This is a genomic window from Streptomyces sp. CRCS-T-1, assembly GCF_024442335.1.
GTDB classification, from domain to species: domain Bacteria; phylum Actinomycetota; class Actinomycetes; order Streptomycetales; family Streptomycetaceae; genus Streptomyces; species Streptomyces koelreuteriae.
The window spans coordinates 1-115,343 of the sequence record NZ_CP101651.1 but is presented as its reverse complement, the minus strand read 5'-3'; the positions used below and the strand labels follow the sequence as shown (position 1 = coordinate 115,343).

The window sequence follows — 115,343 nt, the reverse complement described above, 5'->3', positions numbered from 1 at the left end:
CGCAGCTCGAACGAGACCACGGCACCCGCACCGCGCGGCAGATACGTCCGACCCGCCTCGTACCAACGGCTGGACTCCAGCCCCGGGTAGTGGACGGCTGCCACCTCGTCGCGCTGCTCCAGCCACTCGGCCAGCGCCTGGGCGTTCGAGGAGTGCCGCTCGATGCGCAGGCTGAGCGTCTCGACGCCCTGGAGGAGCAGGAAGGCGGAGTGCGGAGACAGGGCGGGCCCGAGGTCGCGCAGCAGTTGCACCCGCAGCTTGACGGCGAAGGCGCCAGGACCGAGGGCCGGCCAGTACTGGAGGCCGTGGTAGCTGGGGTCGGGCTCGGTGAAGTCCGGGAACCGCTCGGCGTGCGCGCCGAAGTCGAAGGTGCCGCCGTCGACGACCACACCCGCGATCGCCGTGCCGTGCCCGCCGAGGAACTTGGTCGCCGAGTGCACGACGATGTCCGCGCCGTGCTCGATGGGCCGCAGCAGATAGGGAGTCGGGACCGTGTTGTCCACGATCAGCGGCACGCCCGCCTCGTGTGCCACGTCCGCGACCGCCCGCACGTCGAGCACATTGCCCCGCGGATTGCCCAGCGTCTCCGCGAACAGCGCCTTTGTGTTCGGCCGGATCGCCGCCCGCCAGGCCTCGGCGTCGTCCGGGTCGTCCACGAAGGACACCTCGATGCCCAGCCTCGGCAGCGTGTGCCGGAACAGGTTGTACGTGCCGCCGTACAGCGACGTGCTGGAGACGATGTGGTCACCGGAGCTCGCCAGGGTGAGGATCGCCAGCGTCTCCGCCGCCTGCCCGGAGGCCAGCGCCACGGCCGCGACCCCGCCCTCCAAGGCGGCGACGCGCTGCTCGAAGACGTCCTGCGTGGGGTTGTGGATACGGGTGTAGATGTTGCCGGGCTCGGCCAGCGAGAACAGGTCGGCGGCGTGCTGGGTGTCACGGAACACGAACGACGTCGTCTGGTAGATCGGCGTCGCCCGGGCCCCGGTCGCCGGGTCCGGCGCGGCACCGGCGTGGATCTGCCGGGTCTCGAAGGACCAGGCCGAGGTGTCGGGACCGGCGGGCTCGTCCTCGGGGGTGTGGCCGGCGGTGACGGAGTCGAGGGGCTGGCTCATGGCGGTACTCCCTGTGCTGAGGGCTTCAGACGGTGCTGAGGGCTTCAGAAGACGACAAGCGTGAGGACACCGCTGGACAGGCGGCCGCGCCCGTACGCGCACAGGGCAGCGGTCAGCGTGAAGCGGTGGAGGAATCGCGGGTCGGAGGCCGGAGCGAGACGTCAGCTCCCGGCGGAACAGCCCATGGTGGTGACACGCACGTAATCGACGTGGCGGCGGGTCACGAGCACGGTCATGGCCCCAGGTAACCACACGGGGACGGCGACGCACCAGACCGGCCGGGCCGTCTCACCCGGTGGGACGCACGGTGGCCCGATGTGCGCCGACGAGACGCTTCGTTGACACCCTCCCGCCCACGTGCTTGCATCCCGCCATGCCGTTGTCGGAGCCTCTGACCCGCCGCCGCACCGTGGACCTCGTCCGCGTGGCCGCCGCGCTGTGTCGCACGACCGGCTGATCGCACCCTCCCTGACGACACCGTCAACGACCGTGCCGCACACCACCGTTGTGCCTTGCAGAGCCCTGTCGTGCCCCTCCGCCCCATGACGAGGATCCGCCATGCCGTCACCCACCCCCGCCGGTCACCGCCACGAAACCGACTACGACCGCCGAAGGCTGCGCCAGTGGCTCGCCGGTGAGGCCAGGGCCGACGGGGTCAGCCGCCGCCGGCTGCTCACCCTGCTCGCCGCCACCGCCACCGCCGCCGGAACCGCGCTCGGTGCCCCGCCGCCCGCCCACGCGGCCGGCACACCGATCGTCAAGCCCCTGCCACCCGAGTGGTTCATCCAGCGCGGCACCAACGCCGAGACCCGCTGGGAGGCGCTGCGCGGCACCGGCCGCCACACCCCCAACGAGCTGTTCTTCGTACGCAACCACACCTCCACCCCCGTACTGGACGCCGACGACTGGCGGCTGCGCCTGTGGGGGAGCGGCCTGCGCGGAACCCCGGGCGAGGACCGGCCGGTGGAGTTCGGGTACGACGATCTGCGCGCCCTGCCGTCCGTCACCCGGACCGCCTTCGTCGAGTGCGCGGGGAACGGCCGCTCCTACTACACGACCCAGCAGGGCGAGACGGTCAGCGGCACCTCGTGGACCCTGGGCGCGATCGGCGTCGCACGCTGGCGCGGGGTGCGCCTGGCCGACGTCCTGCGCCGGGCCGGGCTCTCCCCGCACGCCGTGGACGTGCAGCCCCGTGGCCTGGACGCCGAGTACGTCAGCGGCGGCGAGAACCTGGGCCGGGTACGGCGCCCGCTCCCGCTGTCCAAGGCCTTGCACGACGTGCTGCTCGCGTACGAGATGAACGGCGAGCCCCTGCCGTACGACCACGGGTACCCGGTGCGGGTGCTGGTGCCGTCCTGGGTGGGGATCGCGTCGATCAAGTGGGTCGGCGACATCGAGGTGTCCGCGCAGCCGCTCTTCTCACCCTGGAACACCACCTTCTACCGCCTGTTCGGGCCCTCCCATCCGGACGGCGGCAGCGCACCGCTGACCCGGCAGACCACCAAGAGCGCCTTCGAGCTGGCGAGCGGTGCCACGTTCACCGCGGGACGGAGACACGTGCTGCACGGACGGTCGTGGTCGGGGGCGGGCGCCGTCGCCCGGGTCGACGTCAGCACCGACGGCGGGGCGCACTGGCGGCCCGCCCGCCTCCACGACCGCCCCCGCCACGGCACCTGGACCCGCTGGTCCCTCGACTGGCGGCCCGACGCACCCGGCGCCACCCAGCTGCTGGCCCGCGCCACGGACACGACCGGCCGCACCCAGCCGGACATCGCGGTGCCCAACACACAGGGCTACCTGTTCGACGCGGCCGTACGGCATCCGGTCAGCGTGGTGTGACGGACCGCCCACTGGGAGCGGGACCGACCGGGGAGTCGCCGCGCAGCGTGATGCGGTGCATGACGCGATGCTGGTCGCCGTAGTCGCGGTTGGCGTAGTGGGCCGTGCCGCGGTTGTCCCACAGGGCGACATCACCCGGCTGCCAGCGATTCCGTACGACGTGCTCGGGCTTGGTGAGGTGGGCGTACAGGATGTCGAGGATGCCGCGGCTCTCGTGCTCCGAGACGCCCACGATGTGCGAGGTGAAGCCGGGGTTCACGAACAGGCCCTTGCGGCCGCTCTCGGGGTGCACCCGCACCACCGGGTGCTCCGTCGGCGTCAGTTCGGTGAACACCTCCCCGTCCCACAGGTTGCCGCGGCCCTGCCTGCGCTGCGCCAGGTAGTAGCCGAACTCGCGGCTGCCGTCGTGGACGGCGGTGAGCGTGTCGACGTACGCCCGCAGGCCCGGCGACAGCGACTCGTAGGCGAGCTGGCTGTCGGCCCAGTTGGTGTCGCCACCGGTGGGCGGCAGCACCACGGCCCGCAGGACGGAGATCGCCGGCGGCCGCCGTACGAACGTCACGTCCGTGTGCCACACGTCGGCGAACCCGTTGTCCTGGCTGTCCAGGGAGTACACCTCGGGGGCCACGTCACCGGAATCGTGGACCGGATGCCCGACGGTGACCTCTCCGAGGCGTCTGCCGAACTCGATCTGCGCGGCGTCGTCGAGGGTGTGCTGGCCGCGCACGAAGAGCACCTTGTACGCCACGAGAGCTTCGCGCAGTGCCAGGACCTGGTCGTCGTCGAGGCGTCCGAGGTCGATGCCGTGGATCTCGGCACCGAAGCCGGGGCCGAGCGGGGTGAGGGGCAGCCGGGTCACGGCCGGCCGCTCGCTGAGGATGCTCATGGGTGGGTGTCCTTTCCTGGCTTGGCTGAGTACGGGGATCAGGCCGCTGCGGCGGACTTGACGGCGTGGGACACCTCCGCGCGCAGCTCGGCGAACTCCTCGGAGTCGCGGAGCTCCTCGGCGTCGACGTCGCCACGCGGCAGGGAGATCGGCAGGTCCAGAGCCACGGTCCCGGGGCTCTTGGACAGCACCACGATGCGGGAGCCGAGGAACACCGCCTCGTCCGCCGAGTGCGTCACGAACACCGTGGTCCGGCCGGTCAGGTCGGTCACCCGGCGGACGTCCTCCTGAAGCCGCTCCCGGGTCAGCGCGTCGAGCGCCGCGAACGGCTCGTCGAGCAGGAGCAGCGGGTTCTCGGCGGCGAGGGCCCGGGCGATCGCGACGCGCTGCTGCTGACCGCCGGAGATCTCCCAGGTGCGCCGCTTCTCGGTGCCCTCCAGGCCGACGCGGGCCAGCAACTCCGCACGTCGCTCGGGCCATTGGGCGCGGTTGACCCCCGCGTACCGCAGCGCCAGGTCGATGTTCCCCCGCACCGTCCGCCACGGGAACAACCGCGGCGTCTGGAACACCACCCCGGCCGCCTCGCCGGGCCGCGGCTGGGCTCCGGAGACCCGCACCGCTCCCCGCGTGGGCTCCTCGAAGCCGGCGATCAGCCGCAGCAGCGTGCTCTTGCCGCAGCCGGAGGCACCCACCAGCACCAGGAACTCCCCGGCCGGGACACTCAGATCGACCGGCCCGACGGCGGTGAAGGCCGCACCGCCCCGGCCGTACCGGTGGGTGACATGGTCGAGGCGAACGGATCCGGCGGGCCCGGTCTCCGCCCCTGCCGTGGCCTGGGTGAGCTCACTTGAGGACATCGGGCAGCCCCTTGAGGTAGAACGCCTCGCGCACGACGTCCTCGGACGGCGCGGCGCCGATCTGCTTCTGGTCGGCCAGGAACCGGCCGGTGTCGGTGACATAGGTGAGCAGCTTGCCCGGGTTGCCGTCGGTACCCAGCCAGTCGGCGGAGACCACCTGCTCCGGGGCGAGGAACACCCCCTGCGAGAGCTGCGCCTTGGCGTCTGCCGCGCTGATGCCCAGCTCGGCCGCGACGGCCTCGACCGTGCCCTGCGGGTCGGACTTGATCAGGCGCAGCGCCTCGGCCTCCGCCTTGCGCCAGGCATCGATCGCCTTGGGGTCCTTGGCGATCAGGTCGTCCGAGACGACGGCCAGGTCGAGGGTCGGCTTGCCGCCCGCGCCGATCTCCTTGCTGCTGGTGAGCTGGATGCCGGTCTTGCGCAGCTCGTCCAGGGTGGGCAGCCAGACATAGGCGGCGTCGATGTCGCCCCGCTGCCACGCGGCGAGGAGCGGCTGCGGCTGCAGGTCGATCAGCTCGACGTCCGACGTCTTGAGACCGGCCTCCTTCAGCGCGGAGAGCAGGCTGTAGTGCGAGGTGGAGGCGAAGGGAGTGGCTATCTTCCTGCCCTTGAGCCCGGCGACATCGGTGATGCCGGTCGCCTTGCGGGCGACAAGGGCCTCGTTCTCGCCCGCGACATCGAGGATCCACGCGACCTTGTACGGGATGGGCGAGCTGCCGGACACCCCGCGCGCGAACGGGCTGGAGCCCAGTGCGGCGATGTCGAGGGACTTGCCGATGAAGGCCTGGTTGACGCCGGCGCCGGAGTCGAACTTGATCCAGGTGATCGTGTAGTCCGGCAGCGCCTTCTCCAGCAGCTTTCTGTTCTTCACGAGCAAGTCGCCGCTGGGGAAGGCGAAGTAGCCGATGCGCAGTTGCTTGGAGCCTCCGGAGGCCGACGCCTCACCGCCCGAGGAGCAGCCCGTGACGGCAGCGGACACGGCGGCCAGGGCACCGGCGAGGAGGAGACGGCGGGACGGACCTTGCGGGGCACGGGACATGGCGGAGCCGTTTCTGTGCGGAGGGGAGGAGCGGGGAGGGGAGAGCAGAGGGTGAGGGCGGGACCTACGCGCGACCGCGCCACGGAACGACCGACCGCTCGAGCCGTAGCAGCAGACCGTCGATGATCAGGCCGGAGACGCCGATGGCGATGATGCCGACGAGCACCACCGGGGTGTTGTTGTAGTTGGCCGCGTCCTTGACCATGCCGCCGATTCCGGGAAGGCCGTTGACCAGTTCGGCGGCGACCAGGGAGGAGTAGGCCACCCCCACGGCGAGCCGGACCCCGGTGAGCGTCTCGGGCAGGGCGGACGGGACGACGACGTCCCTGACGACGTCCCATCGGGACGCGCCGAGCGCACGGGCGGCCTCGATCAGGCTCTTCGGTACGGCCGTGACGGCTGTGGTGGTGGACACCGCAACGGGAGGGAAGGCGGCCACGGCCAGCAGCGTGACCTTCGGCTCCTCGTTGATGCCCAGCCAGATGATGAGCAGCGAGAAGTACGCCAGCGGCGGCAGCGTCCGCAGGAAAGTGATCCAGGGCTCGAACAGTGAGCGTACCCAGCCGACGGTGCCCATGAGCAGCCCGAACACCACTCCGGCGGCGATGCCGATTCCGGCGCCGAGCGCGATGCGCCGCAGGCTGATGCCCAGGTGCTCGACGAGCGTGGTGCCGTTGTAGCCCCGTACGCCGCCGTGCGTGCCGGAGACCTCGATGAACGCTTCCCACACCTTGGCGGGCGGCGGAACCAGTGTCTCGCTCCACGTTCCGCTCGCCGCCAGCAGCTGCCACAGGACGAGGAAGAGCAGGAGCGAGCCGAACGGCAGCGCGACATGACGCACTCGCGTCCACCCGTCCCGCGTCCGCGCGGGAGGTTCGGGCGGCACATCGGCCGGGTCATCGGGCTTGAGCAGAGCGGGAGTTGTGGACATGAGGCGTCCTCCAGGGGCGCCGGGACATGAGCAGCCGCCGCCGAACGGCAGGGGCGGCCGGCCCCGAGCGACAGTGATGCCGAATGAAGGGGGGAGAGCGTCCCGGAACGAAGCACGGGAAGAACCGCCCCGCTGCGGCTGCCGTCACCGGACGGCAGGGCGGCGCGGGGCGCGCGTCAAGAAGGCTGGGTCAGCGACAACACGAGCCCGGGCGTCGGCACAGGTCGATGACCAGGCGTCGCACCAAGGACTCGGAGATCATGAGGCCCATTTCTACCGCAGCCGCAGCCCCGGACCAACAGGCGTCCACTTCCTGAAATGGACCCTGTCTCGCCGCGCGCTCTCCAGCTGTAGGTGAAACACAGCGAGTTCACTCAAAGTGATCATTCGTGCACTCTGAGTGCATGGCGGTCGGTTCGTCTGTCGAACATCTCCCTGAAGTTGTTGCCGGCAGCAAGGAAAGGACAGCCGTGGCCGACAGCGGGACCGAGAAGTTCAGGAAAGCCGCCAGCACGTTCGGACTGGTGGCGCCGACGGGGAGGGCGGCGGCTTCGCAGGCGCCGCCGGCCGACGAGGTGTGGCAGCTGCCGGGCGGCAGCGCCCGGGTGTACTACGGGGAAGGGCAGAAGGGTGTGGTCCGGCCGGTCGTCCTGGCCGACGGGTTCAACCTCGGGCCGAGCGACTTCGACTGGCTCTGGGACGGGCTCGAGAACGGCCGGTTCCCCTTCATCAGCGAGCTCCGGCGCCGCGGGCGCACCCTGGTCCTCATCGGGTTCGACGAGCGCAGCGAGTCGATCCTGCGCAACGCCGAGACGGTGATGGCCGCGACCCTGCGGACCATCGCCGAGCAGCTCGATGACACACGGCTCCTCGTCGGCGGGTTCAGCATGGGCGGCATCGTCACCCGCTACGCGCTGGCGAAGATGGAACTGCGGCGCATGGACCACCGGGTCGGCGTCTACGCGTCGTTCGACAGCCCGCACCGGGGGGCGTGGGTGCCGGTCGGGCTCCAGGCGTTCGCGCACTACACCGCCCCGGTGGACGACACCTATCTGCGGCAGATCAGCAGCCCGGCCTCGCAGCAGATGCTCTGGCGCTACCTGGACGCTCTGGACGGCACCCCCAAGGAGAGCCCGCTGCGGACCGAGTTCCTCGAACAGCTCGGGCAGGTGGGCTCGTGGCCCCGCATCCCGCGTCTGATCGGAGTCTCCAGCGGGCGCGGCGACGGTGTGGGCAACGGCGTACGGGCCGGGGCGAAGGCCCTGAGCTGTGCCGGGCCGCTCTGCGACGGCACATACTTCCTCGCCCAGTCACAGGGAGATCCGGCGGAGGTGGCCGTCCTGAACGGCGTCCTCGGCGGGAAGCACACGGTCACCACCAGCGGCTTCCCCGAGCTGGACGGAGCGCCGGGCGGGACGCTCGAGTCCTTCGGCATCATCGGCGACGCCCTCGCCGACGTGGGGGAGGGCGTCGACCTGGCCCACCGGTCCGGGTGCTTCGTACCGTCCGTCAGCGCCGTCGCCATCCGTGACCTGGGCAGGCAGGAGGACCTCTACGTCAACATCGACGAACTGCCGCCGGAGGAGTCCGAGCTCGACGACTTCCTCCTGTCCCAGGACAACGACCCCCACGCCCTCATGACGGAGGACATCGGCCGCTGGGTCCTCGACCGACTGCCCGACTGACCCCGACGCGGGCCTGCGGCCTGTGGCTTTCGACAAGCCGCTGCCCGTCAGGGGCCTCGTAGCCGTCGACCAGGTCGCCTTCATCAAAACCCTGCTCCCTGAGAGTTCACGATGAAGGCGACCTCGGTCCCATGCTCATCGCGCGCCGCCACCCGCTGCGCCGTACTGCGAGAAGCGCGCGGCCCAAGGCTCAAGGGGGAGGCTCAGGCCGTCCGTCCAGTCCTCGTCGTCGAGTGTGCAACCGGCGTCGATCCGGTCGCACAGTCGCACGGGACAGCCTTCCTCCTCGCTCCAGCAGTCGTCCTCGGGGCCACCGGCGCAGGTCGAGGCGATCTGATCGCGGGTCAGTCCGGCCTTCTCGGCGAAGGCGCTGACGTGCACGCCCCACTCGTACTCGCTCCCGCAGCGGGCGGTGACGCGGTCGATGACGATCTCGCGCTGCTTGAGGGCGAGATGCCCGCGGTCCAGCAGACCCCCGCCGAAGAACCGATCGAAGAGCCGTCGGTCCGTGGCCGGCCACCTACTGCTCCCTTTTCTTTGCTGGCGGTGGCGCGGCGGCCAAAGCCGTGGGCCACGACCGCCACCACTCGTCCGCTTCGTTTTCCGAAGCAGGAGAGGATGCTAGCGTTTCGAAAAACGAAGCACTAGAGGGAGATGTCGGGCGACATGGCAGAGACACCCAGACCAGGGCGCCCGGTCCGCGGCTCGACCAGCGGTCGCCCGATCATGGCGGCGCTCGACCTGTTCGGCCGGCGCTGGAGCCTGCGCATCATCTGGGAGCTGCATCAGGGCCCCACCGGCTTTCGCCCCTTGCAGCAGCGCTGCGACGGCATGTCCTCCAGCGTCCTGCGCCAACGCCTCGTCGAACTCGGCCAGGCGGGCCTCGTCACGCAACAGGACGACAGCGGCTACACCCTCACCGCCCTCGGCGAGGACGCCTACCGCGCCCTCGGCCCTCTCGCCCGCTGGGCCGAGGACTGGGCCGAGACCCTCACAGAGCCGACCACCCGCCACCAGGCGATCACGGAAGACGAGGTGTGATGTGACGGACGCTCCGAATCTGGCTCTCGCGCAGAAGGTTCTGGCGGCCCAGCCCTTCAGCAACCTGCTCGGCGCCCGCCTGGTGGTCTTCGAGAAGGGCGCGGCGACCCTGGAGCTGGACATCCGCGACGACCTGCGCCAGCAGAACGGCTTCCTGCACGGCGGCGTACTCGCCTACGCGGCGGACAACACGCTGACGTTCGCCGCCGGCACCGTCGTCGGCGCGAAGCTGCTCACCGCCGGGTTCACCATCGACTACCTGCGCCCCGCCGACGGCGCACTGCTGCGGGCCCACGCACAGGTCGTCCGGGCGGGCCGTTCCCGTGTCGTGTGCCGCTGCGACCTCTCCGTCGTGGACAGCGCGGGCGTGGAGACCCTGTGCGCGGTGGCACAGGGAACCGTCGCGATCCCCGAACCCTCACAGGAACCCTGACGCCACGGGTGGGCTGAACGCGCCCGGCCGATTCGTTCGGGATCACTCCCGCTCGGCTCTCTGGATCGCGGCCGCGGCGGTGATTCTCCTCGGCGCCCTCTGCAGGCTCGTACGGGATGTGCGACTGCACGCTCGTACGGGATGTGCGACGTCTGCTCAGTCCTCGCCGCGCGCCTTGAGCACCACCTTGTTGAGCGCCCACAGCCCGATGCCGATGGCCAGCAGCACGCCTGCCCGGATGTAGACGTCCGCGGGCCGGTCGGAGAGGGGGCTGGCCAGGATCAGGGTGGTGATCGCGCCGAGCACCGGCAGGACGGTCGGCGTACGGAAGTGCTGGTGCTCCACCGGGTCGCGGCGCAGGACGAGGACGGCGATGTTGACGACGGCGAAGACACACAGCAGAAGGAAGGACGTGGTGTCGCCGAGCCCCGCGATCTCGCCGGTGCAGACCAGGCCGATCGCCAGGAGCGAGACGAAGACGATGCCGACGACCGGGGTGCGTCGCCGGGGCAGCACGCGGCCCAGGGCGCGCGGCAGGATGCGCTCGTTCGCCATGCCGTAGCAGAGGCGGGACGCCATCATGATGTTGATCAGGGCCGAGTTGGTGACCGCGAACAGGGCGATCAGGGCGAACAGTTTGGGCGGGAAGTCGAGCCCGCCGGCCTTGACGACCTCCAGCAGCGGCCCGCTGGAGTCCTCCAGCACCCGGTAGTCGACGAGCAGGGAGGAGACCAGGGCGACCAGGACGTAGATGGTCCCGGTGACGGCGACGCCGATGAAGATGGCCTTCGGGAAGGTCCGCACCGGGTCCTTGGTCTCCTCGGCCATGTTGACGGAGTCCTCGAAGCCCACGAAGGCGAAGAAGCCGAGGGCTGTCGCCCCCAGCACACTGGTGAGCAGTGCGAAACCCGTGCCCCCCGCCTGGAACTCGCCGAGCCGAGAGGGCTCACCGTCACCGGTCAGGACGGCCCAGGCACCGATCGTGAGAATGACGACCAGGCCGGTCAGTTCGACCGTGGTGAGGACCACGTTGGTCTTCACGGACTCCGACACGCCGCGCAGATTCAGGGCGGCCAGGGCGAGGATGAACAGGATCGCGATGAGGGTGGGCGGGAAAACGTCCGTGAACTCGGACAGATAGTCACCGCTGAAGGCGCGGGCCGCCGCACTCGCGGAGGAGAGACCCGAGCACATGACCATGAAGGCGACGATGAAGGTGAGGAACGGGACCTTGAACGCCTTCTGGGTGTAGAGCGCGGCACCGGCCGCCTTCGGGTATTTGCCGACGAGTTCGACGTACGAGGCGGCTGTCAGGACGGCTACGACGAAGCCGATGAGGAACGGCAGCCAGAGTGCCCCGCCGATCTTTCCGGCGACCTGACCGGTGGTGGCGTAGATGCCCGTGCCGAGGATGTCGCCGATCACGAACAGGATCAGCAGTCTGGGGCCGATGGCGCGACGCAGCGGTGTGTCGTCCCCTTGTTCCGGCGCGGCAGCCGCATCATTCCCGGTCTCGGACACGAAGGCACTCCCTGAGGCGTTCGGCGCGGAACTGAACAACGTCTCGACTGCCCCGCAAGCCCTTGGGTGATGCCTTGACGTACTGCATTCGGGGAGGTGTTCGCATCCGCATCCACGTCGCCACCGTGGTGGCGAGGACCACGAGAGCCGGAACCGTCCCTACGCCGCGCATGCCGTCCCCTTCACCCTTTCGGCCTGGATCCCGTCAAGGCGGTGTCAACGTCCTCGTGACCGGCGCCAAGGATGTGTCAAGGAGCGCTGCGAGCACCTCGGAGTGGCGCTTCGGTAGGGGGAAGCAACCCTTCCCCTCGGGGGAGTCGATCGCCAGTGAGCGGAGCACGTCGGCTGCGATGAGTGACGTACGGACCAATGCGAGTGACGTACGGACCGGCGGAAGCGAGGCAGGGGCCGGTGCGGGTGCCGTACGCCCGGGACGCCTCAAGGTCTATCTCGGGGCCGCCCCCGGCGTGGGAAAGACCTACCGCATGCTCGACGAGGCGCGGCGCAGAGCCTCGCGCGGGGCCGATGTCGTGGTGGGGTTCGTCGAGTGCCACGGGCGGCCCGGCACGGAGGGGATGCTCGACGGCCTGGAAGTGGTCGAGCGGGCCTCGTGCGTCTACCGCGGCGGGGCGTTCGAGGAGATGGACCTCGCCGCCGTCCTGGCGCGCCGCCCGCAGGTGGCGATCGTCGACGAGTTCGCCCACAGCAACGTCCCCGGCGGCGGCCGCAACACCAAGCGCTGGCAGGACATCGAGGAACTGCTCGCCGCCGGGATCGACGTCATCAGCGCCCTCAACATCCAGCATCTCGAGTCACTGAACGACGTCGTCGAGAAGATCACCAGAGTGCCGCAGCACGAGACGGTGCCCGACGAGGTCGTACGGCGGGCCCATCAGATCGAGCTGGTCGACATCCCGCCCGAAGGGCTGCGTCGGCGGATGGCGCACGGCAACATCTACGCTCCGGAGAAGGTCGACGCGGCTCTCGCCGACTACTTCCGCCCCGGCAACCTGACGGCGCTGCGCCAGCTCGCCCTGCTGTGGGTCGCCGACCGCGTCGACGAGGCGCTGCAGACCTATCGCTCGGAGCACGGCATCGGCGGCGTGTGGGAGACCCGGGAGCGAGTCGTCGTGGCCCTGACGGGTGGGCCGGAGGGGGACACACTGATCCGGAGAGCCGCTCGCGTCGCGGACCGGTCGGCGGGCGGTGACCTGCTCGCCGTGCACGTGACCCGCAGCGACGGTCTCGCCTCCGGCGCCTCGCACGCCTCCCTGGCCCGGCAGCGGCGGCTCATCGAGGATCTCGGCGGCAGCTACCACTCGGTGGTCGGCGACGACGTCGCCACCGCCCTGGTGGAGTTCGCCCGCGCCGAGAACGCCACCCAGCTCGTCCTCGGCACCAGCCGCCGCGGCCGCGTCGAACGGTTCGTCACGGGGCGCGGCACCGGCGAGACGGTCGTCGAACTCTCCGCCGACATCGACATCCACATGGTCACGCACGAGCGCGCCGGGCGCGGCACCCTGCTGCCCTCCCGCAGGCGCACCCTCTCGACCGTACGCAGGATCGCGGGCCCGGTCGCCGGTCTGCTGCTGCCCGTGGCGCTCACCTTCCTGCTGGACCTGGACGTGGCCAGGGACAGACTGAACCTCACCAGCGAGGCACTGCTCTTCCTGCTCACCGTGGTGGGGGTGGCGTGCATAGGCGGGGTCGCGTCGGCGGTGATCGCGTCGGTGACGGCGTCGCTGCTGCTCAACTACTGGTTCATCCCGCCCGTCGGTCGGTTCACCCTCGACGATCCGAACGCGCTGCTCGCCCTGGCGGTCTTCGCGGTGGTGGCCGCCACCGTGGCCGCCGTCGTCGACCGCTCGCTGCGGCTGGCGAGACGCTCGGCCCGCGCCACCGCCGAGGCGGAGACCATGTCGTCCCTCGCGGGCACGATCGTGCGGGGCGGCGCGACCATTCCCGCCTTGGTGGAACGGACCCGCGAGACCTTCGGTATGGATGCCGCGGAGCTGGTGGACGAACCGCCCGGAGAGGACGGCGTGACCGCCGTGCCGGCGGGCCCCGGCGCCTTCCTTGTCCTGCGCGGCCGTACCCTCCCGTCCTCCGAGCGGCGCGTGCTGTCCGCGTTCGCGGCGCATGTGGGGTCGGCGGTCGAGCGGGCCCGGCTGGCCGAGGCCGTCGCCGAGGTCGAGCCGGTCAAGGCGGCCGACCGCATGCGTACGGCGCTGCTGCGGGCGGTCGGCCACGACCTGCGCACCCCGCTCGCCGCGGGCTGGGCCGCCGTCGCCTCGCTTCGCAGCCAGGACGTGGAGTTCTCGCCCGACGACCGGGACGAACTCCTCGCCACCGCCGACGAGTCCATGGCCCGGCTCAACCGGCTGATCGAGAACCTCCTCGACCTCAGCCGCCTCCAGGCCGGCGCGCTCACCCTCGACCTGCGCGCCACCGCCCTGGAGGAGGTCCTCCCCGTGGCTCTCGCCGACACCCCCGGGGTCGAGGTGGCGGACCTGGAGGAGGTTCCCGCGGTCCTGGCCGACCCTCCCTTGCTCGAACGGGTGATCGCCAATCTAGTCGGCAATGCCGCCCGTCACAGCCCAGCGGGGAGCAAGGTGCTGCTGACCGCCAGCGCCCACGCGGGCCGCGTCGAACTGCGCGTCGTCGACCGAGGACCCGGCCTCCCGCCCACCGACCGGGACCGGATCTTCGAGCCCTTCCAGCGCCTGGGCGACACCGACAACACGACGGGCCTCGGCCTGGGCCTGGCCCTCTCACGGGGACTGACCGAGGCGATGAACGGCACCCTCACCCCGGAGGACACCCCGGGCGGGGGCCTGACGATGGCGCTGTCCCTGCCCTTCGCCGAGCAGGTCGAGCGCGCCGGCGGTGCCGGAGAGGACCTTCCTAGTCCAGCTCCGAGACCTTGAAGACGGACCGGGCGGTCTGACGGTCGATCCGTTCCGAGAGGCGGCGCAGCACGGTCTCACCGCAGGTCAGCGAGCCGCGAGCCACCGACTCCCGAGCGTCCTCGGCCAGGCGGTGCCACAGTCCGGGATTGTTCACCAGGACCTGAGGGTCGATCTCGACGCGCCCGCCGAGCGCGTCCCGCAGGCGGAGCCGCTGGGAGACGCCGTCCAGGCAGCGCACCGACACCAAGAGGTCGGTGCGGACCCGCCGCCCGGGCAGCAGTCCGCGCGAGGACAGCCAGCCCTTGCCCGCGGTGACTCTGGGCGGGAAGAGGAGCACGAAGAGGAGCGCTGCGAGCCCGGCCCACAGCCCGCAGCGCCCGGTCGTGAGGCTGTCGTTTCCCCAGTCGATCACGAGCAGCACGGCGAGGAGCACCGCTGAACACTGCACCGCGCTGCGCAGATTCCCTGCCCAGCAATGGTCTCGGGCCACTCCCCCGGCCGCCTGTTCGTGAGCGTGGACCGCGTCGTCACGCGCGTCATGCCTGCGTTCCATAGGGCCGACGTTAGAGACCCGGGAGGCCGGAGTCCCGCACCTTGATACGACTCTGACGGAGCATCTGCTCGTGCTTGACGCCCCGGACGTCCGCAAGGACCTGTCCGCCGTGTGACCCCGGCTCCGTCGCAGGGAACGAGGTTCAGACCGTGCCGCCGCCGACGAGGAGGTCGGCCAGCTTGTTGAGGCGCTTGACCGTGCGGTCCTCAGCGGCGAGCGGGGACGGATCGACGCGCTCGGCGCGGTCGTAGTAGGCGCCGTTGACGATCTCGACGGCCGGGTCGCACAGCCGGACCACGTGCGCCGCGCCCTCGGCCGGCTTGACGCCCTCATGGGCGTACAGCGGCAGCAGAGTCGTGTCGCAGACCCCGGGGTGCACGGAGACCGCGGTGACGCGCGGGTCGGCGGCGAAGACCGTCAGCGCGAGCTGCGACTGGGCGTAGGCGGTGAGCCGGGAGTAGCGGCGGGACCGGTTCGGGTCGCTCCACTGGATGGAGGCCGTACGGTGCAGAGACGAGGACACGTTGACCACCCGGCCACCGGGGTCCCTGGTGAGGGCCGGCTCCAGCAGGCAGGTCAGCAGGTAGTGGGCGAGGAAGTTCACCTGGAAGGCGATCTCGTTGCCGTCGGCGGTGACGGTGTGGCGCTCGGGTGCGGCCATGCCCGCGTTGTTGACGAGCACATCGAGGTGCGGGTGGTCGCGGACGACGTGTTCGGCCATGGCCTCCACCTCCTGGAGGTGCGCGAAGTCCGCTGCGTACGGCCGAAGTCGGGCGGCGTCGATTCCGGCGGTGGCGATGAGCCTGTCGGCTGCGGCGCGGGCCTCCTCGGCGGTGCGGCCGTGCAGCAGCACGGTGGCACCGCGTTCGGCGAGCTGCCGTGCGGCCTCGTATCCGATGCCGGAGGTGGCGCCGGTGACCAGGACGGTACGCGACGAAAGGGCGAAGTCAGACATGGTCCGATCCGAAGGGTGCGGGCACGCCGCTCGGCCCCGGCGTGGGGTGGCGGGCGTGCGGGGACGAAGGGGGAGCGAGGGGAACCGGACGTGAGCGCGGTGCCCCTCGGATCACGGAAGGCGCGTCAGGAGAACGCGGATGCTTCCGGGCAGCGCGGCGCACGACGGCGTGGCCGAGTGGTACTCGGCGGCCGGTCGAAGAGAAGCCAGGCGCTGTTCACGCTCACCATGGAAGCCGTCCCGCACGCGCCGGGCAAGCGGGGGACGCGTTCCCTGACGGGCTTCTGACGTGCGCATACGGGTCCTTGACGGCCATGGTCAGGCCGGCCCCCCAGGTCTCAAGGGCGATAGACCAGCTCGACGATGAGAGCGATCATGAACATCCATGCTCCGAGACCGATGACCCAGAGCAGATCGCCGACGATGCCGCCGGTGAGCACGGCCAAGCCCGCGGTGCCCAGTAGGAGCACCATTCGGCGGACCCCGCGGTCGGGGAACCAGTCAGTAGCCACGTCGTCAGGGTCCGGAAATCCGCCCCTGACTCGCAAGGGATGCCCTGAATACTGTCGAGTTCTTGACGCGGCAAGGGCTCTGCGGCCCATTGTCCGAAGCCACGTCCTGACGGCTCAGGCGCCGGGCGGCACGGCGTCGAACTCCCGCTTGAGGCGCCCGGTGTCCAGTGGGAGCCGCAGGACGTTCCGGCGGTGCGCGGTTTCCAGCGCGGCCTGAAGCGGGGACGGTGGCACCGCGAGGACGGGGCAGGCGGCGTGGGCGAGGCAGTAGCGGCCGACCGACGGCCACAGCGCACGGCACAGACGGCCGCGCCGTCCGGCGCCGACCACGAGGACGTCGCCCTCCCGGTCGGCGATCCGCACCAGCGCCGGCCCCGGGCCGCCCCGGGCGATGAGCGCCTGCCCGGGCAGCCCGGAACCGAGGCCGCCGAACACCTCACACAGCGCCTTGAGCAGCCTCTCCCGCGCCAGCCGCTCCCAGTCCTCGACCAGGACGGCTGCCGCCGGGGACCTGCGAGCGGCGAGATCCCCGCCGGGCGGTTCCCAGGCCAGCACCGGCCAGAGCTCGGCCCCGCGGTACCGGGCCTCGTCGGCGGCCCGGCTCAGGGCGGTGAGACTGCCCAGCGAACCGCTCACTCCCACGACGAGGCGAGCGGCCGCTGGCGAGTGGGACTCGGACATCTGATCCTCCTCGGAACCACGTCCATCCCACCCCTGTTTCCACGCTTTCGAACACCCCACGCGTCCGTTCTTGGCGTAGTCCTGACGGCCCTTCGCACGCCCTCTCACCGGTGGCGTCAGCACGCCGTCAAGGTCGGCACGATCGCCGTCAGGAACCCGTCAGGGACGTCCTGGAGTCGAGGACACCGGGCATAGCGTCGTCGGCGAGCCCCGGCCCGCCTCCCCGCGTCCGGGGCCCTCCAGACCACAACCTCACCCATCCGCTCCGCATGCTCAGCCCGGACAAGCACGCGTTGGCCAGGATGCGGGCCTCCAGCGAACCCGTACCCCTTGACGCCGGGCGGGCCGGTCATCCCTCACCCACGCCCGACCGGCCCGCCCGGGCCTGTATCGGGGCCTCGCAGAGGACGGGGGTCCGACACCGCGCACATCCGCCCCGCACGCTCAGGCCGGATACGCGTGCGTCTGGGCGGCCTTGACCGTCGCCCAGACCGTGGCTCCGGGGCGCAGGTCGAGTTCGGCCGCGGCGACGGTGGTGAGATCGGCGGCCAACGGGAGTTCGCCGCTGAGCGCGACGCGGATCTGGTCGCCGTGGGTTTCCATGCCGGAGACCTCGCAGCGCCACAGATTGCGGGCGCTGGCGCCGCTCGGGCGGTCCTGGTAGAGGGTCACCGCGCTCGGGGGGAAGGCGACGAAGACCGGGCCGGTGAGGTCCTCCGTGGTGGTGACCGCCGATCCGTGGTCGACGCGGACCGTGTGCCCTTCGGCCTCGCCCCGATAGAGGTTGAGCCCGACCAGATGGGCGATGTAGTCGGTGCGCGGGCGGCGGGCGATGTCGGCGGGGGTGCCCCGCTGGACGATGTGGCCGTCCTCGATGACGACGAGATGGTCCGCGAGAACCATGGCGTCGAGCGGGTCGTGCGTGACGAGGACGGCGACGGCCTCGAACTCGGCCAGGTGGTGGCGGAGTTGGGCGCGGACGTCGAGGCGTGTGCGGGCGTCTAGGGCGGCGAGCGGCTCGTCGAGGAGGAGCAGGCGGGGATGCGTGGCCAGGGCGCGGGCGAGGGCGACGCGCTGGGCCTGCCCGCCGGAGAGGCGGCGGGGTTTCGCGGAACCGTGCTCGGCCAGACCGAGGCGCTCCAGCCATGCGGAGGCCTGGGCGCGGGCCTCCGCCTTCGTCGCCCCGTGGCAGCGCGGCCCGAAGGCCACGTTGTCCAGAGCGGACAGATGGGGGAAGAGCAGGTAGTCCTGGAAGACGACCCCGACCGGCCGGGCTTCCGGAGGCATACGGTCCAAGTCCGTGCCATCGAGGTGGAGATGGCCGCCGGTCAGGGGGACGAGACCGGCCAGTGCGCGGAGGGCCGTGGTCTTGCCCGCACCGTTGGGGCCGAGCAGGGCGACGACGTCACCCGGGGCCGCTGTCAGCGCGACATCGAGACGGAAGGAGCCGCGCTCGACCACCAGCCGTGTGTCGAGCCCCTCAGCGGCGGCATCGGTCTTCTCGGCATCGGTCGTCTCGGGATCGGTCATGAGGCGGTCATCCAGCGGTCGCGCAGTCCGGCGAGTACGGCGATCGACACGGCCAGCAGGACCAGGCTGAGGGCGATCGCCGCCGCCGGGTCGTTCTGCAGGGCCAGATAGACCGCGAGGGGCATGGTCTGGGTGCGGCCGGGGAAGTTGCCGGCGAAGGTGATGGTCGCGCCGAACTCACCGAGTGCCCTGGCCCATGCCAGGACGGCGCCCGCCGCGATACCCGGAGCGATGAGCGGCAGGGTGACACGTCGGAACGCGGTGAAGCGGGAGGCGCCCAGCGTCGTGGCGGCCTCCTCGTAGCGCGGGTCGGCGGCGCGCAGCGTGCCCTCCACACTGATGACGAGAAACGGCATCGCCACGAAGGCCTCCGCGATCACGACTCCCGTCGTGGTGAAGGGCAGAGTGATCCCGAACCAGGCGTCCAGCCACTTGCCGACGACCCCGTTGCGCCCCAGCGCCATCAGCAGCGCCACACCCCCGACCACGGGGGGCAGGACCAGCGGGAGAGTCACCAAGGCGCGCACGAGCCCGCGGCCCGGGAAATCGACCCGGGCGAGCAGCCACGCCAGCGGCACCCCGATCACCAGGCTCACCGCGGTCGCCGCCGTCGCACAGACCAGGGACAGCTGGAGGGCCTGCCACACCTCGGCGCTGGTCAGCAGCTCGGGCATGCTGCGCCAGGGGGCCCTGACCAGCAGGGCGACGAGCGGCAGGACCAGGAAGGCGAGGCCGATCAGCGCGGGCAGGAGGAGAGGCAGCGGGGCGCCCCCGCGAACGCCCCGGAGGGTGCGGCGGCGCCGCGGGCCACCGGTGAGGGTGTCCGCGGCGTCGGCCTTGTCCAGGGAAGGGGAGGTCACGGCTTGAGGAATCCGGCTTCGTTCAGGACCTTCTGGCCTTCGGAGGACTGCACCAGCTCCATGAACGCCTTGGCGGTCCCGGTGTTCTTCGAGCTCTTGAGGAGGGTGATGGGGTAGTCGTTGATGGCGTCGGCGGACTCGGGGAACTCCACGCCCTCCACCTTGTCACCGGCCGCCTTCACGTCGGTCTTGTACACGACCGACGCGTCGGCCTCCTTCAGGACCACCTTGTTGAGGGCGGACTTGACGTCCTCCTCGTAGGAGACCGGGGTGAGCTTCAGCTTGCTCGCGTCCAGGGCCTTCTGGGCGGCGGCACCGCACGGCACCGTCTTGTCGCACAGCACGACCTTCAGGTCCGCGTTCGTGAGGTCCTTCAGGGAGGCGACCTTGTCGGGGTTGCCCGGCAGGGTGGCGATCTCCAGTTCGTTGCGCACGAAGGTGGCGGGTGTGCCGGAGGCGTCTCCGGCGTCCGTGACGATCTTCATCGTCTTGGGGCTGGCGGAGGCGAACACATCGGCCGGGGCGCCGCCGGTGATGCTCGCGGCCAGCGCGTCGCTGCCGCCGAAGCTGAAGGTGACCTTGGTGCCGGGGTGGGCCTTCTCGAACTCCTTGCCCAGCGTCGTGAAACTCTCCTTCAGCGAGGCGGCGGCGAAGACGGTCACCTCTCCGGACAGCTTCGGCGAGCCGGAGTCCGACGCCGAGGAGTCCGACGCCGACGAGGAGTCGTCGGAGGACGAGCAGGCGCTCAGGGCCAGCAGCGCGGCGGCACCTGCGCCGGTCACCTGCAGTATCCGGCGGGTCCGGCGCACGGTACGGGTCATCACGGGTCCACTCCCTCTGGTCCTGACGGACACAAGAACTACGATCCCCACGACCTTGTCTAGGGGCTTTCGACGACCACGTTGGTCGACTTGATCACGGCAACCGCCGGAACACCGGGCTCCAGCTTCAGTTCCTCAGCCGACTCGCGGCTGACCATCGCCACCACCCGGAACGGCCCGGCCTGGATCTCCACCTGCGCGGAGACGTCCCCGAGGATCACATCGGTGACGATGCCGGAGAACCGGTTGCGGGCCGAGGAGCCGGTGGACTCCCGCTCCGCCCGGTGCGTCTCGCGGGCGTAGGCCGCGAGGGCCGGCCCCGGAATGATCCGGCGCCCCAGCTCATCGCGCTCGGCGGTCAGTTTCCCGCCGTCGACCAGACGCCGCACGGTGTCGGGGCTCACGCCGAGTAAGGCGGCGGCGTCCCCGATCCGGTAGCTGTGCATACGCCGATCATACTGCCGCAGATGCGAGGCGAAAGTCTCCTGTCATATCGCATGAGCCGGACCCTTCGCGTGTCGGCATGGCATGTGCGTTTGTACGGGACCATGGCTCGGGTACGGTCATCCGGGAGGTGGTAGCCAGTGAGCCAGACCCTCGCAGCTGCCCGCACGGCCGCCGGACCCGCGGCGGAACTCGCCCTCACGGGCGACCTCGACCGACCGACCCGGCTGACGGTGCCCGACCTGCTCGCATGGCCCCAGCACGGGGCACAGGTCAGCTTCGAGTGCGCCACCAGCGGCATCCAGCGCCACCGCTTCACCGGCCCTCTCCTGCACGACGTCCTCATGGACGCGGGCCCGGCCTTCGACCCCGCCCGCCGCAAGGACCGCCTGCGCTTCCTGATCGCCGTACACGGCGCGGACGGCCACCACGCCCTGTTGTCCTGGGCCGAGATAGACCCCGACTTCGGCCGCGCCCCCGTCCTGCTCGCGGTCACCCTCGACGACACACCCCTCGACCGGGCCGGCTCCCAGCTCGTCCTGCCCCAGGACCGCTGCGGCGCCCGCCACATCAGCGGCATCGACGCCATTCGCGTCGACGGCGGCTACAGCGCGTGGACCTGACGACGAGAGGAACGCGGTGCAGCACGACCCGGTGGCGGACGTCCTGATCCTGGAGCACGCGCCGCACGAAGGCCCGTACGCCATCGGTACGGCGCTGGAAGCGGCCGGCCTGAAGCTGCGGACCTGCCGCACCTGGGCGGGCGACCCGGTGCCCGGCACGCTGGACGGTACCGCCGCCCTGCTGGTGATGGGCGGGTCTGCAGCGGCAGACGAGGACTTTCCCAGCCGCGACGCGGAACTGGCGCTGCTGCGAGCCGCGCTGGAGGCCGAGGTGCCGGTGCTCGGGGTGTGCCTGGGCGCGCGGCTGCTGGCGGTGGCGGCGGGCGGGACGGCCCTGCGCGGGCCCGGAACGCAGGTCGGCTGGGCGCCGGTGCGCATGTCCCCGGCGGCGCGCAAGGATCCGCTCCTGTCCGGCGTACCCGAGCGGCTCCGCGTCCCGCACTGCCACGCGGACACCATGGACCTGCCGTCCGGTGCCACTCTGTTGGCCTCCTGCGACCGTCACCCGGTGCAGGCGTTCCGGGTCGGGGGCTCGGCCTGGGGCCTGCGGTTCCACCTGGAGGTGGACAACACGGCCGTCGACGCCTTCGCCACGGCCCTCCCGGGTGAGGCGGACGCCGCTCCGGACCTGGTCGAGTCGGCCCCCGCGGAACTGGCTGTGCTGGCTCCGTATCGCGACGACGTGTTCGCCCGCTTCGCCGCCCTCGCCGCCGACCGGGCCGCCCTGACCGCGACCCGCACCTTCTTCACGCCTCGCGCGGCCACCTGGGAGGAGCGCTTCGCCGCCGACAACCCGGTCTACGCGGCGGCCGTGACCCGCATGGGACTGCGCCCGGGCCTGCGCGCCCTGGACGTGGGCTGCGGCAGCGGCCGGGCCCTGCCCGCCCTGCGCGCCGAGGTGGGGGAGGAGGGTGTCGTCCTCGGAGTGGACCTCACCGCGGCCATGCTCACCGCCGCCGGACAGCATCGCCGTACCGACGACGCCCACCTGCTCCTCGCCGACGCCTGCCGACTGCCGCTGCCCGTCGGCGCGGTGGACGGCGTCTTCAGCGCGGGCCTGATCAACCACGTCCCCGACCCGCCGGCCGCCCTGTGCGAGTGGGCTCGGGTGACCGCCCCCGGTGGCGTCCTGCTCCTCTTCCACCCCTCCGGCCGCGCCGAACGAGCCGCCCGCCACGGACGCCCCCTCGACCCCGACGACCCACTGGCCGAGGAGAACCTGCGCCCCGCGCTGGAGGCGGCGGGCTGGAGCCTGGACTGCTACGAGGACGCCCGGCACCACTTCCTGGCGCGCGCGGTCCGCGTCATCCCCTGAACCTGAACCTCCCTCACCGACCACCCGAGTCGGCCACGCCCGCGTCGCGCAAGGCCAGCCACACCCGGTCGCGGGTGAGCGGGAGTTCGGTGAAGCGGACTCCGGTCGCGTCGCGCAGGGCGTTGGCGAAGGCCGGCTCGGGCGAAGATCGTGGACCGGGACGCCGTCGACCGCGCCTTGCGGAGCGGGCAGTTGGCGGGCTACGCGGGTGACGTCTGGTACCCGCAGCCCGCTCCCGCCGACCACCCGTGGCGCACCATGCCGCACCACGGCATGACCCCGCACATCTCCGGCTCGTCGCTGTCCGCGCAGGCCCGCTACGCCGCGGGCACCCGGGAGATCCTGGAGTCCTGGTTCGCGGGCCGCCCGATCCGCGACGAGTACCTGATCGCCGACGGCGGCGGCCTGGCCGGCACGGGAGCCCACTCCTACTCGGTGAACAGGTGAACAAGTGACACCCGGAGGCCACCGCCTCCCGCTCAGACGCGGTCGATGTGCACGTTCGTCGACTTCACCCGGGCGGTGGCCTCCATCCCGACCTCCAGCCCCAGCTCCTCCACGGCCTCCCGCGTCAGCAGCGACACCAGCCGATGGGGACCCGCCTGGATCTCCACCTGGGCTGCCACATCACCGAGCTTGATCGCGGTCACGATGCCGGGGAAGGCGTTGCGCACCGAGGTGTAGGAGGCGTCCTCCTCCCCGCTCCCGCCCTTGGCGAGCTCCACCGAGAACGCGGCCAGGTCCTTCCCGTCGATGAGGCGCTTCCCGCCCTCGTCGCGAGGGTCGCCACTCGCCCCGCGTCCGCCCACCGCCGCGCGGTGTCCGGACTCACGCCGAGTAGCCGGGCCGCCTGGCCGATCGTGTATGCCTGCATACGGGCCAAGATAGGCCCATCCACGGGAGACCTCTGCCACCAGGCCGGCCACGGACAGGGAGCGGAACACCGTGGTGGGGCGAAGCGGGCGACGACGAACGTCTGGCGAACTCCTCGCAAGTTACTTGAGAGTAAGGAATGATGGCGGCCGACCACCCACACGGCAGGGGCTGAGGCAGCGGTGACGACTTTCGACGAACGGACCATCGTGCACGCTTTCCGGGACGACGCCCTGGGAGAGCACGACGCCGTCGGACTCGCCGCGGCGATCCGGCGGGGTGAGGTCTCCCCGGCCGAGGTCGCCCGGGCCGCGGGGGAGCGGGTGCGGGCGATCGACGCACGGCTGGGCGCGGTCCAGGCGCACGTCGACAGCCCGGCAACCGCCGATGTCGACAGCCCGGCATCCGCCGCCGCGACGGGCGGTGCCTTCGCCGGGGTACCGACCTTCGTCAAGGACAACACCGACTACCAGGGGCTGCCCACGGGCCACGGCAGTGCCGCCTTCCGGCCGAGGGCGGCGCGGCGCCACGCACCCTTCACCCGGCAACTCCTGAGCAGCGGCGTCACCGTGCTGGGCAAGACCCGGCTGCCCGAGTTCGGGTTCAGTCCGAGCACCGAGTACGACGGTGCGGAGCCGGTGCGCAACCCCTGGAACACGGGCTACTCGGCAGGCGGTTCGTCGGGCGGCAGCGCCGCGTTGGTCGCCGCCGGTGCGGTGCCGATCGCGCACGCCAACGACGGCGGTGGCTCGATCCGGATACCCGCCGCCTGCTGCGGACTCGTCGGCCTCAAGCCGACTCGTGGCCGTGTCGTGGCAAGCGATCTGGGCCGACGGCTTCCGATCGACATCGTCTCCGACGGCATCGTGAGCCGTTCCGTGCGGGACACCGCGGCGTTCCTCGCCGCCGCCGAGACCCACCGGCGGGGTTCCGCCGCACTGCCGCCCCTCGGCCTGGTCGAAGGCCCCTCGGAGCGCCGGCTGCGCATCGGGTTCCTGCTGGACTCGCCGAACGGTGTCCACTCCGACGCGGCGACCCGGGCGGCGGTCACGGAGACCGTGGCCACGCTCGAGCGGCTCGGACACACCGTGGAGCCGGTGGAGTTGGACATGGACCCCAACTTCACCGACGACTTCGTCACGTACTGGGGGATGCTGTCCTTCCTCCTCGGCGCCACGGGCCGGACCCTCGGCGCGGACTTCGACCGGCACCGCATGGACGGCCTCAGCCGGGGGCTGCGCGAGCAGTATCTGCGGAACTGGCGGCGGACTCCCGGCATGCTGCGACGACTGAAGCGCGCCAAGGAGGCGCACGCGGCGACCATCCGCCGACTCGACCTCGTCCTGTCACCCGTGCTCGCCCACACCACACCACCGATCGGCCACCTCAGCCCGACCGTTCCCTACGCCGAGCTGATCGAGCGGATCCTCGCCTACGTGGCGTTCACCCCGCTCGACAACGTCGCCGGCACTCCGTCTCTCTCGCTGCCCGCCCCGACCGCAACAACGGACGGCCTGCCCATCGGCGTCATGTTCTCGGCCCGCCCCGGCGGCGAACGGAAGCTGCTGGAAATCGCGTTCGAACTGGAAGCTGACCGCCCGTTCCGGCGTATCCAGGACCAGTGACATCGGAGCTGTCCGCCGGCGTGGAGCGGATTTTGGTGTGGACAGCCCTGAGAACTCGTAACACGATCTTGTTGACCGGGCGTCCTGCCCGGTACCGATCCCACGGCATGAACCAGGCAGGCGATGCCGGGTGTGAATGAATGACGAAGGCAGATCATGGAAGCAGACGCGGACGCGGGGTTGCCGGACTGGGCGAGGGCCTGGATGTGCGTTACTTTCACCCGCGGTCTCGGCCCCGAGGAGGTGTTCGCCCGGTACGGGGCCGATCCGGAACGGGCGCGCCTGCTCGGCTGGGACGAGGCCTCGGATCTGCCCTCGGGCGAATCGGGCGACGGGATGGTCTCGCTGCTGCGGGCCGGCAGGATCGGCGAATGGGGCTTCTGCGTCGAGGTGGATGGCGGCATCGGCTCTGAGGAAGAATCGCTCGCGGAGTTGTCGCGGGGAACTGAGACCTACAGCGTGGCGACTACCGAGGGAATCGACGTCTTCCAGTACTGGCGCGACGGCGAGCGCATCGAGTGCTTCGAGCCCGGCATGGAGCACAGCCGGTCCGAACCGCTCGGCCCCTGGTGGGATCGGGTGGAAGAGGCACTCGCCGCCCACGAAGGCGAGGGCGCCGGGATGGCACCAGCGGTGGCCCTAATCCTCGACCACCTCGGCATCACCCTGGACGACGCAGCCCTCGCCGGGCCCTGGCCCAGCCTGACGCTCGCCAAGGGCACCGCACTGGCGGCACCGCTGGGCGACACCTACGCGGGCGAGGGACCGGTTCCGCCCGGGACTGTCCTGGATTTCGGCCCTTCAAGTGGACTGTCCTGAACGGCAGGATCACCTCTCGCCGCCCAGGGCGACAGCCAGCGCCTGGCCAACGCGGACCAGCCCGGAGAGCTCGTGACGCGACCATGGTGGATCAGGGCGAAGGTCTGCTCGACGACGTAGCGGAGTCTGCCCAGGCCCTTGACGGATTCGGGGTGCCGTCGTGGTCGGCCCTGCGCCGCCAGCTTCTGCACCGCATAAGTTGTTGCAATAGATGTGCAATAAAGCTCTGAGTGAGGTGTACTGGTAGCGAGTGGCGGCTGGTCGAATCTCAACGCAAGGCCGACACGTTTCAGGTGCGGGGCGTCGTCTCGCCTGACAGCGTCTGTTCCAGGCGCCGCCCCGCACCTCTTGCTGGGGCTCGGAGCCCCATCGCGGGCCAGGCGTACGGACGTTCAAGCCCGCCGCACCCCCCGTTGTCGAACCGTGATGATCGGCATTCCCGGCTTCCTCACCTGCGCTGTCGCACTCATCGCCATGAGCTAAACACGCCGTGTATACATGCGGCGTATACACGGTGTGTAGAGTGCCGGTCATGTCCATCGGTCACACACTCTTAGGGCTCCTGGAGTCCGGCCCACGGCACGGCTACGACCTGAAGCGCGCCTTCGACGAGAAGTTCGGTCACGACCGGCCGCTGCACTACGGCCAGGTCTACTCGACGATGTCCCGCCTGCTGAAGAACGGTCTCGTCGAGGTCGACGGGACCGAGGCCGGCGGCGGCCCGGAGCGCAAGCGCTACGCGATCACCGACGCCGGCGTCACCGACGTGGAGCGGTGGCTCGCGACCCCGCAGAAGCCGGAAGAGTACCTTCAGTCGTCCCTCTACACCAGGGTCGTCCTCGCGCTGCTCACCCACCGGGACGCGGCCGACATCCTGTACACCCAACGCTCCGAACACCTGCGCAGCATGCGCATCCTGACCGACCGCAAGCGCAAGGGCGATCTGGCGGACCAGCTGATCTGCGACCACGCCCTCTTCCACCTCGAAGCCGACCTGCGCTGGCTGGAGCTGACCGCCGCCCGACTCGACACACTCCGTGAGGCCGTAGCCCGATGACCACCTCTCCCCATGGTTCCCTGCTCACCGCGCAGGACCTGCGCAAGACCTACGGGCACACCCACGCCCTCGACGGCGCCGAGTTCTCCATCCACCCCGGCGAGGTCGTCGCCGTCATGGGCCCCTCCGGCTCCGGCAAGTCGACCATGCTGCACTGCCTCGCGGGCATCCTGCCGCCCGACTCCGGCTCGATCACCTACCACGGGCGTGAGGTGACGACGATGAGCGACGCCCAGCGCAGCGCGTTGCGCCGCTCCGAGTTCGGCTTCGTGTTCCAGTTCGGACAGCTCGTGCCGGAACTGACCTGCGTGGAGAACGTCGCCCTGCCGCTCCGGCTGAACGGCACCTCCTGCAAGGACGCCGAGCGGGCGGCGCTCGGCTGGATGGAACGCCTGGAGGTCGACGACCTGGAGGGCAAGCGGCCCGGCGAGGTCTCCGGCGGCCAGGGCCAGCGCGTCGCCGTGGCACGCGCACTGGTCACCGGCCCCCGGGTGCTGTTCGCCGACGAACCGACCGGCGCGCTCGACTCCCACAACGGGGAGCGCGTCATGGAACTGCTCACCGAAGCGGCCCGCTCCACCAACGCCGCCGTCGTCCTCGTCACCCACGAGACACGGGTGGCCGCCTACGCCGACCGCGAGATCGTCGTACGCGACGGCAAGTCCCGGAACATGGAGCGCGCCATATGAGTCCGCGCAGGGGGCACCGCCCGCTCGAGCGAAGCCGAGAGTGGGGGAGGTCCAGAGACCTGGCCCTGGGAGCCCGGTTCGCCGTCACCGGCGGCCGCGAGGGCTGGGTCCGCATGACGCTGACAGCGGTCGGCGTCGGCCTGGGCGTCGCTCTGCTCCTGTTGTGCACCGCGATGCCCAACGTGCTGGCCTCCCGCAGCAAGGTGGAGGACGCCCGCTACGCCAACGTGTACGCCCAGACGGTCCCGCCCAAGGCCGACAACACGCTCCTGATCGCCGACGCCGACACCACCTGGCACGACGACGACATCAGGGGCCGGTTCGTCGAACCCGAGGGCACTCGGGCGCCGCTGCCCCCGGGAGTCGACCGCTTCCCGGGCAAGGGCGAGATGCTGGTCTCTCCCGCGCTCAAGGACCTGCTGAACTCGGGTGACGCGAAACTGCTGCGGGAGCGCCTGCCGTACAAGATCACCGGCACGATCGGTGAGAGCGGGCTGATCGGCTCCCACGAACTCGCTTATTACGCGGGCGCCTCGGGGCTGAAGCTCACGGACTCCTCACTGGTGACGCGGCTGGCCGAGTTCGGCAATCCGGACGCCACGCCCGAGAAGACCGACCCGGTGCTGCTGCTCATGGTCTTGGTCGTGTTCGTGGTGCTGCTGACGCCGGTCGCCGTGTTCATCGCCGCCGCCGTCCGCTTCGGCGGCGAACGCCGGGACCGCCGCCTCGCCGCGCTGCGCCTGGTCGGCTCCGACCGGGGGATGACCCGGCGGATCGCGGCGGGCGAGGCGCTGGCCGGAGCCCTGTTCGGCCTGGTCGTGGGCACCGGCTTCTTCTTGCTGAGCCGTCAGAAGCTGGGCAGCGGCGAGTTGCTGGGCGTGAGCGTCTGGCCCAGCTACCTCGACCCCACTCCCGCGCTCGCCGCGCTGGTCGCGGTGGCGGTGCCGGTCGCCGCGGTGCTGGTCACGCTGCTCGCGATGCGCGGCGTGGTCGTCGAACCCCTCGGTGTCGTGCGCGCGGCCAAGCCGAGCCGCCGCCGGCTGTGGTGGCGGCTGCTGCCGACGCTGGCCGGCCTCGCGATGCTCTACCCGATGATCGGCCAAGGCCGCAAGGACGGAAACTTCAACCAGTACCTCGTCATCGGCGGCGTCGTGATGCTGCTGATCGGCATCACGGCCCTGCTGCCCTGGGTCGTGGAGTCGGTCGTCGTCCGGCTCGGCAAGGGCCCGCTGTCCTGGCAGTTGGCCGTACGACGGCTGCAGCTGAGCAGCGGCACCGCCGCCCGTATGGTCAACGGCATCGCCGTGGCGGTGGCCGGGGCCATCGCACTGCAGATGCTCTTCACGGGAACACAGAGCCAGTACACCGAGAACACCGGCCAGGACCCCAGCCGGGTCCAGATGCAGGTCGACTTCAGCCGCCCCGAGCCGCTGTCCGGCATCGAGCGCGAGTTCACCGGCACCAAGGGTGTCCGGACCGCGGTGGCCCTGGCCCACTCCGAGTACGGGGACACACGTCGCGACCCGGAGAACGGCGACGGCCTGACCGTGGGCAACTGCGCCGCCCTGCGCGAACTCGCCACACTGCCCTCCTGCAAGGACGGTGACGTGTTCATCACGCGGACGCGCAGCGGCTACGAGGACCCCAGCAACGCATCCGAGATCGCGCTGGTGAAGCCCGGCCGGCAGCTCTACATCGACCCGTCGTACGACGGCGCCGAACGCGGCATCGAGGTGCCCTGGACCGTTCCGGCGAACGTTCGGGAGGTGGATGCGCGCAAGGACTCACTGCAGGACTACACCAGTCTGCTGGTCACCCCCGCCGCCCTGCCCGACAAGGCCGCGCCCGCGGTGATCTCGAACGGTGTCTACCTGCGTCTGGACCCCTCGGTGCCGGACTCACGGGAGTACATCCGCAACGTCGCCGCCCGTATCGACCCCCTGGCACAGACCTTCGGCTGGTCGGCGACCCAGGAGAACGCCAAGTACGCCTCCATCCGCACCGGCCTGTTCGTCGGCTCCGCCTTCGTGCTGGCACTGATCGGAGCGAGCCTGCTGGTCTCCCAGCTGGAACAGCTCCGCGAACGCAAGAAGCTGCTCTCCGCGTTGGTCGCCTTCGGCACCCGACGCCGCACCCTCAGCCTGTCGGTGCTGTGGCAGACGGCCCTCCCGGTCGGACTCGGCCTCGTACTGGCCACCACGGTGGGTGTCACCCTCGGCACGGTGCTGCTGAAGATGACCCGTACACCGGTGGCCATGGACTGGGCGAGCGTCCTGACCATGACCGGCGTCGGCGCCGCCGTGGTCGGCGTGGTCACGCTGCTCAGCCTCCCGCCGCTGCTGCGCATGATGCGCCCCTCGGGCCTGCGCACCGAGTAACCCCACGCACATCCCCTGGGGGTGGGCTCCTCCTGCCAGGAGGAGCCCACCGCGTGCCGCAGGCAAGCCCGGTCGGCGTCAGCACTGGCCCGTAAGGCCCCCCGGCAGCGGCCCCGGTGCCGTCATCCAGCGCCACTGAGTGAACTGTTCCAGGCTGGCTGTGCCGCCGATGCGGGAGCCGTTGCCGGAGATGCCCATGCCTCCGAAGGGGGCGTTCGCGGCGTCTTTGGCGGAGACGTCGTTGATGTGGACCATGCCGGTGCGCAGTTGCTCGGCGACAGCGGTCGCCCTGGGTACGGAGCCGGAGTGCACGGCCGCCGTCAGACCGTACGCGGTGTCGTTGGCGATCTCGACGGCCTCCGCCTCGCTGTGAAAGGGAATGACCGGGGCGACGGGACCGAAGATCTCCTCGGTGAAGGCCGGCATGGCTCGTCCGACGTGGTCCAGGACGGTGGGCGGGTAGAAGAGTCCGTCGCGTCGGCCGCCCGTGAGCACCCGCGCCCCGACGGCCACGCTCTCGTCGACGATGCGCTCGATCCTGCTGACCTGCTGCTCGCTGATGACCGGGCCGACGCTGACGCCCGCTTCGCGAGGGTCGCCGACGCGCATGGCCCGCGCGCGCCCGACCAGCGCGTCGGTGTACGCCTCGACCAGGTCGGCGTGGACCAGGTGACGGCCGGCGGCGACGCACGCCTGTCCCTGGTACCCGAAGGTACTCACGGCTCCGGCCAGGGCGGCCGCCTCCACGTCCGCGTCCTCCAGCACGACGATCGAGTTCTTGCCGCCGAGTTCCAGGGAGACCCGCTTCAACCCCTCACCCGCCACACGGGCCACCATGCGTCCGGCCTCGGTGGAGCCGGTGAACGCGACCATGGCGACATGCGGATCCGCCGCGACCGCCTGCCCGGTCTCCGCGCCACCCGGCAGGACGTGCAGCACTCCGTCGGGCAGTCCGGCGTCCTCAAAGAGCCGCGCGACGAGGACACCCCCGGACACCGGGGTGAGCGGGTCGGGTTTGAGCAGCACGGTGTTGCCCAGCGCGAGGGCGGGCGCCAACGCGCGCATCGCGAACAGGAGCGGCGCGTTCCAAGGGTTGATGACACCGACGACGCCGAGCGGCACCCGCCACGCCAGACTCGTTCCACCGGGGGCCTGAGGGGCCAGGACCTCACCCCGAGGCAGGGACGCCAGTCCGACGGCGTGCGTCAGTTGCGCGAGGGCGGCGATGATCTCGTAGTCGCCCTTGGCGGGGACGCCCGCCGACTCGCGGACGATCCAGTCGCGGAAGGCGTCGCCGTGTTCACGCAGGGCGGCGGAGGCGCGCAGCAGGACCTCGACCCGATCGGAAGGAGCCGCCGCCCAGTCGCCGGCGGCCTGGGCGGCCCGAGCGCCGGCCTGAGCGACGTCTGCGGGGGAGGCGATGCCGACGTCGGCCAGCGCGTGCCCCGTGGCCGGTTCGATCACCTGGCGGGTGCCGCCCTCGGACTCGCGCCAGCCCGCGCTGTAGATCTTCCCGGACCACTCGGCCGGGTCCGGCCACCTCGTGCCGTTGACAGCCATGGATGCCGCCCTCCGCCCGGGGGCCGGTGCCGCCGTCCTGCCCCGAGGATCATTCGCACATGTCAGCCCCCTTGCTATCCAGTGTCGTAAGAGGTGAAGGTGCGACGCACCTCGGGTTCAGGGCGCTCCCGGACAGACGGCCCAGGGCGGGACTGAGGCGGGACGACGTCATGATCGGATGCACGTCCGGCCGGGACGAGGGCCCGCCGAGCGCTTGGTCGCAGGAACGTGTCGACGAGGCGGCGTCGTCGATGACCACGTGTGGTGACCGCGTGGCCGGTCATGAACGGTTCCGGTCACGGAAACAGGGCTTCGATCTGCCGGGCCCACACCTCCTGGCCGCCGCGAGCGGGGCCTGCCGGGTCGCTCGGCGCTGCGTGATGCCGGAGACTCCTGTACAAGGGGCTGCGAAATCGGCGTGAGCCGCGAAGAGGGTGACCGGCGTGGGTGAGGTCCCGCTGTGGTTGTGGGGAGCGTTCGCCGCGACGGTGGTGGTGTCGCTGGCGGTGGACCTGCTGGCCCACCGCACCGCGCACGTCATCGGCTTCAAGGAGGCCGCCGCCTGGAGCGGCCTGTGGGTGGGCCTCGCCCTGATCTTCGGGGGCGTCGTCTTCCTCGTCCTGGGCGGGACGGCCGGCACCGAGTACACCACCGCGTGGCTGCTGGAGAAGAGCCTGTCGGTGGACAACCTCTTCGTCTTCGCGGTGATCTTCGCCTACTTCAAGGTGCCCCGCGCCTACCAGCACCGCGTGCTGTTCTTCGGTGTGATGGGCGCCCTGGTCTTCCGGGGGATCTTCCTCTCCCTCGGCGTCGCCGTGGTCAGCCGCTTCACCGCGGTGCTGTTCGCCTTCGCCGCCATCCTCTTCTACAGCACCTACAAGCTCCTCAAGGGAGAGGAGGAGACCTTCGATCCCGGCAAGAGCTTCGCCCTGCGGCTGCTCCGCAAGATCGTCCCCGTCAGGGACGAATACGCCGGCACCAAGTTCTTCGTCAAGGAAGCCGGCAAACGCGTGGCCACCCCGCTCCTCGCGGTCGTCGCCGCGATCGAAGCGGCCGACCTGATCTTCGCCGTCGACAGCGTCCCCGCCGTCCTCGCCGTCAGCGACGACGCCTTCATCGTCTACACCAGCAACGCCTTCGCGATCCTGGGCCTGCGGGCCCTGTACTTCATGCTGGCGGGACTGCTGGACCGCTTCCACTACCTCAACAAGGGCCTGGCGATCATCCTCGGCTTCATCGGCGTCAAGCTCATCCTCCAGGCCTCGCACAAGATGATCAGCCCCAGCATCCCGGAGATCCCCTCGCCGATCAGCCTCGCGGTCATCGTCGTCGTCCTGGCCGCTTCCGTCACGCTCAGCCTGCTGCGCCCCGCCCCGGCGCCTTCCTCCGTCGCCCAGGACGAGCGGCCAGAACCACGACCGGACACGGCCGCGAATCCGGAACCCGCCCACGGCCCGCACGCGGAGGCAGAACCCAGGGAAGATCCGCCACGAAGCACGCACTGACCGTCCCAGCAGACCTCGCCAGAATGGGTAGATTTTCCCTATTTTTACCAAAGTGGCCTATTGTTAAAGAATGAGCAAAGCCGAGCGGGGGGCCGGCCCACGAGGGACAACCGCGTGCCCGGTCTGCCAGCACCCCCTGGACATGATCATCAAGAAGCGGCACAAGACCCTCGGGATCTTCGTGCCCGTGTGGGCCCCCGGGCCCTGCCACAACCCCGACTGCTCCGACTACCTGCAGCAGCCGGAGCTCAAGAGCCCTCCGAAGCGCGAACATCATGCCCGCCGATAGGCACTGATGCTCATGGACGGATGCACGGCGGTACGGACGGCAGCAGCAGAACACGATCCCGCCCGTCCGCGCAGGACGGACTGCGCGTGATGTGAGCGCCGTCGGCCACGCCCCTCAGTGCCGGGGAGTCTCTGGACCCGCCGGTCGGTCCGCCCGGGCACTCTCGCCCTGATCACCGGCGCTGTCCGGGCCCGGACCCTGGTGCGTGGTCCGGGCCCGGGGCGGGTCTGCCGGTCAGCCCGTGAAGCGGGTCACCGCCGGAAGCAGGTCGCCCTGTTTGGCGATGCCGACGGTCCACAGATTGGCGCTGCCCGGCACCGTGGTGAACCCTCGCACCACCACTCCGGGGTCGGCCCCCTGCTCCCAGCGGCGCTGCTGCGCGTCGAAGCGCAGGGCGACGGAGACAGCACCCTTGCCGCCGACCGCCCACAGCGTGCCGTCCCCGGCCTTGCCGACGGCCCGAAGCCGGCCGTCGGCGATCGCGGGTGCCTTCGCGTCGGTCCACTTCTTGCCGTCCCAGTGCACCGCGTAGGGGCTGTCGGCGCCCGTGGATGTCGAACCGCCCACCGCCCATATGTCGTCGGCACCCAGTGCGGTGATGCCGCTGAGCCAGCGGTGCTCGCCCGCGGCTCCCGCCGGCGCGGCGACCCGTGTCCAGGAGGTGCCGTCCCAGTGCAGCAGCAGGGCCGTCTGCGCGGTGCTGCCGGTGGCGAAGGACGTGCCCGCCGCCCAGATGTCGTCGGGTGCGACGGCGGTGAGGCTGGTCAGTTCGCCCTTGCCGACGTCGGGCAGGGTCTGCCGGCGCCACGCCGTGCCGTCCCACGCCTGTATGGCGGGCACCCCGTTCTTGATGCCCTGCGGCACGGCGCGGCCGGCCGTCCAGGCCTTACCGTCGGAGGTCGTCACCACCGCGTCGGGCGTCACCCGGCCCGCGGGGTCGCGGTCGAGGTTGCGCGTGGTCCAGGAGGCGCCGTCCCAGTGGGCCGCCGTCGCGCCGACCGTCCAGATGTCGGAGGCCGACCGGACGGCGAGCGCCTGCGGGAAGGTGCCGTTCGGCAGGGTCGACTGCTGCTTCCAGGACGTGCCGTCCCACTTCAGGGCCACGGCCTCCAGCTCGGTGTTGCTCTTCAGCCGATAGCCGACGGACCAGGCCTGCTTGTCGCTGAGTGCGGCCACGGCCGTGAGGTCGCCCTTGGCCACCGGAACGGCGGTCGGCTGCCACTGTCCGGCCACGCGCGCCGGTGCGGCCCCCACGTCCTTGGCGGCTCCGGCCGGGGCGGTGGCGGGGCCGGACCAGACGGTGCCGGCGGCGATCAGGCCCCCGACCGCGAGGGCGCCCGCGGCCAGCGCTGCCGCCATGGACGACCGGACGAACTGCCGCCGCCGGGATGACGTTTGCGTATGCATCACGGAAATCCTTGAGTGATCGGCGGTCGGCTACGTGGCCGTGGTCTGGATGACGAAGTCGAAGGCGCCGGTGTAGCGGCCGCCCTTCGGGCCCGCGAGCGTGATCGTGCAGGCCCGGTTGATGAGCCGGTCCGCGGCGTTGAGCGCGGCGAAGTCCCGGCCGTACGCCTGGGTGTCGTCGGGGAAGTACAGCTGCGTGATGAGTGCCGGTCCGCCGGGCGCCTGGACCTGGGTGTGGATGTGCGGCGCCCGCTGGCCCCATCGGCCCCAGTAGTCACGGGGGATGATCGTGCGCAGCCCGAACGCGCCCCTGCCGTCGGTGTACTGGTGTCCGCGCAGCGAGAAGCCGGCGGTGTCGTAGTCGCCGTTCTGGTCGCACTGCCAGAACTCGATGAGCGCCCCGGGCAGGGGCTTGCAGGCGGTGTCGTAGACGATGCCGCTCAGATCGAGCCGCACTCCGCGGATCGCGGGGGTGACGAGGTCCGTCCGCTCGGGCGACTGCGGCTTGAAGAGCGGTCCCTCCATCGCCGCCGGGGTCTCATGACCGTCGCAGGCAGGCGTGACCGCCAACGGGCGTCCCGCGGCTCGCGCCTTCTGCACCGGGCTCACCGGTGCCGCCGAGGCGGCTCCGGCCCCGGTCGTCGCCACGAGGGCCGCGGTCATTCCCACCGAACTCCTTCTGATGAATGCCCTCCTCGAGTTCGTCTGTTCGCCGTCCGGATCATGGTCGTGCCGCATCGCGTCTCCTCGCCGGATCTACTCGCCGGACAGGGCATTCCGTGGGGGGAAGGCCGTCGGGTAGCGGCTCTACGCCGTCGGGTCCTCGGGAATGCCCTGTTCCGCATCAGCTTGGTAGCTGGGGCGCCCGCGCGGATCGATCGGATGACCGGTGGCCCGGCGGCGTTACGAAATCTCGCCCCGGCGCGGATCGTCCTCGGCAGCGGCCCGGCGCTGTTCCCTTCCGGCCACCCACAGCGCGATCTGCGTACGGGAGCGCATGCCCAGCTTGTCCCGTACGTGGTCGAGGTGGGTCGAGACGGTGCTCGCCGACAGATCCAGCCGGGCGGCGACCTCGCGGTTGGTCAGCCCTTCGGCGACCAGCGAGGCCACCATCATCTCCCGGCCCGTGAGCGGGGATCGGCCTTCGTCCGTACGGTCGACCGGCACCGGTCCTTCGTCGGTGCCGAGCAGGGCGTGGGCGATCAGGTGCTCCCAGCTCATCCCGCGGCCCTGTGCCACCGCGGCGTCCCGCCCCGCCGGGGGCAGCGCCGCGGCGGCGCGGGCCGTCGCCGACTCGACCTGCCGTCGCCACTCGGCCTCCGGCTCGGTGTCCAGCCGCCTGCGCGCCTGCGCGGCGGCCGCGAACAGCCGTAGCGACCGCTTCATCCGGCCCCGCTCGGCCGCCACGACGGCAAGCCCCTCCAGCGGATACAGCGCGTGGAAGCTCTCGCCGGGCACCGTGCGCAGGCCTTCGGCGAACAGGTCCTGGGCCGCGGCGACATCGCCCAGGGCGAGCCGGATCGCGCCGGCGGTGTGCAGGGCGGCCGCCGACTGGCACCAGGGGTGCTGTCCGCGCAGTTGCGGCAGGCAGGCCGCCATCAGCTCGTCGGCCTCGGCCGCCTTGCCGATGTGCAGCAGCGCCCAGGCCAGATGGTGGCGGCACCATGCCGTGTCGCGGGGGTTGCCGAGTGCGGCGACGAGGTCCAGACATTCCGCGAAGTCGTCGACGGCCTGCGCGAACTCGCCGCGGCACAGCAGGGCGGCAGCGCGTGCGTCCAGGGCGTTGGCGAGTCCGGCGGGGTCGTCTCTGTGCCGCTCGACGGCGACCGCCTGCTCGGCGAAGCGCAGTGCGGCTCCCTCGTCCGCCTGCTGGCAGGCCGCGCGGGCGGCGAGCGCCAGGGTCGCCCCGACGTGCCGGGAGAACCGCGAGCCGGTTGACTCCGGTGACATCCGCGGCCCTTGGGAGTCCCGCGAGCTCATCGGGCCGTCGCTGTGCTCCAGCACGCGCGTCAGCAGCGCCCGGGCGGTGGTCAGCTGCTCCTGCTGGAAGCGCACTCTCGCCAGTGCCAGCGTCAGCGGTACGTGCGGTGCGCTGCCGAGGCCGTCGAGATGGGCGACGGCTGCGGCGAGGTTCTCCCGCTCCTCGGTCAGGCGGCCGCCCGCCTGGTCGACGAAGACCTGATCCGCGGCCGGCTCCATCAGCCCGGTCAGCCAGTCGTCGGCCCGCTGCCAGGTGCCGGGCAGTTCACCGGAGTCGGCGAGGCGCTCCAGGGCGTAGGCGCGGATGGAACTCAACTGCCGGAAACGCGCGCTGACTTCGGCATCCGCTGCCGGCATCCGTGCGATCAGCGACTTGGCCTCCAACGCGCACAACACCCGCAGGACGTGCCGAGGCTGCATCTGGCCGTCGGCGCAGACCGCCGCCGCACCCACGGCGTCGAATCCGCCGACGAGGACCGAGAGCCGGCGAAACAGGGTCTGCTCCTCCGGATCCAGTAATCGATGGCTCCAGTCGATGGCGGCCGCCAGCTCGCGGTGCCGTCCGGGCCCGGTTCTGCTGCCGTCCGTGAGGAGGGTGAGCTGGTCGTCCAGGCCGGTCAGGATGTCGCTGAGCGGGAGGACGCCCGTACGGCGCGCCGCCAGTTCGATCGCCAGCGGCATTCCGTCGAGGCGTCGGCAGATCTCGGCCACGGTACGGGCGTTGCCGCCGTGCAGCTCGAATCCGGGTGCGCTGCCGCCCGCGCGGTCCACGAAGAGCCGGACGGCATCCGCCTGAAGCACGGCCGCCGGGTCGTCCGTGCCGGTCGGCGACAGAGACAGTTCACCGACCCGGAACACGACTTCGCCGGGCACCCGCAGCACTTCCCGGCTGGTGGCGAGGATGCGCAGCCGGGGGCATCGGCCGAGCAGGGTCGCGACCAACTGCGCGCACGGCTCGACGAGGTGTTCGCAGTTGTCCAGCACGAGCATCATCGAACGGTCGCCGAGCTCATGGGCGAGCAGCGCGACCCCTGTCCGGCCGCCGCGCTCACCCACGCCCAGCGCTGCGGCCACGGCCTGCGGCAGCCGGTCGGCGTCGTGGACCGAGTCCAGTTCGACCAGCCGGGCCGTCCTGTCGGCACCCCGCAGCCCGGTGGCGAACTCCGTCGCCAGACGGGTCTTGCCGACTCCGCCCGGACCGGTGAGCGTCAGCAGCCGTGCGGACTTCACCAGGGTGCGCAGCCGGGACAGTTCGCGCCTGCGTCCGATGAAGGAGTCCAGTGCACGTGGCAACTCCTGGCCGTCCGCCCGCGAGCGTTCCTGGCCCCGGCCCTGCTCCTGGTCCTTGGCCTGCCGTGCCGACCGCCGGCGGAAGGCGCGCTGCCGGCAGGCGTCGGAACAGTAACGGGCGGGCCGACCGGGCGATGCCGGCGCATCCCCCTCCCGCCGGCCGCGGTCGGACAGCTCAGCCCCACACACCTCACACGTTCGACTCGCCCTCATCCGCCGCATCCTTGCGGACCGAACGCCATCGGACCACCGAGTCCGGCGAAGGGTGAGCCACGCCCCATCACGCCTGTGGGCATGCGTGCGCTGCAAACAAAGACAACAGGGCCTCCGGGAACCACTCGGAATGGGATCGCACCCCCGAGCTACCTGGACTCCAACAACCGCTTAGGTGTCGGGATGCTCCGGCAGGGCGAGCCAGTCCGACCAGGAGATCTCGCGGCCGAGGAAGCGCGGCTTCTCGAACGGCCAGTCGGCGGCGATCCACTGCGGCACCAGCGCGGCGAGGGCCTGCTCGACCTTGCTGCCCACGAGCTCGTCCACCACCCACCAGGAGATCTCGCCGTCCGCGCCGGCCCTCTCCGGTGGGTCGATGTAGACACAGCCGAGCAGAGCTGTCTCCGCCGCGTCGAACAGCGCGTAGTTGAAGGACTGGTGTGCGGCGATCTCCTTCTCATGCCGCAACAGGTCGGCCTGGTCGGCCTCGTAGGTCATGGTGGCCGCGGGCCAGCCCCAGGCCGGGCCGAAGATGGTCCACAGCCGCTCGCGCGAACCCATCACGGCCGGATAGTCGAGCGGGGTGTCCGCTTCCCGGATCGGCCGCAGGTGATGGCCACCGCCCGGCAGCGGTACCAGGAGGGGGTGGACGAAGTCATCGGGGAGCCAGCTCATGGCGCCCGACCGTAGCAGCGCGCGGCCGTCCGCTCCCCTGGATTTTCCCCGCATACCGCCAGGTCCTGCTCTCATGCCGGGCAGCGCCCGCGATCACCCGATCGAGACTCCCGTTCGATCGACAGACTCCATGATCTGTATGGCAACGGCTTCTCAGTAGGTCGGCGGGATGAGCGATCAACGGAGTGTGGAGACGGCCTGGCGCCGCCTCACGGCCTGGCTGAAGGCGAATGCCCCAGTCTCATACTGAGCTGGGCGATCTCTGGCGGCTGTGTGGCGGTGTGGAGCACCAGTACATCGAGGCTAATGAGCAAGAGGGCGAGGTCGGCTCGGGGGCGTTCTTGCCCGGCGGGATCCTGCGCAGCCCGGCGGACTCGCTCCGGCCTTGGCTGCCCGAGGTCGGCCGTGGCTGACCGGCGACGAATCCGGGCACTACGTGGGCGCGGGCGGCGTCGGCTACTGGTCGCTGCCGGACAATCTGGCCTGCGACAAGCCTGGCTATCCGTCGATCGCCGCCTACCTCGAAGCCGTTCACCGCACGCTCACCGAAGGGTCGGCCGATGCCATGGGCCCAGATGTGCCCGGTCTGGTGTGGGGCTGCCTGATCTGTGACGACCCCGAGGCGCCTGTGCTGGACGACGCGCTGGAGCACTGGCGCCCCATCCACTGACCCGTGCCCCCGCCCGGGGGCTACGGCTTTTTCATCTACATCACCGGCGGCGCGCAGGGCAGCGAACAGATCAACGCCCGCTGAAGTCCGAATGCCTTGGGTTCTGCGATGCGGCGGGCGGCCAGTGGCACAGGCCCGTTGGTCGGGGTAGGACGCGCTCACCGACACGGACAGTGCCTCGGGGCGGATGGGCTCCCGATAGGACCTGACTACCCATCAGTAGAGTCAGCAAGAGGTCAGCATGAGCCCTGAGGCACCCTGCGGAAGCCCCCCGAACGTGCGACTCGCCGCCGAGTGCGCGATGCCGGGCCCGACGCGCTGGAGCCCAGGTCAAGACACCGATTGAGAGCCCCGGAGCGCGGCAGGGCGACTCCTGCTCGCTTCGGATCGATCCCGCATGCCCCTCTGCCCACTCCACTGCACATTCCTTTGGAAAATGCCAAAGCGTTCACCTGCACCGAGCACACACCGTAGTGTCGTGCTCACGTTCGCGGGAACGGCCGTGCAGGGGAGGGGGATTCGGCGTGCCCGGAATTGACGAGAGTCTGCTGGAGGCCATGCGGTTGCCCGGCGCGCGAGGGGCATCGGTGGTCGACTGGATCAGCGGTCTCGCCCTGGGCGCGGTGGGTGACGCACCGGGCGGCGACCTGGAGGCGACGGCGGCGGAGACCGCCGAACTCGCCCGACTCGCCACAGAGAGCGGCCTCCTCGCACCGGCCGGCGGCGAAGCGGGAGAGATATCCGGCAAAGAACCACCCGTACAGGATTTGATCATCACGAACGCCGACTCGTACCACCTGCTCAGATTTGTCAGCACGACGTTCGACAGCACCGTGTTCCTGCATTTATGGCTCGACCGCAGTGACGGCAACCTGGCCCTGGCCCGCATCCGGCTGGCCGAGATGGCGGACCGACTGGTGCTCGGATGATGACGCCGACCCGCGCTTCACGCACGGACGAACCGGCCTCGGCCCTGCTCGGCACCCTTGCCGCGCAGGGCGCGAGCGGCGCCCTGTCCACCGAGTCGGGCGTCGTCTATCTGGCCTCGGGACACGTCGTACACGTCGAATCCGCCGTCACACCCGACCTGGGTGACCTGCTCACCCACAGCGGTGCGCTCGCCGCGGACGGCTGGTGGGCCGCGATCGACCAGGCGGGCCGCCGCTGCAGGGTCGGCCGGCAACTGGTCGACAGCGGCCAACTCGCCGCCGGCGCACTGGAACTGTGCCATCTGGGCGCCCTGTTCGACGCGGCGTACTTCGTCCTCGCCCACGACGGACCGGTACTCCGCTTCCGTCCGGGAGTCGCGCACTGGCTCGGCGCCGTCCGCTCCGTACCCGTGGACGCCCTCCTGCGCGAGTCGAGACGCCGCCGCGAACTGCTGCACCGCATATGGCCCGAACCCTGCGTCGACCTCGCCCCGCTCGCCCGGGCGCCCGACGCCGACCCCTCGGACCTACCGGCCCGCCGCAGCCTCACCCTCGCCCAGGTCGACGGCGTCCGCACCGCCGCCCAGATCGCCACGGCCCTCGCCTGCCGCACGTTCCACACCCTCGTCGAACTCCGCCGCCTGGCAGCCGCCGGGATGGTCGTCCCCGTAGCCACAACCCCCGCCCCAGCCTCACTCCCCGCCTCAGTCCCCGCCCCCGCGTCCGCCGAGCCCGGCCCCGCCCCTCATGCGGTGGTATCGGACGAGCCCGACACCGCACTGCTGCGACGGCTCCTGCACGCCTTGGAGGCACTGTGATCCGCGCGCGAAGACAGCGTGCCGAAAGGAGAATGCTCATGGCCGTCGAGACCGACGTCCTGGACGAACTGCGTCGGCTCCGCACCCGCGTACCCCGGCTGACGGGCTCCCTCGCGGCCACCGTCGACGGACTCGTCCTCGCTCACGACGTGCCGGAGGCCGAACCGGAGGGACTCGCGGCGCTCACCGCCGCCGCCCTCGGTGTCGCCTACCGCCTGACCGACGCCGCCGGCCGCGGCGACTTCCGCGAACTGCTGGTCCGCGGCTCCCGAGGCTACGTCGCGACCTACGCCGCCGGAACCACCGCCGTCCTCACCCTCCTCGCCGAGGACCGCGTCAACGTCGGCCGTCTGCACCTGGAGGGCCGGCGCAGCGGCGCCCGGATCGCCGACCTGCTGACCACACGCGTCGGCCCCGGCACCGGCCGCCACGCCGACCGGCCCGTACCCGCCGAACACCGCGCCGCGGCCCTCCCGGCCACGGCCCGCCCCATCGGCACCCTCCCGGTCCGCACACCGCAGCGGCCCACCCACCAGCCGCGCCCGCAGACCGGCATCTGAGCCATCCGAACCTCTGGACCGACCGAAGAGCAACACCGATCGAAAGGAACTGACTTATGGCGAACACGGAGACCGCGCTGAAGGAATGCCTGAGCTCCATCGACGGAGCCACGGCCGCCGCACTCGTCGACTACACCAGCGGCATGGCACTCGGCACCCTCGGCAGCACCAAGGACTTCAACCTGGAAGTCGCCGCAGCCGGCAACACCGACGTCGTACGGGCCAAGCTGCGCACCATGGAACTCCTGGGCCTGAAGGAGGAGATCGAGGACATCCTGATCACCCTGAACACCCAGTACCACCTCATCCGCCTGATCAAGGGGCGCGGAGGCAGCGGGCTGTTCCTCTACCTCGTGCTCGACGGCAGCCGGGCCAACATGGCGATGGCCCGCCACCAGCTCCGCCGGATCGAGACCGATCTGGAGGTCTGAGACGGCACCGTCGTCAGCCGGCACGACCGATCAGGGCCCTCCGCGAGCCACCCGGCGCGGAGGGCCCGGCCGTGCCGCACGGCCCCGACCGGACTCGCGCTCGCGACACAACTGCGCGCGTACGACACCCCGTTCCGGATCGTCGACCGCTCGCCGGACCGAGCCGGAGCGTCACGCGCACCGGCCATCCAGCCCCGCACCCTGGAAATGCTGGCTCCCGGGCCCGGCCCTCTAGGTCAGCGAAGACCCGCGAGCCACTCGATCAGGAGCCGATTGGTCTCGTCGGGCCGTTCCTGCTGCGGGAAGTGGCCGCAGCCCTCCAGGATGTGTGAAGCCGCCAGGCCGGGCAGCGTGGCCGGGAACGCCTCGATCGCGTCGGCCAGCCAGGTCGTGGACGCGTCCAGGCCGCCGCCGATGAACAGCGACGGCTGGGTGACGGGAGCGCCGGCGAAGCCGGTCAGGTCCTCCCAGTCCCGATCCATGTTGCGGTAGCGGTTCAGGGCGCCGGTCATTCCCGTACGTTCGAACTCCCCGGCGAAGACGTCGAGGTCGGCCTCGTCCAGCCAGTGCGGGAGCCGGCCGACGGGGAAGCGGTCGCGCAGCCTTCCGCCGGGGCCGACGAAGTGTGGGTCGGGGGCACCGGCTTCGGGCATCGTGTCGGCGGACAGGGCGGCGTAGAAGCCCGCGAGCCAGCCGCGTACGTCGGGCTCGATCTCGGCCTCGGCCCGGCCGGGCTCCTGGAAGTAGGAGACGTAGAACTCCTCGTCGCCGCCCATCCGGGCGAAGACCTCGCCGGGCCTCGGGCCGCCGGGCGGGGTGTAGGGCACGCTCAGGAGCCCCACCGCGCGGAACACCTCGGGCCGGAGCAGCGCGGAGGTCGCGGCGATGCTCGCGCCCCAGTCGTGTCCGACGACCACGGCGGACCGCTCGCCCAGTGCCCGCACCACGGCGACGTTGTCCTCCACCAGCTCCCGCATCCGGTACGAATCCACCGCCGCGGGCCGGGACGAGCGCCCGTAGCCGCGGACGTCGACGGCCACCGCGCGGTAGCCGGCGGCGGCCAGCGCCGGCAGCTGGTGGCGCCACGCGTACCAGGACTCGGGGAACCCGTGCAGCAGCAGAACCAGCGGTCCGTCTCCCTGCTCCACGAGATGTGTGCGACCGGCCGGTGAAGGCACCAGCCGGTGGGTCGGGCCGGTGGCGGACGTCTGCGGCATGGATCCTCCAGGGGGCTCGGCTCCCTCGATCATGCTGCGTCCGGCGGGAAGAACGTGAGGCCTGTTGCCGGAACGGCAACAGGCCTCAGCTTCATGCCAGGTCAGCCGTGGTACGTGATGTACCCGTTGCCGTCCTTGTCGGAGCCGCTCTTGGTGTACGAGTGCACGTCGGCGCGGCTGCCGGACGGCTTGTACACGTAGATCGTGTCCTTGTCGTTGTTCCACATGAAGTTGCAGTTGTCGCGGTAGACGACGTTCTTCGTGTCGGAGTCGGACCCGTTGCCGCCGCGCAGCTTCACGTAGTCACCGGGCTGCAGCGTGTGGCTGGCGGTGAAGGTGAACTTGTTGCCGGCGGCGTCCTTGACGACGTACCCCTTGAGGTTCACGGTCGTCGACCGAGAGTAGTTCTCGATCGTCAGGTACTCGTCGTCGGTGTTCCCCGAAGAGCAGCTGTTCGAGTCGCGTCCCGGAGCGTCGTACTGGATGCCGCGGATCTTCAGTGCGGAGCTGTACTCGGCAGCCTGGGCCGGAACCGCCGTCAGGGCGATCAGGGCTCCGGCAACGGCCGCCGTGGTGGCGACAAGGCGTATGTGCATGGACGTTCGTCCCCCCTTGCAAGGCCCTCTTGTGAAGGCCGCGTGATGATTCGGTGAAGCATCCGGATCGTACACGCTTCAAGCACGCATAAGGGCGGGTCCGGTGACATTGCCACCGGACCCGCCCCACAGGCCTACAGGACGGGCGTCAGGCGCCGCTCGCCCGCAGCATGTCCTCGCGCTCGACGAGCTTCACGCGCTCACGGCCCTCCGGCTCACCCAGCGCCTTCTCCGCGGCGTCCAGCTTGTACCAGCCGTCCCAGGTGGTGAAGCGGACGTTCCGCTCGGCGAGGAACGCGTCCACGGCCTCGGGAGCGGGGGTGGCGGGCGTCTGGAGCCGGCCGTTCGCGTAGTCGTCCAGCAGGTTGGACACCGTCTCGTTGGCGTCGCCCTTGGTGTGCCCGATGAGGCCCACGGGGCCGCGCCGGATCCAGCCGGTGACGTACGTGGACTGCAGGTGCTCGCCGGACTCCTGCATGACCCGCCCGCCCTCGTCGGGCACGGTGCCGGAGTCGATGTCCCAGGGAAGCTTGGGGAGTTTGTCGGACAGGTAGCCCACCGCACGGTAGACCGCGCCGACGTCCCAGGTGTTGAAGGTGCCGGTGCCCTTGACGTTGCCCGTGCCGTCGAGCTCCGTGCGCTCGGTGCGCAGACCGACGACCTTGCCGTCCTCGCCGAGAACCTCGACCGGCGACTCGAAGAAGTGCAGGAAGAGCTTGTGCGGCCGGTCGCCGGCGTCGCGGATCGCCCAGTTCTCCAGCGTCTTGGCGACCATGTCGGCCTGCTTGTTGCCGCGCCGGGTGGCGATCGAGCCCTCGTCGTAGTCGATGTCCTCGGGGTCGACGATGACCTCGATGTTGGGGGAGTGGTCCAGCTCCCGCAGCTCCATCGGGCTGAACTTCGCCTGCGCCGGGCCCCGGCGGCCGAACACGTGGATCTCCTTGGCCCGGTTGGCCTTCAGACCCTCGTAGACGTTCGCCGGGATCTCCGTCGGCAGCAGCTCGTCCGCCGTCTTGGCCAGGACACGCGCGATGTCGAGGGCGACATTGCCGACGCCGAGGACGGCGACCTTCTCCGCCTCCAGCGGCCAGGTGCGCGGGACGTCCGGGTGGCCGTCGTACCAGGACACGAAGTCCGCGGCGCCGTACGAGCCGTCGAGCTCGATGCCGGGCAGGGGCAGCGCGCGGTCGGCCGTCGCGCCGGTGGCGAAGATCACACCGTCGTAGAACGCCCGCAGGTCGTCCAGGCTGATGTCGGAGGGGTAGTCCACGTTGCCGAAGAGCCGGATCTGCGGCTTGTCGAGGACCTGGTGCAGGGCCGTGATGATGCCTTTGATCCGCGGGTGGTCCGGCGCCACGCCGTAGCGGATCAGTCCGAACGGCGCCGGCATGCGCTCGAAGATGTCGATGGACACACCGGGGTCGGCGGCCACCTCGGACTTGAGCAGGGCGTCAGCGGCGTAGATCCCGGCGGGGCCGGATCCGACGATGGCTACCCGCAGGGGGCGGGGCATGGTCAGGTTCCCTTCGAGCGGCGACAAGCGATCTCGTCGGGAAGCCTAAACTAAGGCATGCCTAAGTCGGTACGCGGGTCCGGTCTATGAGCTCATAAGCCAACTTTATGAGCACCTCCAAGTGCCGCTTATGGGAGCGGCTGCTCCGCCCAGATCACCTTCCCGGCGGGCAGATAGCGCGTCCCCCAGCGCTCCGCGAGCTGGGCGACGAGAAACAGGCCCCTACCGCCCTCGTCCGTCATCGTCGCGTACCGCAGATGCGGCGAGGTGCTGCTGCTGTCGAACACCTCGCAGATCAGGTTGCGGTCGCGCAGCACCCGTACATGGATGGGGCCGTCACCGTACCGGAGCGCGTTGGTGACCAGCTCGCTCAGGATGAGCTCGGTGGTGAACGACAGCTCGTCCAGCCCCCACTCGGTGAGCTGCCGGGTGACCGCCGCCCGCACCTCGCCCACGGCCGCCGGGTCGGCAGGCACCGGCCACTCGGCGACCTGGTCGGCGGCGAGCGCCCGGGTGCGCGCGACGATCAGGGCGATGTCGTCGCTGGACCGGGCCGTGAGCTGCGAGTCCAGCACCTCCCGGCAGGTGTCCTCCGGGGACTCGCCCGCCCGGCTCAGGGCCTCGCGCAGCATGTCCAGGCCGACGTCTATGTCCCGCTCCCGGTCCTCGACCAGCCCGTCGGTGTAGAGCACCAGCCGGCTCCCTTCGGCCAGCTCCAGCTCCGCCGTCTCGAACGGCAGACCGCCGAGCCCGAGCGGGGGACCGGCCGGCACCTCCGGGAACTCGACACTGCCGTCGGGATGGATCAGCGCCGGGGGCGGATGCCCGGCCCGCGCGACGGTGCAGCGCCGGGAGACAGGGTCGTAGACGGCGTACAGGCAGGTCGCGCCGGTGACCGGGGCGCTGCCGTCCTCCTCGGTCTCGTCCTGGTCGATGCGGCCGACCAACTCGTCCAGCAGGGCGATGAGTTCGTCCGGCGGGAGGTCGAGGGCGGAGAAGTTGTGCACGGCGGTCCGCAGCCGCCCCATCGTGGCCGCGGCGTACAGCCCGTGGCCGACGACGTCCCCGACCACCAGCGCGACCCGGGCCCCTGACAGCGGCAGTACGTCGAACCAGTCGCCGCCCACCCCGGCCTGTGCCGGCAGATAGCGGTAGGCGATCTCCAGCGCTCCCTGCTCGGGCAGGTTCCGGGGGAGCAGGCTCCGCTGGAGCGTCACGGCCATGCTGTGCTCGCGGGTGTAGCGGCGCGCGTTGTCGATCGAGACGGCGGCGCGTGCGACCAGCTCCTCCGCCAGGACCAGCTCGTCCGCGTCGAAGGGCTCCGGCTTCTCCAAGCGCCAGAAGCTGACCACGCCCAGCACCAGGGTGCCGGCCCGCAGCGGCACGGTGATCAGGGAGTGGATGCCGTACTCCACGATCTGCGCGGAGCGCTCGAGGTCCTGCGCCTGCCAGCCGGGGGCCTCGCCCAGCCGGGGTTCCAGGACGGCCCGCCCGGTGTCGAGGCTGTGGCCCTGCGGGGAGGAGTCGACGAACCTGATCCGCTCACCGACGGGGTAGAGCGGAGCGTCCTTGCGGATCCCGCTCAGCGCCGTACGGCTCAGCGCGGCCGCGGCGTTCGGCTGCCCGCCGCCCAGCACCGAGTCGAACAGGTCCACGGTGACGAAGTCGGCGAACCGGGGCACGGCCAGTTCGGTCAGCTCCTCGGCGGTACGGGTGACGTCCAGGCTCGTCCCGATGCCCACCCCGGCGTCGTACAGCATGTTGAGCCGCTCCCGCGCGGTCTCGGCCCGGCCGGACAGGGCACGCAGTTCCGTGGAGTCCCGCAGCGTGGCGACGCTGCCGGGCGGGCCGCCCGCGCTCTCCGTGGTCCGCTGGTTGACGGCCAGGAGCCGGTCCCCGACGAGGTGCACCTCGTCCGTGGCGACGCGCCCGGAGGCCAGCAGATCGGCGGTGCCGGGGTCGAGCCCCAGGCCGAGGATGTGCCGGCCCTCGGCGTCGGAGGGCAGCCCGAGCAGGCGGTGCGCCTCGTCGTTGGCGAGCAGCAGGGTGCCCGAGCCGTCGAGGATGAGCACGCCCTCGCGCACGGCGTGCAGCACGGCGTCGTGGTGTTCGTACATCCGGGTCATCTCGTGCGGCCCGAGCCCATGGGTCTGGCGCAGCAGCCGGCGGCTCACCAGCGCGGCGCCCGCCGTCGCCAGGGCGAGGGCCACCGCGGCGGCGGCCAGTACGAGCGGGAGCTGACGGTCGGCGGTGCCGCCGACGTTCTCCGTCGTGATCCCCGCCGACACCACGCCCACGACCTTGCCGTCCGGGTCCTTCACCGGTACCACGGCCTGCACGAGGTGCCCGATCGTGCCCTGGATCTGCTCGGTCACCGACTCCCCGGCGAGCGCGGGGGCGATGTTCCCGACGAACTGTTTGCCGATGCGGTCCGGCTTGGGATGGGTGTAGCGGATGCCGTCGGTGTTCATGACGACGATGAAGTCGACCTTCGACTGCTCGCGGGCGGCCTCGGCACGCGGCTGGAGCACCGCCGTGGGATCGGGGCCCTCCAGCGCCTCGACCGTGCCCGGCGCGTTGGCGAAGGTCTCCGCGACGGCGAGTGAACGGTTACGGGCCTCCTGGGTCGTGTCGTGCCGTACCTGCAGGACCAGCGCCACCACCGCGGCCACCACCAGCAGCAGCACGATCACCACGACGAGCAGGAACACCTGTCCGGCGACGCTGCGTCCGCCCACGACCGATCGCAGCCCCGCCATCGGATGCCACCGCGACGAACCCGCCTCCCGCCGCTGCCGTGCGGACGGCGCAGCGCCGGGCCGCAGGGGCGATCGAGTCCCGGATCGACCCAAGAGTCGGACCATGTGCCCATGTCTACACTGCCCGGACCCGCGAGGCGAGGGGCATCACCCATGGTGACAGGGGGCCCTCACCGTTTCGTCACGTCTCCCCGCGCCATGAGCACAGGGGAGCCGCCCTACGGCCGGGCCCGCACACCCACCTTGGCCCGATCGGAAACCTTCCGCAAAATCTCGCCGGCCCCCAAGTCGCCGGCCCTCAAGTCGCCGGGGCTCAGGCTCCCAGGGAGCGCGCGAGCTCGTTCGTGGCCCGGGCGATCTCCGTGTCCTCGTCGTCCATCAGCCGGCCGAGCTCTCCGCGCCGCGCACGCACCGCCTGGCGCGCCGCACGCTCCCAGACCACCGGGTTCTCCCGATGGTTCAGCAGCTTCGGATAGACGGCGGCGGTGCTCTCCCACTGCCGGGCGTCGGCGATGTTCTTGAGTAGCCGGATGATCTGGGCACGGCAGGTCACCTGCGGCTGCTTCGCCAGTTCCCACAGGAACGGAACCGTGGCGGCGGTGGCCTGCTCCACGACGAAACCGAACTGGCAGATCCGTTTCCGCAGGTCGTCGAGTGCGGACCGGGCCGTGTCGGCGTCACCCCAGGCGATGCCGCTGAGCAGGACGGGAATGGCGGCCGCCGAGCCCGTGGAGTCCTGGATGTCGCCCCACGGCACGCGGTCCAGTGCCGTGAGCGGCGTGGCCCGGGCCACGCCGGTCGGGGTGTCCGGGCGCTGTGGGCGCTCGCTGCTCGGGTGTTCCGTCGAAGCGCTGCGCATGGCGAGGGGCCTTTCCGCGGCAGTCGTGTCAGATGGGGGGAGAGGTCGACAACCTCGCCCAGACCGTCTTGCCCGCCGGGGGATGGGGGGTCCAGCCCCACTCCTCGGACAGGGCGTCGACGATGCGCAGGCCCCGGCCGTGCTCCTCGAGAGCGGAGCCGGCGGCGGGTCTGTGCACGGGCGGATGGTCGTCGGGGTCGGAGACGGTGACCAGCAGATGGGTGGGGTTCAGGCGGAATCCGAGCCGGACCTCCGGCGCACCCGATGTCCCCGGCGCCGCGTGCGTCGCGGCGTTGGCGGTGAGTTTGGTGACGACGAGGGTGGCGTCTTCGCGGCAGTGGTCGAGCGACCAGAGGTGCAGGGTGTCGCGGGTGAAGGAGCGGGCTCGCGCGAATCCCTCCAGGCCGCACTCGACGCGCAGGGTGGCCGAGGCGGCCAGGGCGCCGGAGGGCAGCTGCCTCGTCTCCGGCGTCGGGGCGATCCCGTACGGCGTCAGCGTGTGCGGGCCGGGCGGGAGACCGCGGCTCGTGCAGGCTGCGCTCGTGTGTGCTCCGGCCCCGCTCGGCGGCCGGAGCACGTGCTGCGCAGGTGATGACACGGCATCTCCCCGATGCGACGTCAGGACGGGGCGTCAGCACAGGGGTTGACGCCGCAGCTATTATCCACGCTGACGGCGCTCGCGTGCAATTGCACGAGAAATTGCGTGAAATTCAAGCCGTTGTGGGTACGCAAGCCGGGACGAGTGCGGCCGAGGGATGCGGCCGGTCTCGGCTGGACGGCCGGGCACACCGTGCGCGGCGGGGTACGAGAACAGCAAGGAGACTGCGGTGCCAATGCGGAACGGAGTGCGGGCCAGCGAGTTGGACGCCCGCTGGATCAAGAGCCGGCACAGCAACGCCGAGGGCAACTGCGTCGAGGTCGCCCCTCTCGTCGACGGCGGGATCGCGATGCGCAACTCCCGTGATCCCGACGGGCCCGCGCTCGTCTACACGGCGGCGGAGGTGGCGGCGTTCCTGGCCGGGGCCAAGGACGGCGAGTTCGACCACCTGCTGTAGCGGAGCCCAACTCTCTACTTCTGAAGGGTGCTTGCGGGCACATGCGGAGACGCCCCGCCGGTGCGATAGTGTTAGTCGTCCTTGTGCCGGTCTGCTGGGAGTCAGGATGTCCGCCGCGTCGCATCGCATCTCCCGTCTCGAACCCTACCTGGACAGGCCCGAGCCGGCGCCGACTCTGCTGAAGATGCTGGTCGGTGTGCAGCTCGCCGGCTTCCGCGAGGACGCCGGGCTCGCTCAGGACCAGGCGGCACGCGCTGTCGGGTTCAGTCCCGCGAAGCTGTCCCGCATCGAGTCGGGCAAGGGCCGCCGCCCGCCGACGGAGAACGACGTCCGCGCGCTGCTGCGGCAGTACAACACCGACGACTACGAGGCGTCGGTGCTGCTCAAGCTGCTGCAGCGGGCCGGAGAGCCGGGCTGGTGGCAGCGCTACGACAAGCGGCTGATGCCCGAGTGGTTCGACCGGCTGGTCGGACTCCAGGAGGCCGCCGCCACCATCCGGACCTTCGAGATCCAGTATGTGCCGGGCCTGTTGCAGACTCCCGCCTACACCAGGGCCGTGGTGGAGCGCGGTCTGCCGAACGCACCGGCCGGCGAGGTGGAGCGGCGCGTCGAACTCCGCATGCACCGAGCCCGGTTGCTGCTGCGCCAGGAGGCCCCACAACTGTGGGCGATGATCGACGAGTCCGTGCTGCTGCGCGTCCTGGGCAGCACCGATGTGATGCGGGAACAGCTCGCCCACCTCGTCGAGATGGCCGAACGGCCGAATGTGACGGTGCAGATCGTGCCGCTGAGCGTCACGAACGCCTCGGCGCCGGCCATCCCCGTCACGTATCTGCGCTTCGGCGGACTCGACCTGCCCGACGTGGTCTACCTGGAGCACATCAAGAGCGCGAACTTCCTCGAGGACCGCGACGAGACGGAGCAGTACCGGATCGCGCTGGACCGGCTCGCGGACGAGGCGCTCAAGCCCCGAGACTCCCTGGAACTGCTGCGTCAGACGATGGAGCAGCGCTACCCGTGACGTGCGGATGCCTCCCGCGGGACGACCGGTGTCCTGCGCGAGGCACTCCTCGGAGCGACGGGCCCGCTAGTTCTCCAGCGGAATCCGACCCACGCCGCCGAACTCGATCCACTCGTGCGTGAGCTGACGCGGCGCCACCTCGGTGTCCGGACGCCAGGTGGACACCTCCACGAGGCCCGGCCGCAGGATCTCCAGCTCCTCGAAGTACGTCTCGACGTCCTTCGGCTCACGCACGCGCCCCCAGTGCCCCTGGGTGGCCTGATCCATGAAGTTCGTGACGAAGTCACGTACTTCGGCGTCCTCGCTGACCAGCTGGCACATCACCAGGAAACTGCCGGGCGCGAGCCGCTCCCGGACGCGGCGGGCCACCGCGAGCGGCCCGTCGGTGTCGCTGTCCGGGATGCAGTGGAACACCGAGTTGAAGAGCACACACACCGGCTCGGAGAAGTCGATCAGCCGCTTGGTGTCGGGGTGATCGAAGATCAGGTCGGTCTCGCGCATGTCCGCGTGGATCACGGTGGTGCGCTCGTCCTGCTCCAGCAGCGCACGCCCGTGGACCAGCACCATCGGGTCGTTGTCGACGTACACCACGTGGGTCGTGGGGTCGATGCGCTGGGCGACCTGATGCACATTGTCCTGCGTCGGCAGGCCTGAGCCGTGGTCCAGGTACTGCCGGATGCCGTACTCCTCGGACAGGGTCCGCACGACGCGCTGGAGGAAACGCCGGTTGTTCAGGGCCAGGCGCCGCGTGCTGGGCACGACCTTGTCGAGCTCCTCGCAGGCGGCGCGGTCCGCCGCGTAGTTGTCCTTGCCGCCCAGATAGTGGTCGTACATGCGCGCTGCCGTCGGCACGGTCGCGTCGATCTCGGTGGACAACTGCTTCTCGGAGTGCATCGTTCCCCCTGCAAGGCGCCGCGCCAACGGACTGGCTGGACAGGAAGTACATCCTAGGGAGCGGGAGTTGGCCGGTGCCAGCCTCTTGCGCACATGCCCCCGATGGAACGACAAGATGATTTTCTCCGACCGGGCCGTCACGGCCGCTGCGCGGCGATCATGGCCCGGTACCAGTGGTAGCTGTCCTTCGGTGTCCGCCGCTGCGTGGCGTAGTCGACGCGGACGATGCCGAAGCGCTTGTCGTAGCCGAAGGCCCACTCGAAGTTGTCCAGGAGGGACCACACGTAGTAGCCGCGGACGTCCACCCCGGCGTCCATCGCGGCCCGCAGCGCGGTGAGATGGTCGCGCAGGTAGGCGACCCGGTCGCTGTCGTGGACGGCCCCGTCGGCACTCACCTCGTCGTCCTCCGCCGAGCCGTTCTCGGTGATGTGGACGGGCGGCAGGGCCTCGCCGTAGCGCTCCTTGAGCGCCACCAGCAGATCCGTGAACGTGCCGGGCGCGACGGGCCAGCCCATGGCGGTGTGCCGCACCCCGGGCAGCCGAACCTCCTCATAGCGGTTGTCGGTCGCCACCCGCAGCGTCGGGTCGCTCTCGCGGTGCGGGGCGTCGGCGACGACGAGCGGCCGGTAGTAGTTGATGCCCATGAAGTCCAGCGGCTGGGAGATCAGCTCCAGGTCGCCGTCCCGCCGGAAGTCCTGGCCGGTGATCAACCCGCCCCAGGTCTCCTCCTCGGCGGCCGGGTAGCGGCCCGCCAGGATCGGCTCGGTCCACACCAGGTTGTGCAGGGTGTCCGCACGGGTGACGGCCGACCGGTCGGCGGGGGAGCCGGTGGCGGGGAGGATGCGGTCGAGGTTGAGGGTGATGCCCGCCTCGCGTACACCGGCCGCCCGCAACGCCTGCACGGCGAGGCCGTGCCCGACCAGCAGATGATGGGCCGCTGCGAGCGCGCCCCGGCCCTCGCGGGCGCCCGGGGCGTGCCGGCCGACGGAGTAGCCGAGGAAGGCACTGCACCACGGTTCGTTGAGGGTGATCCAGCGCGGCACCCGGTCGCTCAGATGCCCGGCGACGACGGCCGCGTACTCGCCGAACCGCTCGGCGGTCTCCCGTGTCCGCCAGCCACCGCGGTCCTCCAGGGCCTGCGGCAGATCCCAGTGGTAGAGCGTGGCCGCGGGCTCGATGCCGGCCGCGAGCAGTTCGTCGACCAGCCGTGAGTAGAAGTCCAGCCCCTTGGGATTCACCGGCCCGGACCCGGCCGGGACGATACGCGGCCAGGCGATCGAGAACCGGTAGGAGTCCACGCCGAGCTCGCGCAGCAGCGCAACGTCCTGCGGATACCGGTGGTAGTGATCACAGGCCACATCGCCGCTGTCCCCGTTCGCCACCAGGCCGGGGGTGCGGCAGTAGGTGTCCCAGATCGACGGCCCACGGCCGTCCTCCTGCGCCGCACCCTCGATCTGGTACGCGGCGGTGGCCGCCCCGAACACGAAGCCGGGCGGAAAACTCGGGAAGTCAGTCATGCCCACAACGATGCCCGTTCGACTTATCGAACCAAGGGTGGTGGTCTGGTAAAGGGTGGTGGTCTGGTAATACGCAGAATTGGTTGAAGCTCGAGAGGATGTCCGCGGCCGCTATTCTCACCGGGTCGGGCCGATAATCCAGGAGATGACCATGGACGATTACTACGACCTCGGTACCTACAGCCGTCCCGTCACCACGTCTTCCTCCGCAGCTCAGCTCTGGTTCGATCGCGGTCTGCTGTGGACGTACGCCTTCCATCACGAGGAAGCCGTCGCCTGCTTCGAAAAGGCCGCGGAGGCCGACCCGGAGTGCGCGATGGCGTATTGGGGCATCGCCTACGCGCTCGGACCGAACTACAACAAGCCCTGGGAATTCTTCGACGACGACGAGCTGGTGCGAACGGTCGAACGCACCCACACCGCCGTCGAACAGGCCCACGACGAGGCCCACCACGCAACCCCCGTCGAACAGGCCCTGATCTCCGCGCTCCGCGCCCGCTATCCGCAGTCGGAAGCCGTCGAGGACTGCTCGGTCTGGAACGAGCCGTACGCGGACGCGATGCGCACGGTCTACGAACTGGCACCCCACGACCCGGACATCGCCACCCTCCACGCCGACGCCCTGATGAACCTCACACCGTGGCAGCTGTGGGACCTGAGGACCGGGCAGCCGGCCGAGGGCGCCCGGACCATGGAGGCCAAGGCCGTCCTCGACGGCGCCCTCGCCACGGAAGCCGGAGTGGGACATCCGGGGGTGCTGCACCTGTACATCCACCTGATGGAGATGTCCCCGACGCCGGAGCAGGCGCTCACCGTCGCCGACCGCCTGCGCGGCATCGTGCCCGACGCCGGGCACCTGCACCACATGCCCTCGCACCTAGACGTCCTGTGCGGCGACTACCGCCGGGTCGTCGCGGCGAACAGCGAGGCCATCGCCGTCGACGAGAAGTACCACCGGCGCGCCGGCGCGATGAACTTCTACACCCTCTACCGGGCGCACAACTACCACTTCAAGATCTACGGGGCCATGTTCCTCGGCCAGGCACAGGTCGCCCTCGACACCGCCGCCCAGCTCGAAGCGGCCGTCCCCGAAGACCTCCTCCGCGTGCCGAGCCCCCCGATGGCCGACTGGCTCGAGGGCTTCCTGGCCATGCGCGTCCATGTGCTGATCCGCTTCGGCCGCTGGACCGACATCCTCGCCCTGCCCGCCCCCGCCGACCCCGAGTTCTACGCGGTCACCACCGCCATGCGCCACTACGCCCGTGGCGTCGCCCTCTCGGCCACCGGCGAGATCGGCCCCGCGGAGGCCGAGCGCGAGCTCTTCCGCGAGGCGGTGCGCCGGGTGCCCGAGACGCGGATGCTGTTCAACAACACCTGCCACGACATCCTCGCCATCGCGTCGGCCATGCTCGACGGAGAGCTCGAATACCGCCGGGGCAACCACGACCTCGCCTTCGCCGCCCTGGAACGCTCCATCGACTTGGACGACAGCCTCCCCTACGACGAGCCGTGGGGCTGGATGCAGCCCACCCGCCACGCCTACGGCGCCCTGCTGCTGGAACAGGGCCGCGTGACGGAGGCCGAGGCCGTCTACCGCGCGGACCTCGGCCTCGACGCCACCCTGCCCCGCGCCCAACAGCACCCCGGCAACGTCTGGTCCCTGCACGGCTTCCACGAATGCCTCATCCGAACGGGCAAGACCGGCGAGGCGGCCCTCGTCGCCCAGCAACTGAAAATGGCGACCGCGCTGGCCGACGTCCCCGTCGAGGCGTCCTGCTTCTGCCGCCTGGACACGGGGCCCGGCCCTCAGAAGGACGACGCGTGCTGCCACTGACGTGAGCCGAGACGCCGCGGTCACCGGGCGTCCACCGGGCGTCCCCGGGCGTCTAAGGACCCTTGAGGTCCTGCCCCGTCCCGTCCCCCGGCCGCGGCACGGCCAGCGTGGCCGCCGCGAGGAGCAGTACCACCGCCGCGATGACGAGCAGCGCCCGCCCGGTGCCCAGGGGCACCAGCAGCAGTGTGCCCAGCACCCCGCCGACGAAGATCCCGCCCGCCGTGGCAGTCCACCGCGTCCGGGCCAGCCGCTGCCTGGGCGACATCCCGAGCAGCGCCGCCCGAGGGTGCTTCAGCACGTCGTTGATGAGTTCGGTGATGGCGATCTGGCTCAGCAGCGTCGGCATTCCCGGCACGTGGACCCGCAGCACGGTCGACGTACGCACCCCCATGGCCAGCGCGACGAGGGCGACGACGCCGTGATCGGAACCGGCGTCGGCGGCCGCCTCGGTGCCGTGCTGCCACAGGGTCAGCGCCCCGGCGCACACCAGCAGCACGGCCTCGCTGACGAGCCCGGCCTGGAACCACGCCCTGCCCCGCTCCGCGAGCCACTTCAGCACGACGGCCGCGCTCGCCGCCCCGGCCAAGAACGCGCCGATCGCGATGGCGGGCCGCGCCACCGGGACAGCACCCTCACCGGCGAGCGCGAAGGACAGGAAGAGCACGTTCCCGGTCACCAGCGAGCAGAACACGTCCCCCATCGTCAGAAAGCTGACGGCGTCGACGGCACCGGCCAGCAGGGTGAGGACGGTCATGACGGCCACCTGCCGGGCATCGGTCGCGAGGGCTTCGGACGCGTCGGGCATTCGCCCAGTGTGAGCAGCGCCGACGGCCCTCCCCTCGCACCGCCGCCCGGACACGCCGCCGAAGGCTACGCCCGGCCTACTGTGGCCCGAGGCGGTCGTCCGATCGGCATGAGACATCGACATCCCGGACGGCTCCTTCGACCTCGTGTACTGCGCCGACACCCTCGAGATCACCGACCGGCCGGACACGGTCCTCCGGGAGGTGGCGCGTGTGCTGCGCCCTGGCGGGGCCTTCGTCTACGACACCGTGAACCGCACCCTCGTGTCCCGCCTCATCTACCTCGGCGCCCGGGGAGCTTGCCGGGTCCCTCGGCCGGGCGGGGCTGTCCGCGCGGGACGTCTCGGCGTTCAGGCCGCGTGACGTACGCGGGCTGGTGCGCGCGACGCGCGGGCGCAGGCGTGGCACGCTGACCGACGATCAGCTGCCCGAGCTCGTCGACATGGCGCTCGAGCCGGAGGGCAGTCCGGTGGTGGCGTACCTGGGCTACGCGGTCCGCCGCAGGTGAGCCGGATCGCCGGGGCACCCTGTCCTACATTGACGCCATGGCCGACCACTCCGAAGCACCTGTCACGCCCGTCGAGGCTTTCGAACCCCCTTACTACGTGGCTGTCTTCACCACGGTGCGAACCCAGGACCAGAGCGGCTACAGCGAGACCGCCGCACGCATGGAAGACCTGGTGAAGGACGTCCCCGGGTTCCTGGGCATGGATCACGCCCAGACTCCTGGCGGGCTCGGCATCACCGTCGGCTACTTCCGCGACGCCGAGGCCCTCACGGAGTGGCGGGCCGACCCCGAGCACCGCGCGGCACAGCAGCGTGGGCAGGCCCAGTGGTACGAGACCTACACGCTGCATGTGGCGAAAGTGGAGCGGAGCAGCGGGTTCACCCGGGCACAGAGACCCGGACCGTGCTGACCCACCGAAGATGCCTCGAAACGCACCGTGACCGTATCGTCGTAGATCACTCCGGTCCTGACGTACGTTTGACCGTCGCTCCCGCGGTCACTCGGCAGGTGACCCCGAAGTCGGACACGACTTGGAGTGAGTGAATCGTGGCTGGAGAGCAGAAGTCCAAGGCGAAGGCCGAGCAGGCCAAGGGAAAGGCCAAGGAGACGATCGGCCGTGCGGTGGGTAACGAGCGGCTGACGGCCGAGGGCCGGGCGGAGCAGTCCAAGGGAGACGCCCGGCAGGCCAAGGAGAAGACCAAGGACGTCTTCAAACACTGAGCGCGTGGAAGGGGGCCCTGCTGCGGCGGGGCCCCCTTCCACGTGTCCGTGGTCGTGGCCTGCCCGCGACGGCTTATGGAACAGGAAGGCCTGACCTACCGGCGGTTGGAAGCCAATCGTCGTCGCATGACACCGCCCGTCAGACCGGGACCGGGGGTGTCTCCTCCAGCGGGAAGTGGCATGCCGCACCGTGGACGAGCGCACCGCGCGGCGGTTCGGGTACGGCTTCGGCGCACAGGTCCCGCGCCCGAGGGCACCGGGTCCGGAACCGGCAGCCGGACGGTGGGTCGGTGGGAGACGGGATCTCGCCGGTCAGCACGACGCGTTGGCGTCGGCGCCGCCCGCTGCCGGCCAGAGGCGAAGGGGCCGCCGACAGCAGCGCCTCCGTGTACGGGTGGCGAGGCCGCTCGTAGACCTCCTCCGTCGGGCCCGTCTCCACGATCCCCCCGAGGTACATCACGGCGACCCGGTCGGCGAGATGCCGCACCACGGACAGGTCGTGCGAGATGAACACGTACGACAGCCCGAGTTCGTCCCGCAGGTCGCACAGCAGGTTGAGCACCTGCGCCTGCACCGACAGGTCCAGCGCGGAGACGGGCTCGTCGCAGACGATCACCTCGGGTTCCAGCGCCAGGGCCCGGGCGATACCGATCCGCTGCCGCTGACCGCCGGAGAACTCGTGCGGATGGCGGCCCGCGTCCGAGGCGCGCAGCCCGACCATCTCCAGCAGCTCGCCCACGCGCGCCGCCCGCCGCGAAGGGGGCACGAGACCGCGATGGGTCAGCCAGGGCTCCCCGATGAGATCCGCCGCGCTGAGGCGGGGATCGAGCGAACCGAACGGATCCTGGAAGACCATCTGCACCTTCCGCCGCCAGGCCAGCAGCTCCGCACCCGACAACGCGAACGGGTCGACGCCCTCGTACCGCACGGTGCCCGCGTCGGGCCGCTCCAGCAGCAGGAGAATCCTGGCCAGCGTGGACTTGCCGCAGCCGGACTCGCCGACCAGGCCGAGGGCCTCCCCGCGCCCGAGGGACAGGTCCACCCCGTCCAGCGCCCGTAGCCGGGTGCCGCCGCGCAAGGTCCGCCGGACGGTGAAGCTCTTGGCCAGACCGGCGGCCTCCAGCAGGGTCGCGCGTTCAGGCATCGGCCAGTTCCTTCCCGAAGTGGCAGGCGGCGGCCCGGCCGGTCCCGGTGCTGGTCAGCACCGGCCGGTGGGTCACACACCGCTCACGGGCCAGGGGACAGCGCGTACGGAAGGCACAGCCGGCCGGTACCTCGGCCGGGTCCGGCGGGCTCCCGGGAATCGACGTCAGTCGGGAGCCCCGGTGCTGCTCGGCCGGTACCGAATCCAACAAGCCGCGGGTGTAGGGGTGGTGGGGACGGGCGAAGACCTCGGCCACCGGCCCGGTCTCCACGACCGTCCCCGCGTACATGACGGCGACCCGGTCGGCGTGCTCGGCGGCGAGCCCGAGATCGTGCGTGATGAGGACGAGCGCCGTCCGCTGCTCGCCCCGCAACTCGCCGAGCAGGTCCATGATCTGCGCCTGCACGGTGACGTCCAGGGCCGTGGTGGGCTCGTCGGCGATCAGGACCTTGGGCCGCAGGGCGACCGCCGTCGCGATGAGCAGGCGCTGCCGCATGCCTCCCGAGAACTGGTGCGGATAGGCGTCCGCCCGGGAGCGGGCCTCCGGGATGCCCACGCGTTCCATCAGCTCCACCGCCCTGGCCCGCGCCGCCCGCCGGGACATGCCCTCGTGGATCCGGAAGGGCTCCGCGAGCTGCGCTCCGACCGTGTGGACGGGGTTGAGGGCGCTGAGCGCGTCCTGGAAGACCATGGCCAGACCCGGCCCGGCCAGTCGCCGCCTGGCCCGTGCTCCCAGTCCGAGCAGGTCCTCGCCGTCGAGCCGGACCTGCCCGCCCACCACCTCCGCGACCGGGTCGAGCAGACCGGCGACGGCGTGTGCGGTCATGCTCTTGCCGCAGCCCGACTCGCCCAGCAGCGCCAGCGTCTCGCCCGACCGCACGGCGAAGCTCACGCCGCGGACGACGGAGACCGGCCCGGCGGGAGTGTGCACGTCGACGGACAGGTCGTCCACGACCAGGACACCGGCCGCGTCCCCCGCCACGGCATCCTTGCCGACCCCGACCCCGACCCCGACCCCGACTCCGACCCCGACTCCGACCCCGCCTCGGCCCGTCGTACGCGGCCCCCGGGAACGCCGCCCCAGCCCCCGCCGCCACCGCTGCCCCGGATCCGTCGTCAGCCTGGCCCAGGAAGCGAGAACGGTCGCCGACACGGTCGTGACGACGATCGCGAGCCCCGGAAAGAGCGCGATCCACCACGCGCTCTGCAACTCCTGCCGCCCCTGGGCCACCATCAACCCCCAGCTCACATCGGGCGGTTGGATACCGATGCCCAGAAAGCTCAGCGACGACTCGGCCAGCATCACGAAGCAGAAGTCGAGCGCGGCGACGGTCAGCAGCGTGGGCAGCACGCTCGGCGCGACATGGCGCCGGATGGCCGCCCAACTGCCCGTGCCGAAGGTCCGGGCCGCGTCCATGAACAGCCGGCTGCGCAACTCCGCCGCCTCGGCCCGGGCGGTGCGCAGATACACGGGGATCCGGGCGACGGCCAGCACCAGCACGATGCTCGCCGCACTCGGCGAGAACACATACAGCACGACCACGGCCAGCAGCAGCGAGGGGAAGCTGAGGATCACGTCGGCCACCCGCAGCGACACACTCTCGCGCCAACCGCCGTGGTAGCCCGCCCACATGCCCCACACCGAGCCGATGACCAGCGAGCACAGCACGGCGGGCACGGCCACGGACAGGGTCGTGCCGGCCGCGGCCAGCAGCCGCGCGGCGACGGGCCGGCCGAGGGAGTCGCTGCCGAGGACGAAGGCCCAGCCGTGGTCGAGACTGAAGGGCGGCCGGCCCGGGGCACGGAGGTTCTGGCGCGTCGCCAGGTCCCCGGCCAGGAGCGGCCCCAGTACGGCACTCAGCGCGACCAGGAGCAGGAGCAGGGCGGCCGCGCAGGCGAACCGGTCCCGGAGCAGCAGGGCGAACCACCGTCGCCGTACGGTCGTGGCGTCCGTCTGGGATGTGGCCTTCTGAAGCATGTCCCGTCCTTGGCTCATGCCGCCGCCCGCTGCCGTACCCGCGGGTCGAGGAGCGCGTGGCAGAGATCGACCAGGATGTTGAGGGCGAAGATCGCCAGAGCGGTCAGGAGTACGGCCGCCTGAAGCACCGCGAAGTCACGCTGCAGCACCGAGTCGATCATGAGCTTGCCGATGCCGGGCCAGCCGAAGATCGTCTCGACGACGACCGCCCCGTTGACCAGCCCCACGGCCAGATCGCCCGCGACGGTCAGGGCCGGTGCGGCGGCGTTGCGCAGGGCGTGTCCGAAGACCACCCGGAGTTCGGAGGCCCCCTTGCCGCGCGCCACCTTCACATACGGGGCGGACAGTGCCGAGACCATGGCGCCGCGCACCACCTGGACCAGCACGCCGAACGGGCGGATGAAGAGCGTGGCCACGGGCAGCACCCACGCCGCCGCACCGCTGGTGCCGGAGGTGGGCAGCCAGCCCAGGGTGACCGCGAAGACCAGCACGCCCATGATGGCGATCCAGAAGTCGGGCACGCTGGCGGCCGTGGAGGAGAGGAAGCTCGCGATGCGGTCGGTCGCCGAGTTCGGGCGGTAGGCCGCCAGAGCGCCGATGACCACAGCGCCCACGATGGCGAGCAGCATCGTCCAGCCGGCCAGTTGGAGTGTCGCGGGGAAGGCCCGCAGGACGGCCTCGCCCGCCGGCTGGGCGGTGCGCAGCGACTCGCCGAAGTCGAGGTGGGCGACCTGGGCTAGATAATCGCCGAACTGGGTGATCAGCGGGTCGTCCAGGCCGTTGCGGGCGGCGAACTCGGCCCGCATCTCGGGCGTCGCGCTCAGCGGCAGATACAGGTTGGCGGGGTCCCCGGTGAGGCGGGCCAGGAAGAAGACTCCGAGGACCACCACGAGCAGCGGGACGACACTGGAGACCGCGCGGCGGCGCAGCAAGGTCAGCACGTGAGGTCCTCCCTCAGTCCGCGCGGCGCATGTCGGCGAGCCGCATCTCGTCGTTGGTGGCCGAGTCGGGCCGGTAGCGGACCTTGGGGGAGAGGGCCAGCAGTCCGGTCATGTTGGCCATGACGGCGTCCCGGACGACCTCGTCGTTCTGATGACTGAACGCGTCCGCGAACGCCTTCTGCCGTTTCCCGCCCGAGGCGAGCTGCGCCTCCTCGATGAGCGTGTCGAGCGCGTCGGTGCCGTAGCTGCTCTGGGCGCCCTCACTGCCGTAGATCTGCCCCATCGTGAAGGCGGCGTCGCCCGCCTGGTTGCCGTGCTGGGCCTGGAGCAGGGTGGGGCCGGTGTCGCCGGCGGGGAAGGGGCGCAGCAGGTACTCCAGCCAGGCGTTGACGTCGAGCATCTTGATCCTGACCTTCAGCCCGGCCTTGATCAGCCCGTCCTGGACCACCTCCATCGCCTCGGCGGCCTTCGGGTAGATGCCGTTGCGGCCGATGAGGGTGAGGGTGGTGCCGGTGCGGACTCCGTCGGCCCGGGCCTCGGCGACGAGTCGTCGGGCCCGGTCCGGGTCGTACGGCCATGGCTTGATGCCCGGGTTGTAGCCGGTGACGCCCTTCGACACGAGCTGCCCGGTCGGCCGGCCCGCGAAGACGGCGGTGACCAGGCCCTCACGGTCGATCGCGTAGTTGACGGCCTGTCGAATCCGGATGTCGTCCAGAGGCGGCTTCGTGGCGTCCATGCGCAGGTACGACACCTCGTTGGTGGCGAACTCGACCGCGCGGTCACCGGCCCCGTCCTCGGGGGCGAGCCCGATCGCGACGTCCGCCTCGTTGTTCGTCACCATCGCCGCGCGCACACTGCCCTCGGCGCGCCAGACGTAGGTGGCTGCCGCGAACTCGGGGGCCTTGCCCCAGTAGCCGGGGAAGCGTTTGAGCCGCAGGTGACGGCCCTGGTTCCAGTCGTCGATCCGGTAGGGCCCCGTGCCGACCGGCTCCCGCACCCGGGAGTCGGGGTCGGTGCTCGTCGGCACGATCTCGACGAAGGACAGGCGCAGCGGCAGGATCGGGTCCGGCTTCGCCGTGGTGACCCGGAGCGTGGTGTCGTCGACGGGGGTGGCGGTCAGCTCGCTGTCCGCGAAGATGTAGCCGTCGACGTTGCAGTCGATCTTCGAGTCCGTGGCGCGCTTGACGGAGAACGCGGCCGCGGCCGCCGTGAAGGGCTTCCCGTCGTGGAAGGTGACGCCCCTGCGGAGGGTGAACGTCCATGAAGTGGCGGAATTCCGGGTCCACTTGGTGGCGAGGGCGGGCTCCAGGCGTCCGGTGGACGGTTCGCGCTCGGTGAGTGCCTCCGTGATGTTGGACCGGGTGACCCGGCCCGTCGCGGTCAGGGAGGCGTCACAGGGTTCGAGGGTCGGCGGTTCCTCGGGCAGAACGATGCGCAGGGTGCCCGGACCGCCGCCGATGGGGTCGGCACCGGCCACCGAACAGCCGGAGACGGCGAGCAGGGCGGCGAGAGAGGCGACGATCGGACGACTGCGGGTGGTGCGTAAACCGGTCACTGCGCCTCCGTGCTCGCTCGCGTGCACAACAGAGAACGTCGTTTAGATATGTGGACGGCGTATGGATGGTCATTATTGGGGCGGCGAGGCGGAACGCGTCAAGGGGTGTGCGTCGGTTCCCAACTCGCCCTCCCTCTTGACGTGTTGATTACCGTCCTAAAACATTCGGGAAACTCGATTGGTTCTGCGCGGTTCTGTTCGCTCCCGAAGGGAATCCATGTCCAGCAGACAACGCCTCGCCCCGGCCTTGGCGTTCACCGTCCCCTTGGTGTTCGGCGCGGGGCTCTTGGCGGCACCTCCCGCCGCTGCCGCCGAACCGCCCGGCAGCGCGGTCACGGTACGGATCGACCCGTCCTACCGACAGCAGGAGTTCGAAGGATGGGGGACGAGCCTCGTCTGGTTCGCCAACATCACGGGCCGCTACCCGGAGCCCATCCGCCAGAAGCTCGCCGACATGCTGTTCGGCGAGGACGGCCTCCGCCTCAACATCGCGCGCTACAACATCGGCGGCGGCAACGCGCCCGACGTCCGCAAGGACTACATGAAGGTCGGCGCGACGATGGACGGCTTCTGGAAGGCCCCGGCGGGCACCACCCGGGAGGACACCGACTGGTGGAACCCTGACGACCCCGAGCACTGGGACTGGTCCGCCGACCCGGGGCAGCGCTGGTGGGTGGACCGGGTCAAGAACAAGGTGACCAAGTGGGAGGCCTTCAGCAATTCGCCGCCCTGGTTCCAGACCGTCAGCGGCTATGTCTCGGGAGGCTTCGACGCCAACACCGACCAGATACGGCCGGACCGCGTCGACGACTTCGCCGCCTACCTGGTCAAGGTGACGGAGCAACTGGAGAAGAAGCACCGCATCGAGTTCGACACCCTCGCCCCGCTCAACGAACCCAACACCAACTACTGGGGCACCCAGATCGGCCCCGACGGACAGCCCACCGGCGGCCGCCAGGAGGGCGCCCACGCCGGCCCGGAACTCCAGCAGAAGGTCGTACTGGCCGTACGCCGCGCCCTCGACAAGGCCAAGACCCGCGCCACGGTCTCCGCCATGGACGAGACCAACCCGAGCATCTTCGTCCGCAACTGGAACGCCTACGACAGTTCCGCCCGGGCCGCCGTCGACCAGCTCAACGTGCACACCTACGGCACCGGCATGCGCACCAGCGCCCGCGACAGCGCCAAGGCCGCCGACCGGCCCTTCTGGATGAGCGAGGTCGAAGGCACCTGGGGGACCGGCACCGACTTCACCGGCATGGAACCGGGGCTCGGCATCGCCACCCGGGTCGTCGAGGACATCCGTGAACTGGAGCCGTCCGCCTGGGTGTTGTGGCAGCCCGTGGAGGACTCCATCCCCCAGGCACAGGCCGGCAAGAACTGGGGCAGCATCCACATCCCGTTCAACTGCACAGCCAAGGACACGCTGGAGAGCTGCCCGATCCGGGCCAACACCAAGTTCCACACCCTGCGCAACTTCACCCACCACATCCGCCCCGGCGACCACTTCGTGAAGGCCGACGACCCCTCCAGCGTCGCCGCCGTACGCAAGTCGGGGCGCGGAGCGACCGTGGTGCACGTGAACAGCGGAACCGCCCCCCGCTCCGTGACTCTGGACCTCTCACGCTTCGGGCGTGTCGCACTCGGCGCCAAGGTGACCCCCGTGGTGACCAGCGCCGACGGCGCCCTGGTTCGCGGCACCCCGGTGAAGGTGAAGGACGACTCCGCCACGCTGACCGTCCCCGCGAAGTCGGTCACGAGCTTCCTCGTCGACGGTGTCTCGGGCACCGACAAGGACGCCGCACTCGTCCAGCCCGGCCACACCTACCGCCTCCAGGGAGCCCAGAGCGGCAAGTCCCTGGCCCCGTCCGCCGACGAAAGCGGAGTCGTCGTCCGTACGGCCGACCCGGCCGCCCCATCCCAACTCTGGTCCGTGAAGCGGCTGACCAGGGGCGACAGCAACCGGGAGCGCTACGCCCTCGTCAACGCCGCCACCGGCACGCGACTCGCCGTGCGCGACAACGAGGCGGTACTGGAGGAGAGCGACACCCCGGCCGCGCAGTGGATCATGTCGACCACCGGGGACGGCACCTGGACCTTCGTCAACGCCGCCACGGGCCGGCTGCTCGACGTCGTCGGCCAGTCGACCGCGGACGGCGCCCGTGTCTCGGCCTACCTGCCCACCTCCAACGCCAACCAGCGCTGGGCCGTCACCGACGAGACCGTGCTCCGGACAGAGCAGGCCAAGGCGTTCACCGTCCCGGGCCGCACACCCGAGCTGCCCGAGACCGTGACACCCGTCTACCGGGACGGTGCCCGGGGAGCGCTGCCCGTGCGGTGGACGCTGCCCTCCGAGTCGCGGTGGGGCAAGCCAGGAACCGTCCGAGTCAAGGGCCGGGCCACCGACGCGCTCGGCCGGTCCGTCCGGGCCGAAGCGGTCGTCACCGTGGACACCATCGCCTCGACGCTCCCGGCCCGCGCCAAGACCCACACCGGCGGACGCCCCGACCTGCCCACCACGGTCACCGGCGTCGGACGCCACGGCGGAACCGCCGACCTCCCCGTCACCTGGGACCACGCCCCCGACGGCGCCTTCGACGACGCCGGGGTGGTCACCCTGCACGGCACCGCCCGGGTCCCCGGCGGAACGACGGCAGCCGCGACCGTACGTGTCCAGGTCACCCCACCCCGGGAGACGAACACCGCGCTCGACGAAGGCGTGACGGTCGGCGCGACCTACACCGAGAGCGGCTACTCCGCCGAGGGCCTGCGCAACGGGAACACCTCCGAGAAGGCCTGGTCGAACTGGAGATCAGGCACGAAGAACCCCTCCGACACCATCACCTTCACCCTGCCCGAGGCGCGTGATCTGACCCGGGTCGTCACCCACTTCCACCGCGACGGCGCCAACCTCAGCTTCGCGCAGTCCCTCAAGGTGCAGGTACGCGGGGCCGACGGCACCTGGGCCGACGCGAGCGACGAGGTCGCCGTGGGCACCGAGGGCACGCCGGTGGCCGACGTCCCGGTGCGCGCCACCGGCCCGGTGACCGGGGTGCGCGTGGCCATGACGGCACGCCCGGGCGGCTACATCACCCTCGGGGAGATCGAGCTGCGCGCCAAGGCGCCGGGGACCTCCGCCGACGCCGCCGCTGCCTCGATCGAGGTCGACGGCGTGCCGGTCGACGGCTTCGACCCGGACCGGGCGAGCTACCGCGTGAGCTCCGACCGCCCGGACCGGGTGAGGATCACCGCGACGTCCCGCGACCCGTACGCGGCCGTGACCGTCCGCAAGGAGACATCACGAGCAGCCGTCGTGACCGTGAGCAGCGAGGACGGCTCGCGGACCCGGCAGTACCGGATCGAGCTGACCCGCTCCTGACGCACGACGACGCGGGGCGCGCCGTCCTGGCACGCCCCGCGTCGAAGAACCCTGCAGACCGGGGATCAGACCGCCGGAGCCGGGTACGTCGGGTACTCCACGCCGGACACGTGCTGCACGACGCGGATGACCTGGCACGAGTAGCCGAACTCGTTGTCGTACCAGAGGTAGAGGATCGCGTTGTCGCCCTCGACCTTGGTGGCGCCGGCGTCGACGATCGAGGCGTGGCGCGAGCCGATGAAGTCGCTGGAGACCGCGTCCGGGGCGCTGATGAAGTCGATCTGGCGCTTCAGCGGCGAGGTCAGGGAGACCTCACGGAGGTAGTCGAGCACTTCCTGGCGGGTGGTCTCCCGCGCGAGCTGCAGATTGAGGATCGCGATGGAGACATCCGGCACCGGCACCCGGATGGAGCTGCCGGTGATCTTCGCCTTCAGCTCGGGCAGCGCCTTGGAGACGGCGGAGGCGGCACCGGTCTCGGTGATGACCATGTTGAGCGGCGCGGAGCGGCCCCGGCGCTCGGACTTGTGGTAGTTGTCCAGCAGGTTCTGGTCGTTGGTGAACGAGTGGACGGTCTCCACGTGGCCCCGCTGGACCCCGAACTCGTCGTCCATCGCCTTCAGCGGCGGCACCAGCGCGTTCGTGGTGCACGACGCGCAGGACAGGATCTGCTCGTCCGGCTTGATCGTGTCGTGGTTGACGCCGTGCACGATGTTCGGGACGTCGCCCTTGCCGGGCGCGGTCAGCACGACCTTGTCGATGCCCGGGCGCAGGTGCTGCGACAGGCCCTCGCGGTCGCGCCACTTGCCGGTGTTGTCGATGAGGATGGCGTCCTTGATGCCGTACGCCGTGTAGTCGACCTCGGACGGGTCGTTCGCGTAGATGACCTTGATCTCGTTGCCGTTGGCGATGATCGTGCTGTTCGCCTCGTCGACGGTGATCGTGCCCTGGAACTGACCGTGGATCGAGTCGCGGCGCAGCAGCGAGGCGCGCTTCACGATGTCCTGGTCGCCTCCACCGCGTACCACGATGGCCCGCAGGCGCAGACCGTTGCCCGAGCCGGACTTCTCGATGAGCAGCCGGGCCACGAGCCGGCCGATGCGGCCGAACCCGTAGAGGACGACGTCACGCCCCTCGCGGCGCTCGATCTTGTTGGCCCCGGTGGCACCCGCGACGGCCTCGGCGGTGAACTCCGCGATCGACAGACCGCGGTCGTCCTCGCGGTACGTCGCGGCCAGCATGCCGATGTCGATCTGCGACGGCCCGAGGTCGAGCTCGGCCAGGGTCTTGAGGAAGGGCAGCGTCTCCGTGACGGAGAGCTCCGCACCCGCGATCTGGCGGGCGAACCGGTGGGTCTTGAGGATGCTGACCACCGACTTGTTCACCAGGGAGCGGCTGTGCAGCAGGACGGTCACGTCCTGCTCCCGGTGCAGCTTCCCGATGATCGGGATCATCGACTCCGCGATCTCCTCGCGGTTCTTCCAGTTGGTGAACGAGTCGTCGTTGACAGTCACAGATCCATCTTTCGAGCTAGGCGGCGCTCATATGTTAAACCGTCGATTTCCCGATCATGAACGGGGTACCTCCGGAGCCTTCCGCGAGCCCCGGACAGCGCGCCCTGAGACGATCGAAACGGAGCTGCCGGGCGAAAGGGACGCTCATGGAGTACGACGCCGTGGCCGACGAGCTGTACGCCCTGCGGCCGGAGGAGTTCACCGCGGCCCGTGCCTCCGCCGTCGCCGCCGCCCGTACCGCCGGTGACCGGGACCTCGCCGAGCGGATCGGCGCCTTGCGCAAGCCCAGCCTCGCGGCCTGGGTCGGCAATCTCCTGGTCCGTGGCCTCCCCGGCGAGGTCGAGCCCCTGCTCCGGCTTGGGGAGGGGCTGCGGCAGGCCCACCACGACCTGGACGGCCCCCAGCTGCGCGAGCTGAGCCGGCAGCAGCACGCGATCGTCCGCGCCCTGTCCGCCCAGGCCCGGCAGCTCGCCGTGGAGGCCGGTCACCCGGTCGGCGAGGGCGTGCTGCGCGAGGTCGAGAACACCCTGCACGCCGTTCTGGCCGATCCCGAGGCCGCCCAGGCCTGGGCGAGCGGCCGGCTGGTCAAGCGGCTCAGTGCCACCGTCGGTTTTCCGGCCGTGGGGGAGCGGGCTGTCACGCAGGACGCCGGGGCCCGGCGTCGCCCAGTCGCCCCTTCCCGCCCGGACCGCAAGGCGGACGGGGAGCGGCGGCTGGCCGAGGCCCGGCGGGACGCCGAGACCGCCGAGCGGGAACTGCGGGCGATGCGGGACGAGGCGGCGGCCGCCGGCCGGGCCGCGGACGAGGCGACAGCGCAGGTGGACCGCCTGCAGCGGCGAGTCGGCGAACTCACCGAGGAACTGGAACGCGCCAGGGGCGAGCACGAGCAGGCCCGCTTCGCCCAGCGGTCGGCCAGGGAACGGGCGCGCACGGCCGACCGCCGCGTCCGCGAAGCCGATCGCAAGGCCGCGACGGCCGCCGCCAAGCTCGAACGCCTGACCTCCACGAACGCCTGAGCCTCCGTCAGAGGGAGACGGTGAGGAGGGCGCCGGCGGTCATCACGAGCGTGGTGGCGAAGGCCCAGCGGAAGATGAAGCGCTGGTGCTCGCCGAGCTGGACGCCGGCCGAGAATGGCGGCCCGGGCGACCTCGGCCGGGTCGGTGCCGAAGCCGTGCGCCGTCTCGGCGAGGCGTGACCATCGACGGCGAGTGGATCGACCTCGCCCTCTTCGAACTCCTCTTCCGCCTCGTCGAGTGGCAGGTCATCGTCCACGACCAGCTCGGCACGGTGCCGCAGCGCTCCGGCAACCAGCTGGCCGTCGCCCCCGCCGCCGTGATCAACACCTACCGCTCCCGCGACGAGCAGTGGATCACGGTCACGTCCGCGACCCTGCGCTCGGTACGCAACGTGGCCCGGCTGCTGGGCCTGCCGGAGGAGGAGTTCGCCACGTCGGAGCAACAGCACGCCCGCCGCGGGGAGCTGGACGACGGGCTCCGGACCTGGGTGGCGGAGCGCACGGAGGCCGAGTGCCTGGAGGCGTTCGCCCGCGCCGAGGTCGTGGCCTCCCGGGTGTTCGACGCGGCCGACATCGCCGCCGACCCCGTCTACGCCGAGCGCGACGACATCGTCACCGTCGACGACCCCGACCTGGGCGAGGTGCGCATGCAGGCGGTCATCCCGCACTTCCGGAAACGCCCCGGCCGCGTCTGGCGCACCGGCCCCGCACTCGGCCAGGACAACGACCTCGTGTACCGGGACTGGCTCGGACTGAGCGACGAGGAACTCGCGGACCTGGAGAAGAACGATGCCGTCTGAGCCCGGAACACCCCTGAGCGGCGAGGCCTGCACCACGGCATCCCTGAGCGCCACGGCACCCCTGCGTGCCGCTGCCCCCCTGCGCTCCCTCCTCTTCATCCCAGGCCACCGCACCGACTGGCTCCCCAAAGCCCGCGCCACCGGTGCCGACGCCGTCATCCTCGACCTGGAGGACGCGGTCCCCACGCCCGACAAACCGCTCGCCCGTGCCCGGGTCGCAGAAGCCCTGGCGGAGGCCGCCGCGGAACCGGCCGGTGCCATGCCCCTGTTCGTCCGGATCAACCCGCTCGACGACTGGACCGCCGCCGAGGAACTGCGTGCCGTCGTACGCCCCGGAACGGCTGGGATCGTCCTGCCGAAAGTGCACACCGCCGCCGACGTACGCCTCGCCGACCGCCTGATCACCTGGTGCGCGACCCTCGTCCCCCTGCTGGAGTCGGCCCGCGCGCTTCACGACGCCTACGACATCGCCGCCGTGGCCCCCCGGGTCGCACACGCCGGTGCGCTGACCGCACCAGGCGGCGACGTGGAGCGCGCCGTCGGCTACCGCTGGAGCCCCGAGGGCATCGAGACACAGGCGCTGCGCTCCCGCGTCCTCCTCGACGTCCGCGCCGCCGGAGCGCCGTACCCGTGACCGGACTGTGGACGCACATCGCCGACCTCACGGGCCTGCGCGCCTTCGCGGAGCAGAACCGCGCGCTCGGTTACGACGGAATGATGGCCATCCACCCGACCCACGTCCTCGTGATCAACGAGGTCTTCGCCCCCACTCCCGAAGAGCTCGACCGCTCTGCCCGCCTGGTCGCCGCCGTGGAGTCGGCCCAGAGCGCCGGCACGGGCGCGCTCACCTTCGAGGGCCAGATGGTCGACGAGGCCATGGCGGCAACGGCCCGAGCGGTGCTGACACGCCACGGACACGCCTGACAGCGGCCGACGCCGGACCAGGGCACAATCGCTGTGACGGAGCTCACAAAGCCGTACGGGGGCCGCCGCGCAAGGCCTCACGAACACGACACCTAAATTGAACCGTTCGTTTTCTTGAACCAGTCGTGTTTGTGGCGTTAGGTTGTCCGGCATGACCGCATCCCGGAACCCGACCACCGCCGAAGAGCTCCGCGGTGCCGGCCTGCGGGTGACGGCCGCCCGCGTCGCGCTGCTGGAGACCGTGCGGGACGGTGACCACCTCGGGGCCGAGGTGATCGCCTCCGAGGTCCGCGGCCGCGTCGGCCACATCTCCGTCCAAGCCGTGTACGAGGGGCTCCACGCACTCACCGCGGCAGGCCTCATACGCCGCCTCGACCCGCCGAACAGCCCGGCCCTCTACGAGGGACGGGTCGGTGACAACCACCACCACCTCGTCTGCCGCTCGTGCGGGGCCGTCGCCGACGTCGACTGCGCGGTCGGCCACGCCCCCTGCCTGACCGCCTCAGACGACCGCGGCTTCGCCGTCGACGAGGCCGAGGTCATCTACTGGGGCCTGTGCCCCGCCTGTTCCACCGCACGCAGTTCCTGAGCAATGTGATCCACCCGAGCACCGTGATCCACCCCGTCCGGAAGGATTTCCATGACTGAGAACCACGACGCGATCGTCACCGACTCCAAGTCGGAGGAGACGGGAGGCGGCTGCCCGGTCGCGCACGGCCGCGCGCTGCACCCGACCCAGGGCGGTGGCAACCGCCAGTGGTGGCCCGAGCGTCTCAACCTGAAGATCCTCGCCAAGAACCCCGAGGTGGCCAACCCGCTCGGTGGGGACTTCGATTACGCCGAGGCCTTCAAGAACCTCGACCTCGACGCCGTCAAACAGGACATCGCCGAGGTGCTGACCACCTCGCAGGACTGGTGGCCCGCCGACTTCGGCAACTACGGCCCGCTGATGATCCGTATGGCCTGGCACAGCGCGGGCACCTACCGCATCAGCGACGGCCGCGGCGGCGCCGGCGCCGGACAGCAGCGCTTCGCCCCGCTCAACAGCTGGCCGGACAACGGCAACCTCGACAAGGCCCGCCGTCTGCTGTGGCCGGTCAAGAAGAAGTACGGCCAGTCCATCTCCTGGGCCGACCTCCTGATCCTCACCGGCAACGTCGCCCTGGAGCAGATGGGCTTCGAGACCTTCGGCTTCGCCGGCGGCCGCGCCGACGTCTGGGAGGCCGAGGAGGACGTCTACTGGGGCCCCGAGACCACCTGGCTCGACGACAAGCGCTACACCGGCGACCGCGAGCTGGAGAACCCCCTCGGCGCGGTCCAGATGGGCCTCATCTACGTCAACCCGGAGGGCCCGAACGGCAACCCGGACCCGATCGCCGCGGCCCGCGACATCCGTGAGACGTTCGCCCGCATGGCGATGAACGACGAGGAGACCGTCGCCCTCATCGCCGGTGGCCACACCTTCGGCAAGACCCATGGAGCCGGCCCCGCCGACAACGTCGGCGCCGACCCCGAGGCCGCCTCCATGGAGGAGCAGGGCCTCGGCTGGCGCAGCACCTACGGCACGGGCAAGGGCGGCGACGCCATCACCTCCGGCCTGGAGGTCACCTGGACCACCACGCCGACCCAGTGGAGCAACGGCTTCTTCAAGAACCTCTTCGAGTTCGAGTACGAGCTGGAGCAGAGCCCGGCCGGCGCCAACCAGTGGGTCGCCAAGGACGCCCCGGAGATCGTCCCGGACGCGCACGACTCGTCGAAGAAGCACCGCCCGAAGATGCTCACGACCGACCTGTCGCTGCGCTTCGACCCGATCTACGAGCCCATCTCCCGCCGGTTCTACGAGAACCCGCAGGAGTTCGCGGACGCCTTCGCCCGCGCCTGGTTCAAGCTGACCCACCGTGACATGGGCCCGAAGTCCCTGTACCTCGGCCCGGAGGTCCCGGCGGAGACGCTGATCTGGCAGGACCCGCTGCCCGAGGCCGAGGGCGAGACCATCGGCGCCGGGGACATCGAGACCCTCAAGACCAAGCTCCTCGAGTCGGGCCTTTCCGTCTCGCAGCTGGTGTCCACCGCCTGGGCCTCGGCGTCCACCTTCCGCGGCAGCGACAAGCGCGGCGGCGCCAACGGCGCCCGCATCCGCCTGCAGCCGCAGCGCGGCTGGGAGGTCAACGAGCCCGACGAGCTCGCCCAGGTCCTGCGCGTCCTGGAAGGCGTCCAGGAGGAGTTCAACTCCGGTGCGAAGAAGGTCTCCCTGGCCGACCTGATCGTCCTCGGTGGCTCCGCCGCCGTCGAGAAGGCCGCCAAGGAAGCCGGCTTCCAGGTGCAGGTTCCCTTCACCGCGGGCCGCGTGGACGCGACGGAGGAGCACACCGACGCCGAGTCCTTCGAGGCGCTCGAGCCGACCGCCGACGGGTTCCGCAACTACCACGGCAAGGGCAACCGCCTGCCGGCCGAGTTCCTCCTGCTCGACCGGGCGAACCTGCTCACCCTGAGCGCCCCCGAGACGACCGCCCTGGTCGGCGGCCTGCGTGTCCTCGGCGCCAACTACCAGCAGTCCCCGCTCGGCGCCTTCACCAAGACGCCCGGTTCGCTGACCAACGACTTCTTCGTCAACCTGCTCGACCTGGGCACCACGTGGAAGTCGACGTCCGAGGACCAGACGACCTTCGAGGGCCGCGACGCCGCCACCGGCGAGGTCAAGTGGTCCGGCACCCGCGCCGACCTGGTCTTCGGCTCGAACTCCGAGCTGCGCGCGCTCGCCGAGGTCTACGCGAGCGACGACGCGAAGGAGAAGTTCGTGAACGACTTCGTCGCCGCGTGGGTCAAGGTCATGAACCTGGACCGGTTCGACCTGATCTGATCAACCCCGCCTGAACAGGACGCCCCCGGGTCCACCCGGGGGCGTCCCTCGTTCTCCCTGAGGGACCGTCAAAAACCGTTCAAGGTAAGAACATCACTTACCCAACTCTCACCATGAAACGGCAAGGAACGCGGCCGGGCGCACATCCGGGCATACGTTCTGGTCGTGAACACAGATTCCGCTGCCCACAGAGGCGCCGGCCGTGAACCGCACCCCTTCGCCGGTCCACGGCCGAACACCGGTGGCACCGTCCGCCGCACTCTCCTGCGCACCGCGCTGACCGGGGCCGCGGCCCTCGGCGCGGGCCTCGCCGCCGCCCGGCCGGCCACCGCCGCCCCCACCCGAGGCGCACGGCCCGGCACCCCGGCCGAGGCCCTCAAGGAGCTGGCCGCGGGCAACCGCCGCTGGCGCGCCTACCGCGAACGCCACCCGCACGAAACCCCCGAGATCCGGCGGACGTTGGCCACCGCCCAGCACCCCTTCGCGGTCGTGCTCGGCTGCATCGACTCCCGTGTCCCCCCGGAGCTGGTCTTCGACCAGGGACTGGGCGACCTGATGACCGTCCGCACCGCCGGCGAGGTCCTGGACGAGGCCGTGCTCGGCAGCGTCGCCTACGGCGTTCTGGAACTCGGCATACCCCTGGTCGTCGTGCTCGGGCACCAGTCGTGCGGTGCGGTGCGTGCCGCCGTCGAGGCCGAGCAGTCCGGGACCCGTCTGCCCGCGCACATCCAGTACCTGGCCGACCGGATAAGCCCGGCCATAGACCACAGCAAGGAAGGCGACGCCCGCGTCGACGCGACCGTAGACGCCAACGTCAGGCTCGTACGCTCCAAGCTGGCAGCGGAGCCCGACCTCGCCGCCAAGATCACCAGCGGCAAGCTGGCGATCGTGGGCGCCCGCTACGAACTGACCGACCAGACCGTTCACCACGTCCGTTGAGAAGCCGCCCGGTCCGCCGCACGCGTCGGCGGACCGGGCGGCCCGTCAGGCTTGAAGCGGATTGAAGCGCGCCGCGGCCATCAGGTACCAGGCGGTCGCCCCCGTGTGCCGGTACGGGTAGTAGCCGAAGCCGAACCCGGTGTCCAGCGGACTGCTCGCGGATACGACTCCGGCCCGCTCGGGGAGGGCCTTGCCACCGACGGTCTGACCGCCGCCCAGCAGGTCCTGGGCCTGCTCGATCGAGGAGAGCAGCCGCCGGGCGCGGGCCTCGTCCCCACGGTCGCGCCGGTCCCGCAGGGCGAGCGCGAGATGAGCCGTCCCCTCGAACCACACCCCGTTGCGGTCGGGCCTGGGCTGGCCCTCGGCGATCGGCGCGTCCTCGTTCGCCACGAGGCTCGCCGAGCTGAAGGTGACCCCCTCGTACGACTGCCCCGCGGGCACCGTGCTGTTCCTGCGCCCGGCGTGATCCAGGACGGCCAGCTCGGCCGCGGCCCAGTCCAGCGAACGCGAGTAGCCACGGCCACGGGAGCCGAGCGCGAGATGGGTCCAGGTCTGGGTGTCCTCGGGAATCGGGGACTTGTTGACGGTCACCCCGTCGTTCGTGCCGGTGTAGAAGAAGCCCCCGGACGGCTCCCACATCCTCCGCACGAACGCCTCGGCCCGCCCGCGCCGTGCCGCCCACACCCGGTCCCCGGTGAGCCGGGCGAGCCGGCCGAAGAGACACACCAGGTCCGTGTTGTGCTCGGTGGAGGTGAACGGCAGCTTCTGGTTCGCCCCGTCCACCCCGAACTTGTAGCCGCCGAGCGGCTCGTCGGTCCGGCCGGTGCGCTCGATCCACTCGCCGATGCGTACGGCACCGGCGAGGAAGCGGCGCGCCTTGGTACGGCGCGCCAGGGCGCTCAGCGCGATCCCCGCCCAGGCCATGTCGCCCACGGCCGTGCCCGTGAAGCCGAACTGCGTACCGACGTTGGCGGTGCCGTCCGCCCGTACGAAGCCGTCCGGCTGCCGCGATCCGTCGTAGAAGGTGTACGGCCCGACGTTGTAGGCCTGCCGCAGCCTGCCGTCGTCGTAGGCCGGGTCGTGGGACTGGGCGTAGAGCAGGGCGTCACCCAACGCCGTGGCCCTGCTGAGACCGCCCGCGGTGCGGGCCGCGAGGTGGGCCAGGACCGCCAGGGCGTTGTCGTAGGTGAACGCGGTGCTGAACAGGCCGGCCTGGTCGGTGTAGCTCTGGGTCAGGCGGATGCTTCCGTGGTCGGGATAGGCGTCCATGGCCGCGGCGAGGAAGGCCCGTCCCCGAGCCGGGGCCGATCCCGCGCGGCCCGTGGCCGAACCGGCCGCCATGGCCTGCCCGGAGCCGGCCGCGGCAAGCCCCATGGCACTGATGCCGAGTCCGGCACCGATGAGCGAACGCCGGCTGAACGCCGGGCCTTGTCTGCCAGTCATGGATCTCCCTTGAGAGCGCTCTCAGCACACTGCGCGCTCATTCTGCTGACGCCTCGGGGAGGGGTCAACGCCCCGGCGGGAAAGGAGAGTTCCCAGCGGAGAGGAACGGCGGGTGGATCACTCGCACACGATCTCGTCACGCGGGGTGTAGTGCGTGCGGTACGGCTCGCGCTTCACTTCCCGGCCGTCGTTGTAGAAGACGCGTTCCACGGTGACGTCGAACCCTTCGAGGGGCGTCTGCGGTACGCACTCCTTGTCCTTGCTCTTCTTCTTCGACGGCTTCTTCACCTCGGTGCGCGGCCCCTTGACCGACTTGATCTCGTCGTACGGGCGGGTGCCGAGGAAGGAGACGGTCACGGACGTGTCCGTGGACTCGGCCTGGATGTAGATCGCCTTGCCGGAGTCGTTGGTGAAGCGCAGGTCCAGGCTGCCCCAGGCGACCGTGGCCTCGCGGCCCTCCGGGTAGCGCTCGATGTAGAAGGAGTGCGCGCCGTGCTCCACGGGCTTGACCCCGGCGAAGAACAGCGCGTTGTACATCGTCGTCGCCACGGCCGAGACGCCGCCGCCGGACGCCTTCGTGAACTTGTCGTCGAGGATGATGATGCCCTCGACGAAGCCGTTCGCCTCGGTGCGCTCGCCGACGGTCCGGTTGAAGCTCCACGTCTCGTCGGGCCTGACGACGGAGCCGTTGATGAGTTCCACCGCCCGGCCGATGTTCTTCGTGCGGTACTCGGCCGGTTCGAAGTGGACGGTGAAGGAGGACATCTTCTCCGTCAGCCCCAGCTCCGGGGCGTTCTCCCGGGTCACCTCCGGCTGGGTCTCGCGTACGGCCACCTCGCCGTCGCGGTCGGCGCCCGATCGCGTGAGCAGCGGCAGCACCGCCTTGCCCAGCGCCTTGTCGGTCACCTCCCGGCCGACCCTGGCGTCCTCTTCGACCACGACCTCGTCGCCGGCCGCCCCCAGCCTGGCGTTCTCGGCGGTGGTGGTGACCTCGTCCAGCGGGCCGGCCACGGCGGGGTCGGTGCGCAGCCCCTTGGCGTCGAGCTCCGGTCTCAGCGTGCCGTCGCCGTCCGGCCGCAGCGACAGATGCTCGCCGAGCACGTCCTGGCCGACCGTGAACCGCCGGCCGGCCGCGGTGAGCGTGACGGGCGCCGACACGGCCGGCTCCGCGAACGTACGCACCGCCCGCCGCACCTCGTCGGCCGTGACCTTCGGCCGGGTCTCACGGGCGGGCAGCGACGTGACCGCGCCCGTGTCCCCGCGCAGGAAGGAGGTGCGCAGGGGAGCGACCGCGGCGTTCACGTCCAGCGCGTACCCCGTGCGCGGCGCGACCTCCTGGACCCGCCCGCCGTCGAAGGAGACGGCACCGTCACGGACCTTCTGGTCGAGCCCCTTCGCCAGCCGCCCGAGGGCCGCCCGGGCCTTGACCTCGTCGAGACGTACGACCGGCTCGATCACGCCGCCCGAGCGGAAGAGGCCGCCGAACACGCTGACCGGATCGGCACCGGTGCGTGCCGCCTTCTCGACGGTCTCCCGGACGTCGAAGGATAGCCCGGCGCCCCGCGGATCGACCGAGCCCGTGCGTTCCCCGACCCGCACGGGCAGCTCCCGCGAACCGTCCGCGCCCAGCCGCCGCTCCAGCTTGCGCACCGCCTCGGCACGGCTCAGCCCTCCGATCTCCACCCCGCGCACCGTCGTGCCGGTGTCGATCTCCCCGCCCGTGAGCATCAGCCCGGTGAGATACATACCGCCCACCCCCACGGCCAGCGCGCCTCCGGCCAGGGCGAAGGGCGGCAGGGACGTGATGCGCGGAACGGAGGATATGCGGGGGCGCATGGGTCTCCTGAAGATCGATACGAGGGTGCACCCGATGACGCGACATTGCTGCGGGCAAACACAACAAGCTATCCACAACCGGGCGGCAAACCGGTATGGCCCAGACCACTTATGTCCGAGATCACGTCGGAACCGGCGGGAAAGCCCGCCCTGCGCTCCACGGCCACAGAGTGGTAACGACGAACAACGAACCGGTCGTGGACGCGGTCTAGGCCACCATGAAGATCTCTTTCCTGATCCACAACGCCTACGGAATCGGAGGCACGATCACCACCACGTTCAACCTGGCCGGGGCGCTCGCCGAACGGCACGACGTGGAGATCGTCTCCGCCTTACGCCACCGGGAGCACCCCAACCTCACCCCGCACCCCCGGGTGCGGCTGCGGCCGCTGGTGGACCTGCGCAAGGAAGCGGACGATCCGCTGCACCGGAGACCGGCGCGGGTGTACCCGCCCGCCGAGTACCGCCATCACCAGTACAGCGAGCTGACCGACCAGCGGATCGGCGAGCACCTCGAGTCGCTCGACGCCGATGTCGTCATCGGCACCCGCCCGGGCCTCAACGTGCACATCGCCCGCCAGGCCCCGCAGCACGTCCTGCGCGTCGGCCAGGAGCACCTCACCCTGGACAACCACTCGCCGAGGCTGCGCACCGCGCTGCGCCGCGCCTACCGCCGCCTCGACGTGATCACCACCGTCACGGAAGCGGACGCCGCCGCCTACCGGCGCAAGATGTGGCTGCCCGGCGTCCCCGTGGAGGCCCTCCCGAACAGCGTCCCCGACCCCGCGCTGCCTCCCGCCGACGGCACCGCCAAGATCGTGATCGCCGCCGGCCGGCTCGTGCGCGTGAAGCGCTACGACCTCCTCATCGAGGCCTTCGCCCAGGTCGCCGCCGCGCACCCGGACTGGCAGCTGCGCATCTACGGCAAGGGCGAGGAGCAGCCCGCCCTGCGGCAGCTCATCGAGCGCCTCGGCCTGTGGAACAACGTGTTCCTGATGGGGGCCGCCACCCCCATGGAGGCCGAATGGGCCAAAGCCTCGATCGCCGCGGCCACGTCCGACTTCGAGCCGTTCGGCATGACCATCGTCGAGGCGATGCGCTGCGGACTGCCCGTCGTCAGCACCGACTGCCCCTACGGCCCCGGCGAGATCATCAAGGACGGAGTCGACGGCCGGCTGGTGCCGGTCGGAGACCGCGCCGCCCTCGCCTCGGCCCTGCTCGAACTCGTCGGCGACGACGAACGACGCCGCCAAATGGGCCGCACCGCCCTGGAGAACGCCCACCGCTTCGCCCCGAGCCCGGTCGTCGCACAGGTCGAACGCATCATCGACGAGGCCATGACGGCCAAGAGCACAGGCCGACGGGCCCCCGGGCGACAGCGCCGTACGGACAGTCCGCTGGCCGGACGGGGCCACGCCGCCCGCGACCTCGCCCACACCGCGGCCACCGGCGCCCTGCGCGCGATACGGAAGGGACAACGATGAGCAAGCACCAGGACACCCCCGTGCGCACCGACTGCGCCATCGACACCGACGGCCGGATCACCTTCCGCCTCCCCTCGACCTCGGCTCCCGGCCCCCGGCTGCTCCTGGTGCTGCGCCCCAAGAAGGGCCGGCCCGAGACGACCCGCCACCACCTCGAATTGCACCCCGACCCGGCCGACGGCAGATGGCACACCGTGCTGGAACCGCACCAGAGCCTCGACGAAGGCCGCTGGGACCTCTATCTGCTGCCGGAACCGGGAGCCGAACGGCAGCGGCTCCGCCCCGGCCTGCGGGACCTGCGCGTCCTCGTCGACGGACACCTCCGCGACCGGCCCTCGCCCGTCGCCGTGAGAATCCCGTACGTCACGAAGGACGGCTTCCTCGCTCTGCGGACCTGGCTGCGCACCGCCCACGCCGAGGCCCGCGCCATCGACGTCACCGACCGGGCCGTCACGGTCCAGGCCCGTCTGCACGGCGCCCGGCTCCACGAGGACGCCACCGTGCGGCTGCGCCTGCGCGGCAGCGACACCGTACGCAGCCTGAGCCCCCGGATCGACGAGGACGGCAAGGGCTTCTCCTTCACCGCCGACCGACAGGACCTGGCGGTCGACGGCGGGGGAGCGGGACGGTTCTGGGACGCCTTCGTCCGGCCCACCGCCGAAGCGCGGCAGGTCAGGATCGGCCGGCTCCTCGACGACGTGGCGGACCGCAAGCACGTGTACGTCTATCCGGCGATCACCGCGGGCGGAACGGTCGCGCGTCCGTACTACACCGTCGACAACGACCTCGCGATCGAGATGACGTAAGCCGAATACCGACATGCCCGAAATGAAAATCCATGGAGTTTCGGGTGGTTATTTCGTCAAAGCGCCGCGACAGGCATGTGTGGGTTTTGTGCAAAGCGGCGGCAAAAAGGGGCAGGCGCTCGTTCTCAACAGCCGCAAAAGGGAAGGGGACTTGCGGCAATAACCAAACTCAAGTACCTAGATGAATCATGAACCTGTTCAACCGCGTCGTGTCGTCCCGCCGGCAGGCGCCGCCCGTCCCCCCACAGCGCCCGGCCGGCGCACCGGCATCCCCCACTGCCGTGCTGCCGGACCCCCAGCTGACGAACCTCACCGGTGAATGGGTCGTCGACCCCGCGCACAGCAGGATCGGCTTCTCCGTCCGGCATGCCATGGTGACCACCGTGCGCGGCTGTTTCCTGGAGTACGAAAGCCGGCTCTACTTCGACGCGCGCGACCCCGCCCGGTCGCGCGCCGACATCACCCTGTTCACCTCCAGTGTCGACACCGGGGTGGAACAACGCGACGCCCACTTGGTCGGCCGTGACTTCCTGGACGCCGCGACCTATCCGCGTATGCGCTTCACCAGCACCGGCGTGGAACAGACCGGCTCGGACCTCTTCCGCATGTCGGGCGAGCTCACCATCAAAGGCGTCTCACGACCCGTCGTCCTGGATTTGACCTACATCGGACACGTCACCGACCCCTTCGGATACGAAAGGGCCGGATTCGACGGCACCACCACCATCAACCGCTCCGACTGGGGGCTCACCTACAACAGCAGGCTGGCCGAGGGCGGCGCGATGGTGAGCGAGAAGGTGCGTCTGCAGCTGGACATCGCCGCCATCCGCATGGCCCCGTCGGCCGGCTGACACTCCGGGCGGCCCCACGGCTCACGACGCGGCGTCGGCCCCGGTCACGACACGGAACCTGGCCGGGCCCAGCGTGAGGACCCCGTCGCTCAGCGGCGTGCACCGCACACCGCCCCGCCCGCGCAGGGCACGCTGGCTGCCGGGACCGATCGTCACGTCCATCCAGGCGCAGGGCCGGGCCGGGCGGTGCACGGCGAACTCCACCGGCCCGCCGCCGCAGTCCAGGGAGATCGTCGTACCGACGCACGAGTCGATGTCGACGCCGCCGAGCAGGATGTTCCGGCGCGTGTGCCGAAGATCGGCGTCCTCCGGGAGGCTCTCCGCGGCCATGATGGTCACCGACGCGTTCCGGTGGGCGGGCCGGGCGTAGTAGCGGTCGCCGACCAGTCCCAGACCGCGGCGCACCTCCGCCCGGGAGACGCGCTCGTCCGACGGGCCGGGGGAGGGCCCGTCCGACGGCCGTCCGGCCAGCCGGTGCGCGGGCGACACCAGTAGTTGCAGCACCTCCACCTCGGTCATGACGCCCACCCTACGACCCGGTGACGGGCCGGCCCGGGGCCGTCACTCGTCCTGCCTCCGCCCGAGCCCGCCCTCCTCCAGCGGGGCCCGGCCGTCCGCCGACTCGCCCGCGGTGAGGTGCTCCAGGACCTCGACGAGTTCCTGGCACGCGCGCTCCACCGAACGCCGGGTGTTGATCTGCTCGGTGATCACGGCCGACAGGATGAGCGCGGTCAGGGCCATCGCCCCGTTGAAGGCCTGCAGCTTGAGCATCACCTCCACGCGGCTGAGCCCGTCGAACGGCCCGATCCCCTCGGTCGCCGACACCGTGACCATGATCGAGGCGAAGAGCGCGCACAGCATGCTGCCCGCGAGCTGGAAACGCAGGGCCGCCCAGATCAGCAGGGGATAGACGAGGAACAGCAGGCTGAGCCAGCTGTGCGCGGCGAGCGGTACGACGCAGCAGGCGATCAGCGCCAGGCCCGTGGCCTCCTTCCAGCGGGTCAGCGGCAGGGGCGGGCGGAAGCGGGCCAGCAGGAGCAGCACCGGGGTGATGATCAGCACGCCCATGGCGTCGCCCACCCACCAGGCCAGCCACACGGCCCAGAAGCTCGGCCAGTCGAGCTTGCCCGTGACGATCAGAAGGCCGGCGCCCACGGTCGAGCTGATCAGCATGGCCGTGAACGCGCCGAGGAACACCAGGGCGAGACCGTCCCGCAGCCGCGCGAGATCGGTCCGGAACCCGGCCCGGCGCAGCAGCAGGTACCCGACGACGGGCGCCGCCGTGTTGCCCACGAGAACGCCGAGCGAGGACGGCGTGAGGGAGGTGATGGACACGATGATGAGAAAGGCGCCCAGGGCGATCCCCGGCCAGCAGCGCAGCCCCAGGAGCAGCAGGAAGGCGACCGAGACGCCGGTGGGAGGCCAGATGGGGGTGACCACGGCGCCCTCGACGACCAGCTCCCGCAGCAGGCCCAGCTTGCCCGACACGTAATAGCAGGCGGCGACGGCCAGCGTCTGCAGAGCGAGGACGACCGGCTTGCGCAGATCCTGGCTACCCACCACAGCGCCCATCAGACACCGAGGTCGCCGCGTCGGCGAGGTGGGAGCGGGGCCCTGCGGCCCTATGGCTGAGCGTCCGGCCCGTCGAGGCCGACCACCAGGACGGCGGCGTCGTCGTCGTGCCCCACCCGCTCCGCACCCTTGATCACGGCCGCCGCGAGCGCGTCCACGTCCATGCCCGCCACCGCCGCGATGCCGGTGAGCCGTGTCACCGTGTCCAGCCCCTCCTCGAGCGGCATCGACGGCCCCTCCACGACACCGTCCGTGAGCAGGACGAACACCCCGCCCGTGGTGAGCTCGTACCGGGTCACCGGATACCGCGTCCCCCTCTGGACGCCGAGAGGCGGACCGCCCTCGTCCGCGGTGAGGCCGGACTTCCCGTCGGCCGTGGCCCAGATACAGGGCAGATGTCCCGCCCGCGCGCTCTCCAGCACCCCGGCGCACGGATCGAGCCGCATGAAGGTGCAGGTGGCGAACAGGTCCGAGCCGAGGGACAGCAGCAGATCGTTGGTCCGGGCCAGGACCTCGCCCGGCTCGCTGGTGACGGAGGCCAGGGCCCGCAGCCCGGCCCGCACCTGCCCCATGAAAGCGGCCGCCTCTATGTTGTGGCCCTGGACGTCACCGATGGACAGACCGATCCGGCCGTCGCTCAGCGTGAAGGCGTCGTACCAGTCGCCGCCCACATTGAGGCCCTGGGTCGCGGGCGCGTACCGCACGGCCAGATGCAGCCGCCGGGCGACGGGCAGATCCCGCGGGAGCATGTCGCTCTGCAGCGCGAGGGCCAGCTCGACCCGGGAGCGCTGCATCTCGGCCTGCGCTCGTGCCTGGGCCGTCAGATCCCCGAGCCTGGTCAGCAGCTCGTCGCCGTCGTCCGTGGTGCCGGTGCGGGACATTGATCACTCCGGCGAGGGTGGTCACGATCGGTGAGAACCCTCGATGGCAAATCATCTCAATTACGTCCATAGGATGATACTCAGTCGAGGGCTCCGACGACGACCGGCACTCTCGCGCTCGCTCACCGCACCGACCGGACCGCCCCGGAATCCACCCGCCGGCCGACCGCCGCCAGGACGAACGTCACGCTGATCAGCAACGCCCACGCGCCGAACTTCGCCACCCCCACGGGCTCCCACCCGTGCTCCTGATACGGATAGCGCCACGCCCCGACCAGGGTGGCCAGATTCTCCGCCACCCACAGAAAGAACCCGATCAGGACGAACGACACGGCCAGCGGCATCCGCCGGCGCACGCCCCGCACCGTGAAGCGCACCGACGTCCCCGTCGTGACGGCCACGAGCAGCCCGGCCAGCACCCACCGCACGTCGGGCAGCCAGTGATGGCTGAAGAAATTGACGTAGACGGCCGCCGCCACCGCGGCCGTCGCACGCGGCCGGTAGCCCACGATCTCCAGGTCGAACAGATGCCAGGCGCGACAGATGTAGCTGCCGACGGCCGCGTAGAGAAACCCGCCGTACAGCGGGACACCCGCGAACTTCAGCACACCCGGCTCCGGATAGCTCCAGGACCCCAGCGACACCTTCACCAGCTCGAAGGCCAGCCCGATGACATGGCAGACCGCGATGACGGCGACGTCCCGCCCGTTCTCCCAGCCGCGCATCCAGAACACCAGCGTGAGCAGCACGCCGTAGACCACCAGCAGGTCGTAGCGCGCCACAGGGAGATCGGGCAGCAGCGTGGACACGGCCACACCGCACAGCAGGGCGATGGCGAACGCGCAGGCCCGCGTCTGCGTCCAGGCGAAGTCGAGCAGCTGACGCACCGGTGCGGCCCGAGGGCCAGGGAAGCCTGAAGAGATCATGGTGCCCTGTAGGACGGCACCGCGCGCCGACCGGTTGCGACGACCCTCCCACCCGCCGCTCATGGGGCGAGGGGCCGAAGATCCGCTTTACGGTGTCCTGGTGCGATCTGTTCCCAAATGGGTCCTGCTGTCGTCCGGCTGCGCGCCCGTCGTGCTGATCATGGGCTGGGCGGTGGCGGCATCCCTGCAAGGCCCCTCCTACGACCCCGCCGCCCAGACGATCAGCGTCCTCGCGGCCCCCGGCGGCTCCAGCTACTGGGTGATGACCGCCGCCTTCGTCGCCCTGGGCGTCTGCCACCTGCTCACCGCGTGGGGACTGCGCCCCGCCGCGCCCGCGGGACGCGCGGCCCTGGCGGCCGGGGGACTGTCGGCCCTGGCCGTGGCCCTGTTTCCGACCCCGAGCAGCGGCGGCTCCCTCACCCACGGTTCGATCGCCGTCGTGGGCTTCGTCGTCCTCGCGCTCTGGCCCGTCCTGGCCGCCAGAAGGGGCGACGCCGTGCCCTGGGCCCTGAGGCCGTTCCCCTCCCTGGGGGCGACAGCCGTGATGGCGATGGGCGCGGCATGGTTCCTGGCCGAACTCCACCAGCAGGGCGCCCCCGGCGCGGCTGAACGCGCGGTGACCACGATCCAGTCGGTCTGGCCCTTCGCCGTGGTCCTGTCCTGCTTCTCCCTTCCCCGGTCCGCCCACGAGGAGTACCGAGGCTGACGTCAGGCCCCGCACACCTTCCGGTACGCCACCTCCGGCACGTACGTCCGCCACTGCGCCCTGGTCAGGTTCGAGGACCGTGCTCGCGCGCAGATCTGATCGACCGCCCGCTCGGGGTCGACGGTGTAGCGATGCAGCGGCACATGAGCCCCGCCCGCGTACAGCGTGCTGCTGTCGGCCGAGAAGGCGAGGGATGCCACGGCCTCGCCGGGGGTGGGCAGCCGACCGCCCAGGGGCTGCTGGGTGAGGGTGTCCCAGAGCTGGAGCGTGCCGGTGTCGCCGCCCACGGCGAGGGTGCGGCCGTCGGGGCTGAGAGCGAGCGCGCTCACTTCCTCGGGGGCCGATCCGGCGAAGGAGGAGGGAAAGAGGTTCCGCAGGATCCCCGCGCGATGGCGCAACCCGCCGTCCCACAGCGCGACCCGCCCGGTCCGGTCGCTCGCCGCCAGGACCCGGCCGTCGATGCTGAACGCGAGGGCGCTGATCCGCTCGCCCTGGACGAGGTCCCGGGCGGTGCCCGGCCCGTCGGGCAGCCCGGCCACCCGGTTGTCACCGACGATCAGCCGCCCGTCGGGACGCACCATGAGAGGGGTGCCGGCCGGCCGGGAGTCGGCGGCGACCCCCTCGCGCCGCCCGCTGACGGTGTCCCACGCCTCGTTGCGCAGCTCGCCGGCGGCAGCCCTGCGCGTCGCGTGGAGGGTGCGGCCGCCGGGGGACAGGGCGACGCCGACGACCGCCGTGCCCGTCGACAGGTCCACCGCGCCACGGGCCCGGTCGCCCGTCACGTTCCAGACCGTGAACCGCTGCGGCCCGCCCCGCCGTCCGGTCGAGGAGAGACCGTAGACGAGGGATCTGCCGTCCGGGCTGTACGACATCAGGGGCAGGCCGGAGTCGGGGGAGACGGGGGGTGCCGGGAGGGCGCGGATCAGGCGGCCGTCGTCGGTGGCGCGCAGCGCGAAGCCGTAGGCCCTGCCCGGCCCGCGCAGCGGGGAGAGCTCGGCGGTGGCGAACGTACGGCCGTCGGGGCTCAACAGCACCGCGTCCAAGGGGCGGTCGCGCCATGCGGCGGTGACGGTCGTGGTGAGGTCGAGGGTGTGGACGGTGCCGCCCTCCAGATAGCGCAGGACGGGCGTGCCGGGGTCCCAGGCGAGCCCGCCGTGGACGTGCTGGTTGGCCAGGGGGTGACGGAAGACGAGGGACGGGGTGTCCGACAGCCGCCAGATCCGGACCTCGTCGGCGCAGGCGGTCGCCATGAAGGAGCCGTCCCCGCTGAAGGAGGCGTACCGGACCCCGGGATCGGCGAGGTCGGCGACCTGGCGTCCGGAGCCGATGTCCCAGATCCGCACCCCCTCCGGAGTGGCGACGGCGAAGCGGCCGTCGCCGCGACCGGTCCCGCCGCCCAGCACGGTCAGTGAGGCGCCCTCGTCGCAGAGCCCGCCGCCCGCCTTCTGCCACGCCCCGGGCAGCGCGCGGTGGGTGACTGTGTCCCAGACCTGAGGTGTCCCGCCGTCCGGGCAGACCGCCACCAGTCGGTCGTCGGCGCTCGGCGCCACGTCGGCCCGGTCGACGCCCTTCGCCTCGAACAGCAGCCGGTCGTCGGCCACCGAACGCAGCCGCACCCCGTCCGGGCCGCTCCCGCCCAGCAGATAACTGCGGCCGCTCGGCCCGACATCGAGGTCATGGCGGTCCGGCGCCCTGGGCACCCCGGTCCAGCGGCCGGCCGTCGTGTCCCACAACCGCGTACCGCCGTCCGCGGCGACGGCGAGGAGCCGGCCGTCCGGACCCACCGCCCGGACCTCGCCCTTCGGCAGCCGTCCCAGGCCGGTCCGGCGGCGCGTGGTCACGTCCCAGGTCCGCCAGGTGCCGTCGTCGACGCTGAGCAGGACACGGCCGGAGTCGACCAGGAAGCGCCGGGAGGCGTAGCCGGGAGCGGGGTCGGTGAAGGCGTCCGGCTCGGGCTGCGCGAGGGAACCCAGCAGGGCGCGGCGGGTCTCCGGGAGCGGGGCCATCCGCCAGGCGGCCACACCCAGCAGCAGGGCCGCACGGGGGTCGGTGGTGCGCAGGCCGTCGGCGACCGCGGCGATGCGTCGGGCGGCGTTCGCCGTGTGCTGCCGGGCGTTGTCCTGGTGCTGCTGCCAGGCGACGAGACCGGCCACCAACGCGGTGGCCAGCAGCGCGGACAGCGCGCTCACCACGACCCTGGCCCGCCGCCGGGAGAGGCTCGCGGCCCGCCGCTCCGCCTCCCGCGCCTCGAACCCCGCGGCCAGGAACGACCGCTCCGCCACTGTCAGCGCGGGGTCGCCGACATGGTCCGGGAACAGCTCCTGCGCGCGCACCAGCCGACTGCCCCGGTACAGCGCGCCCGGGTCACGGTCGTGCTCCAGCCACACCCGGGCCGCCTCGGTCAGCCACCGGTGGTGACGCAACCGCTCCCGGGACTCCTCGACCCAGCCGTGCAGCCGGGGCCAGCAGCTGATCAACGCCTCGTGCGCGAGATGCACGGCCTCCTCGTCGACGGTCAGCAGACGGGCCCTCGCCAGCCGCTCCACCACCTCCGGCACATTCCGGTCCGCCCACTCCTCCAGGTCGGTCCGGGACAGCGCGCGCCGGGTGTCCGGGGTGCCCTGGCCGGGCTCCACCAACCGCAGCAACAGCAGCCGGGCCGTGCGCGCCTGGTCCGGGGTCAACTGCCCGTGCACCTGCTCGGCGCTGGCCGCGATCGCCCCGCGCACCCCGCCCGCCGCCTCGTACGCGGCCAGGGTCAGCAGCCTGCCCTTGCGGCGCCGCCAGGTCTCCAGCAGGGCGTGCGAGAGCATCGGCAGCGCGCTCGGCTGGTCCAGGACCTCCTCCACGATCCGCGCGGTCAGCTCCCGCTCCACCAGCAGCCCGGCCGCCTGGGCCGGCTTCACGACCGTTTCGCGCAGTTCGCCCGCCGTCATCGGACCGACCAGCAGGGCGGCCCGGACCAGCGCGTCGGCCAGCTCCCGGTGCTCGGTGCAGCGGGCGTAGAAGTCCGCCCGCACCGCGATCAGCACCCGCAGCCGGCTCTCCGGATCGCGGGCCGCGAGCAGCAGGTCGAGGAAACGGGCCCGCTCCGCGCCGTCCCGGCACAGCGTGAAGACCTCCTCGAACTGGTCCACCACCACCCAGCTCTCCGGCTCGCCCTCGGCGGGAGCCAGCAGATGCCCGTACGTCCGGGCCGGTCTCGCCCCCGGTGTGAACACCCGCAGCACCGCCGCACGGGACCGGTCCGCGATCTCCTCGCGCAGGGACGGGATCAGACCGGCCCGCAGCAGCGAGGACTTGCCGCTGCCCGAGGCCCCGAAGACCACCGCGAACCGGTGCTCGCACACCAGGTGCCTGAGCTCGTCCACCAGCCGGTCCCGGCCGAAGAACAGCGCACGGTCGCCCGGTTCGTACCGGGCCAACCCCCGGTACGGCGCCCCCGCCTCGCCCTGGTCCCGGACCAGTACCCCGGCGGCCTCGACCTCGGCCTCCTTCCAGCAGGCCTCCCACTCGCCCGGATCGCCCCCGCAGGCCCGTACATAGCCCTGGACGACGGCGAGCGACGGCAACCGCTCACCCGCCGCCGCCTGCGCGAGCGTGGTCGCGGAGAAACCGGCCGCCACCGCCATCACGCGGTACGAGGGGCCGCCGGCGGCACGGCGCAGTTCGCGCAGCTCGTGCGCGAAACGCTGTACGGGACCGGCATCCGGATTCAGAGGTCGTTCGGGACGCCCCACGGGCCCACCCACTTCCGTGCGGCAGACGAGAACGAAGTTCAGAGCGTGAACGTATGTTTTGGTCTGATCCGTCGTAAACCAACACAAGGTGTGACCTTGATTACGGTCACGGAATCATCGCGCCGGACAATCCGGCTGTAGGGCGAAGTTGTTTTCCGTGGCGAAAGGAGGTGCCTGACAACCCTCCGGTTGTCAGCCTCGGTCCCGTCGCGCCGCACTTCGGCGCACAGCACCCCTCGTGGACCGAGCAAAACGGAGGAGCCGGATGTCCCGGTCGAAGACAATGAACGGCAGAGCCAAGGCCCGTCTCGGCAGGCTCGCCCTCGTGGCAGGCAGCGTCGCCGCCCTGACCCTCACCCACGCGGGCAGCGCGAGCGCCGCCATCCTGACCCCGCTGCCGCCGAACGCCAGCACCTTCCAGACCAAGTACAAGCCGTTCTTCGACTACGACTCGGACAGCTGCTTCCCCGCGGCGGCCATCGACAACAACGGCACCCTGAACGGCGGCCTCAACAATTCCGGTTCGATCACCGGCGGATGCCGCACGAACCACCTCGGCAAGGCCAACACGTACGCGCAGTCCCTGTGCAAGAACGGCTGGTGCGCCTACGTCTACACGCTGTACTTCGAGAAGGACCAGTGCGACCCGACCAGCATCACCGACTGCGGGCACCGCCACGACTGGGAGTCCGTCGTGGTGTTCCAGAAGCAGGGCGAGGAGAGGCCCCGCTTCCTGTCCGCCTCCCGGCACGGCGGCTACAGCACCCACCCGATCAACGAGGTGCCGATGGACGGCAACAACGTCAAGATCGTCTACCACAAGGACGGCGCGAGCACACACGCCTTCCGCTTCGCGCAGTGGGGCGAGACGGCCGAGGCCTGGGGCGACGGCGGCTGGGACAAGCCGGGCCTGCTCACCCTCGACAACATGAGGAGCGACCTGCGCACCAAGCTCTCCAACGCCAGCTGGGGCAACGCCAACTTCCCGCTGGCCGGCGCACTCGTCGGCAACATCAACAAGGCACGCGGCGCCGACAGCCGGGCCGTGGCCGCCATGCCGGCGTTCTGAGCAACGCCGGGCCTGCGAACCGCGGCCGCCGACGCACCCCTCCCCCAGGGCGTCGGCGGCCGCTTCCCGCCGGGTGGGACAAGGCGAAGCTCAGCGGGAAGCCAGTCCCCGCTCCTGGGCCGCCGCCCCGAAGTAGTCGCCACCCTTGCGCTTGACGTCGTCGGTGCCCCAGGCCTGCTCGCCGTCGACGGCCGAACCGTCCGCCCTGGCGGCGTTCTGCCGCAGCGGCGCCTTCACCATCCTCGGTATGTGCTTCGAACAGTGGATGTACGCCTCCTCGACCTCGACCTCCACCCACACATGGGGACGACGCCCGGGCACCGGATCCATCGGCAGGTCGGGATACCTCTGGCGCATCGAGTCGTCGGCGACCAGCCGCGCCCGGCCGTTGACATGCAGGCCGATCCGGTCCTGGGCGAAGTCGATCATCAGCAGGCCGACATGCGGGTTCTCCCGGATGTTGCCGAGCGAGGCCATGACGCCGTTCCCTCGGTACTCCGGGTAGGCCAGGGCCCCTTCGCCGAGCACCTGGAGAAAGCCGGGCGGGCCGGCCCGGAAGGTGCTGTCGCACTCGCCGTGACGGTCCGAAGTCGCGAGGAAGAACATCTCCTGGCGGGCCACGAACTCCCGCATGCGTGGGTTGAGCCGGTCCAGCACCTGCTCGTCGTAGAACCGGTCGGCGCGGCCGACGGTGCCCAACTCACGTTGGATCTGGTGCTCGCCCTGGCTTCCGGGCCGGTCCGCCCGCTCATCGTGGTGCAACGGTCCTCCTGACGGTTCACCTCGGCGCAGGCGACTGATTCAGTCACCCGCCAGGCCGAAAAAGCACCACCGGCCATGCAGGAGAGGGTAGAGCAGTCGCCCGCACGGCAATTCGGTGGACGGTAAGGAGGCCGGAGCGGACCTGCCTTCTTTTGGCGTAGGAGTTCATGTTCTCAATTCGCCACATATGTGACGCGGTGCAACCGTCTACATATGATTTCGTCACAGAGCGTTGAAATGATCAGAACGCGCGACGGTCGCCGCCGTAGGACGAGTACGGCATTCGTACTCTTCGCGGCCGCCGTCATACTGGGCGTCGCCACCAGTGCGGAAGCCCAGCCGTCCGCGCGGTTCGGCCCTGACTGGGACGCCATCGCCGCGTGCGAGTCCGGCGGCAACTGGAAGGCCAACACCGGCAACGGCCACTACGGCGGCCTGCAGTTCACCCAGTCGAGCTGGGTGGCAGCGGGAGGACGGAAGTTCGCCCCACGCGCCGACCTGGCCACCCGCAAGGAGCAGATCACTGTGGCCAGGCGGCTGGCGGAGCTGCAGGGCATGTCCGCATGGTCCTGTGCGCGAGTGAAGTAGCCGGTGGCGTAGGCGGAGTCGCCGCGGGAGCCGCTACGAGGGCGGCTCCAGAGGGTGGCTGGTCGTGATGGTGCCAACGCTCCTGAGCACCGGCACCGCTTCGAGCACGAGGATGGCGAGGTCGTCGGCGAGGGGCTGAGTGCTGAAGTCGTGGGCGGTCTGGCGGATGCGCTCGGCGATGGCCTTGGCCCCGAGCCCGGTGCAGGTGGCGAGGATGCGGGCGAGGCCGTTGTTGTCGTCCAGTTGTCGGGTGCCGTTGCGGCGTTCGGTCACGCCGTCGGTGACACAGAGCAGCGTTTCGCCAGGTGTCAGGGTGATGGTGTCGGCGTGGTAGTTGGTGTGTTCCTCGACGCCGAGGAGTATCTGAGGATGGGCCGCTGATGTGACGGTGCCGTCGGTCGTCAGACGTAGGGGCGGTGGGTGCCCGGCACTGGCGATGGTGCACCGGGTGCTGCCGGTGTCGGCGTCCGGTTCGAGTTCGCCGTAGAGCAGGCTGAGCAGGCGGGGGCCTTCGTGTTCGCCGCGGGGCACGGTCGATTCGGCGGCTTCCTCGGCCATCGCGTGGTTGAGACGGTTGAGCAGCGCTTCCACGCCGTGCCCCTCGCGCGCGAGCAGCCGTACGAGATGGCGGGCGAGACCGGTGACGGACATGGCCTCCATGTCGTGCCCGGAGACATCGCCGAGGAGAAAGCACCACCGCTGCCCGCCCATGGGGAAAAGGTCGTAGAAGTCACCGCCGACGTCCTGGCCTTCGGCCCAGGGCTCGTAGACGATCGCCGTGTCGACGCCGGGGATGGCGGCGAGCGAGGTGGGCAGCTGCCGGCGCTGGAGCGTACGGCTGATGGTTGCCTGGCGGGTGTAGTGGCGGGCGGTGACCACCGCCTGGGCTGTGCGGCGGGCGACGTCCTCGACGAGCCGTACGACGGTGTCGGTGAGTTCGGGTTGTCCGGCCTGGCCGATGACGAGCGTGCCGTGGTAGCGGCCGCCGGCGACGAGGGGGAAGGCCAGGGCCGAGCCGCCCGAGTTGTGGGTGGACTCGGATTCGGGCCAGGGCCAGGGGAGCCCGGTCGTGCTGAGGGCGGCGCTCGGGGGGTCCTTCTCCAGGGACCGGCGGAGGGCGCGGATGTGCTGTTCGTCGGTGTGCCAGACACGGGAGAGCCGTAGGCCCGTGTGCTCGGTGGTGAGCCATATGCCGCACCAGTCGGCGAGTCTGGGGACCAGGAGCTGTCCGGTGAGGGCGGCGACCATGTCCTCGTCGAGCTGTCCGGCGAGCAGCTCTCCTGCCTCGGCGAGGAACCACTGCCCCTCGCGTTCGGCCCACTGGGCCCGGTGACCGGGGTGTCCGCGCGGCAGGACGGGCTCCGGGGGAGGCGGCGGGCGGCGGGCGATCTCGACCGGGAGCCCGGCGATACGGTGCTCGGTGCCGGCGAGCGGGGGCGCCGCCGTGGCGCACTCCAAACGGACCCAGGTGGCCTTCCCGGTGCGCCGGCAGGTCACGCCCCAGGATTCGGCCAGTGTGTGCATCAGCTGCCGGCGGTAGCCGTGCACGGGGCTGTGCGGGCTTGTGGTGCCGCCGGGGCGGCGGGCGGGGCCGTGCTCCAGCACTTCGACCACGACACCCACCCAGCCGGCCCCGGAGCCGGCCTGCGCGGTCCCGACCTCGAGGTGACAGGCCACTTCGAGGCCGGACCCGGCGTGTGCGGCGGCGTTGGTGACGAGTTCGCAGGCCAGGAGCACGGCATCGTCGACGCACCGGTCACTGATCGTGGGCGCTGCGGGGGAGTGGGGCGCGGTCCGTTCGGTGAGCACGGCACGCACGAACTTCCGTGCCGCCGAGGCCGCGAGTTCGTTGGCGGGTACATGCATTCTTGCCGCTGCCGTGGAGCGCGGACCCAAGGACCGTGCTGTCTGCGACCCCGCTTGTGGCCTCACGGCGACCCCTGCCCAGCTCACTGCGGACGACTACAGGTCGAATGTAGCCTAAATGGTGAGTGGTCATATTTTGTGCCAAGAGAAGTGTGTTGTCATGGATTCTGTCGCTCGCTCTGAACTCGTTTCCAATGAGCCGGAATCCGGGGAGCGGCAGCCCGCTGCGACCGGTTCCGCGGACGCGGGACGGCCTGCGCCCGGTCCGGGGGGTGAGTGGGTCCATGTCGCCGAACTGCGTCCGCTGCTGGCAGCCATGAACTCTCTGTGTGACGGCGATTTCACCGTACGCATGGGTAGCGCGCCCGAGGGGATCCTCGCGGACCTGGCGGGCGTGTTCGACCAGATCACCACGCGGAACGCGCACCTGGCTTCGGAGCTGGAGCGAGTACGCCGCGAGGTGGCCCGGCAGGGACGGCTGGACGAGCGGCTGGCGGCGAGTCCCGGCTCCGGTGGCTGGACGACGAGCGTGGACGCGGCCAACGCGCTGCTGGAGGCCATGTCCGTCCCGATCGTCAATGCCACGCGCGTCCTGGACGCGGTCGCCGACGGTGATCTGACGCAGCGCGCCGAGCTCCACGACGGCAGACGCCAGCTCCGCGGTGACCTGCGGCGCCTGGGGCGCGGGGTGAACCGCATGGTGGAGCAGCTGTCGCTGTTCACGGGCGAGCTGACCCGGGTCTCCCGGGAGGTCGGTACGGAGGGCCGTCTCGGGGGGCGCGCCACGGTGCAGGGTCTGGCCGGCGACTGGCGCTATGTGACCGAGGCGGTCAACACGATGGCGTCCCGGCTGACCGCACAGGTACGCGACATCGCGGTGGTGACCACGGCCGTCGCCCGCGGTGATCTGACCCGGCAGGTCACGGTGGAGGCGACCGGCGAGCTGCTGGAGCTGAAGCTCACCGTGAACACGATGGTCGACCAGCTGCGGGCGTTCGCCGACGAGGTCACCCGGGTCTCCCGCGAGGTCGGCACGGAAGGGCAGCTGGGCGGCCGGGCACAGGTGCCGGGCGTGTCCGGGGTGTGGAAGGACCTCACGGACAACGTCAACTTCATGGCGTCGAACCTGACGTCCCAGGTCCGCAACATCGCCCAGGTGACCACGGCGGTCGCCACCGGCGATCTGAGTCAGAAGATCACGGTGGACGCGCGGGGCGAGATCCTGCAGCTCAAGCTGACGGTGAACACGATGGTCGACCAGCTGTCGGCGTTCGCGGGCGAGGTCACCCGGGTCGCCCGCGAGGTCGGCACGGAGGGCCGTCTGGGGGGCCGGGCCCAGGTCCGCGGGGTGTCGGGAGTGTGGAAGGACCTCACCGAGAACGTCAACTTCATGGCGGACAACCTGACCTCGCAGGTCCGCAACATCGCCCAGGTGGCGACGGCGGTCGCGCAGGGCGATCTGGGCAAGACGATCACGGTGGAGGCCAAGGGCGAGATCCTGGAGCTGAAGTCGACGATCAACACGATGGTCGACCAGCTGTCGGCGTTCGCGGGCGAGGTCACCCGCGTGGCCCGCGAGGTCGGCACCGAGGGCAATCTGGGCGGTCAGGCGCAGGTCCGCGGGGTGTCGGGGGTGTGGAAGGAGCTGACGGACAACGTCAACTTCATGGCGTCGAACCTGACCTCGCAGGTCCGCAACATCGCCCAGGTGACGACGTCCGTCGCCACCGGCGATCTGAGTCAGAAGATCACGGTGGACGCGCGGGGCGAGATCCTGCAGCTCAAGGAGACCGTGAACACGATGGTCGACCAGCTGCGGGCGTTCGCCGACGAGGTCACCCGGGTCGCCCGCGAGGTCGGCACGGAGGGCCGTCTGGGAGGCCGGGCGCAGGTCCGCGGGGCGTCGGGGGTGTGGAAGGACCTCACGGACAACGTCAACTTCATGGCCTACAACCTGACCTCGCAGGTCCGCAACATCGCCCAGGTCGCCACGGCCGTCGCCCAGGGCGATCTGTCGAAGAAGATCGACGTGGACGCGCGCGGCGAGATCCTGGAGCTGAAGACCACCATCAACACGATGGTCGACACGCTCTCCTCGTTCTCCTCCGAGGTCACCCGCGTGGCCCGCGAGGTCGGCAGCGAGGGGCAGCTCGGCGGCCAGGCGCGGGTCGAGGGTGTCTATGGCACGTGGAAGCGCCTGACGACGAACGTCAACGAGCTGGCGCTGAATCTCACCACTCAGGTCCGGGCGATCGCGGAAGTGGCCAGCGCGGTCACCCAGGGCGACATGTCCCGCGCCATCACGGTCGAGGCACAGGGCGAGGTCGCCGAGCTGAAGGACAACATCAACCTCATGGTCTCCAACCTCCGCGAGACCACCCGCGCCAAGGACTGGCTGGAGTCGAACCTGACCCGCATGGCGGCGCTGATGCAGGGTCACCGCGACCTGGTGGAGGTCGCCGACCTGATCCTGCGTGAGCTGACGCCGCTGGTGAACGCGCAGTTCGGAGCGTTCTTCCTGGCCGAGGCGGGAGCACCGCCCGGCGAGGGCCTGCAGTTCATCGCCGGGTACGGCACCGACCAGACAGGCGGGGGCAGCCCGCTGCCCGGCAGCGGCACCCCGGGCCGCGGGCTCATCGCACAGGCCGCGCAGGAGAAGAAACGCATCCTCATCACGGACGTCCCGCCCGACTACATCACCATCAACTCCGGCCTCGGCACGTCCCGTCCGGCCAGCATCGTCATCCTGCCGATCCTCTTCGAGGACCAGGTGCTCGGGGTGATCGAACTGGCCTCGCTGAGCAGGTTCAACGATGTGCACCTGGCCTTCATCGACCAGTTCGTCAACACGATCGGCGTCTCGACCAACACGATCATCGCCAACTCCCGTACGGAGTCGCTGCTGTCGGAGTCCCAGCGCCTCACCTCCGAGTTGCGCGAGCGGTCCGACGAACTGCAGCGCTCCAACGCCGAACTCGAGGAGAAGGCCGCACTCCTCGCGACCGCCTCGCAGTACAAGTCGGAGTTCCTGGCGAACATGTCGCACGAACTGCGCACACCGCTGAACTCCCTGCTGATCCTCGCCCGTCTTCTCGCCGACAACCCCGACGGCCACCTGGCCGAACAGGAAGTGCAGTTCGCGACCACCATCTACCGCTCAGGCTCGGACCTTCTCCAGCTGATCAGCGACATCCTCGACCTGTCGAAGATCGAGGCCGGCCGGATGGACGTACGCCCCAAGACCCTCCCGCTGATCAAACTGCTCGACTACGTCCACGCGACATTCCGGCCGTTGACCATCGACCGAGGGCTGGGCTTCGAGATCGCGGTCGAGAAGGACGTACCGGCCGAGCTGTACTCCGACGAACAGCGCCTCCAGCAGGTACTGCGCAACCTGCTCTCCAACGCGGTGAAGTTCACCCACGACGGCCATGTCGAGCTGCGTGTCAGCCGGGTGCTGGGCATGCACTTCACCGAGGAGACACTCAAGAACGCCGATGCCGTCATCGCCTTCTCCGTCAAGGACACCGGGATCGGCATCGCCACCGAGAAGCTTCCGATGATCTTCGAGGCGTTCCAGCAGTCCGAGGGCACCACCAACCGCAAGTACGGCGGCACCGGCCTCGGCCTCTCCATCAGCCGGGAGATCGCCGGAATGCTCGGCGGCAAGATCGTCGCCGAGAGCGAGCCGGGCGTGGGCTCCCGCTTCACCCTCTACATCCCCGCGCTCCACCCCGGCGCCACGGCGGTGCAGGGCCCCGCGGACCTGCGCACCGTCGGCACCGCACCCGCCCTGCCCCCGCAGACCGCACCGCCGCCGGATGCCACCGCGGACACCTCACCCGAGCACATGCTCGACACCACGGAATCCCTCCAGCCCGGCACCGCGTCCCCGGACCACCTCCCCGAAGACCTGACCGGCGACGGCCAGACCGCCGAACCCGCCAACGGCCGCGAGGACACCTGGCCGGAGACCACCCGTCTCAAGGAATGGCTCAGCGGCCGCCCCGGCCGCGTCCTGGCGGGCCGCCGCATCCTCATCGTCGACGACGACATCCGCAACGTCTTCGCCCTCACGCACGCACTGGGCCGTGTCGGCATCACCGTGCGGTACGCGGAGAACGGCCGAGAGGGCCTGGAGGTCCTGGAACGCGCCTCCGACGTCTCCCTGGTCCTGATGGACATCATGATGCCCGAGATGGACGGCTACGAGACCATCCGCACCATCCGGGACACCCCCCGCCTCGCCCACCTGCCGATCATCGCCCTCACCGCCAAGGCCATGCCCCAGGACCGCGACAAGGCCATCGACAGCGGAGCCAACGACTACGTCCCCAAGCCGGTCAACATCGACCGCCTGCTCTCCGCCATCTGCGACGTACTCGACCCGCCCACCGATCCGCAGCCCGCACCGGACCCGGCCAGCGCCGACGCCGCCGATGATCCGCCCGAGGACGCACGATGAACACCAACCTGGCCAACCCGTGCAGCATCCTCATCGTCGACGACATGGAGGAGAACCTCATCGCCTTCGAAGCCGTACTCGGACCGCTCCACCAGCACCTGGTCCGAGCCCGCTCCGGAGAGCAAGCCCTCAAAGCCATGCTGCGCCAGGAGTTCGCCGTCGTCCTCCTCGACGTCCGCATGCCCGGCATGGACGGCTTCGAGACCGCCGCCAACATCAAACGCCTCGACCAGACCAAAGACGTCCCCATCATCCTGGTGACCGGCACCGACCGCGGCGCCGACTACGCCTATCGCGGATACGCCATCGGCGCCGCCGACTTCATCGCCAAACCCGTCGACCCCTGGGTCCTGCGCACCAAGGTCACCGTCTTCCTCGATCTGCACCGCAAAACCCGCCAACTGGCGATGCGCGCCACCGGCACGGACACCGACCGCCTCACCGAGATCACCCAGCAACTCACCGAGATCAAACTGCTCCTGCGCAACAGCCCCGACACCGAACCCGACATGACGGCCCTCGCGGACCGCATCGCGGAGGTGGAACGCGCGGTGGGAACGCTGCTCCCGGGGCGCAGCGCCGCTGAGTAGGAGTGGGGGCAGTCGGCTGGGCGTTGCGTACCCGCCGCCCGGCGCTGCCCGCCTCGCAAGACGCTGCGCACGAAGGGCCGTGCGCCCTTCGCAGTGGCCGTGGACGCGCAGACGGTACGGAGCTGGCATGTCCGCTCCCACCTCCCGGGAAATGAAACAATGAAACGTTGTTTCGTTGCCAGACTGAAGTAGGCTGCCGGCATGGCACGTGATTCCCAGCAGCAGGCCCGCGACCGCCTGTCCCTGCTGGCCCCCGCCCGTGACGAAACCACGGTCGCGCACCGGGTCGAGCAGGACGCATCGCTGGTGGGACGACTGCTGGCGGCCACCGGCGAGCAGAACGATCACGGCAGGCCGAGTGTGCTCCCGGACGATGTGGGCGCCGCCCTGGGCTTGTTCGAGGGGCTGCGTGAGCAGTTGGACCGGCTGGAGACGCAGGTGGTCATCGAGGCCCGGCGCTGCGGCATGGACTGGCGGCAGATCGCCCAGCACCAAGGCTTGAACTCCTCCCAGGCCGCCTCGCAGCGCTACCAGAGGCTGATGACGCGGCTCGAAGAGATCCGCCAGGGGGTGCGATGAACGAGGAAGAACCGCAGATGACGAACCAGCCGCCACAGCTGTTCACCGCGATCGACTCACTGCTGGCCGCCGTCGACGACGGCACGGTGCTGCCTGTTCCCGCCGAACGGGTACGGCTGCGCGAGGCGGCCGGCCTCACCCAGGCCGCCGTCGCCCAGGCGTTGGGCGTGCGTGTGCCGAGTATCGTCGCCTGGGAAGCCGGCCGCGCCGAACCCAAGGCGGAGCGCCTGGAGGCCTACCGCCGCCTCCTGGAAGGACTCGCCCGCCGCTACCCCGCCCCCGCCCCACACCCCGACCACGAGGCCACCGGCCCGCAACGGGCGCCCCGGCCCCCGGCACACGACACCCTCTCCGGCCCGGCCACGCCGAAGCGTCCGGCCGCCCGCCCGGCGACGTCACACCGTCCGGCCGCGAAGCAGGCCGCCTCGCCCGCCGCACCCGCCGTCGACCCGCGCTTCCCGCACGGTCCGCTCGCGGTACTGGACGGTGACGGTTCCGCCTACGGCGTCAACGGCATCGTGCTCGACTGCCCCGCGCGCACGATCCCGGAGTTGGTGGAGTGGACGCTGGGTGAGTCCGGCCTGGGTGCGGCAAAGCTGCACCGCTACGGAAAGGACTCCGATCCGCTCATCGTGCTGACCGCCGCAGCCGCCGTGAAGCTCGGGCTCCCCGAGCGCCTCGAAGGCCACGAGCAGCGCCGCTCGCTGCGCCTGCCGTCCGACCATCCGGTCGTCAAGGAGGTGGGACGCGCGAAGTGGCAGCTCACACAGCGCGGGTTCGGCCCTTGGGCGCGGATCTACCGCAAGGCACAGGGCAGGCAGCGGCAGTGCGTGCAGCTGGCGATCCTGTCCTGGGACGCCCTCGATGAGCGGTCCTGGCCCGGCGTCGCGGAGATGGAGCCGGCCGACATCGCCCGCGTTCTCGGGGTGTACGCGCAGCGGGTCATCACCCCGCGCGGGTCGACGGCCGTCTCCGGGCTGGAGCTGATGACGGCGCTGCGCCCGCCCACGCGCGCCGAGCGCGACGAAGCGACCGGGAACTGGGTGCCCGGCCACAATCCGGGCAGCCTGGGGACGGAGCCGATGGACCCGGCGCCGCCGGAGGCCACCTCCGAGCACCCCGTGGTCGTCAACTCCGGCTGGAGCGGCGGGTTCCTGAACGAGGAGGCATACCAGTGGGTGCGGCCGGTGGACCTGCTGAGCGATGAGGAGTGCCATCTGCCGTACGCGGTCGGCCTGGACCTGAACACCGCGTTCCTGGCGGCCGCGTCCCGTCTGGTCGTCGGCCTGTCCGCCCCGGACCACTTCCACGCCCCGAAGTTCAACCCGAAGATCCCGGGTTCCTGGCTGGTCGACCTGTCCCACGTGGAGCTGGACCCGCGCCTGCCCAGCCCGTTCACGCCGACCGGCGAACGTCCGACGGGCCCGGCCTGGTACCAGACACACACCGTCGCCTACGCCCAGGAGCTCGGCTACGACGTCCGGCCGCTGGAGGCGTACCTGCGCCGTGAGACCGGGGCTTACCTGGACCCGTGGCACGACCGCCTGCGGACTGCCTACCTCGACACCCTCGCCGACCTCGGCGTCACGAAGGACTCGACGGACGCGGAGTTCCTGGCGGCGATGGAGGGGCACAGGGACACCGACCCGGCCCTGGCCGCCGTGCTCGCCGCCGTCAAGGCGACGGTGAAGGGCGGCGTCGGCAAGCTGCGCGAGCGCCCTCAGGGCAGGTCTTACAAGCAGGGCGAGCGGTGGCCGGCACTGGAGCGGCCGACCTGGCGCCCCGACATCCGCGCCGCCGTGATCTCCAAGGCCCGGGTCAACATGCACCGCAAGCTGCGCAATATGGCGGTGATGACCGGTCTGTATCCGCTGGCTGTGCTGTCCGACTGCGTCGTGTACCCCTCGCCGGGCGAGAGTCCGCTGGACTTCCTGCCGTACGACGCCTCCGGCAAGCCGAAACCCGGTGGCTTCCGCCTGGGCCCCACGCCGGGCCTGGCCAAGCTGGAGGGCGTCCAGACGGTGCTGTGGGCGGTCGACCTGATGGAGAAGGGCCTCAACCCGGCCCGCCACATCAAGGGCGGCGACGCTGTTCTGGACGAGGGCGAGTAAATGGTGGGTGAGATCGAGGACGCGATCGAGCGGGCCGCGCGGGAGGGCTTCACCCGCGAGCCCCCGAAGACGCTCAAGGGCCGGATCGGCTACCTGATCCGGCAGTTGGGCAGCGCGAAAGCCGTCGCCCGGGAGATCGGCGTCACCGCCGACTCCGTCAACCGCTACCGCCGCGGTGCCCGCAAGCACGCCCGGCCCGACGTCGCGGCGAGGATCGACGAAGCGGTGCGGGCCCGCTGGCAGCCGCAGGTGCGCAAGCGCCGGCAGCGGCAGGCGGCTTCCACGGGCGGGATCACGGTGGAGACGAGGGCCCGGTTCGGCTACACCGCGCCGGTCGGAACGACCGACGACGGACGCTTCCGCCGCCTGACGGTGCACCTCCCCCCGGCCTACGCGCAGCGCCTGTTCGACGCCCGCGACACCGGGGCGAGCGACCAGGAGATGCGCGGAATCATCGCCGACGGATTCAAGGACGTGTATTTCCAGGACGGCGGTGTCCGCGCGATGGGGCTGTCGGACGTGGCCATCAATGACATCGACTACCTGGATCTCGATTACTGAATCCAGGCCCCTGGCCGAGCAGTGATCGCCAGTTGTGACGGGGCATTTCGGTCGGCGTGATCCGCCGGACGCTTCCCCGGTCTCAGGGTCCCCTGAGCCCGGCTTGTATCCGGCGATCCGGCGGCGGGATCACCGGATGGGCGATGGGACCATGCCGTGCCTCGAGGCCGTTGCTGGGGAGGGCGGGGCCTAGGAGGCGGCCGGGTCGAGGACGGACTGGATGGCCGGGGCGAGGCCGCTTTCGATCTCTTGCCTGGTCAGGGCGGTCACGGCCGGGAGGCGCAGGAGGTAGCGGGTGAGTCCGAGGCCGAGGAGCTGTGCGGAGACCAGGCCGGCCCGATGTGCGGCGGGCTCCGGTCCGAGGGCGGCGGCCAGTGCAGGCGCGACCTGGGCGGCGAAGATCTCGTGCATCCGGGCCGCGGCCTGCTCGTTGGTGACGGCCGAGCGCAGCAGGACCAGCAGTGCGTCGTCGGCCGGGTCGTCTTCCCAGCGTTCGAGGAAGTGTCGCACCAGGGTCTGTGCCAGCTCGTTGGCCGGGACGTCCGTGAGGTCCGGCAGTCGCAGATCGATGGTGAGTGTCGCGTCGAAGAGCCGGGCCTTGTTGCCGAAGTAGCGCATGACCATCGAGGGGTCGATGCCGGCGTCGGAGGCGACGGCGCGGATCGTGGTGCGTTCGTAGCCCTGCTCCGCGAACCGCTCACGTGCGGCGCGCAGGATCGCGGCCTTGGTGCGGTCGGAACGCTTGTCTGTGCTGGTGGTCTCGGCGCCGTGCGTCATGCCAACAACTGTAGGCCAACACGTGTTGACTTTCCAGCGGGAGCCCGAGCATCATGTCAACAGATGTTGGCAAACACTCGTTGGCCAACATCTGTTGACATGCGTCCTGGACCCAGATCGGAAGGCTTGGCCATGAACACCACCGCACTCCCGGCCCGCACCGAGGTCGCCATCGTCGGCGGCGGCCCGACGGGCCTCGCGCTTGCCGTGACCCTCGCGTCCGCCGGCATCGACTTCGTCGTCCTGGACCGGCTGGCCGAGGGCGCGAACACCTCGCGAGCCGCCGTCGTGCATGCCCGCACCCTGGAGGTCCTGGACGAGTTGGGAGCCTCCCAGGAGCTCATCGCGCGTGGCATCCAGATCACCCGCTTCGCCGTGCGCGACGGCGCCCGCCGACTGCTCACCGTCCCGTTCGACCAGCTGGCCACGGCCCACCCGTACACGCTGATGGTCCCTCAGTACGAGACCGAGAGCGTGCTGCTGGACCGGCTGCGCGCGCTCGGCGGCGACGTGCACCGCCCCTACGAGGTCACATCGGCCGTCCAGGACGACAACGGCGTGAGGCTCACCATGGCCACCGGCGAGACGCTCAGCGCCGCGTACGCCGTCGGCGCCGACGGCATGCACAGCACCGTGCGCGGAGCGGCGGGCATCGCCTTCACCGGCAGCGCCTACGCCGAGTCCTTCGTGCTCGCCGACGTCGTCATGGACTGGGCCCCGGGCCCCAGCGAGGTCTCACTCACCTTCGGCACCGCAGGACTCACCGTCGTCGCCCCGCTGCCCGGCGGCCGCTACCGGGTGGTCGCCACCGTGGACAACGCTCCGGCAAGCCCCGAAACCACCTTCATCCAGAAGTTGCTGGACGAACGCGCTCCCGGCCAGGCCAAGGTCACCGGCCACACCTGGTCCTCCCGCTTCCGGGTGCACCACCGGGTCGCCGACCACTACCGGGCCGGCCGCCTGCTGCTGGCCGGCGACGCCGCGCACGTGCACAGCCCCGCCGGCGGCCAGGGAATGAACACCGGCATCCAGGACGGCTACGCCCTCGGCCGGGCATTCGCCACCGGACAGCTCGACGGCTACGAGGCACAACGCCGCCCCATTGCCCAGCGCGTGGTCGCCTTCACCGACCGGATGACCCGCATAGCCACCACCCGCAACGCCATGGCTCGCGCTGCCCGCAACATCGCCCTGCCCCTGCTCGGCCACACGGCCATGCCCAAGAAACTCGCCACCGAACTCGCCGAACTCAACTACCGGTGAAGCCCGCTCACCGCACCGCCGCGAAAGGCCCGTCCGGAATTCCGACGTGCCGCCGAATCACCGAGAGAGGCATCCCACTGCACCAGCCTTAGACGACGCCGACTGCAACCCGCGAGGACGGGAAAGGATTCAGCCTGTCCGTCCCCACCGTCCCGCACCACGCATACGGCGGCGACACGACCCACCACCGGCAGGACCAGCAGATGAACGCGCAGCCCGACCCGACCCGCAGAACACTCAACGCGGTGGCTGCCCTGTTCTATGCCGGGCTGGTGGCGGCCGTGGGCGTCTTCGGGGGCGGGGGACAGGTGGCCGCACTGCTCGGCGGTTCGGTCGCGCTGTACGCCGGGTGTTTCATGGTCTATGCCGGGGCCCGGGCGAACGTGGACGACTGGCGACTGAAACGGCGTGGCATCACGGTAGTGGCCCAGTTCTCGCACTACACCAACAAGCGGCGGGTGTACACGTACGCGACAGCCACCGGCCAGAGCCACACGTATCAGACAGCCGGCAGTGGCACGGACCCGATCGAGGTCACCTACGACCCTGCGCGGCCCGGGGACGCAAGGGCGGGCGTCAGCCTCCTGAACACGCTCATCATGGTCTTCCTACTGGCGATCCCGGCGTTCGTGGCGGTGATGGGCATCCTCCTCGTCGCTCACGTGGTTGCCGCACTGTGAGGCCGGCGCGCTGCTGCATCCGATCATTCTGCCGCCGATAGAACCAGCACCACTCACGCCGACGCACGACCTGGCACCGCGACCTGGCCCCTTCCACGGCGCCGCCAGCGAGGAGTGATCGCACAGCGACGTCACGTTGCCCAGCCGAGTCCGAGTCCAGGCCGGCGAGCCCGACGCCCCTCAGGTGTGTTCGGGCCGCCGGCTGACAGAAATCCGCAAGGATATTCCGTGGTGGGATTCCGAGTGCGCTGTGTTGAAGTCGGCCACCGCAGGCGGCAGCTGGCACGAGCCGGTGGCTGATGCGTCCCGCCGGGGTTCTTCCTCGGCGGGACGCCGTCTTTCCGCGCCCGCCTCGCCGACCGGGTTGGGAGGCAGGTGTTCTACCAGTTGGTCAGGTCCACGAGGAGGTCGCAGAGTGGGTCGTCCGGAGAGGGCTTCTGGTGCTGCGTTTCTTCGATGAGGCTCGGAAGGGAAGCGATCAGGGCGGTGGTCATGTCGGTGAGGCGAACGTCGACGCCGATGACTCCTGGGCGGCCGGGACGCTGCACGTACAGGCGCAGCAGGTGGTGGCCCCGCATCAGGAATCCAATGAGGAAGGGGTTCTCCTCGTCGCCGGGGCCGGACAGGGCGCGTACGACGGTGAGGGTCTGGCCGTACTCGCTTTCCGGATCGGGGGTGATCTCCTCGGGGTGGAGGCGGATGACGGTCATCCCCATGGCTTCGCTGATGTCGCTCGTCCCGTAGATCTGAGTGCCCGCCAGCACCGTGCGCAGGATGCCCGGGATGTAGTACGGGGCAACGGTGTCGTGGGGGATCTCGTACAGGAGGGTGACGCCGTCCTCGTCGTCCCCGGCATGGACGGCAATCCGGACGGCGCCGGGCGCGGGCAGAACCCCGCGAAGCCGGCAGCCCTCGGCCAGGGGGCCGTTGAGGTAGTACAGCAGCAGGCGGCTGACCGCCGCCTGCTGCTCACGGTCTTCAGAGTCGATCACGCGTTCATCCAAGCAGGACCGGGGGCGCCCCGTTGTGCGCGGCCGCGGCCCGACCACCGCGACGTCGCCGGCCCCCGAGCCGTTCCGCGCCCACCGGGGACGTCTGCGCTCTCGGGCCTCAGATTCCGGGGCGGCTGCGCGCAGTCCGCTGCGGCCCCGGCGGCACCGGGTCGCGAAAGCCCCGGCGGCGGGCGGCACCGGGCCGGCAGCGCAGCAGACGCGCCAGGATCAGCCGGCCGCCGCGCAGCGCGCCGTAGCGGTGGAGTGCCCGTACCGCGTAAGTGGAGCAGGTCGGGGTGTAGGGGCAGCAGGCCGGCCGGGTCGGGCTGACCGTGAGGCGGTAGTGGCGTACGGCCCGGTACATCGCACCGGACAGCCGCCCGCCCGGAGGGGGCGCGGCGGGGTCAGCGCCGTGGCCGGCGGCCGTGAGCGAAGGGCGGAGAACGGCGAGCAGCATGGCCGCCTGCGACAAGCCGCCGCAGCAGCACGGGTGGGCCAGCGTGTCGAGCGTCCCCGCGCAGCACCCTTCGTCTTTCTCGCCGTCGGCTCTGTTTTTCATGTTGCGCTTCTGGCTTCGCGGCATGATGTCAGTCCTTCCCGTCACGGTCGAAAGGTCATATGGCGGGTACGGGTGGCGGTTGCGGGGGTTGGGAACCGCCGCTCCGCGCGGTCAGCCACGGTTCAGATCTTGGGTCCGGGGTCTTTGGGCTGGCCTCCCATTCGGTGGTCGTTCCAGTCGATGCCGTCGTCGTGTTCCTTGCTCGAGGCGAGTCCGAGGAGCCCGAGAAGGGGAGCCGCGATGAGGATTGCTCCGCACAGGCTGCCGATTGCCACGTACGCCGCGGCGGCGATGACGGCCCAGAACAGGATGTCGCACACGCTCCTCGCCCACAGCGGGAACGGGGCGCGCCACGCGTGGTAGCGGCGGTACATGCGCACGAGCTTGCCGGACGCGCGCTTGGACCGGCTGGACCCTCTCCGGCCTGGCGTCGCCGTGTGGCCGTTGCCGTGCGGACGGGCCTTTTTCTTTCCCATGGAGCCGTTTGTCCCTTCGATTGCCCCTTGGCCGGGTGCGTGTGTCCTGTCGGGGTGTGGCTGGGGCGGTTCAGTTCACGCCCGCGGTGGTGGGTCAGTGGCGGTGGCGGCCGCCGCAACGGTGGTTGCCCCAGGATTCCTCGTCGATGGGGCGTCCGCGGTCGTTGCGGAGGGTGGCGGTGTCGGGACCTGTTGTCCCAGACTTAGTTGCATCGGTCCTGGTACAGGTCACTGCCGGTGTCGCGGCCGTGGCCGGTGTGGATGCGGACCGTGGCACGGCCCGAGGCGGTAGCGGTCGAAGGTGTAGCCGCGGCCGTCCTCGTCCCTTTCAGGGGCCGGCCCTCGAGGCTGGCGGTGCGGCGGCCGGTGTTCGTGCCACCCACTCGCGGTTCGGACAGCGGATGGAACGGGCATCCCGGCCGGGCGAGTCGTACTGGATGTCGGAGATCTCCGCCTTTGACCGCTCGGGGCGGGCGTGGTCGGCGGCGGATGCCGGCAGCGTGACCACCGAGGCCAGAGCGCCGGCGGTGAGGGTGACGGCGGCGAGACGACGAGCGGTGACTGAAACCGGAAGCGGACAAGAGCTCCCCTTATGGTCCGGACACCATCCCCGAGGAGCCCCATGCGGGCTGCCCGGGCAGTCGGATGCCGTGTGTCGGTGACGGCCGACTGGCCGCCCGCACACCCTGTCAACGCCATGGAGAAGACGAGGGAAAAACATGACCCTGTTACCAGTCGTCAGATTTTCCGTAACTCTCGGATGCGACATCCATCTAAATCATCCTTGCGCAATGTTGACGCACTGACAGAGGGGCAGGCCGTGCGGGCGTTGGGGTCAGGCATCTCTCTGCCACGCTGCGCCACCCCGCAAGGGATCGGGCCGTCACCCGAAAGTGAGTAACAGCCATCTGGTCGCGGAGTGCTCGGGTTCTGGTCTCACCTGCGGCTGGGCGGGACCTCGTCCCACCACCCGGCAGGCAGGATCAGTGTCGCCGGAGCAGGTCGGACAGGCGACGCTGTACGGGCTCGCACACGGTGGTGGCGCCGCGGAGTGTGGCGTCGATGGCGAGTGTCGCGAGGTCCCACAGGGGCACCTTCTCCAAGAGGAAGTGGACCTCGATGCCGTGCAGATCCATGGCGCATGCGAGGTCGGTGACGTCTTCCAGGGGACGCTGGCGGACGAATTGCGTCAGGAGTTCGTCCCGAGGGCCTCCGCGTTCCCAGGTCTGGTCAGACCAGGGGTAGAGCGTGCCGTTGCCCCTGCGCTGCAGACCCCAGACGGCGATGGCTTCCGGAGCTGCCATCCGGGCGAGCGGCAGCACATTGGTGGACATGGAGTCCAGGGTGCAGAAGACGGCTGCGCGTTCGGCGTCCTCGGTGAGCCCGGCTTCTTCCAGGGGCTGTTCGTGCACAAGGCGGAATTCCTGTTGCATGAGCGCGGTGTCGCGCAGGCGGTCTGCGGTGCCGTGGCGGCCGGCGGCGCGTAAGGCGGCGAGCCAGTCCACCCACAGTCGGGGCCTGCCCCTGCCTTCGAGGTGGTGGGTATTGCCTATATCGGCGAGATAGCGCATGGCGCGGACGTGCTCGTCCTGGTCGCCGGAGAGGTTCTCGATGGATTGCACGACGTACAGGGCCATCTCCGGGATGACGGCCGGAGCGCCGGTGTCCGCGTTCTTCTGAAAGCAGCTGTCGTCGGCGGCCTCCCACAGGAAGAGGAACCTGCTGACGACGGTGCCGCAGTCCGCGCTGGTGTGGGAACCGGGCACGGCCGAGGCCATGTCGGACAGGACGACGACCACGTGCTCCAGCTCCTTCCAGCGCGGCACAGCGCCGGTGCCGCGCAGCATCTGGCCGACTGTGTCGTGGCTGACCGTCTCGGGGAACTCCTCGTTTCGTGCTGCCGCGGCTTCGGAGACGGTCCGCAAGCTGGGCCTGCCGGCCTTGGTGTGCAAGTCCTGCAGTGCCTGGGTCAGTTCCTCCCGCGCACTGTCCATGTCCGCCCCCTCGTCTCGGCCGCCACCCGTTGGTCCGGCCGGACGGCCAGGTGTCAGAGAGTGCCAGGAAGTGCAGGTCACCGGCATCGCGCAGAAGACGTAAGTGGATGGTGATGGAAGCTGATGAATTTGTACGGCGAGATCCGTTCAGCATCCTGGGCGGGCCGTGACGCTGGATACAAGGCGCCGAACGACGGCACCGGCGAGACACTCGGGGAGTCCGCCATGGCACACGTCCGTACCTCCGGCTGATCACCTTCGTGATCAGCCTGGCCACAGCGTGGCCGGACCACCGCCCTGGAGCAGCACGACGAGGAGACTGCGTGCTACGAACAGGTGGGCCACCCCAGCCCTGCGCCATCACCTCATAGGGCCCCTAACGCCCTTGCGTTCCCGCGCCCAAGGCCACCCACGGCTGCCGTCCACGGCGTGCGGGGAGACACCGACCGAGCAGGCCCAGGTGCTGCTGGGAGACGCCGAAACCGCCACGTGGGTCACCTGGGCGTCATCGGCTCGACTCCCCGCCGCGCCCCTGGAGTTCACGTGCCCCCAGTGGCCCGCCGCGCACCCGACCCCATGAAGGCCCGCGAGGCTCTGCACCGTGCGCTGCGCCTCCTGGATGACCAGGACGACCCACACGCGCTCGCTGAGGCCCGGGCGGCGGCCCAGGCGGCCGTGGACGCGGTGCCGTACCCGTGGCGGGCGCCGCACTGCGCCGAGTGCCGGCGCAACGTGAAGGAAGCCACCTGCCGAAAGCCGCACCTGCACCCGCTGTGCCGCGTTCAGGGCAGGCGACCCCATGCCGCTCTTCGGCATCTGATCAGCAAGCCCTCCAGCGAAAGCGCCGACGAGACCATCCGAGACCGGTTCCGCCCTGGGGCGGACACACCGGCCCTGCGGCGGCAGGTAGCCGACCTGGAGGAACCCGGCGGTCCTGCGGCCGGGATGAGCATGGCCGCCCTTCGGTACCTTAAGTGGCTGAGGTAGGAACTCGACCTCAACGACCGGGGCCTGCGGGACATCTGGGAGACCATCGTCGCCACCGGGCGCCGCTGCAGCGAGGTCGTCGGACTACGCCTGGACTGCATCGGCCGCTACCGCGGCCTGGCCATGCTGTGGCACGACCAGACCAAGGTCGGCAACTACAACGAGGGCATCCGCATCCCCGAGCCCGTCTACCAGTGCCTCGATGCCCGCCGAACCAAGACACTCCACCGCTTCGAAAAGCGCTACGGCCGCACCCCAACAGCCGCTGAACGCCCCGGCCTGGCCCTGTTCCCCTCCCGCATCCGCAACCCCAATGGCCGGCAGCCGATCTCCTACGGACACTTCAACCAGCGCTTCAAGACCTGGATCGCCGACCTCGACCTCGGCGGCGCCTACGTCGCCCACCAGGCCCGCCACACCCTGGCCACCAACCTGCTGCGCGCCGGCGCCACGCTCACCCACATCCGCCGCTACCTCGGCCAGCTCTCCGAACGTATGGCCGAGCACTACGTGAAGATCACCAACAGCGACCTCGAAGACGTCCTGAACACCATCTGGGTAGCCGGGCCCGGCGCACCCCACCCAGGCAAACTCCTCTCCGGCGACACCACCCCCATCGACCGCGAGACAGCCCTCGCCCTGGCCCTGGACCGCTCCCGCCGCAGCACCCCCACCGACGGCGGATTCTGCACCTACCAACCCGTCGTCGACGGCGGAGCCTGCCCCTGGAAACTCGACTGCGAGAACTGCGACAACTTCGTCCTCTCCGGCGCAGACCTCCTCTACTGGCGCCGCAAAGCCGAACAGTGGCGCTCCATAGCCGAGAACGCCCCCGACGACGCCACCGCCGACTACCTCCACACCGTCTTCGAACCCACCGCCAAAGCCATCAAAGGACTCGAACAGGCCCTGGCCGCCCTCGGCATCCTCGACGAAGCCCTCACCCTCGACCTGCGGCGCCCCCAGGACTACTTCCACCGCACCGGAGCACCGCCTTCCGCGCCCGAGACCTCGCAGCACTTCAGGCCCCCGACGACACCACAGGACAGCCATGAGCCCCCGCACCGACGCGGCCGTCCAAGCCCGCCGCCAAGCCACCCAGGAGATGCTCGAACGCCTCCAGACCGCCCTGACGGCCGCAGCACGCGACCACACGCCTGTCACCGTCGCAGCCCTCGCCCGTACTGCCCGCGTCTCACGTACCTTCCTCTATCAAAACCAGCAGGCCAGAGCCGTGATCGAACAGGCCACCCGCACAACCAGACCCCATCCCGGAGTCTCCAGCAGCGCCAGCCGCGCACAGCCCGCCTGGAAGGAACGTGCACTCAACGCCGCAGACGCACTCACCCAAGCCCAGCGCGAAATCCGCACCCAGCGCACCCGCATCGCAGAACTCCTCGGCAAGATCCGCGACCTCGAACACGATCTCCCCGAAGGCTCACTTCAGCGCATCGTCACCGAGAACACCACGCTGAAGCAGCACGTACGACAACTCACCCAGGACAACCAGCAGATCCAAGAACGCCTGACCAGCGCCCGCCAGAACAACCGCTTCATGGACAAACGCATCGCCGACCTTGAAGCCCAACTCGTTCCCTACCTCACCACCCCGCCCCCGCGCTTCTGACCCAGCCTCGGATCATTGCCAAACGGGACGGACCTTGCCGATGGGAGCGTCACGCCCACTCGATGCCCAGCTCCCGCAGTGCGTCGAGCTGGTCCTGGGCGAGCTTGTCCCGCCTAGATTTGGTGTTGGAGACCCACACACCCAATTTCACGGCCACCGGCTCCGTCTCGCTGTCGACCGCGATCTCTTCGCTGTGGCCGCGGGGTACAGGCCGGTGAGCACCTTCCCGTTCCACCCACTGCGCGAGAGCCGTCAGGCCGCGCTGGAACGCCTGCTGCGCCTTGCTCGGGCCCTTCGTCGCACGCGTAGCCGCAGGGGCCGGAGACGTCGCCTGGGCGGGCTTGATGCCCAGCTTGGACAGCCGCTCCTGCTGCTCGGTCGACAGCTGCGCCCAAGTAGCCGGCTGGGACTGCCGCTGGAGCCAGCGCCCGATATCGTCGCCGTCGAAGAGGACGCCCGGAGCGATGTCGGGCAGAGCGCCGTCGGCGTCGACGAGGTCGGCGAGGACGCGGTAGTGGCGTTGCCAGGCCAGTGGCCAGGGGCAGTTCCAGTCCGAGTCGATCGCCGCCAGCTGCTCCGCGCGCTCCGCCGCCCGCTCGGGGTCCTTTCCGAGGCCGCCCTTGCGGCGCAGGTTGGCCATGTGCTGCCCAACGGGTACCAGCCCCCCGGCCTCGCTCTCGCCCCACACCTGGTCCTGGCGGGGTGCGAGGTGGCCTGTGGCCTGCCGGTAGGAGCGGAGTGCGGCGAGTTTGTTCTCCCACGCCTCTTCGCCCGGCTCCCAGATCATCCCGGCCTCGGGAGCGTCCAAGAGCTCCTTGCGCCGCGGCTCCAGTTCCCCGGCCCGCAGTGCCTTTCGCTGCTGGTGCACCCACCTCCCCAGCGGGAAAGCCTTTGTCACGCCGACCTCGACCTCGGTGTCGTAGGGGACGGCGTAGAGGCCGGGGATGTGGTGCTTCTTCCGCCAGTGGATGAGGGCTTGGTAGCCCTCCAGCCACACCAGGGACTCCGGCCGGTAGACCCGGGTGCGCAGGAAGACCGCGATGGTCGCCGCGTCGCGCGGGCTGGAGAAGTGGAGCAGGGCCGACTCTGCAACGGCGTCGGTGTCGTCCTGTTCCTCGTCCTGGCCATCGCCCGCGCCGCCGGCCCCGATGATCTGGCCGTCCTCATCGCGCCGGACGTGCACCTTGCGCTTCCCGCTACTCAGGGCCCGGGAGGCGAGCTGCTCGACAAGTCGTTCATCATGACTGCGGAGGCCTTGCAAAACGGCTACAAGGGGGCGAAAACTGGCGGAGGCGACCATGTCAGTGGGGTCCTCGCCGGACTCCAGGAACACCGGCACGATGATGCGGGCGATCTTCGTGCTGCCGTCGCGGTTGAGCCTGAGCGCTCGGCCGATGTTCTGCACGATCTCCACCTGCGAACCGCGGGTGTCGGCGAAGCAGAGGGCTTCCACGCCCCGCTCGCCAGTGATGTCGACGCCTTCTCCGAGCACGCGACAGCTTGCGAGGAACGCGCGGTGGACCCGGCGGCCAGCTGCGTCGATGCCGTTGGCGAACTGCCGCAGCACCTCGCGCCGTTCGGCCACCAGGTGGTCGCCGCACAGCCATGCCGACCACACGCGGTCCGGCGGGACATGGCGACCGGCCTCCAGCTCGTAGAACTCCGCGTCGATCGACGATGCGGGGAGTCGGCCCGCGGCGGCCAAGTCGCCGTCGGAGGCGTCGTTGACGTACAGCTCCGCGGCCGTCTCCGGCATCTTCTCCGCGAAAGCCGCCGCCTCCTCCACCTTCTGATGGAAAGTCATGACTGTACGGAGGTTGTGCGCGGCGGCGTGCTCCAGGATCGCGGTCTGCAGAAGCGCCAGGCGTCGGCCCCGCTGTGCTTCCTCCGATTCCCCGAGGACCGGGGAGGGGTCGCGGATCTCCAGCACGTCGATCTCGAACCCGGCGAGGATCGCTCGTTCGATCGCCTCGCTCAGCCCGAGCTCAGCCAGCCACGGGCCGTAGGTTTCCGAGTCCTGGCCCATGGTCGCGATCTCCACCTCCTGACCGTCCGTGCCCTTCTGCGGCCGGGGCGCGGCGAGGATGCGCGGGGTCGCGGTCAGGTACAGCCGGAAGTCGGCGGGGATACGGGCGTTGTCGTGGATCGCCGCCCATGGCCTGCCAAGATCGCCTGCGGTTGAGTGGGCTTCGTCGATGATGGCGAGCGAAAAACCGTCCATGCGCTGGCCGTACAGCCGCTCCCCGCCCGTCAGGGCTGCCTCCAGCGGCCCGCGAGTGCGTCCCTGGCCCGTCGGGTCGTCGAAGTCCTCGCGGTCCACGAGAGAGGCGTACGTGGCGAACACGATGACCGGTCCGTGCCCGGCCCACAGGGCGAGCTGGATGGGGTTGGTGGTGGTGCGCACGCCCAGCTCGTTCAGGACCGGGTCGTTTTCCAGCGAGCACACCGCGACCATGGGGGAGCGGTGCCCCACGGCCCGCCACGCCTGGGCGGTCTGCACGAGCAGGTCCAGGGTCGGCACGGTCACGAGGATCCGGCCTTCGGGGAAGCACTCCAGTGCACTCGCGGCGGCCATGATCGTTTTTCCGGAGCCGGTCGCTGACACGATCGTGCCACGGGCACCCTGTGGGGGCACAGATGATCTTGCAGGGAATCCGACCCACTTACGGAAACGCGACTTCTGGTCGATCTGGTGTTTCTTGAGTGGAATCCTGCTCATCGCCCTTCCCCCTCTCCCGTGTCGTACAGCCAGCTGCCGTGAAGCCTTTCCAGTGCGGTTTCCTCCTGGCCGCGCTTCGTCCAGATCCCTTCGAGCCAGAGCGGGGTCGTCTCGATCCTCTCGCACAGCACGAAGGACCCGGGCAGGTCGATCAGCACGAGCTCGCCCGCGAACATGCCGCCCGGCCCGTAGCGGCGCCACAGCCGCTCCAGCCGCGCCCGGTGCTCGTGCAGGTATGCGTCCAGCGTCTGCGGGTAGGTTTCCGGCTCCGCCAGGTGCACGGTTCGCAGGGCGATGTCCACGAGCTCCTGGGACGACTTCTGGTCCCACTGCTCGGAGGTGGTGCCGGTCACGGCGGCATAGTGCTGCTCGCACACGGCGAGGACGCGCTCGATGAGCTCCGCCGGCGCGTCGCTCTCCTCGTCACGAAGGGAAGGCCGACCAACACCCGTGTGCCGATCGGGCAGGGCGTGCAGTTCGCCGGTGCCGGCGCTCGCCTCCACCAGGTCCAGGCCGTGGTCGGCGAGGTGAGCCAGGAGCAAGCGAGACAGGACCTCCCCGTCCCGGGCGTGCAGCTGAGCGTTGTCCTCTCCGCTGTCGGGGGAGACGATCGCGCGAGTGAGGACGGTGTCGAAGAAGAACTCGGACAGGACCTCGATCAACTCCGGGCGGGCAGATGCTGGCTGATCGTCCAGGGCGGCAACAGCGGCGTCCATGACCGCAGTGAGGAACAGCCCGCGAGCGCCCTGCAGTTGACGCGCCTCGCTCTGCGGGCTCTCCTCGACGGCCTCCACCACGCGGTACAGGCCCTGATCCCCGTACAAGCCACCCGGCTTCTCCTTCGCCCGGCGCACCTTCGCCACGGCCTCCTCAACGGACCGCGCATAGGTGTAGTTCGTCACCACCGAGGCCCCGGGATGCGCCGGGTCAGTCCGCTGCGCCACGATCCGATAGCGGATCAGCCCGGAGTCAGACTCCACTGCCCCACCGCTCGCACCTTCCTGACGGTCCCGCAGCGCCTGGTGCCAGCGGTCCGCCTGCGCATCCCTCTCGGGAGAGTAGTCGTCCCACGCCGTGCCACCCATCAAGGTCCAGATGCGCCGCAACTCGTTCCGCCGAACCGCCGCCAGCAGCTCCTCCGTACTGAGTGGCCTCGGGTGACCCTCGCGGCTTTCCAAACCACCCGCAGCTCCTCCGTACTGAGTGGCCTCGGGTGACCCTCGCGGCTTTCCAAACCACCCGCAGCCACCAACCGTTCGCGGATCTGTTCCGCCGTAAATCCAGTAACCTCACGCTGGATTTCCTCCCGCACCTTGAGGCGCATTTCGACGCTCAGCAAATTCGTACCCTCCTTCAAGACTCGCCCCAAGTGGTTGGTGGGAGTCCCGTGTTTCCGCCAACGGTACATGCTGCATCAACCTGATGCAGCCGCTACACTAGAACCCACACGAACGAGCGACCCCCGCCCCTTATAGCCAGCCCCGCCCGCGCCAGCGGGCCCCAAAGGGACTGGAGGCGCAGCCGAAAGGACCGTCAGGCGGGGGAGCGCAGCGGACTCGCCGATCAGGCTGGAGCGAAGCGGAAGCCTGGTAGCGGGACAGAGTCCCGCCGGTCCGGGAGCGCAGCGGACGGACCGTCACCCTGCTTGCGCAGCAAGCAGGGTGTGCGGGTGGCGCAGCCACCCGCCAGCGCTCACGCGGAGCGTGAGCGCAACACCCGTGCGCAACACCCGTGCGCAGCACGGGTGTTCGCTTGCACATCGCGCAGCGATGGGAC

Annotated in this window: 99 protein-coding genes and 4 pseudogenes (1 of these 103 running past the window's edge); 51 read left to right on the top strand and 52 right to left on the bottom strand. The window is 70.7% G+C overall.

Annotation, left to right across the window (positions count from 1 at the left end):
* A protein-coding gene (locus NNW99_RS00515) for a bifunctional o-acetylhomoserine/o-acetylserine sulfhydrylase (protein WP_215116583.1) crosses the window boundary here: on the bottom strand, positions 1–1,112 show its 5' portion. The gene continues 250 nt to the left of window position 1, outside the view; 1,112 of the gene's 1,362 nt are visible here — the first part of the coding sequence; the start codon lies at positions 1,110–1,112; its stop codon lies off the left edge, out of view.
* Positions 1,113–1,670: 558 nt separating this feature from the next.
* Between NNW99_RS00515 and NNW99_RS00510 the strand changes: the two genes are divergently transcribed.
* On the top strand, positions 1,671–2,951 hold the full coding sequence (locus NNW99_RS00510; RefSeq protein ID WP_215116582.1) for a sulfite oxidase: 1,281 nt from the start codon (positions 1,671–1,673) through the stop codon (positions 2,949–2,951).
* On the opposite strand, the gene NNW99_RS00505 is transcribed toward NNW99_RS00510, so the two are convergent.
* The 4 genes from NNW99_RS00505 to NNW99_RS00490 all read right to left on the bottom strand — a co-directional run bounded on the left by NNW99_RS00505 (position 2,938) and on the right by NNW99_RS00490 (position 6,664).
* On the bottom strand, positions 2,938–3,837 hold the full coding sequence (locus tag NNW99_RS00505; protein ID WP_215116581.1) for a TauD/TfdA family dioxygenase: 900 nt from the start codon (positions 3,835–3,837) through the stop codon (positions 2,938–2,940). The genes NNW99_RS00510 and NNW99_RS00505 overlap by 14 nt on opposite strands.
* A gap of 38 nt (positions 3,838–3,875) precedes the next feature.
* Complete coding sequence (locus NNW99_RS00500; protein ID WP_215116580.1) at positions 3,876–4,694, bottom strand: ABC transporter ATP-binding protein; 819 nt, start codon at positions 4,692–4,694, stop codon at positions 3,876–3,878.
* Positions 4,681–5,733 (bottom strand): ABC transporter substrate-binding protein, encoded by a 1,053-nt coding sequence (locus tag NNW99_RS00495; protein WP_215116579.1) that lies wholly within the window; start codon positions 5,731–5,733, stop codon positions 4,681–4,683. Before NNW99_RS00495 ends, NNW99_RS00500 begins: the two co-directional genes overlap by 14 nt.
* Positions 5,734–5,797: 64 nt before the next feature.
* Positions 5,798–6,664, bottom strand: a complete 867-nt coding sequence (locus NNW99_RS00490; protein ID WP_251057659.1) for an ABC transporter permease — start codon at positions 6,662–6,664, stop codon at positions 5,798–5,800.
* A gap of 470 nt (positions 6,665–7,134) precedes the next feature.
* Between NNW99_RS00490 and NNW99_RS00485 the strand changes: the two genes are divergently transcribed.
* Positions 7,135–8,349: a triacylglycerol lipase gene (locus NNW99_RS00485; RefSeq protein ID WP_215116578.1), complete on the top strand. Its 1,215-nt coding sequence runs from the start codon at positions 7,135–7,137 to the stop codon at positions 8,347–8,349.
* A gap of 135 nt (positions 8,350–8,484) precedes the next feature.
* On the opposite strand, the gene NNW99_RS00480 is transcribed toward NNW99_RS00485, so the two are convergent.
* Positions 8,485–8,817, bottom strand: a complete 333-nt coding sequence (locus tag NNW99_RS00480; protein ID WP_251058063.1) for a carboxymuconolactone decarboxylase family protein — start codon at positions 8,815–8,817, stop codon at positions 8,485–8,487.
* Positions 8,818–9,015: 198 nt separating this feature from the next.
* On the opposite strand from NNW99_RS00480, the gene NNW99_RS00475 reads away from it, so the two are divergent.
* Both NNW99_RS00475 and NNW99_RS00470 read left to right on the top strand, forming a co-directional pair.
* Positions 9,016–9,390: a helix-turn-helix domain-containing protein gene (locus tag NNW99_RS00475; protein WP_305125189.1), complete on the top strand. Its 375-nt coding sequence runs from the start codon at positions 9,016–9,018 to the stop codon at positions 9,388–9,390.
* A 1-nt stretch (position 9,391) separates the two neighbouring features.
* Positions 9,392–9,823, top strand: coding sequence for a PaaI family thioesterase (locus tag NNW99_RS00470; RefSeq protein WP_215116577.1), 432 nt, complete (start codon positions 9,392–9,394; stop codon positions 9,821–9,823).
* Positions 9,824–9,979: 156 nt separating this feature from the next.
* Here NNW99_RS00470 and NNW99_RS00465 read toward each other — a convergent pair whose 3' ends face one another.
* Positions 9,980–11,344 (bottom strand): APC family permease, encoded by a 1,365-nt coding sequence (locus tag NNW99_RS00465; RefSeq protein ID WP_215116576.1) that lies wholly within the window; start codon positions 11,342–11,344, stop codon positions 9,980–9,982.
* A gap of 350 nt (positions 11,345–11,694) precedes the next feature.
* On the opposite strand from NNW99_RS00465, the gene NNW99_RS00460 reads away from it, so the two are divergent.
* Positions 11,695–14,271 carry an ATP-binding protein gene (locus NNW99_RS00460; protein WP_215116575.1) on the top strand — a complete coding sequence of 859 codons (2,577 nt, stop codon included), beginning with the start codon at positions 11,695–11,697 and terminating at the stop codon, positions 14,269–14,271.
* Here NNW99_RS00460 and NNW99_RS00455 read toward each other — a convergent pair.
* From NNW99_RS00455 to NNW99_RS00420, 8 genes are all read right to left on the bottom strand, one after another.
* On the bottom strand, positions 14,249–14,806 hold the full coding sequence (locus NNW99_RS00455; RefSeq protein WP_251057658.1) for a hypothetical protein: 558 nt from the start codon (positions 14,804–14,806) through the stop codon (positions 14,249–14,251). The genes NNW99_RS00460 and NNW99_RS00455 overlap by 23 nt on opposite strands.
* Positions 14,807–14,948: 142 nt before the next feature.
* Positions 14,949–15,761, bottom strand: coding sequence for an SDR family NAD(P)-dependent oxidoreductase (locus NNW99_RS00450; RefSeq protein WP_215116574.1), 813 nt, complete (start codon positions 15,759–15,761; stop codon positions 14,949–14,951).
* A gap of 338 nt (positions 15,762–16,099) precedes the next feature.
* A complete protein-coding gene (locus NNW99_RS00445) occupies positions 16,100–16,273 on the bottom strand; it encodes a hypothetical protein (protein WP_215116573.1) in 174 nt (57 codons plus the stop codon).
* 114 nt (positions 16,274–16,387) lie between these two features.
* Positions 16,388–16,954 carry a universal stress protein gene (locus NNW99_RS00440; RefSeq protein WP_215116572.1) on the bottom strand — a complete coding sequence of 189 codons (567 nt, stop codon included), beginning with the start codon at positions 16,952–16,954 and terminating at the stop codon, positions 16,388–16,390.
* 444 nt (positions 16,955–17,398) lie between these two features.
* Entirely contained in the window at positions 17,399–18,484 is a 1,086-nt protein-coding gene (locus NNW99_RS00435) for an ABC transporter ATP-binding protein (protein WP_215116571.1), read from the bottom strand.
* A complete protein-coding gene (gene modB / locus NNW99_RS00430; RefSeq protein WP_215116570.1) occupies positions 18,481–19,344 on the bottom strand; it encodes a molybdate ABC transporter permease subunit in 864 nt (287 codons plus the stop codon). The genes NNW99_RS00435 and modB overlap by 4 nt, the downstream gene beginning before the upstream one ends.
* Positions 19,341–20,165 carry a molybdate ABC transporter substrate-binding protein gene (modA, locus tag NNW99_RS00425; protein WP_215116569.1) on the bottom strand — a complete coding sequence of 275 codons (825 nt, stop codon included), beginning with the start codon at positions 20,163–20,165 and terminating at the stop codon, positions 19,341–19,343. The genes modB and modA overlap by 4 nt, the downstream gene beginning before the upstream one ends.
* A gap of 59 nt (positions 20,166–20,224) precedes the next feature.
* Positions 20,225–20,611, bottom strand: coding sequence for a molybdopterin-binding protein (locus NNW99_RS00420; protein ID WP_215116568.1), 387 nt, complete (start codon positions 20,609–20,611; stop codon positions 20,225–20,227).
* A 138-nt stretch (positions 20,612–20,749) separates the two neighbouring features.
* Here NNW99_RS00420 and NNW99_RS00415 point away from each other — a divergent pair, with 138 nt between their 5' ends.
* The 3 genes and pseudogenes from NNW99_RS00415 to NNW99_RS00400 form a co-directional block, all read left to right on the top strand.
* Positions 20,750–21,232 (top strand): molybdopterin-dependent oxidoreductase, encoded by a 483-nt coding sequence (locus tag NNW99_RS00415; RefSeq protein ID WP_215116567.1) that lies wholly within the window; start codon positions 20,750–20,752, stop codon positions 21,230–21,232.
* A 16-nt stretch (positions 21,233–21,248) separates the two neighbouring features.
* The gene (locus NNW99_RS39035; protein WP_321170375.1) at positions 21,249–22,547 is read left to right on the top strand and encodes a methyltransferase domain-containing protein; all 1,299 of its coding nucleotides are present in this window, start codon (positions 21,249–21,251) and stop codon (positions 22,545–22,547) included.
* Between the two features lie 135 nt (positions 22,548–22,682).
* Positions 22,683–22,994: pseudogene (locus NNW99_RS00400) on the top strand (NAD(P)-dependent oxidoreductase); the annotation flags it as partial.
* Between the two features lie 32 nt (positions 22,995–23,026).
* Here NNW99_RS00400 and NNW99_RS00395 read toward each other — a convergent pair.
* Positions 23,027–23,421 (bottom strand): annotated as a pseudogene (locus tag NNW99_RS00395) (molybdopterin-binding protein).
* Between the two features lie 181 nt (positions 23,422–23,602).
* On the opposite strand from NNW99_RS00395, the gene NNW99_RS00390 reads away from it, so the two are divergent.
* The 5 genes from NNW99_RS00390 to NNW99_RS00370 all read left to right on the top strand — a co-directional run bounded on the left by NNW99_RS00390 (position 23,603) and on the right by NNW99_RS00370 (position 29,988).
* Entirely contained in the window at positions 23,603–25,045 is a 1,443-nt protein-coding gene (locus tag NNW99_RS00390; RefSeq protein WP_215116566.1) for an amidase, read from the top strand.
* Positions 25,046–25,201: 156 nt separating this feature from the next.
* Positions 25,202–25,864 (top strand): DUF6461 domain-containing protein, encoded by a 663-nt coding sequence (locus NNW99_RS00385; RefSeq protein WP_215116565.1) that lies wholly within the window; start codon positions 25,202–25,204, stop codon positions 25,862–25,864.
* 532 nt (positions 25,865–26,396) lie between these two features.
* Positions 26,397–26,921: a PadR family transcriptional regulator gene (locus tag NNW99_RS00380; RefSeq protein WP_215116564.1), complete on the top strand. Its 525-nt coding sequence runs from the start codon at positions 26,397–26,399 to the stop codon at positions 26,919–26,921.
* Positions 26,918–27,610, top strand: coding sequence for an ABC transporter ATP-binding protein (locus NNW99_RS00375; RefSeq protein ID WP_215116563.1), 693 nt, complete (start codon positions 26,918–26,920; stop codon positions 27,608–27,610). The genes NNW99_RS00380 and NNW99_RS00375 overlap by 4 nt, the downstream gene beginning before the upstream one ends.
* Complete coding sequence (locus tag NNW99_RS00370) at positions 27,607–29,988, top strand: ABC transporter permease (RefSeq protein WP_215116562.1); 2,382 nt, start codon at positions 27,607–27,609, stop codon at positions 29,986–29,988. The genes NNW99_RS00375 and NNW99_RS00370 overlap by 4 nt, the downstream gene beginning before the upstream one ends.
* Positions 29,989–30,066: 78 nt before the next feature.
* On the opposite strand, the gene NNW99_RS00365 is transcribed toward NNW99_RS00370, so the two are convergent.
* On the bottom strand, positions 30,067–31,548 hold the full coding sequence (locus NNW99_RS00365; protein ID WP_215116561.1) for an aldehyde dehydrogenase family protein: 1,482 nt from the start codon (positions 31,546–31,548) through the stop codon (positions 30,067–30,069).
* 443 nt (positions 31,549–31,991) lie between these two features.
* Between NNW99_RS00365 and NNW99_RS00360 the strand changes: the two genes are divergently transcribed.
* Together NNW99_RS00360 and NNW99_RS00355 are read left to right on the top strand one after the other, a co-directional pair.
* Positions 31,992–33,053 carry a TerC family protein gene (locus tag NNW99_RS00360; RefSeq protein WP_215116560.1) on the top strand — a complete coding sequence of 354 codons (1,062 nt, stop codon included), beginning with the start codon at positions 31,992–31,994 and terminating at the stop codon, positions 33,051–33,053.
* 142 nt (positions 33,054–33,195) lie between these two features.
* Positions 33,196–33,342 carry a hypothetical protein gene (locus NNW99_RS00355; protein WP_251057657.1) on the top strand — a complete coding sequence of 49 codons (147 nt, stop codon included), beginning with the start codon at positions 33,196–33,198 and terminating at the stop codon, positions 33,340–33,342.
* A gap of 234 nt (positions 33,343–33,576) precedes the next feature.
* Here the strand turns inward: NNW99_RS00355 and NNW99_RS00350 are convergent, their stop codons facing one another.
* From NNW99_RS00350 to NNW99_RS00335, 4 genes are all read right to left on the bottom strand, one after another.
* Complete coding sequence (locus tag NNW99_RS00350) at positions 33,577–34,749, bottom strand: hypothetical protein (protein WP_215116558.1); 1,173 nt, start codon at positions 34,747–34,749, stop codon at positions 33,577–33,579.
* 30 nt (positions 34,750–34,779) lie between these two features.
* Positions 34,780–35,412, bottom strand: a complete 633-nt coding sequence (locus NNW99_RS00345) for a dioxygenase (protein WP_251057656.1) — start codon at positions 35,410–35,412, stop codon at positions 34,780–34,782.
* Positions 35,413–35,652: 240 nt separating this feature from the next.
* Positions 35,653–38,022 carry a LuxR C-terminal-related transcriptional regulator gene (locus NNW99_RS00340; RefSeq protein WP_251057655.1) on the bottom strand — a complete coding sequence of 790 codons (2,370 nt, stop codon included), beginning with the start codon at positions 38,020–38,022 and terminating at the stop codon, positions 35,653–35,655.
* A 381-nt stretch (positions 38,023–38,403) separates the two neighbouring features.
* The gene (locus tag NNW99_RS00335) at positions 38,404–38,907 is read right to left on the bottom strand and encodes an N-acetyltransferase (RefSeq protein ID WP_215116555.1); all 504 of its coding nucleotides are present in this window, start codon (positions 38,905–38,907) and stop codon (positions 38,404–38,406) included.
* A gap of 385 nt (positions 38,908–39,292) precedes the next feature.
* On the opposite strand from NNW99_RS00335, the gene NNW99_RS00330 reads away from it, so the two are divergent.
* The 5 genes from NNW99_RS00330 to NNW99_RS00310 all read left to right on the top strand — a co-directional run bounded on the left by NNW99_RS00330 (position 39,293) and on the right by NNW99_RS00310 (position 42,315).
* A complete protein-coding gene (locus NNW99_RS00330) occupies positions 39,293–39,577 on the top strand; it encodes a hypothetical protein (RefSeq protein ID WP_251057654.1) in 285 nt (94 codons plus the stop codon).
* A 524-nt stretch (positions 39,578–40,101) separates the two neighbouring features.
* Entirely contained in the window at positions 40,102–40,506 is a 405-nt protein-coding gene (locus tag NNW99_RS00325; protein WP_215116554.1) for a hypothetical protein, read from the top strand.
* The gene (locus NNW99_RS00320; protein WP_370869108.1) at positions 40,503–41,324 is read left to right on the top strand and encodes a hypothetical protein; all 822 of its coding nucleotides are present in this window, start codon (positions 40,503–40,505) and stop codon (positions 41,322–41,324) included. Before NNW99_RS00325 ends, NNW99_RS00320 begins: the two co-directional genes overlap by 4 nt.
* A gap of 38 nt (positions 41,325–41,362) precedes the next feature.
* Positions 41,363–41,884 carry a roadblock/LC7 domain-containing protein gene (locus NNW99_RS00315; RefSeq protein ID WP_215116553.1) on the top strand — a complete coding sequence of 174 codons (522 nt, stop codon included), beginning with the start codon at positions 41,363–41,365 and terminating at the stop codon, positions 41,882–41,884.
* Between the two features lie 56 nt (positions 41,885–41,940).
* Positions 41,941–42,315, top strand: a complete 375-nt coding sequence (locus NNW99_RS00310) for a hypothetical protein (protein ID WP_215116552.1) — start codon at positions 41,941–41,943, stop codon at positions 42,313–42,315.
* A gap of 236 nt (positions 42,316–42,551) precedes the next feature.
* Here NNW99_RS00310 and NNW99_RS00305 read toward each other — a convergent pair whose 3' ends face one another.
* From NNW99_RS00305 to NNW99_RS00280, 6 genes are all read right to left on the bottom strand, one after another.
* Entirely contained in the window at positions 42,552–43,532 is a 981-nt protein-coding gene (locus NNW99_RS00305) for an alpha/beta fold hydrolase (protein WP_215116551.1), read from the bottom strand.
* A gap of 101 nt (positions 43,533–43,633) precedes the next feature.
* Entirely contained in the window at positions 43,634–44,128 is a 495-nt protein-coding gene (locus tag NNW99_RS00300; RefSeq protein WP_215116550.1) for a lamin tail domain-containing protein, read from the bottom strand.
* A 148-nt stretch (positions 44,129–44,276) separates the two neighbouring features.
* Positions 44,277–45,641 carry an FAD-dependent oxidoreductase gene (locus NNW99_RS00295; protein WP_215116549.1) on the bottom strand — a complete coding sequence of 455 codons (1,365 nt, stop codon included), beginning with the start codon at positions 45,639–45,641 and terminating at the stop codon, positions 44,277–44,279.
* A gap of 128 nt (positions 45,642–45,769) precedes the next feature.
* A complete protein-coding gene (locus NNW99_RS00290) occupies positions 45,770–48,400 on the bottom strand; it encodes a SpoIIE family protein phosphatase (RefSeq protein ID WP_370869107.1) in 2,631 nt (876 codons plus the stop codon).
* A gap of 313 nt (positions 48,401–48,713) precedes the next feature.
* The gene (locus NNW99_RS00285; RefSeq protein ID WP_215116547.1) at positions 48,714–49,259 is read right to left on the bottom strand and encodes a hypothetical protein; all 546 of its coding nucleotides are present in this window, start codon (positions 49,257–49,259) and stop codon (positions 48,714–48,716) included.
* Between the two features lie 28 nt (positions 49,260–49,287).
* Positions 49,288–49,857 carry an ATP-binding protein gene (locus tag NNW99_RS00280; protein ID WP_251057653.1) on the bottom strand — a complete coding sequence of 190 codons (570 nt, stop codon included), beginning with the start codon at positions 49,855–49,857 and terminating at the stop codon, positions 49,288–49,290.
* Positions 49,858–50,092: 235 nt separating this feature from the next.
* Between NNW99_RS00280 and NNW99_RS00275 the strand changes: the two genes are divergently transcribed.
* Positions 50,093–50,314 (top strand): DUF397 domain-containing protein, encoded by a 222-nt coding sequence (locus NNW99_RS00275; protein ID WP_215124082.1) that lies wholly within the window; start codon positions 50,093–50,095, stop codon positions 50,312–50,314.
* Positions 50,315–50,420: 106 nt separating this feature from the next.
* Positions 50,421–51,335 (top strand): helix-turn-helix transcriptional regulator, encoded by a 915-nt coding sequence (locus NNW99_RS00270; RefSeq protein ID WP_215116546.1) that lies wholly within the window; start codon positions 50,421–50,423, stop codon positions 51,333–51,335.
* Positions 51,336–51,401: 66 nt separating this feature from the next.
* On the opposite strand, the gene NNW99_RS00265 is transcribed toward NNW99_RS00270, so the two are convergent.
* Complete coding sequence (locus tag NNW99_RS00265; protein ID WP_215116545.1) at positions 51,402–52,229, bottom strand: SAM-dependent methyltransferase; 828 nt, start codon at positions 52,227–52,229, stop codon at positions 51,402–51,404.
* A 137-nt stretch (positions 52,230–52,366) separates the two neighbouring features.
* Positions 52,367–53,746 (bottom strand): GH1 family beta-glucosidase, encoded by a 1,380-nt coding sequence (locus tag NNW99_RS00260; protein WP_215116544.1) that lies wholly within the window; start codon positions 53,744–53,746, stop codon positions 52,367–52,369.
* Positions 53,747–53,897: 151 nt separating this feature from the next.
* Here NNW99_RS00260 and NNW99_RS00255 point away from each other — a divergent pair, with 151 nt between their 5' ends.
* Positions 53,898–55,580 carry a hypothetical protein gene (locus NNW99_RS00255; RefSeq protein ID WP_215124081.1) on the top strand — a complete coding sequence of 561 codons (1,683 nt, stop codon included), beginning with the start codon at positions 53,898–53,900 and terminating at the stop codon, positions 55,578–55,580.
* Between the two features lie 52 nt (positions 55,581–55,632).
* Here the strand turns inward: NNW99_RS00255 and NNW99_RS00250 are convergent, their stop codons facing one another.
* Complete coding sequence (locus NNW99_RS00250; protein WP_215116543.1) at positions 55,633–56,385, bottom strand: YoaK family protein; 753 nt, start codon at positions 56,383–56,385, stop codon at positions 55,633–55,635.
* A gap of 145 nt (positions 56,386–56,530) precedes the next feature.
* Between NNW99_RS00250 and NNW99_RS39030 the strand changes: the two genes are divergently transcribed.
* The 3 genes from NNW99_RS39030 to NNW99_RS00240 all read left to right on the top strand — a co-directional run bounded on the left by NNW99_RS39030 (position 56,531) and on the right by NNW99_RS00240 (position 57,611).
* Positions 56,531–56,746 carry a methyltransferase domain-containing protein gene (locus NNW99_RS39030; RefSeq protein WP_215116542.1) on the top strand — a complete coding sequence of 72 codons (216 nt, stop codon included), beginning with the start codon at positions 56,531–56,533 and terminating at the stop codon, positions 56,744–56,746.
* A gap of 182 nt (positions 56,747–56,928) precedes the next feature.
* A complete protein-coding gene (locus NNW99_RS00245) occupies positions 56,929–57,300 on the top strand; it encodes an antibiotic biosynthesis monooxygenase (protein WP_215116541.1) in 372 nt (123 codons plus the stop codon).
* Positions 57,301–57,437: 137 nt separating this feature from the next.
* Positions 57,438–57,611 carry a CsbD family protein gene (locus NNW99_RS00240; RefSeq protein ID WP_184586600.1) on the top strand — a complete coding sequence of 58 codons (174 nt, stop codon included), beginning with the start codon at positions 57,438–57,440 and terminating at the stop codon, positions 57,609–57,611.
* Positions 57,612–57,750: 139 nt separating this feature from the next.
* Here the strand turns inward: NNW99_RS00240 and NNW99_RS00235 are convergent, their stop codons facing one another.
* Genes NNW99_RS00235 through NNW99_RS00220 form a run of 4 tightly spaced genes read right to left on the bottom strand, consistent with a single transcriptional unit; the run spans position 57,751 to position 63,229 of the window.
* Positions 57,751–58,755 (bottom strand): ABC transporter ATP-binding protein, encoded by a 1,005-nt coding sequence (locus NNW99_RS00235; RefSeq protein WP_215116540.1) that lies wholly within the window; start codon positions 58,753–58,755, stop codon positions 57,751–57,753.
* Complete coding sequence (locus tag NNW99_RS00230; RefSeq protein WP_251057652.1) at positions 58,748–60,733, bottom strand: dipeptide/oligopeptide/nickel ABC transporter permease/ATP-binding protein; 1,986 nt, start codon at positions 60,731–60,733, stop codon at positions 58,748–58,750. Before NNW99_RS00230 ends, NNW99_RS00235 begins: the two co-directional genes overlap by 8 nt.
* Before the next feature lie 14 nt (positions 60,734–60,747).
* Positions 60,748–61,674, bottom strand: coding sequence for an ABC transporter permease (locus tag NNW99_RS00225; protein WP_215116539.1), 927 nt, complete (start codon positions 61,672–61,674; stop codon positions 60,748–60,750).
* Positions 61,675–61,687: 13 nt separating this feature from the next.
* Positions 61,688–63,229: an ABC transporter substrate-binding protein gene (locus NNW99_RS00220; protein WP_215116538.1), complete on the bottom strand. Its 1,542-nt coding sequence runs from the start codon at positions 63,227–63,229 to the stop codon at positions 61,688–61,690.
* Positions 63,230–63,446: 217 nt separating this feature from the next.
* Between NNW99_RS00220 and NNW99_RS00215 the strand changes: the two genes are divergently transcribed.
* The gene (locus NNW99_RS00215) at positions 63,447–66,608 is read left to right on the top strand and encodes a glycoside hydrolase (protein WP_215116537.1); all 3,162 of its coding nucleotides are present in this window, start codon (positions 63,447–63,449) and stop codon (positions 66,606–66,608) included.
* A 65-nt stretch (positions 66,609–66,673) separates the two neighbouring features.
* Here NNW99_RS00215 and NNW99_RS00210 read toward each other — a convergent pair whose 3' ends face one another.
* Complete coding sequence (locus tag NNW99_RS00210; protein WP_215116536.1) at positions 66,674–68,119, bottom strand: glyceraldehyde-3-phosphate dehydrogenase; 1,446 nt, start codon at positions 68,117–68,119, stop codon at positions 66,674–66,676.
* A 146-nt stretch (positions 68,120–68,265) separates the two neighbouring features.
* On the opposite strand from NNW99_RS00210, the gene NNW99_RS00205 reads away from it, so the two are divergent.
* The 8 genes from NNW99_RS00205 to NNW99_RS00170 all read left to right on the top strand — a co-directional run bounded on the left by NNW99_RS00205 (position 68,266) and on the right by NNW99_RS00170 (position 74,657).
* Positions 68,266–69,135 (top strand): hypothetical protein, encoded by an 870-nt coding sequence (locus NNW99_RS00205; RefSeq protein WP_215116535.1) that lies wholly within the window; start codon positions 68,266–68,268, stop codon positions 69,133–69,135.
* Positions 69,136–69,155: 20 nt separating this feature from the next.
* Positions 69,156–69,314: a hypothetical protein gene (locus NNW99_RS00200; protein ID WP_215116534.1), complete on the top strand. Its 159-nt coding sequence runs from the start codon at positions 69,156–69,158 to the stop codon at positions 69,312–69,314.
* Complete coding sequence (locus tag NNW99_RS00195; protein WP_251057651.1) at positions 69,311–69,934, top strand: CoA transferase; 624 nt, start codon at positions 69,311–69,313, stop codon at positions 69,932–69,934. Before NNW99_RS00200 ends, NNW99_RS00195 begins: the two co-directional genes overlap by 4 nt.
* The gene (locus NNW99_RS00190; protein ID WP_251057650.1) at positions 69,924–70,568 is read left to right on the top strand and encodes a CoA ester lyase; all 645 of its coding nucleotides are present in this window, start codon (positions 69,924–69,926) and stop codon (positions 70,566–70,568) included. The genes NNW99_RS00195 and NNW99_RS00190 overlap by 11 nt, the downstream gene beginning before the upstream one ends.
* A complete protein-coding gene (locus NNW99_RS00185) occupies positions 70,565–70,858 on the top strand; it encodes a hypothetical protein (RefSeq protein ID WP_251057649.1) in 294 nt (97 codons plus the stop codon). Before NNW99_RS00190 ends, NNW99_RS00185 begins: the two co-directional genes overlap by 4 nt.
* A 151-nt stretch (positions 70,859–71,009) precedes the next feature.
* Entirely contained in the window at positions 71,010–71,447 is a 438-nt protein-coding gene (locus NNW99_RS00180) for a Fur family transcriptional regulator (protein WP_215116533.1), read from the top strand.
* A 51-nt stretch (positions 71,448–71,498) separates the two neighbouring features.
* Complete coding sequence (gene katG / locus NNW99_RS00175; protein WP_215116532.1) at positions 71,499–73,718, top strand: catalase/peroxidase HPI; 2,220 nt, start codon at positions 71,499–71,501, stop codon at positions 73,716–73,718.
* A gap of 165 nt (positions 73,719–73,883) precedes the next feature.
* Positions 73,884–74,657 carry a carbonic anhydrase gene (locus tag NNW99_RS00170; RefSeq protein ID WP_215116531.1) on the top strand — a complete coding sequence of 258 codons (774 nt, stop codon included), beginning with the start codon at positions 73,884–73,886 and terminating at the stop codon, positions 74,655–74,657.
* Positions 74,658–74,702: 45 nt separating this feature from the next.
* Here NNW99_RS00170 and NNW99_RS00165 read toward each other — a convergent pair whose 3' ends face one another.
* Both NNW99_RS00165 and NNW99_RS00160 read right to left on the bottom strand, forming a co-directional pair.
* Positions 74,703–76,100 carry a Tat pathway signal sequence domain protein gene (locus tag NNW99_RS00165; protein WP_215116530.1) on the bottom strand — a complete coding sequence of 466 codons (1,398 nt, stop codon included), beginning with the start codon at positions 76,098–76,100 and terminating at the stop codon, positions 74,703–74,705.
* Between the two features lie 117 nt (positions 76,101–76,217).
* Positions 76,218–77,936, bottom strand: coding sequence for a VanW family protein (locus NNW99_RS00160; RefSeq protein ID WP_215116529.1), 1,719 nt, complete (start codon positions 77,934–77,936; stop codon positions 76,218–76,220).
* A 218-nt stretch (positions 77,937–78,154) separates the two neighbouring features.
* On the opposite strand from NNW99_RS00160, the gene NNW99_RS00155 reads away from it, so the two are divergent.
* The 3 genes from NNW99_RS00155 to NNW99_RS00145 all read left to right on the top strand — a co-directional run bounded on the left by NNW99_RS00155 (position 78,155) and on the right by NNW99_RS00145 (position 81,077).
* Complete coding sequence (locus tag NNW99_RS00155) at positions 78,155–79,420, top strand: glycosyltransferase family 4 protein (protein WP_215116528.1); 1,266 nt, start codon at positions 78,155–78,157, stop codon at positions 79,418–79,420.
* Positions 79,417–80,226 carry a transferase gene (locus NNW99_RS00150; RefSeq protein ID WP_215116527.1) on the top strand — a complete coding sequence of 270 codons (810 nt, stop codon included), beginning with the start codon at positions 79,417–79,419 and terminating at the stop codon, positions 80,224–80,226. Before NNW99_RS00155 ends, NNW99_RS00150 begins: the two co-directional genes overlap by 4 nt.
* A 188-nt stretch (positions 80,227–80,414) precedes the next feature.
* Positions 80,415–81,077, top strand: coding sequence for a YceI family protein (locus tag NNW99_RS00145; protein WP_215116526.1), 663 nt, complete (start codon positions 80,415–80,417; stop codon positions 81,075–81,077).
* Positions 81,078–81,098: 21 nt separating this feature from the next.
* On the opposite strand, the gene NNW99_RS00140 is transcribed toward NNW99_RS00145, so the two are convergent.
* From NNW99_RS00140 to NNW99_RS00125, 4 genes are all read right to left on the bottom strand, one after another.
* On the bottom strand, positions 81,099–81,596 hold the full coding sequence (locus tag NNW99_RS00140) for a molybdenum cofactor biosysynthesis protein (RefSeq protein ID WP_215116525.1): 498 nt from the start codon (positions 81,594–81,596) through the stop codon (positions 81,099–81,101).
* A gap of 42 nt (positions 81,597–81,638) precedes the next feature.
* Positions 81,639–82,640 carry an MASE1 domain-containing protein gene (locus NNW99_RS00135; protein WP_251057648.1) on the bottom strand — a complete coding sequence of 334 codons (1,002 nt, stop codon included), beginning with the start codon at positions 82,638–82,640 and terminating at the stop codon, positions 81,639–81,641.
* A 59-nt stretch (positions 82,641–82,699) separates the two neighbouring features.
* Positions 82,700–83,530: a PP2C family protein-serine/threonine phosphatase gene (locus NNW99_RS00130; RefSeq protein ID WP_215116523.1), complete on the bottom strand. Its 831-nt coding sequence runs from the start codon at positions 83,528–83,530 to the stop codon at positions 82,700–82,702.
* Between the two features lie 122 nt (positions 83,531–83,652).
* Positions 83,653–84,456: a DUF817 domain-containing protein gene (locus NNW99_RS00125; RefSeq protein ID WP_215116522.1), complete on the bottom strand. Its 804-nt coding sequence runs from the start codon at positions 84,454–84,456 to the stop codon at positions 83,653–83,655.
* A 100-nt stretch (positions 84,457–84,556) separates the two neighbouring features.
* On the opposite strand from NNW99_RS00125, the gene NNW99_RS00120 reads away from it, so the two are divergent.
* Positions 84,557–85,162 carry a DUF998 domain-containing protein gene (locus NNW99_RS00120; protein WP_215116521.1) on the top strand — a complete coding sequence of 202 codons (606 nt, stop codon included), beginning with the start codon at positions 84,557–84,559 and terminating at the stop codon, positions 85,160–85,162.
* A gap of 2 nt (positions 85,163–85,164) precedes the next feature.
* On the opposite strand, the gene NNW99_RS00115 is transcribed toward NNW99_RS00120, so the two are convergent.
* Positions 85,165–88,902, bottom strand: a complete 3,738-nt coding sequence (locus NNW99_RS00115; RefSeq protein WP_215116520.1) for a hypothetical protein — start codon at positions 88,900–88,902, stop codon at positions 85,165–85,167.
* A 265-nt stretch (positions 88,903–89,167) separates the two neighbouring features.
* Here NNW99_RS00115 and NNW99_RS00110 point away from each other — a divergent pair, with 265 nt between their 5' ends.
* Positions 89,168–89,971, top strand: a complete 804-nt coding sequence (locus NNW99_RS00110) for an NPP1 family protein (protein ID WP_215116519.1) — start codon at positions 89,168–89,170, stop codon at positions 89,969–89,971.
* 90 nt (positions 89,972–90,061) lie between these two features.
* On the opposite strand, the gene NNW99_RS00105 is transcribed toward NNW99_RS00110, so the two are convergent.
* Positions 90,062–90,733 (bottom strand): pyridoxamine 5'-phosphate oxidase family protein, encoded by a 672-nt coding sequence (locus NNW99_RS00105; RefSeq protein WP_215116518.1) that lies wholly within the window; start codon positions 90,731–90,733, stop codon positions 90,062–90,064.
* A gap of 237 nt (positions 90,734–90,970) precedes the next feature.
* Between NNW99_RS00105 and NNW99_RS00100 the strand changes: the two genes are divergently transcribed.
* Positions 90,971–91,321, top strand: coding sequence for a transglycosylase family protein (locus NNW99_RS00100; protein ID WP_251057647.1), 351 nt, complete (start codon positions 90,971–90,973; stop codon positions 91,319–91,321).
* Between the two features lie 33 nt (positions 91,322–91,354).
* Here the strand turns inward: NNW99_RS00100 and NNW99_RS00095 are convergent, their stop codons facing one another.
* Positions 91,355–93,187 (bottom strand): SpoIIE family protein phosphatase, encoded by a 1,833-nt coding sequence (locus tag NNW99_RS00095; protein ID WP_215116516.1) that lies wholly within the window; start codon positions 93,185–93,187, stop codon positions 91,355–91,357.
* Positions 93,188–93,503: 316 nt separating this feature from the next.
* On the opposite strand from NNW99_RS00095, the gene NNW99_RS00090 reads away from it, so the two are divergent.
* From NNW99_RS00090 to NNW99_RS00070, 5 genes are all read left to right on the top strand, one after another.
* Positions 93,504–97,652 carry a HAMP domain-containing protein gene (locus tag NNW99_RS00090; RefSeq protein WP_251057646.1) on the top strand — a complete coding sequence of 1,383 codons (4,149 nt, stop codon included), beginning with the start codon at positions 93,504–93,506 and terminating at the stop codon, positions 97,650–97,652.
* The gene (locus tag NNW99_RS00085) at positions 97,649–98,242 is read left to right on the top strand and encodes a two-component system response regulator (RefSeq protein WP_215116515.1); all 594 of its coding nucleotides are present in this window, start codon (positions 97,649–97,651) and stop codon (positions 98,240–98,242) included. Before NNW99_RS00090 ends, NNW99_RS00085 begins: the two co-directional genes overlap by 4 nt.
* Before the next feature lie 201 nt (positions 98,243–98,443).
* Positions 98,444–98,821, top strand: coding sequence for a hypothetical protein (locus NNW99_RS00080; RefSeq protein WP_215116514.1), 378 nt, complete (start codon positions 98,444–98,446; stop codon positions 98,819–98,821).
* A complete protein-coding gene (locus NNW99_RS00075) occupies positions 98,818–100,932 on the top strand; it encodes a multiprotein-bridging factor 1 family protein (protein WP_370869106.1) in 2,115 nt (704 codons plus the stop codon). Before NNW99_RS00080 ends, NNW99_RS00075 begins: the two co-directional genes overlap by 4 nt.
* Before the next feature lie 3 nt (positions 100,933–100,935).
* A complete protein-coding gene (locus NNW99_RS00070; RefSeq protein WP_215124078.1) occupies positions 100,936–101,493 on the top strand; it encodes an XRE family transcriptional regulator in 558 nt (185 codons plus the stop codon).
* 189 nt (positions 101,494–101,682) lie between these two features.
* On the opposite strand, the gene NNW99_RS00065 is transcribed toward NNW99_RS00070, so the two are convergent.
* The gene (locus NNW99_RS00065) at positions 101,683–102,270 is read right to left on the bottom strand and encodes a TetR family transcriptional regulator (RefSeq protein ID WP_215116513.1); all 588 of its coding nucleotides are present in this window, start codon (positions 102,268–102,270) and stop codon (positions 101,683–101,685) included.
* Positions 102,271–102,402: 132 nt separating this feature from the next.
* On the opposite strand from NNW99_RS00065, the gene NNW99_RS00060 reads away from it, so the two are divergent.
* A complete protein-coding gene (locus NNW99_RS00060; RefSeq protein ID WP_215116512.1) occupies positions 102,403–103,533 on the top strand; it encodes an NAD(P)/FAD-dependent oxidoreductase in 1,131 nt (376 codons plus the stop codon).
* A gap of 203 nt (positions 103,534–103,736) precedes the next feature.
* Positions 103,737–104,213 (top strand): hypothetical protein, encoded by a 477-nt coding sequence (locus NNW99_RS00055; RefSeq protein WP_215116511.1) that lies wholly within the window; start codon positions 103,737–103,739, stop codon positions 104,211–104,213.
* Between the two features lie 380 nt (positions 104,214–104,593).
* Here the strand turns inward: NNW99_RS00055 and NNW99_RS00050 are convergent, their stop codons facing one another.
* The 5 genes and pseudogenes from NNW99_RS00050 to NNW99_RS00030 all read right to left on the bottom strand — a co-directional run bounded on the left by NNW99_RS00050 (position 104,594) and on the right by NNW99_RS00030 (position 108,234).
* Positions 104,594–105,205, bottom strand: a complete 612-nt coding sequence (locus NNW99_RS00050; RefSeq protein WP_215116510.1) for a hypothetical protein — start codon at positions 105,203–105,205, stop codon at positions 104,594–104,596.
* A gap of 118 nt (positions 105,206–105,323) precedes the next feature.
* On the bottom strand, positions 105,324–105,764 hold the full coding sequence (gene yidD / locus NNW99_RS00045; protein WP_251058059.1) for a membrane protein insertion efficiency factor YidD: 441 nt from the start codon (positions 105,762–105,764) through the stop codon (positions 105,324–105,326).
* A gap of 122 nt (positions 105,765–105,886) precedes the next feature.
* A complete protein-coding gene (locus NNW99_RS00040; RefSeq protein WP_215116508.1) occupies positions 105,887–106,240 on the bottom strand; it encodes a hypothetical protein in 354 nt (117 codons plus the stop codon).
* 94 nt (positions 106,241–106,334) lie between these two features.
* Positions 106,335–106,748, bottom strand: a pseudogene (locus NNW99_RS00035) (lamin tail domain-containing protein).
* Positions 106,749–107,223: 475 nt separating this feature from the next.
* Positions 107,224–108,234 (bottom strand): hypothetical protein, encoded by a 1,011-nt coding sequence (locus NNW99_RS00030; protein WP_215116507.1) that lies wholly within the window; start codon positions 108,232–108,234, stop codon positions 107,224–107,226.
* 543 nt (positions 108,235–108,777) lie between these two features.
* Between NNW99_RS00030 and NNW99_RS00025 the strand changes: the two genes are divergently transcribed.
* From NNW99_RS00025 to NNW99_RS00015, 3 genes and pseudogenes are all read left to right on the top strand, one after another.
* Positions 108,778–109,221 carry a hypothetical protein gene (locus tag NNW99_RS00025; protein WP_215116506.1) on the top strand — a complete coding sequence of 148 codons (444 nt, stop codon included), beginning with the start codon at positions 108,778–108,780 and terminating at the stop codon, positions 109,219–109,221.
* Positions 109,222–109,245: 24 nt separating this feature from the next.
* Positions 109,246–109,683 (top strand): annotated as a pseudogene (locus tag NNW99_RS00020) (tyrosine-type recombinase/integrase); the annotation flags it as partial.
* Between the two features lie 589 nt (positions 109,684–110,272).
* Positions 110,273–110,848 carry a DUF6262 family protein gene (locus NNW99_RS00015; RefSeq protein ID WP_251057645.1) on the top strand — a complete coding sequence of 192 codons (576 nt, stop codon included), beginning with the start codon at positions 110,273–110,275 and terminating at the stop codon, positions 110,846–110,848.
* Between the two features lie 49 nt (positions 110,849–110,897).
* Here NNW99_RS00015 and NNW99_RS00010 read toward each other — a convergent pair whose 3' ends face one another.
* Both NNW99_RS00010 and NNW99_RS00005 read right to left on the bottom strand, forming a co-directional pair.
* Positions 110,898–113,567, bottom strand: coding sequence for a DEAD/DEAH box helicase (locus NNW99_RS00010; RefSeq protein WP_255986466.1), 2,670 nt, complete (start codon positions 113,565–113,567; stop codon positions 110,898–110,900).
* Positions 113,564–114,745, bottom strand: a complete 1,182-nt coding sequence (locus NNW99_RS00005) for a hypothetical protein (protein WP_255961262.1) — start codon at positions 114,743–114,745, stop codon at positions 113,564–113,566. The genes NNW99_RS00010 and NNW99_RS00005 overlap by 4 nt, the downstream gene beginning before the upstream one ends.
* Positions 114,746–115,343: the final 598 nt, after the last annotated feature.

Coding starts and splice junctions, on each gene's coding strand:
- NNW99_RS00510 (WP_215116582.1), top strand. CDS start 1,671: ATGCCGTCACCCACCCCCGCCGGTCACCGCCACGAAACCGACTACGAC.
- NNW99_RS00505 (WP_215116581.1), bottom strand. CDS start 3,837: ATGAGCATCCTCAGCGAGCGGCCGGCCGTGACCCGGCTGCCCCTCACC.
- NNW99_RS00500 (WP_215116580.1), bottom strand. CDS start 4,694: ATGTCCTCAAGTGAGCTCACCCAGGCCACGGCAGGGGCGGAGACCGGG.
- NNW99_RS00495 (WP_215116579.1), bottom strand. CDS start 5,733: ATGTCCCGTGCCCCGCAAGGTCCGTCCCGCCGTCTCCTCCTCGCCGGT.
- NNW99_RS00490 (WP_251057659.1), bottom strand. CDS start 6,664: ATGTCCACAACTCCCGCTCTGCTCAAGCCCGATGACCCGGCCGATGTG.
- NNW99_RS00475 (WP_305125189.1), top strand. CDS start 9,016: ATGGCAGAGACACCCAGACCAGGGCGCCCGGTCCGCGGCTCGACCAGC.
- NNW99_RS00460 (WP_215116575.1), top strand. CDS start 11,695: ATGAGTGACGTACGGACCAATGCGAGTGACGTACGGACCGGCGGAAGC.
- NNW99_RS00455 (WP_251057658.1), bottom strand. CDS start 14,806: ATGGAACGCAGGCATGACGCGCGTGACGACGCGGTCCACGCTCACGAA.
- NNW99_RS00450 (WP_215116574.1), bottom strand. CDS start 15,761: ATGTCTGACTTCGCCCTTTCGTCGCGTACCGTCCTGGTCACCGGCGCC.
- NNW99_RS00440 (WP_215116572.1), bottom strand. CDS start 16,954: ATGTCCGAGTCCCACTCGCCAGCGGCCGCTCGCCTCGTCGTGGGAGTG.
- NNW99_RS00435 (WP_215116571.1), bottom strand. CDS start 18,484: ATGACCGATCCCGAGACGACCGATGCCGAGAAGACCGATGCCGCCGCT.
- modA (WP_215116569.1), bottom strand. CDS start 20,165: ATGACCCGTACCGTGCGCCGGACCCGCCGGATACTGCAGGTGACCGGC.
- NNW99_RS00420 (WP_215116568.1), bottom strand. CDS start 20,611: ATGCACAGCTACCGGATCGGGGACGCCGCCGCCTTACTCGGCGTGAGC.
- NNW99_RS00385 (WP_215116565.1), top strand. CDS start 25,202: ATGGAAGCAGACGCGGACGCGGGGTTGCCGGACTGGGCGAGGGCCTGG.
- NNW99_RS00380 (WP_215116564.1), top strand. CDS start 26,397: ATGTCCATCGGTCACACACTCTTAGGGCTCCTGGAGTCCGGCCCACGG.
- NNW99_RS00375 (WP_215116563.1), top strand. CDS start 26,918: ATGACCACCTCTCCCCATGGTTCCCTGCTCACCGCGCAGGACCTGCGC.
- NNW99_RS00370 (WP_215116562.1), top strand. CDS start 27,607: ATGAGTCCGCGCAGGGGGCACCGCCCGCTCGAGCGAAGCCGAGAGTGG.
- NNW99_RS00365 (WP_215116561.1), bottom strand. CDS start 31,548: ATGGCTGTCAACGGCACGAGGTGGCCGGACCCGGCCGAGTGGTCCGGG.
- NNW99_RS00355 (WP_251057657.1), top strand. CDS start 33,196: ATGATCATCAAGAAGCGGCACAAGACCCTCGGGATCTTCGTGCCCGTG.
- NNW99_RS00350 (WP_215116558.1), bottom strand. CDS start 34,749: ATGCATACGCAAACGTCATCCCGGCGGCGGCAGTTCGTCCGGTCGTCC.
- NNW99_RS00345 (WP_251057656.1), bottom strand. CDS start 35,412: ATGACCGCGGCCCTCGTGGCGACGACCGGGGCCGGAGCCGCCTCGGCG.
- NNW99_RS00335 (WP_215116555.1), bottom strand. CDS start 38,907: ATGAGCTGGCTCCCCGATGACTTCGTCCACCCCCTCCTGGTACCGCTG.
- NNW99_RS00320 (WP_370869108.1), top strand. CDS start 40,503: ATGATGACGCCGACCCGCGCTTCACGCACGGACGAACCGGCCTCGGCC.
- NNW99_RS00315 (WP_215116553.1), top strand. CDS start 41,363: ATGGCCGTCGAGACCGACGTCCTGGACGAACTGCGTCGGCTCCGCACC.
- NNW99_RS00310 (WP_215116552.1), top strand. CDS start 41,941: ATGGCGAACACGGAGACCGCGCTGAAGGAATGCCTGAGCTCCATCGAC.
- NNW99_RS00305 (WP_215116551.1), bottom strand. CDS start 43,532: ATGCCGCAGACGTCCGCCACCGGCCCGACCCACCGGCTGGTGCCTTCA.
- NNW99_RS00300 (WP_215116550.1), bottom strand. CDS start 44,128: ATGCACATACGCCTTGTCGCCACCACGGCGGCCGTTGCCGGAGCCCTG.
- NNW99_RS00295 (WP_215116549.1), bottom strand. CDS start 45,641: ATGCCCCGCCCCCTGCGGGTAGCCATCGTCGGATCCGGCCCCGCCGGG.
- NNW99_RS00290 (WP_370869107.1), bottom strand. CDS start 48,400: ATGGCGGGGCTGCGATCGGTCGTGGGCGGACGCAGCGTCGCCGGACAG.
- NNW99_RS00285 (WP_215116547.1), bottom strand. CDS start 49,259: ATGCGCAGCGCTTCGACGGAACACCCGAGCAGCGAGCGCCCACAGCGC.
- NNW99_RS00275 (WP_215124082.1), top strand. CDS start 50,093: ATGCGGAACGGAGTGCGGGCCAGCGAGTTGGACGCCCGCTGGATCAAG.
- NNW99_RS00270 (WP_215116546.1), top strand. CDS start 50,421: ATGTCCGCCGCGTCGCATCGCATCTCCCGTCTCGAACCCTACCTGGAC.
- NNW99_RS00265 (WP_215116545.1), bottom strand. CDS start 52,229: ATGCACTCCGAGAAGCAGTTGTCCACCGAGATCGACGCGACCGTGCCG.
- NNW99_RS00260 (WP_215116544.1), bottom strand. CDS start 53,746: ATGACTGACTTCCCGAGTTTTCCGCCCGGCTTCGTGTTCGGGGCGGCC.
- NNW99_RS00255 (WP_215124081.1), top strand. CDS start 53,898: ATGGACGATTACTACGACCTCGGTACCTACAGCCGTCCCGTCACCACG.
- NNW99_RS00250 (WP_215116543.1), bottom strand. CDS start 56,385: ATGCCCGACGCGTCCGAAGCCCTCGCGACCGATGCCCGGCAGGTGGCC.
- NNW99_RS00245 (WP_215116541.1), top strand. CDS start 56,929: ATGGCCGACCACTCCGAAGCACCTGTCACGCCCGTCGAGGCTTTCGAA.
- NNW99_RS00235 (WP_215116540.1), bottom strand. CDS start 58,755: ATGCCTGAACGCGCGACCCTGCTGGAGGCCGCCGGTCTGGCCAAGAGC.
- NNW99_RS00230 (WP_251057652.1), bottom strand. CDS start 60,733: ATGCTTCAGAAGGCCACATCCCAGACGGACGCCACGACCGTACGGCGA.
- NNW99_RS00215 (WP_215116537.1), top strand. CDS start 63,447: ATGTCCAGCAGACAACGCCTCGCCCCGGCCTTGGCGTTCACCGTCCCC.
- NNW99_RS00205 (WP_215116535.1), top strand. CDS start 68,266: ATGGAGTACGACGCCGTGGCCGACGAGCTGTACGCCCTGCGGCCGGAG.
- NNW99_RS00190 (WP_251057650.1), top strand. CDS start 69,924: ATGCCGTCTGAGCCCGGAACACCCCTGAGCGGCGAGGCCTGCACCACG.
- NNW99_RS00180 (WP_215116533.1), top strand. CDS start 71,010: ATGACCGCATCCCGGAACCCGACCACCGCCGAAGAGCTCCGCGGTGCC.
- katG (WP_215116532.1), top strand. CDS start 71,499: ATGACTGAGAACCACGACGCGATCGTCACCGACTCCAAGTCGGAGGAG.
- NNW99_RS00165 (WP_215116530.1), bottom strand. CDS start 76,100: ATGACTGGCAGACAAGGCCCGGCGTTCAGCCGGCGTTCGCTCATCGGT.
- NNW99_RS00160 (WP_215116529.1), bottom strand. CDS start 77,936: ATGCGCCCCCGCATATCCTCCGTTCCGCGCATCACGTCCCTGCCGCCC.
- NNW99_RS00155 (WP_215116528.1), top strand. CDS start 78,155: ATGAAGATCTCTTTCCTGATCCACAACGCCTACGGAATCGGAGGCACG.
- NNW99_RS00150 (WP_215116527.1), top strand. CDS start 79,417: ATGAGCAAGCACCAGGACACCCCCGTGCGCACCGACTGCGCCATCGAC.
- NNW99_RS00145 (WP_215116526.1), top strand. CDS start 80,415: ATGAACCTGTTCAACCGCGTCGTGTCGTCCCGCCGGCAGGCGCCGCCC.
- NNW99_RS00140 (WP_215116525.1), bottom strand. CDS start 81,596: ATGACCGAGGTGGAGGTGCTGCAACTACTGGTGTCGCCCGCGCACCGG.
- NNW99_RS00130 (WP_215116523.1), bottom strand. CDS start 83,530: ATGTCCCGCACCGGCACCACGGACGACGGCGACGAGCTGCTGACCAGG.
- NNW99_RS00125 (WP_215116522.1), bottom strand. CDS start 84,456: ATGATCTCTTCAGGCTTCCCTGGCCCTCGGGCCGCACCGGTGCGTCAG.
- NNW99_RS00110 (WP_215116519.1), top strand. CDS start 89,168: ATGTCCCGGTCGAAGACAATGAACGGCAGAGCCAAGGCCCGTCTCGGC.
- NNW99_RS00100 (WP_251057647.1), top strand. CDS start 90,971: ATGATCAGAACGCGCGACGGTCGCCGCCGTAGGACGAGTACGGCATTC.
- NNW99_RS00095 (WP_215116516.1), bottom strand. CDS start 93,187: ATGCATGTACCCGCCAACGAACTCGCGGCCTCGGCGGCACGGAAGTTC.
- NNW99_RS00090 (WP_251057646.1), top strand. CDS start 93,504: ATGAACTCTCTGTGTGACGGCGATTTCACCGTACGCATGGGTAGCGCG.
- NNW99_RS00085 (WP_215116515.1), top strand. CDS start 97,649: ATGAACACCAACCTGGCCAACCCGTGCAGCATCCTCATCGTCGACGAC.
- NNW99_RS00080 (WP_215116514.1), top strand. CDS start 98,444: ATGGCACGTGATTCCCAGCAGCAGGCCCGCGACCGCCTGTCCCTGCTG.
- NNW99_RS00075 (WP_370869106.1), top strand. CDS start 98,818: ATGAACGAGGAAGAACCGCAGATGACGAACCAGCCGCCACAGCTGTTC.
- NNW99_RS00065 (WP_215116513.1), bottom strand. CDS start 102,270: ATGACGCACGGCGCCGAGACCACCAGCACAGACAAGCGTTCCGACCGC.
- NNW99_RS00060 (WP_215116512.1), top strand. CDS start 102,403: ATGAACACCACCGCACTCCCGGCCCGCACCGAGGTCGCCATCGTCGGC.
- NNW99_RS00055 (WP_215116511.1), top strand. CDS start 103,737: ATGAACGCGCAGCCCGACCCGACCCGCAGAACACTCAACGCGGTGGCT.
- yidD (WP_251058059.1), bottom strand. CDS start 105,764: ATGAAAAACAGAGCCGACGGCGAGAAAGACGAAGGGTGCTGCGCGGGG.
- NNW99_RS00040 (WP_215116508.1), bottom strand. CDS start 106,240: ATGGGAAAGAAAAAGGCCCGTCCGCACGGCAACGGCCACACGGCGACG.
- NNW99_RS00030 (WP_215116507.1), bottom strand. CDS start 108,234: ATGGACAGTGCGCGGGAGGAACTGACCCAGGCACTGCAGGACTTGCAC.
- NNW99_RS00015 (WP_251057645.1), top strand. CDS start 110,273: ATGAGCCCCCGCACCGACGCGGCCGTCCAAGCCCGCCGCCAAGCCACC.
- NNW99_RS00010 (WP_255986466.1), bottom strand. CDS start 113,567: ATGAGCAGGATTCCACTCAAGAAACACCAGATCGACCAGAAGTCGCGT.